Raw genomic sequence first — 110,934 nt, 5'->3', positions numbered from 1 at the left:
TCGGCCGCCTGCGGTAGCGACCCGTAACCCGACGGTTGCCTAGCGTGGGATTCATGAGCTCCACACCTACGGCCTCCGCGCCGAAGCACCGCCCGTCCCCGCAGCGTCACCGTCGGATCGGCCGAGGGTGGCCGGCCGTCGCGGCGGTCGCACTCGCAACAGCGGGTGTGGCCATCGCCGGCCAGCCCCCGGACGACGCGGCCGTCACGTCCCCGCCCGTCTACCAGCCAGGCGACCTGCGTCGGGACACCTCTGCCCTCCAGGCGCTGGGGATCTCCGGCGTCCAGGCGCGCGTGACCACCGCCTCCGGCCGGGATCTGGTTGCCACCTCCGGCGTCGCCGTGGCGGGCACGAACCGCCCGGTGCCCCGCGACGGCTACTTCCGCATCGCCAGCACCGGCAAGGCCCTCATGGCCACGGTGATCCTGCAGTTGGTCGACGAGGGCCGGCTGTCACTGGACCACACGGTGGACCGCTGGCTGCCCGGCGTGATCGACGGCAACGGCAACGACGGACGGAAGATCACCGTACGCCAGCTCCTGCAGAACACCAGCGGCCTCCACGACGACATGCCCGGCTTCGAGACCCCACAGCAGTACTACCAGCACCGCTACGACACCTACACCCCCGAACAGATCGTCGCCCGGGCGATGAAGCACCACCCGGACTTCCGGCCCGGCACCGGCTGGAGCTACTCCAACACCGGCTACGTCGTCCTCGGCATGATCGTCGAGAAGGCCACCGGCCGCCCCTGGCAGGAGGAGGTCGAGAGCCGGATCCTGAAACCGCTCGGCATGAACCACACCTACCTGCCGGGCACCACGTCCACCCTTCGTCGCCCGCATGCCGACGGCTACCAGGTCTTCGCCTCCGGCGAACGGACCAACGTCACCCGACAGATCGTCCCCGACCTCGGCGGCTACGTCTCGACCACGGCGGACGTCAACCGGTTCTTCCAGAGCCTGCTGGGCGGCAGGCTGCTGTCCGAGGCGCGCATGGCCGAGATGCGGGACACCGTCCCGATCGACAAGAAGATCGAGGCGATATGGCCCGGCGGACGCTACGGCCTCGGCTTGGTCAACCGCGCCCTGACCTGCGGCGGCAGCTACTGGAGCCACGAGGGAGGCGAAGCCGGCTACATCACCCTGAACGGCGCCACGGACGACGGCAGTCGCACCGTCACCGTCTCCATGACCACCAGCTTCAACGACTTCGACACAACCCTCCGGCAGCACAAGACCGCCAGCGAACTCGTCGACCGCGCACTGTGCAATACCTCCCACAACAGACAGGAAGACTGACCGCCCGGGGCGTTCGTACCGGCTCAGGGCACCACATGCTGCTAGGGCGTGTTGCGAAAGTAGCGCCGGCCGCCCGTCGGGCAGGCGGGACTTTCGCAACACGCCCTAGCTCTGCAGCAGCACGGGCTGCGACCTGCGTTGGGGCCGGGACGATCGTGTACGGGACCTCCAGCAGCTCCAGGTCCGGCCGATGTCGGCCGCGGTGACCTTCCCCTCCCCGCAGCCGACCTCGCGTCACAGGGCGAGCCCGTCGCCGTTCATGCACCACGCCGGACGGGTCGTCGGTTCAGTGTCCGGGGCGGGGCCGTGCAGGTGGCTTCAGAGGCGTACGAGTGCCTCGCGGGTGAGGTCCGCCAGGGTCGGGTAGCCGTCGACGGCCATGATCAGGTCGGCTTCCGCGAGCAGCGAGCGCAGTACGTGGACGATGCCGTCCGTGCCGCCGAGGGCGAGTCCGTAGGCGTAGGGGCGGCCGATGCCGACGGCCGTGGCGCCGAGGGCGAGGGCCTTGATCACGTCGGCGCCGGTGCGGATTCCGGAGTCGAACAGGACGGGCAGACCGTTGGCGGCGTCGACCACGGCAGGCAGCGCGTCCAGGGCGGGCAGGCCGCCGTTGGCCTGGCGTCCGCCGTGGTTGGAGCAGTAGATGCCGTCGATCCCGCCGTCCTTGGCACGGCGGACGTCCTCGGGGTGGCAGATGCCCTTGAGGATGATCGGCAGGTCGGTGAGCGAGCGCAGCCAGGGCAGGTCGTCCCAGGTCAGCGGGTTGCCGAAGATCCCCACCCATTCCAGGATCGCTGCCCCCAGGTCTTCCTCGGGCGACTTCGCCAGCCGGGCACGGAAGACCGGGTCGGTGAAGTAGTTGGCGAGGCAGTGGCCTCGCAGCTGGGGGAAGTTGCTCGCGGCGAGGTCGCGGGGGCGCCAGCCGGTGATCCAGGTGTCGAGGGTGACGACGATTCCCTTGAACCCGGCGGCCTCGGCGCGGTGGACGAGGCCGGCGGCCAGGTCGCGGTCGGTGGGGGTGTAGAGCTGGAAGAAGCCCGGGGTGTTCCCGAACTCGGCGGCCACCTGCTCCAGGGGGTCGACGGTGAGGGTGGAAGCCACCATCGGCACACCCGTACGGGCTGCGGCGCGGGCGGTGGCCAGGTCGCCGTGGCCGTCCTGGGCACAGAGCCCGATGACGCCGACCGGGGCCATGAAGATCGGTGAGGGCAGTGTGTGGCCGAAGAGGTCCACCGTCATGTCCCGGCGGGTGGCACCCGCCATCATCCGCGGGTACAGCCCCCACCGCTCGAAGGCGCGGACGTTCGCCCGCTGGGTGTGCTCGTCGCCGGCCCCGCCGGCCACGTAGGTCCGGACGGACGGCGGGAGGGTGGCCAGGGCCTTCGCCTCCAGTTCGTCGAACGCCATGGGCAGTGCGGGCAGCACGCCACCCAGGCCGTCGAGGTAGATCTCGTTCTGGTAGTCGCCGAACTGCGGTTTCGTCATCTCGTACCGTCCTTTGCGGGAGCTGGGGCACCGGGGCCATCAGTGGGCCTGGCGCTGCTGAAACTGCTCGATACCCCGGCGGAGATCTGCGTGGCGGGATTGCCCAAGGGCAGGTCGAACAGGTCTCTGGACCAAAGCAGTTCGACACTACGGTGCGCGCGCCACGCCGGACATTGGCGAGGGCCTGCCGAACAAGTGCAACGTAGCGATAGGCGGCGGTGGACCCGATGCCGTATCCGCCGTCGAGCTGGGTATACGGGTGTCCGTTGCGGAGACAGGCGAGTGCGAGCCCGGTCTGCCGCCCGCGCATTCAGGCCTCTCCACCGGGACCGAGCTCCTTGCGGCGACGGCGGAGCAGGTCCGACAGGAAGCACAGGGCAGAACTGGACACGTCGATGCCGGACGGGTACCAAGCGTGCGAAGCCTCTGGTGGAGACGGACTTCTTGGTCGAAAACCCCGCTACCAGCGGCTTCACCTGCCTGACAGCCCAACCGGCAGCCCCGACAGCCCGGTTGGAAAGCCGTCACTGGTTCCCAGCGAACTGGTCAGCAGGCCAACTCCTGAGGTGTTCCGCTTGTTGCGCTTTCCCCAGGGCCGCTGACCATCTGTCCCATTCCATCGAGCACCGCAGCCCGCACATCATCGACAGCGGGCCGCACCTCAGTCCTCTTTGCTGTTGATCGCCCGAAAATGGAGTCCCCGCTAATGACGCATACATGTCAGCCTGCTGCCTGCGGCGCCGTGTCTTCGATCGCGGACGCGGTCGGGGGCGTCGAAATTGGGGGAACTACATGTTCCGAGCAACCAGATCCATGGTCGGACTGGTCGGCCTCGTGCTGATGCTGATGGGGCTGTCGGTGCCACAAGCTGCTGCCGATCCGTTGCGCGGCACAGGCCCCAAGCCCGCTGCCGCCCAGCACGACGAAGCGGTGTACGTCGTGCAGGAACGAGCGGACGGCACCGTCTACACCGCCATCTACGAGCCCGCCGCAGGTGTCACGCCCGATGAGCTGAGGGCGTCGCTGCGGCGCCAGGGCATCCGCGGTGTGCAGGACGCAGAACCGACAGCCGCAGCCGGCATCGGGACGCTCGGCTGTTCCCCGATCGTCGGAACCGCGTCCGCGCTGTGCGGCGCCAAGTGGTCCTACGGGGCCTACAACGACCCGCAGGTGTACTTCCTCGACCACACCAGCGACAGCTGGCCGGTGAGCGACGCCCAGGTCGACTGGTACCAGGCGCCCGGCATCGACGCCTACTACCGCTGGTACACGGCCGGCTGCCCCAGCGGCCGGCACTGCGTGCACACCTACAGCGGCAGCTACGGAACCGAGTGGTACGGCCAGACCTCGTACACCACCTCCGGCGGGTACTTCGTCGACGGTTCGGTCGTCGTGAGGCTCAACGATCAGATCACGCCGAACACCTACGCGGCACGGCGCAGCGTCGCCTGCCACGAGATGGGCCACGCACTGGGGCTGGATCACAACGGGTCGACCAACAGCTGCATGTCGGTTCCCGAGTTCCCGCAGCACCCGTCGTCCCAGGACTACTCGGTACTGAACCTGCTCTACCCGAAGCCCGGCACCTGACAGATCTGACGCGCTGCCCCCAGCCCGGTGCCGGGCTGGGGGTCCCGTCCGGCGGCACGAACGTCTTCGTCGACGCGGTCGGCGCCGCGTCGACGAGAGTGGGCGCCGGCGTGGCCAGGAGTTCCACGACCTCGGTGACGTGCCGGTAGGTGGTGGTCCCGAGCCGAAGCCAGTCGCGAACTGAGCGTACGGGTAACCGTTGCGGAGGTGTGCGAGCCCCTTCGGCGTGGTCTTGGACCCCCGGATTCGGCATGCGTCCCAGCACTCCTCCGTCCGACCGACGAAATGCCCGAACCAGCCATCGCGCCCTGGCAGAGGATTAGTTCGCCGCTGGCGGTCGCGCGTCCCTTCTGCCGATGGCGCCCCCGCCCCGGAGTGCGCCGTCGCGGGCCAAGGGGGAGGATGGGAGGGCGGTCGCTGTTTCGATACGGCAGTGCTCATCCTCCCCATCCCCGGCAACCGCCCCAAGCGACGGCTCGGGACGGGCCCGGCGATGCCCCTGTCTCCCTCGTACAGCGGATGCTCAGCCCCAACCGCCTGGATCAGCTGGTCCCCGGCACCTTCGCCCCGGGCACCTTCGACTCGGCCGCTCTCACCGCCGTGAAGGCCTTCCAGAATGGCGAGGCGGTCCTGCCCGGCCCGGGAACGTTCCCCGTGACAGGCGTCGTCGCCGAGCTCAGCCGGGCCTGCCTGGGAGAACACGTTCCGCAGGCATGAGGTGCCGACGCGTCCGCTCATCCCGTCCGGAAGGAGACCGGTGGTGAACACGCTTCTGTACGCTCGGAAGAACCGCATCGTCGAACTGATGGAGCAGCCCGCGGAGCGGCGTGACGCCGACTGGATGCGGGAAGCGGCGCAGCAGGCGATCCTGCTGGAACTCGCCACACTCCCCCCGTATCTGTGCGCGATGTGGTCGATCAGGCACACGGGCGAGGACAGCTCCGTCTTCGACACGCTGCACGAGATCGTCTTCGACGAGATGTCGCACCTCGGACTGGCGTGCAACCTGCTCACCACGCTGGGCGGGACCCCCGTGCTCGCCGACGAGTCGGTGGTGCCGACGTACCCGGGGCCTCTGCCGGGAGGGGTGCGACCCGAACTCTCCGTCTTCCTCAGCGGCCTGACAAAGGAGGCGGCGGAGATGTTCGCCCGAATCGAGGAGCCGGACCAGCCGCTGGCGCGGGCATTGGCGACGCACACCTCGATCGGCGCCTTCTACACCGCGCTCCTGGAAGCGTTCCGCGCGCACCCCGAGCGGATCACCGGCGCCCGTCAGCTGACCATGGAAATGCCCCATCACGGTGCGGGGAACAGCGTCGTGTCCCTGAAGACGCTCGCCGCCGTCGAGTCGGCCATCGGTGTGATCAAGGAACAGGGCGAGGGAACGTCCGCGTCACCCGAGAACCCGCACCCGGGGGCTCCGGGAGAGCTCGCGCATCACTACGCCTTCCAGGAGATCTACCGCGGACGGAAACTGCGGAAGAACCCCGTGACGGGAGAGTGGGAGTTCGAGGGAGCGGAGCTGCCGATGCCCGAAACCCTGCGCATGGGAACCGTGCCCCGTGGGGGCTGGCCCCGGACGGGACCCTCCGCCGCGGATGCCGAGACGGTACGGCTCCTCGACGAGTCCAACCAGGCGTACAGCACCCTGCTGCGCTTGCTGGAAGACGCGTGGAAGCAGGACCTGCCGGACGAGGCGGAACGGCTGCTCAATGACGCGGTGCAGCAGATGTTCTTCCTGCAGGGCCCCGCGGTACAGCTGATGGAGCGTCCGCTCCCCGGCGACAGCGGCGAGAACTACGGGCCCGAGTTCCGCTACGTGACTGCCTGACGGTAGGCACGGCCTCCGTAACGAGCCCACTGACGGGCACCGGCCGCCGTCGTATCGGCGGGGCTCACCGTGCCGTTCGTCGGAGGAGGCGCTTCAGTCGGATGGATCGTCGCTCGCCAGGCGTGATTCGAGGCTGTCGAGGATGAGGGCGAGGCCGTACTCGAACTCGTCGCCGTAGGCGTAGTCCCGATGCATCACCTGCTCGGCGACCAGCTCGGCCAGGTGCGGATAGAGGTCGGGGGAAAGCTGCTCCCCGATCTCACCGACGATTTCTTCGGCCGCGGAGTCGACGTCGAAAGGCAGGTTGAGCTCGGTCAGCACGAAGCCGTAGACATAGGCGTCGATCGCGGAGAAGGCGTGTGCCGCCAGCGTCATGGGGAATCCGTTGCCGCGCAGGCAGCCGAGCACGGTGTCGTGGTGCCGGAGCAGGGCCGGGCCCGGGGAGCGGCGCGACTCGATGAGGCCGAGGGCCCAGGGGTGTTCCGACAGTGTGGCGCGGGCGGACGCCGCGCGATCGGCCATCGCCTGTCGCCACGGTTGCCGGGGCTCCGGCAGCTCGATCCGGGTGAAGATCCAGTTCGCCAGCGCGTCCAGCAAGGCGTCCTTGCCGGCGAGGTGATGGTAGAGCGACATCGCCTCGACGCCGAGTTCCTTGCCCACGTTGCGCATGCTCACCTGCGCGAGGCCGCCGCGGTCGGCGACCTGTACGGCTGCGTCGATGATGCGGTCGTGGCTGAGCGCCGGGCGCCGGGGCATGACGGAACCTCTCGAATCAGACTTGCGGCCTTACGGTCGTAAGGCTACCGTGAACCACAGACTTACACATGTAAGGAGAGGCGCATGCGGGCAGCAGTCGTCGATCGGTACGGCACACCCGACGTCGTACGCATCAGCGAGGTTCCGCGGCCCGCCCCGCGTGCTGACGAGGTACTGGTGCGCGTCAAGGCGGCGGCGGTCACCTCGGCCGACTCGCGCATCCGCGGGGCCCGGTTCCCCGCGGGGTTCGGCTTGTTCGCACGGTTGGCGTTCGGCGTCGTCCGCCCTCGACGGACGATTCTGGGGAGCTCCTTCTCCGGGGAGGTCGTGGCCGTTGGCGCGAGCATCCTTGACATGGCGCCGGGTGACGAGGTGTGCGGCATGACCGGATTGAAGATGGGCGCACACGCCGAGTACGTCGCGGTGCCGGCGAAGAAGCTCGCGCGGAAGCCATCCGCGGTGACCCATGAGGATGCGGCGGGGTTGCTGTTCGGAGGCTCGACAGCGCTGCACTTCCTGCGGGACAAGGCATCGGTGGGCCCCGGCACGTCGGTCCTCGTCAACGGTGCGTCAGGCGCGATCGGCACGAACGCGGTCCAGTTGGCGAAGCACTTCGGCGCGACTGTCACCGGTGTGACCAGCACGGCGAACGCCGGCCTGGTGACCGGCCTGGGAGCCGAAAGGGTCATCGACTACACCCGCACCGACCTGGCCGGCATCCCCGACCGCTTCGACGTGGTGCTGGACGCCGTCGGCAACCTTTCGATCGCGACCGGCCGGCGCCTGCTGAGCCCCGAAGGGGTGCTGCTGCTGGCCGCCGCGGGCCTGGGCGACACCGTCCGCGCCCGCGGCAACGTCGTCGCCGGCCCCGCGCCCGAGCGGGTCCAGAGCTTCGAGTTCCTCCTGCACCTGGCTGCCGAAGGTGCGGTCACGGTAGTGATCGACCAGATCTATCCCCTGCCAGACATCGCCAAAGCCCATCAGCGGATCGACAGCGGCCGGAAGATCGGCAACATCGTCGTACGCCCGTAGCCACCAGGCGGTCTTCATCGCGGCGGGGGACCTTTCCCTCACACCGGGGCGGTACAGCAAGAAGCGCTCGGGCTCGGCACGCGGTACGGGCGCGGGAGGGTCACTCCGCGAGTCTGATCCGGATGCCCAACGTGCGCTGCCCGGACCCCTTCAGCCGGCTTCCCAGCAAGCCGACCCGCGCAACCAGACCGTACTTGCGCTTCATCAGGTCGAGGTAGTGAACGGTGTCGTGGTCGGCGGGCAGCTCGGCGACACCCGGCACGGGCTTCCCCTTAGGTGTCCCCCGCCAGTCGCAGGGGGCGACCGTCACCCGGCCGCTGTTGCGGATCCGTTTCACCTTGCCGGCGTCGGCTGCGCTCCACACGGCCAGGCAGTCGCCGTCCCTCATCACCCACACCGGAGTGGGCACCGCCCTCCCGTCCCGACGGAACGTCGTGAGGAGTACGTACCTGGACGCCGCCAGTCGCTCAACCGGGTTGCCCGGTAAGGGTGCTGAGGAAGATACGGAGGTTGTCATCGAGATAGCATAACTGGTTAGTTAATTTACGTCGCCGCAAACCGACGTGGCGTTCGTACCAGCGACGAGGAGTGACAGGTGCTGAACTTCGTCTGGGCCGTGCTCGCCGGATTCGCCTTGGGCACACCGGCCGTACCCTTCGGCCTCTCGATCTCCCTCGCCCCGCCCATCGCGCTCGTCGCCGTGCTCCTCGGCGCGGCCGGGTGCCTGCTGTCCGCCGTCTTCGCGGCCGGGTGGCTGCGTACCCGGTGGCTGGTCCGGCGCGCAAAGCGGCAGCCCGTCACCGCCGGGCCGCCGCCCGAGAACGGTCGGAACCGCCTGGACGGCCCCACCGGCCGGCGGGCCCGGCGCGTGGTGCACCGGTACGGGGTGGTCGGCTTCGGCATCGTCGGGCCGGCGCTCTTCGGCACCTGGGGATCGGCCATGCTGGGCACGGCGCTCGGCCTGCCCCGGTGGCGGCTGATCGGCTGGCTCATGGCAGGCGTCACCCTGTGGTGCACCGTCATGCTGCTCGCCTCCGAGGCGCTGATCGATGCCCTCGGGCTAAGGTGACGACACGCGCCGCGTACCGGCCCTGATCACGCGGATCAGAGGGAGGGTGGTGAGGGTACGGGCGTACCACCGGTGCGGCCTCTCGGTCGACCATCGGGGGCACGGTCCGACCACAGACCCCACCGTGTTCCGGCAACGAAAGTGCTCATCTGCCAGCGGCAACCGTCACGGATCTTACGCCCGGGAGAGCCCCCCGAGGCGCTGTTAGCATGGCTCCCATGTCCCGAGCCGAGGCCACGAAGGCGCGCATCCTCCACGCGGCGACCGAGGAGTTCGCGGCGTACGGGATCGCGGGAGCACGCGTCGACCGGATCGCCAAGGCTGCCTCGGCGAACAAGAACCTCATCTACGTCTACTTCTGCAACAAGGACGGGCTCTTCGACGCCGTCTACGACGCACACCTCGGACGGGGCCTCGACCTGGTGCCCTTCACACCTGACGATCTGCCGGACTACGCCGGACGGCTGTTCGACTACTTCCAGAAGTACCCCGAGGTGCTCCGCCTGGCGACCTGGCACCGACTGGAACGCGGCACTGCCGTGGAACAGGACCCCGCCCTCGCCAAGCCGGCCCGTGACGACAAGCTCGCCTCGTTGGAGGCGACCCGGAAGGACCGAGTGGGCACACCGGGCTTCGCCCCGGCCACGCTTCTCACCCTCGTCCTGGCCATCGCCTCGGCGTGGAGCCCGACGAATGCCGCGGCCATGCCGGCGACGGATGTCCTGACATCGGGTCCGGCGGAATGCCGGAGCGCTGTCATGGAGGCCGTGCGACGCCTTCTGTGACAGGCAGCGTGCGTTACTCGCCTCCGCTCCGTCCTGTCGGCAAGCTCGTCGCCCGTACCGCGGCCCTGATCAGGTCGGCGACCCGTGTGGGCTCGGACAGGGCAACGGCGTGGGAGGCGTCCGGTAGTTCGACGACGGCTGCTCCGGCCCGTTCGGCGCCGAAGCGCTGAAGTTCGGGGCTGATCGTGCCGTCTGCTCCGGCCACCAGCGCCCAGGACGGTTTCGTCCGCCATGCCGCCGTGGGTGTGATGTCGGTGAAGGCGGCGGTGGATAGGGGCCGTTGGGCCGCTGCCAGGATACCGGCGACGTCCTCGGGCACGTCCGCCGCGTAGACCGAGGGAAAGGCCGTCTCGTCGATGGTGACCTCGATCGCCGAGCCGCCGTCGAGGAGTGGGTACGTCCACTCCTTCACGTGTCCCGTGAGCGCGGGCTTGGGGAAGCTCCCTTGGAGCTCGTCAAGACTCTCTCCCTCGCAGGGCGCGTAGGCCGCCACGTAGACGAGCGCGACGACGTTCTCCGCCGCGCCTGCCACGGTGATCAGCGCCCCGCCGTAGCCGTGGCCGACGAGGACGACCGGGCCGTCGATCTGCGCGAGGACGGAGGTGAGGTAGGCGGCGTCCGGCGTCAGGCCTCGCAGCGGGTTCGGCGGGGCCGATACCGGGATGCCGGTCTGCCGTAGTTCCGCGATGACGCCTATCCAGCCTGTCGCGTCGGCGAATGCGCCGTGCACGAGGACGACGGTGGGGGTGATCATGCGGGTTCTCTTCTCGGTGTCGGGCCACGTGGAGGGCGTCGTCACGACGGGGCAGGGCGCGGCCCGGAGTTCGGTGAGAGGTCCTTGTGACGGTTACGCACCGTACAGCCGTGGAAGCGGCCCTCTCGTACGTGTGCGCATCCGGGCTGTCATGACGGCGCACAGGCGTCTCAGCGCCTTCACTTCCCCTGGGCGCCGGCCGTCGTCGGTGCGAAGGCCGAGGTCGCCAGCGCCTGCCATTCGCTGGGGCTCATCCCATAGGCTCCGCGGAACGTGCGGCTGAAGTGCGAGGGGCTGCTGAAGCCCCAGCGGTGTGCCACCGCGGCCATGGTGACTCTCCGGTTGGAACGGCTCAGCTCGAGTCGGCAGAACTCCAGCCTGCGCTGCCGCACCCACTGGCTCACCGTGCTGCCGTCGTTCTGGAAGAGCTTCTGCAGGTACCGGACCGAGATGTGGTGGGCACGTGCGATCGACGCCGGTGAGAGGTCCGGGTCCATCAGATGCTCTTCGATGTAGGCGCGGATACGGGACAGCGTCTCGGTGACAGTCCCGGACGTGTCGTCGGCCTCGTCCGTCGTGTCCGCTTCCAGGAGCTCCATGACCAGGACGGAGAGGAGGTGTACGGCCGTCCGGGCACGCCGGTCCCCGATCGTGGACCGGCAAAACTCCTCCTGTGCGGCGAGCGCGGTCAGGAAGTCGGACACCAGAGACCCGAGCCCCTCCCCACCGCGCACGGGTACGCCGAGCACTCGGTTCAGTTCCGACTCCGTGACTCCCAGATAGCAGCGGGGCACCCGGAAGAAGATCATCCGGCAGTCTTCGCCGAAGCGCAGCAGGTGCCGTCGGGCCGGGTCGCACAGGACCAGGTCGTTCGGTTCCAGCAGGATCTCGACGCGCTCGTGGACGACGGTGACGGGCCCCCTGACGTGGACGCCGAGGTAGACGTGGTTTCGGTCGTTCGTGCCCGGCATCTCGGACAGCATCTGGACCAGCCACCCCGAGCGGAGGGAGGGCGAGGTCGGATCGGGCGAATTCCGGGGCACCCTTTCGGGCGCGCGTGACATGAGCGAGAGGGTCATGGGACTCCAAGCCGTACGGTTCGTGCAGGCGGCGAGCGGGTTCAGGCCCGGCTCGCCGGTTCCTCGGCCAGGAACTTCTCCACCACGGCGTTGAAGGCCGGCGGGTTGTCCAGGAAGGGGAAGTGCGAGCTCGCCACGTCGGAGGCGAAGACGTGGAGGCGTGCGCCGGGAATCCGTCCGGCGACGAAGCGCTGTGAATCGGGGTGCACATGGCTGCCTTCGCAGCCGATCACCAGGGTCGGTACGTCGATCCGGGGAAGCACGTCGCGCCAGTCCTGCGCGCAGTGGTCGAACAGCAGCGGTACGCCCGCGTAGGCGGGTGTCGACCGGAGCTCCTCGGCGACGAAGGCCAGCACCTCCGGGTCGGGATCGCCGGAGAACATGCCGCGCACGAAGTCGGCGCGGATGGTGTCGCCCTCCGGCCCCGCGAGGGCGGCGCCCAGGTACAGCAGCCCCGACACGTCGAAGATGGCGCCGGACTCCCGCTGTTCTCGCTCGGTCATCCAGGGCACGGCGGCGACCGCGGCGGGCTGGTCGACGGCGACGAGACGCCGGATCCGTCCGGTCCCGTACTGGTCGATGAAGCTCCACCACACCGAGACGCCCATGGACCAGCCCAACGCGTCGAAACGGTCGAGACCGAGATGGTCGACGAGTTCGAGCACGTCGCGCGAGAGCCGGGCGATCCGGTAGCCGTGGCGCGGTTTGCCGGACTTCCCGTGCCCCCGGAGGTCGACGGTGACGACGCGCCGACCGGGAGCGAGCCCTTCGAGCTGGTGGCGGAACATCGCTTGTGTCTGCCCCCAGCCGTGCAGCATCAGAAGCGGAACGCCCTCGCCGCCGGTGTCCTGGTAGACGAGCCGTACGCCGTCCGTCGTGATCAGTTCCTTCACGCGTTCATTCATGCGTTTCTTCATGCGTTCCTTCATGACGTCTCTCCTGGTCAGAGGCGGTGCGTCGTCCCCCGCCCGTCCCGAAGATCATCGAACGGGGCCCGCCGCCCGCACCACCGCGAGGTGTAGGAATCGGGCCGTGGATCCTCATCTGTTTGTCGAAGCGGGTTCGCGGTCAGCCGGCCTCGTCGTCGTCCGGCGCGAGGAGTTCCCCGACCCTGAATCCGAGGTGCAGGGTGAGCCGGTGCGCGCCGTCGTCGAGGTCGAGTCCGGTGATCTCCTGGATCTGGCGCAGGCGGTAGTAGAGCGAGGTGCGGTGGATTCCCAGCGTGTCCGCGGTCTTGGGGATCGACCCTGCGTGTTCGAGGAAGCAGCGCAGGGTGTCCCGCAGGCGGTCGCCGCCGTGCGCCTCGGTCAGGGTACGGAGCGGCTTCGGGACCAGGGACGCGTTCAGGGCGTGCTCGGGGAGCTGGAGCAGCACGGCGAGTTCCCCGAGCAGCTCCCAGTCACCGGCCCGCTTCAGGCCGGGCAGCTTGCGTGCCGCGCGCGCGGCCACCAGTGCCTGCTCGTACGCGGTCCATGCGTGGTCCAGGCCGGCGTGCCGGCCGCCGACGCCGATCACCGGGTCCGCCGACGGGCCCAGGAAGGTGCGGAGTTCGTCGAGGATGCGAGCGGACTGGGAAGCGACCTCGTCCGGGCTGAACGGGCGGTCCCGAAGCTGGAGCAGCGTCGCCCGCTCCTTGCCGATCGCGACGAGACCGTGCGCGGAGCGCGTCTGCCGGTACCCCTCCAGCGCCGCCCACAGGGCGGCCTCGGAATGCCGTACGAGCGCCGTCGCGCAGCTCAGCTGGACGACGGTGACCAGGACGTGCTCGGCCGCTCCGAGCAGCCCGAGTTCCCTGCCCCGCCGTCGCGCGGTGGTGCGGGCGGCGACATCGGTCCCGACGAGTTCAAGGACCAGGTCCCGCTCCTCGGCCCTCCGGGTGTCGGCGGTGACGTGCTCTCCGTACATCTGGGCGGCCATGGCGTCCGCGGCCCTGGCGATGGAGGCCGTCTCCTGCTCCCCGAGCGCCTTGTCGGGCACGACCACCATGAGCAGCCCGAGGAGGTGCCCGCGCTCGCGCAGCGGTACGACGTACCGGGGTTGCAGTCCGAGATCGTCACGGCCGTCGATGAATCCTGCTCTGGACCACTGGGTCACGCCCTGGGCGAGGACGTAGCGGATGGCCGCGTTGTCGGCGCGGCCCTGCAGCAGGGTGCCGATGCGTACCGGGTCCTCGTCGCCGAAGTGGCGGCTCGTGCAGATCATGCGGACCAGCGGGTCGTCGACGACGACGGACCGGCCGAGCCGCTCCGCCAGCGTGTCGACGAGCGCCTGGAGTTCGGGGCTGCCAGGGCGGGCTCGCTGGGGCCTGACGGTCATTCGCTGTTCCTCTTTCGACCAACGGTTCCCCGCGGACTTCTCCATCCGCGGCTCTTGATCATTTTGAGGAAACGGCGCCGTCGGCACATCGCACGAATCGTCCATTGCCCTGACGCCCACGTGGGATACGAAGGGACTACTCTCCGTTGTCACGCTGCTTCGCGAGCCGGGTCAGCTCGCCGCGCGAGGTGACGTCCAGCTTGGTGAAGGCCCGGCGCAGGTGCGAACTCACCGTGTGCGGCGAGAGGGAGAGGTGTTCGGCCACCTGTTGGTTGGTCAGTCCTCGGGCCACGTGCCGTACCACCCGTGTCTCCGCGGCCGTCAGCTCGGGCCATTCACCGGCGAGTCCGTCCGACACGGGCCGTCGACGGACACCGGCGGTCCTCAGACGCCGGCGGACGCGTGCGACGTCCCGCTCGGCGCCCGCCCGCGCGTAGAGCGCGAGGGCCGTTTCGAAGAACGGCACCGCTTCGGACCTGCGGGTGGCCGCCAGCTTGCGTCCGGCGTCCTCCAGTGCCGAAGCCCGGGCCAACGGCCGAGGGCAGTCCTCGTACAGCCGGACGGCCCGTACGAGAGGGGCGAGGTCGTTGTCGAGGAGCCCCCGGGCATGCGCGGCGGCGGCGGTCAGGAACGTGAGGTGGGGGTTGAGCACGGCCAGTCGCTCGGCCAGGGCCGCTGTCTGGGCGGCCCGCCCGTGTGCTCCTGCACGCAGCGCCAGGCGGACCAGGACCGGGGCGTCGGCGGGGTCGACCAGGCCCGCGTAGGCCGGACGGTCCGCGGCGGGCGACGTCATCACCTCGTCGAGTTCGGCCATGGCACGGTCGGGCCGGCCCTCGAAGTCGGCCATCAGTGCCAGCATCCAGGAGCCGAAGTGCCGGACGACGGGTGCGCCGTCGCTCCGCATGCGCCTCGCCTCGGCCGCGTACGCTCGTGCGGTGCGCCGGTCGCCGGTGTGGAAGGCGACGCGCATCATCACGTACCGCAGCGTGACGTCGGCGAGGTTGCCCGGCCCGGGATCGTCGGTCGTCGCGGACGCGGCTTCGGCGTCGGCCCGGGCTTCCGTCAGCCGTCCGGCCTCCAGCAGGATGCGGGAGCGGGTCATGAGCCACATACGGGTGGCCGCCGTCCGGCCCTGCCCCCTGGTGACCCGGATGCCTTCCTCCGCGGCGGCGAGCGCCTCCGCGGAGCGTCCGGTGGTGTTCGACAGGAGGGCGTGCCACAGGGCTTCCGGAACCCACAGCGAGGTGCTGACGCCCAAGGCGTCGGCCAGCGCGGCTGCCCGCTCGGCCTGACGGAACGCCTCGGCCAGGTCCATGCGGTGGAAGCTCACGGCCGAGCGGACCGTCGTCAGCGTGGCCTCGGCGGAGCGGTCCCCCGCTGCCGCCGCGGTCTCCCACGCCTCCGCGGCGACCTGCTCGGCAGCCGCGTGCTCGCCCGACATCGACAGGCCGACGGCAAGCATGGCGAGCAGCCGCCCCCTCAGGTCCACGGGGATCCCGGGCAGTGCCGCCCCGGCGCGGGCCTGCCGTACCGCTTCGGAGAAGTCGAACGGTACGGAGAGGCGGGCCAGGGCAAGGCGTATGTGTGCCTCGTCCTCGGGTGCGAGACCGCCCGTCGCCAGGGCGGAGGCTCCCAGCTGGCGTGCCTGGGCGGCCCGGCCCGTCTGCCAGAGCAGGGGGATCGTCTCGGCGATGATCCGGGGGCGCTCCGGAGCGTCCGCCGCGGTGAGTTCCAGGGCCTTGAGGCTGCGTTCGGCGGCGGGTCCGGGAGCGGTGGACGCCAGTTCCGCCGCGGCGGTGCGCAGTCGGTGGGCCTCCGCCGCGTCTCCCTGCCCCGCTCCCCCGGCCTCCCCCGCGTCTGTCTGCCCCGCTGCATCAGCCGGTACTCTCCCAGCCGCAGCCGCGTGCGCCCATGCCCTCCCGGCCGACGGCCCGGGGCGTTCTACGGGGAAGGTCGCACTCCCCGCCGGCAGCTCGGCGGCTTGACCACGCAGGGCCCGGCGCAGGGGCAGGGGGAGGCCAGCTTCCACCGTCTCGCGGATCAGGTCGTGGCGGAAGGCCAGGCGATCACCGCTTTCGGTGAGCAGATCGGCGTCGAGGGATTCCCGTACCGCTGTGATGAGCGAGGCCGAGGACCTGCCGAGCAGTTCGGCCAGCAGCGCGACGGTGACCGGGCCGCCCACGACGGACGCCGTCTGCACCAGCTCCCGCGCTTCGTCGGACAGCCTGTCGAGGCGGCGCTCGACAGCGGGGAGTGCCCGTGGGGCGGGGGGTCCGGCCGTCAGTTTGGCCGTGCCGTCCTCGATGGTCACCGCCTCCCGCAGCGAGCCGAGCAGCGCGACCAGCAGCTGCGGGACCCCTTCGGCGCGGCGGACGACACGGAGGACTTCCGGGTCGGGAGCGGCTCCGAGGACCTCCTCGGTGATCCGTGTGGTGGCCTGGTCGTCTAGTGCTCCCAGCGCCAGCTCGTGTGCGCCTGCCTGCCGGATCCTGTCCAGGGTCGTGCGTACACCCGACGGCACGCTGCCGCCTCGCACGGCGACCAGCCACAGGATGGCGTGCGACGAGAGTCCGGCCGCCAGGGTGTTGAAGGTGAGCAGGGTGAGGTCGTCGCACCACTGGAGGTCGTCGAGGACGACGAGCAAGGGGCCGTTCCGAGCCGTCTCCCGCAGCCGGTCCCCCAGTTCCTGGAGCAGCCAGAAGCGCTGGCCGGGTGTCGTGGCGAGGTCCCTGAGGCGGACGGCGCCCGACAGGGGTTCCTCGCCGGAGAGCAGACCGTCGAGGAGCGGGCCGAGCGGTACGAACTGCTCGTCGGGGTCCGCCGCTCCCTCGAACACCCTCGTCCCGCGCCGCCTCGCGGCCTCGGCGGCCTCCGCGAGCATCCTGGACCTGCCGATGCCGGCGGGGCCTTCGACGCGGATGATCCCGCCTTCGCCCCGGGCGAGCGCGTCGAGCCGCGCCTTGAGGAACGCCAGTTCGGCGTCCCTGCCGCGGAGGGGTGTCCGTACACCGTCCGGTTCCTCGGGTACGGACCTTTTCGTCACTCGGTTCACGCTCATACGGCGGAACAGTATGAACCATGTGAGCGAATCCGACGTCGCTGCGCCCCGGGGCCCGGCTCAGTCGAAGCGCAGGTCGGCGAGTTGCCGTTCGAGGACGGCGACGTCGTCCTCGGGCTCCTCACCGGCCGGGCGCGCCGCCACGAGCGCGGCGAGCTCGTCGCCCGCCCGGCGGACACGGCCGTGCAGGCCGTCGGTGTACTCGTCTCCTCCCGAGCCCCAGTCCTCGGAGGCCGCGAACACGGCGGTGGGGACGACGACGGTGCGCAGGTAGGCGAAGAGGGGGCGCACGGCGTGTTCAAGGACCAGGGAGTGGCGGGCGGTACCGCCCGTCGCAGCGATCAGGACGGGCTTCCCGGAGAGGGCGTCCGGGTCGATCACGTCGAAGAAGGACTTGAAGAGACCGCTGTAGGAAGCCGCGAACACGGGAGTCACGGCGATCAGGCCTTCGGCCGCCGTCACCGCGTCGATCGCGGCGCTCAGTCTCGACGACGGAAACCCGGTCACGAGGTGGTTGGCGATGTCGCCGGCCAGTTCGCGCAGCTCCACGACCTCGGTCGACGCCGTGTGCTCCCGGGCTGCGAGTCCTTCGCGGGCCGCCTCGGCCAGCCGGTCCGCGAGCAGACGGGTGGAGGAGGGGGTGCTCAGCCCGGCGGAGACGACGGTCAGCCTCATGCGGCGGACACCTCCCGGGCGGCTCGGAGGGACTCGTGCGTGGGAGCCTCCGGCACGTCGGCCGGACGTCCCTTCGCGAACTCCCTGCGCAGGACGGGCACGACCTCCTCGCCGAGGATGTCGAGCTGTTCGAGGACGGTCTTCAGCGGCAGTCCCGCGTGGTCCATCAGGAACAGCTGGCGCTGGTAGTCGCCGACGGAATCCCGGAACGACAGGGTCCGGTCGATGACCTGCTGGGGCGAGCCCACCGTCAGCGGGGTCTGCTCCGTGAAGTCCTCCAGCGACGGGCCGTGGCCGTACACCGGCGCGTTGTCGAAGTAGGGCCGGAACTCCCGTACGGCGTCCTGCGAGTTCTTCCGCATGAAGACCTGTCCGCCCAGGCCGACGACGGCGTCCTCCGGCCGGCCGTGACCGTGGTGGGCGAACCGGCGGCGGTAGAGCTGGACCATGCGCCGGGTGTGGTCGGTCGGCCAGAAGATGTTGTTGTGGAAGAAGCCGTCGCCGTAGAAGGCGGCCTGCTCCGCGATCTCCGGAGACCTGATGGAGCCGTGCCAGACGAAGGGCGGGACGCCGTCCAGGGGCCGCGGTGTCGAGGTGAAGGCCTGGAGCGGTGTACGGAACGTGCCTTCCCAGTCCACGACGTCCTCGCGCCACAGCCGACGCAGCAGCGCGTAGTTCTCCTTGGCGAGGTTGATGCCCTGGCGGATGTCCTGGCCGAACCAGGGGTAGACCGGGCCGGTGTTGCCGCGGCCCAGCATGAGGTCGACCCGGCCGTCGGCCAGGTGCTGGAGCATCGCGTAGTCCTCGGCGATCTTCACCGGGTCGTTGGTGGTGATGAGGGTCGTGGACGTGGACAGGATCAGCTTCTCGGTCCGGGCGGCGATGTGCCCGAGGAGGGTGGTCGGCGACGACGGTACGAACGGCGGATTGTGGTGCTCGCCGGTCGCGAAGACGTCCAGGCCGACCTCCTCGGCCTTGAGCGCGATCGCGACCATCGCCTTGATGCGCTCGTGTTCGGTCGGAGTGCGGCCGTCGGTGGGGTCGGGGGTCACGTCCCCGACGGTGAAGATGCCGAACTGCATGGGGTGTCTGCTCTCCTGAGCTCGTCCGGTTCCCGCGCCGGGGAACCGGGGGCGGGGTGACGCCGGAGGCTCCGGCGTCACCCCGGCTGGTCAGCGGTGGGACGTCACTTCGCCAGGAAGGCGAGGAGGGCGGTGTTGACCTCCTCCGCGTGGGTCCACAGCAGACCGTGCGGGGCACCCTCGATCTCGACGTAGTCGGCGGAGGGCAGCGCCTTGTGGAAGGGGCGCGCGGTGCCCTCGGCGGGCAGGATGCGGTCGGCCGTACCGTGCAGGATCAGGGCGGGCACGTCGACGGCCGGGATGTCGGCGCGGAAGTCGGTGTACCAGGTCGCCGGTGCGGCGGACGCTGCGAAGGAGCCGCCGCGGGCCGCGGTGTCCCAGCTGTTGCGGACGGCCTCCTCGCTGATCCGGGTGCCGAGGTTCTCGTCGAGGTTGTAGAAGTCGTTGAAGAACGCCGTGTAGTAGGCGTACCGGTCGGCCTTGACGGCGGCGACGACGCCGTCGAAGAACTCCTTCGGGGCGACACCGTCCGGGTTGTCGTCGCTCTTCAGCAGGCAGGGCTCCAGCGAGGCGAGGAACGCGACCTTGGCGACGCGGGCGGAGCCGTACGTGGACAGGTAGCGGGCGACCTCGCCGGTGCCCATGGAGAAGCCGACGAGGACGGCGTCGTTCAGGTCGAGGGCTTCCATCACGGTGTTCAGGTCGGCCGCGAAGGTGTCGTAGTCGTACCCGGTGGTCGGCTGCGAGGACTGCCCGAAGCCGCGGCGGTCGTACGTGATCACGCGGTGGCCGGCGTCGAGCAGCGCGGCCGTCTGGCGCTCCCAGGAGTGGCCGTCGAGCGGGAAGCCGTGGATGAGGACGACGGGCTGTCCGGCTCCCTGGTCCTCGAAGTAGAGCTCGACGGGGTTGGTGTTCTCCTGGCCCACGGTGATGTACGGCATGGGGATGCTTCCTCGATTCGTGTCGGCTGGTCCGCCCGCCGAAGCGGCGGGGTGTGCCCGTCACGCTAGGACCGGCCCCGTGCCTCCGGTTGCCCTCCAGCGCACCACCCCTTGCACGGCGGCGTAGAGGTCGCTCATCCGCCGGTGCCCTCTCCGGCGTCGCCCTCCGCAAGGACGATCCGGGCGAGGTGGACCCTGGAACGCACCGACAGCTTGCGGAAGATCGACGACAGATGGGTGTTGACCGTGTGCGGGGAGACGACGAGGGCCTCTGCGGCCGACCGGTTGGTGTGACCTGCGGCGACCAGCCGGGCCACCTTGCGTTCCGAGGCCGTGAGCGCGTCCCAGCCCTGGTCGGTGCGCGGCCCGAGGCCTCCGGTGCGCCGGCCGGAGCGGCTGGTGGCCCGTTCCAGGTCGGCCCGGACCCGGTCGGCCTCGACGTCGGCCCCCGCCCGGGCATAGATGTCGTGGGCCCTCGTCAGGGCGGGTGTCGCGGCAGGGTCGCCCGCCATGAGGAGCCCGCGCCCCAGGTCCGCGGACGCGGCGGCGAGGGGCAGCGGCCGGGGGCCGGTGAGGAGGATGCGAACCGAGCGCTCCAGGAGTCCGTGGTCTGCGTGCGCCAGGGCGGCCGCGTGGGCGGCCGTCCCCTGGGCGGTCGGCACGCCGGGGTTGCGGGTGGCGTGTCCGGCGGCCTGGGCCGCGAGGTCCTCGGCCAGTTTCCGGTCGCCTGAGCGCAGGGCGATCCGCACGGCCTGGACTAGATGGGGGCGCAGGAGCCGCCACCGGAGGAAGGGGTGGTCGCGCTGCACCGAGCTGACCAGTTCGGCCGCTGCCGCGTGGTCGCCGTCGGCGTCGGCGACCACGGCCTCGAAGTACTGGTGCGTGGCGTGGTTGCCGGTGTTCGGCCGGTCGGCCACGGCCGCCCTCACGACGTCCAGGTGTTCCTGCGCGGCTTCGCGGTCGCCGCGCAGCATCGCGAGGAGGCCTCGGTTGACGCGGATGTTGACCAGGTTGCCGGGGACGTGGAGATCCGATTCGAGCCGCTCGGCGGTGACGAAGTCGGCGTCCGCGTCGTCGAGCCGGCCGAGTCCCATGTTCAGCGTCCCCTGAGCCCAGATCAGCATGGCGGGGCGCAGCGGACCGTGGCCCGCCGTCCGGAGCAGTTGCCGGACGGTGTCGAAGTCGTCCAGATGGATCCTGGCGACGGCCTCCTCGGGGAGGAAGGCCGTGTCGAAGACGCTCAGCGCCGTGTGGTGTTCGACGGCGGCGGCGCAGTCGCCCGCGTTGAGGGCGATCTCGCCGAGGCCCCAGAGCGCGAGGACGCGGGCCTCCCGGTCACCGGCCGCCTCCGCCTCGGCGAGCGCCCGCTCGCCGGTTTCGCGCGCGGCCGCGAGGTCACGTCCGCGGGACCGGGCGAGGGCCTGCCGGGCTGTGAGCCGGGCCCGGATCGTCGGGTCGGTGACCGCTGCCAGTGCCGCCGTGGAGCGGCGGGTCAGCTCGTGGACGTCGTCGAGGTGCCACAGCGTGTCGCCGAGTACGGACTGGAGACGGGCGAAGACGTCCAGGGGCGGCTGCCGGGCGAGCAGCGTGTCGCCGGCGTCCCGTGCCTGGGTGTACCGGCCCGCGCGGGTCAGCGCGACGATGGCTCGTTCTCCGACGTCGAACAGCATGGGTGCGTGCGGCGGTACGAGTTCCAGGGCGCGTACGGCCAGGTCGGCGGCGAGGTCGGGCATCACGGCGATGACGTCCGCGGCGGCCGTGCCGAGCAGTCCGATCGCCTCCAGGTCGCCGGGGTCGGCGCTCTTCATGAGATGCGGGACGGCGTCGACGGAGCTCCGGCCTGCCGCGACGAGGCGGCTCGCGGCCTCTCGGTGCAGCGCCCGGCGTACGGAGGGGGCGAGGTCGGCGTACACCGCCTGGCGGAGCAGATCGTGGCGGAACCGGAGCCGTTCGCCGTCGTCGTGGAGGAGGGCGGCGGCGATCGCCTCGTCCACTTCGGCGCTGAGTCCGGAGGCCTTCCGGCCGCACAGGGCGGCGGCGTCGGCCAGCAGGAACGCGGGGCCGAGGACCGAGCCGACCCGCAGGAAGTGCAGGGTGTCCGGCCGCAGGTCGGCCAGTCGGTCGCGTACGCCGAGGACCAGCCGCTCCGACGGTTCCGGCCTGTCCGGGCCCGACGCCGCGATGCCCGAGAGCATCTCGGACGCGAGGAAGGGGTTGCCGCCGGACCCTTCGAGGAGCTCCGCGACCTGTTCCGGGACGTCTCCACCGAGAACGTCGTGTGCCAGCTCGGTCAGGGCCGTGCCGGGCAGCGGCCGCAGGGAGAGGGTCGTCGGCCGCGGCCCTTGCCCGTACAGGTGCGGGTCGTCCCTGCCCGTGAGCAGCCAGAGGACCGGGGAGCTGAGCAGCCGTGCGGGCAGGACGCGCAGGGCGAACCGGCTCAGCGGGTCGGCCCATGGGACGTCGTCGACCGCGATCAGCAGGGGCGTGCCTGACGAGCGCTCCTCGATGAGCTGGGCCAGCCGTTCGACGAGCCAGATGCGCTGGTCGTGGTGGCCGGCGAGGTCCGCGAAGTCGCTGCTGGAGAGCAGCGGCGGGTCACCGTGCAGGAGCCCCGAGGCCAGTGAGGCGAGCGGCGCCAGCTCGTGCAGTTCCTCGGCGCGTCCGTGGCTGACCATGAATCCCTGGGCCCGCGCGATCGAGACGGTCTCCCGCAGAAGTACGGACTTCCCGATCCCCGGCTCGCCCAGGAGCTGCGCGATCGCTCCTCCCTCACCGTCGCGCACCGCTTCGACCAGGGCGTGCAGGCGCTCCAGCTCGGCTTCACGGCCCCGCAGCCCGGGCCGGCTCAGTCCCACCGGCCCAGCCGCCGCACGTTCTTCTTCGTACCGTCCGGGGCTCATCCCTTGACCGATCCGGCGAGCAGTCCCCGTGCGAAGTGGCGCCGCAGGGAGAAGAAGACGAGCAGCGGGACGAAGGCCGCCACGAAGGCCCCCGCGGTGAGCCGCTGCCACTCGTTGCCGTACGTCCCGGCCATGTTCGCCAGTCCGACGGTCATCGGCGCGGTCTCGGCCGTTCCGCCGGACAGCGTCAGCGCCACGAGGAGGTCGTTCCACACCCAGACGAACTGGATGATCGCGAAGGTGACCAGGGCCGGGCGCGCCAGGGGCAGCACGATCCGCAGCAGCAGCGTCCCGTGCGAGGCGCCGTCGACGCGGGCGGCCTCGATCAGATCCCGGGGCAGTCCCACGAGGAAGTTGTGCAGGAGGAACACCGCGAACGGCAGCGCGAAGACCGTGTGGGCGAACCAGACGTGCCCGAACCGCGCGGGACCGGTGAGGTGCCACGCCGGCAGGAACAGCCAGCCTTGTGAGAACAGCTTCAGGAGCGGGACGAGCGCCATCTGGAGCGGCACGATCTGGAGCGCGAAGATGCCGACGACGAGCGCGTCGCGCCCCCTGAAGTCGATCCACGCCAGGGCGTACGCCGCGAGGAAGGCCAGGACCAGCGGGAACAGCACCGAGGGGAGGGTGATGACGACGGAGTTGACGAGGTACTCCGCGAGCCGCCCCGAACCGTTCGCGCTGCCGGTCAGCACCTCGCGGTAGTTGTCGAGCGTGAGGCGCGGTGTGCCGAACACCTGCCACCAGCCGGTGGTCTTGATCTCCTCTTCGGGGCGGAACGAGGAGAGCAGGAGACCGAGCGTCGGCATCGTCCAGAGGACCGCGATCACCGCGGCGACCGACGTGAAGGCGCGGGAGGCCAGACGCTCCCGGACGCCGTTCACCCCGCCCTCCGCTGCGCCCTGACCTGGTGGGCCACGAAGGGGGTGACGAGGACGAAGAGGAGCACGGCGAGCGCCGCGCCGCGGCCCGTCTCGCCGTAGCGGAAGGCCTGGTCGTACATCTCGTGGGCGATGACGCCCGTGTCGAACTGCCCGCCGGTCATGGTCTTGACGATGTCGAAGGCCTTGAAGGTGCCGATCGCCTGGGCAAGGAGCACGACGAGCAGCGTGGGCCTGATCGAGGGCAGGGTGATCGACCGGAAGATCTGCCGGGGGGACGCGCCGTCGAGTCGGGCCGCCTCGGTCAGCTCACCGGGAACGGCCCTGATCGCGCCGGCGAGCAGGACGGCTGCGAAGCCCGCCTGTGTCCACACCATCACCACGATGAGCAACAGGACGTTCCAGGGAGGGTCCACGAGCCATTGGCGCGGCTCGCCGCCGAACGCGACGACGAGCTGGTTGAGCAGCCCGATCTGCCCGGCGTCCGCGGGACGGTAGGCGTAGACGAACTTCCAGACGACACCCGCGCCGACGAAGGAGATCGCCATCGGCGTCAGGACGACGGACAGCGCGAACATCCTGAACCGGGACCGTGCGACGGCCGCCGCGTACAGCAGACCGACCGAGGTCGCCGCCAGCGGCACGAGCACGACCCACGTCAGGGTGTTCCGCAGCGCGACCAGGGCCCGCGGGTCGGTCAACGTCCACACGTAGTTGTCGAAGCCGACCCACGCGGCTCCTCGGCTGTCGGTGAACGACAGCATCACGGTGCGGAGGCCGGGCAGCACGAGCCCGACCGTGAGCAGCAGGAGCGCGGGGGCGAGCAGGAGGAGGGCCGGGGCCCTCCTCCGTGCCGGCCCCCGGTGCAGGGCCAGCAGGATCAGGCCGACCACCGCCGCGAAGGCCGCGATGCCCTGGAGCAGGAACAGCAGCTTGGGCTGCTGGGCGACGGCGTCGAACGACATCAGCGGCTCGGCCAGGACCGTTCGACGGAGTCGGCGACCTCCCGGGAACCGGCGCCGCCGGCCCAGTCGACGGCCCCCTTCCAGAACGTGCCGGCGCCGACCGACGCCGGCATCAGGTCCGAAGCGTCGAACCTGAACTGTGTCCTGGGGTCCTGGAGCAGCTGGATCGCGAGCCGGTCGACCGGGGTCGCGGCATCGGCCGGATCCACGCCCCTGATCGCCGAGACGAACGGCCCCTTCTCCATGCGCGCGTTCGCGAAGTCCGCGGAGGCCAGATACTCCTGGAACGCGCGCACTTCGGGACGGTCGGCGAACGCCGCGGTGAACACGCCCCCACCGAGTACGGGGCGGCTGGCCGGGTCGGTTCCCGGCAGGAGGAAGGCGAAGACGTCCTTGTCCGGTCCGATCGCGGTGCCGTCCGGCCACAGGTCGGCGTAGAACGAGGCCTGACGGTGCATCGCGCAGTCGCCGGAGAGAACCGGTGTGCCGGCCTCCTGGAAGGAGATCGAGGCGATGGACCGGGCCGGACCGAAACCGCCGTTGGTGTACCGGTCGTTCCTGAGGATGGCCCCCACCGTGTCCATGGCCTTGATCACCCGCGGGTCGTTGAACGGGATCTCGTGAGCGACCCACTGGTCGTAGACGTCCGTGCCCTGCTGGCGGAGCAGGACGTCCTCGATCCAGTCCGTCACGGGCCAGCCGGTCGCCTCGGCGGACTCGATGCCCGCGCACCAGGGCTTCACGCCCGACGCCGCGACCTTCTCCGTCACGGCCATCAGCTCGGACCACGTACGGGGAACGCTCAGTCCCCTGTCGCGGAAGAACTTCGGTGAGTACCAGACCAGCGACTTCACGTTCGCGACCAGCGGCGTGCCGTAGAGGGTGCCGTTCACGGTCGCGTAGCTGTTCCAGTCCGCCGACCAGCCCTGCTTCGCCAGAGCCTCGACCCCGGCGCTCACGGGCTTGAGCTTCCCTTCCTGCGCGAAGTGTTCCAGGAGCCCGGGCTGCGGGAAGAACGCCACGTCAGGGGCGCTGCCGCCGTCGACCCGGAGCTGGATCCGGGCCTCGAACTCCCCGTCCCCCTCGTACTTGACCTCGATCCCCGTGCAGTCGGCGAAGTCCGCCCAGGTGTCTTCGAACAGGTCGGCTTCCCGGTCCCGGTTCTCCGCGTAGACGGTGACCTCGGTACCGGGGTGCTTGCCGTAGCGGGTGTACGGCTCACAGTTCGCTGCGGGCCGCGACTCCGGACCGCTGTCCTGCGGTACGGCGCATGCGGTGACCAGGGTGGCGAGGGCGATGAACGCGAGCGCGGGTCTCGCGCCGAACCTCATGGGTGTTACTCCTCCGATCGCCCGCCGAAGGGTTCTCGGAGGCGATCAGAAGCTATCAGCGCCGAAACAATATCGACTAATCGTTCAATCCTGATCGATCGGCTCAGTGGGCGGCGGACCGGACCGCGTCCTGGATCAGCTCAACCACGGCCTTCGGCCTCCTCCAACGCGGGGGTGGTGGCTCACAGGCCGAAGCGGGCGCGTCTCGCCTCGGGCACCAGGTCGGTGTACTCGGGGTGCTTGCCCATCCAGCCGCGGATGAAGGGGCAGTAGGGCAGGACGCGCAGCTCCCGGGCCCGGGCGTCGTCGAGGACCCCGCGGGCGAGCAGGCCGCCCAGGCCCCGGCCCGAGAAGCGGTCGTCGATCTCCGTGTGGATGAAGGCGATCTCGCCCTCGGAGAGGTGGTACTCGGCGAAGCCGGCGATCTCGGTGCCGTCGTCGCCGGCGAGGATCTCGTACCGGGACCTCTCGGGCTGGTCCCTCACATGCGGTTCCATGGCTGCTCCTGTTCGGTCGTGACGTGACGGAGTGAGTGGGGACGGTCAGAGCGTGCGGCGCACGCCCGCCTGGCGTTCCAGGTTGCGGAGCTGGACGGCCAGGTCGCCTTCCACCGCGAGGTGGGCGGGGCCGCTGCGGCCGATGGGCAGGACCTGCTCGCTGCGCATGTCCTCGAGCATCAGGGCGAACGCCGTGTACATCGCGACGAGCGCCACCACGAGACCGAGCGTGCCGGACGTGCGCGTCAGCCATTCGGCGCCGGTGATGCCCGCGAGGCCGGTGGCCGCCCACCGAGGCAGGGAGAACGCCAGGACGAACCACAGTGCGCGCTTGGGCCGGGTCACCGCGGTCATGAGCGCCCCGAAGAAGAGGAGCATCAGGTTGAACACGCCGAGGACCTGAAGCCCGTCGGCCGCGCCGGTGAGCATGACGAGCGCGTAGGGCAGCCAGCTGCCGGCGAACACCGCCATCAGCGTCGCCGCGATCACGTCGCGCGCCCCGAAGGCCAGGACGCTCACCAGGAGTTGGAGGACGAAGGCCGGCAGCACGGTGAAGGCGACGGCCGCGCGGGCCGCCTCGTCGAAGAACCCGAGCTGGAGGCAGCCGGTCATCACGGACGCGATGGCTATCGTGAAGAAGCCGAGCGGCATGGGCGAGGCGATGGGGCGGAGGTTGATCCGCGTCATCGCCCGGAGGTCCGGCTCGAAACGGCGCTCCGGGGGAACGTCCGGCGGGGGCGCCGGGGTGTCGCCGCCTTCGGCGGCGGGGGAGGCTGCGGACATCGGGGGATCTCGCTTTCAGTGGTCGAAGCAGGGGTCGACGAAGGACGGCGTCGCCCCGGGAACCGAGCCGCGCGCGACGCGCCACCGGCGGTGCTGCTCGGACTCGGCGACGGCCTCGGCCACGGCCGACGCCTGGCGGGCGCCGCTCTGGTAGCCGCCGAAGTGGGCCACGGGGCTCCACTCCGGCGTGACCGGCGGAACGGCCTCGTCGAGACCCTCGTACTCGGCGGAGGCGTAGACGATGCGGCCGCCGACGACGGTGAGGACGGACTCGATGTCGGGGATGACCCCCTCGGGCACGGTGAGGAAGTCGTCGGACAGGATCGCGAGATCGCCGTAGAAACCCTCCCGCAGGGCTCCCTTGACGTCCTGCTCGCCCGTGAGTCGGGCACCGCCCCGGGTGTAGAGGCCGAGCGCGGTCTCCCTGCTGATCACGTTGCCCGCCGGGTACAGCGCGGTGCCGCCGACGGTGCGGCCGGTCACCAGCCAGTGGAGTGCGACCCACGGGTTGTACGAGGAGACGCGGGTGGCGTCGGTGCCGGCGGCCACGGTCAGGCCCCGGTCGAGCATGGCCCGGACCGGCGGGGTGTGGGCGGCGGCCTCGGCACCGTATCGGTCGCGGAAGGCGGTGCCCTGGAAGGACATGCGGTTCTGGACGGACAGGGCTCCGCCGAGGGCCGCGATCCGGTCCAGGCTGTCGCCGGAGACGGTCTCGGCGTGGTCGAAGAGCCAGCGGTTGCCGCCGGGGAAGAGTCCTTCCGCGGCGAGCTTCTCGAAGACGGCCAGGTCGCGGCGGATCGTCTCGTCGTAGGTCGCGTGGAGGCGGAAGCCCCAGCCGTTCTCGAGGAGGAGCCGGACGGCGCTCTCGAATTCGGTCTCGTACCCGGCGGCGAGCTCGGGCCTGGGCTCGGAGAAGTTCTCGAAGTCCGCGGCGGCCCACGTGAGGTTCTCGCCCGCGCCGTTGAGCCGGAGCCACTCGTCCCCGTCGCCGGGCCTGACCATCTCGGTCCAGCGCTTGAGGTCGGCGAGCTCCTGGCCGGCCGTCTGCGGGAACAGGTGGTAGGCGATCCGCAGCGACAGCTCCCCCGAACTGGCGAGGTCGACGACGGTGGCGTAGTTGTCGGGGAAGTTCTGGAACCCGCCGGCGGCGTCGACCGCCGAGGTCAGGCCGAAGCGGTTCAGCTCGCGCAGGAAGTGCCGCGTCGACGTCCGCTTGTCGGCCTCGTCGAGCGTCGGCGCCTTCGCCAGGGTCGAGTACAGGATGAGGGCGCTGGGCGCCGCGAGCAGGACCCCGTTGGGTTCGCCGTCCCGGCCCCGCACTATCTGGCCGCCGCGCGGGTCGGGGGTGTCACGGGCGAATCCGGCGGCCTGTACGGCGGCCCGGTTCATCATGGCCGACTGGTACAGGTGCAGGACGAAGACGGGGGTGTCGGGGGCGGCGGCGTTCAGCTCGGCGACGGTCGGCATCCTGCGTTCGGCGAACTGTTCCGCGGTCCAGCCGCCGACGACCCGGATCCACTGCCCCTTGGGCGTACGTCCGGCCTGCTCGCGCAGCATGGCGAGGGCGTGGCGGAGACTGTGCACCCCGTCCCAGCGCAGTTCCAGGACGTAGTTCAGGCCGCCTCGGATGACGTGCAGGTGCGAGTCGTTCAGGCCCGGGACGACCCGGCGGCCGAGCGCGTCGACGACCTTCGTTCCCGGCCCCACGAGGTGGGCCAGTTCGTGGTCGTCGCCCAGGGCGGCGACCTTGCCGGCGCGGATCGCGACCGCGCGGGCGTCGGGGCGTCCGGGGTCGCCGGTGAAGACCTTGGCGTTGCGCACGAGGAGGTCTGCGTGCGCCTGTTCCTGCCGCGGAGCGGGCACGAGGCCGGCGACGGGCATGCTCGGAGACGGCCCGGTCATGCGAGGGCCTTGCGCAGGGTGTCGACGGCGAGGTCGATGGCGAGGTCCGCGCCCCACGTGTCGCGCAGCGCGTTCAGCATCACGAAGTCGTGGATGACCCCCTGCACGCGCAGGGCGGTGACGGGGACTCCGGCGGCACGGAGCTTCGCCGCGTAGGCCTCGCCCTCGTCGCGCAGGACGTCGGCCTCGGCCGTGACGACCAGGGCGGGCGGCAGGCCGGCGAGCTGCTCGGTGGTGGCGCGCAGCGGCGAGGCGGTGATCTGCGCGCGCTCGGCCTCCTCGGTCGTGTACTGGTCCCAGAACCACTTCATGGCGTCACGGCGCAGGAAGTAGCCCTCGGCGAAGGCGTGGTACGACTCGGTGTCGAAGTTCGCGTCCGTGACCGGGTAGAAGAGGACCTGCTGGACGAGCGTCACGTCGCCGCGCTGCTTGGCCATGAGGGTGAGGGCGGCGGTCATGTTGCCGCCGACCGAGTCACCGGCGACGGCGATCCGCGTGCCGTCGAGGTCCTTCGCGTGTCCCTCGCGGGCGATCCACTGGGCGACGCCGTAGTTCTGCTCGATGGCGACGGGGTAGCGGACCTCGGGCGAGAGGTCGTACTCGGGAAAGACCACGGCCGCCCCCGTACCGACGGCCAGTTCGCGGACGAGCCGGTCGTGGGTGTGGGCGTTGCCGAAGACCCAGCCGGCACCGTGGATGTAGAGGATGGCGGGGAGCGGGCCGGTGGCGCCGCGAGGCCTGACGACACGGGCACGGACGTCGCCGGCCGGGCCGCCGTGGACGGTGATCCACTCCTCGTCGACGTCGGCGAGCGGAACACCTTCACCGTTCTGGACGCCGTCCACGGCGTTGCGGCCGTCCGCGACGGGGATCTGGTAGAGGTACGGCGGCGCGGCGGTGGCGTCGGCGAACGCCTGGGCGGCGGGTTCGAGGGTCGGACGGTTCGGCATGAGGGGTTTCCTTCGTTGGTCGTACGAGTGGGAGGTCGGATGCTCAGCGGGTGGCACGCGCGGCGTCGATGATCACGTCGGTGACCACGGCCGGGCGGGACACCGGCACGGCGTGCGACGCGGCCACCTCCGTGGTGTGCGAGCCGGCACGCCGGGCCATCCACCGTTCGGCGGCCGGCGGGATGTTCTTGTCGGCGGTGGCGATCAACGCCCAGGACGGGATCGTCTTCCACGCCGCCTCGCCGGCCTTCTCCTCCAGCGCGGCGGTGGCCACGGGGCGCTGGGTCGCGGCCATGACCGCCGCGTCGGCGGCGGGGACGTCGGCGGCGAACTGGCGGTGGTACGTGGCCTGGTCGATGACGAGTTCGGTGCCGGTGCCGCCGCCGGGCAGCGGGTACGGCTGCGGGTTCACCGTCTCGCCGAGGGTGGAGCCGGGGAACTTGGCGGCCAGCTGGGCCGCGCTCTCGCCCTTGTCGGGGGTGAACGCGGCGATGTAGACGAGCGCCTTCACGCGGCCGTCGCCCACGGCCGCTCCGCTGATGACGGCGCCGCCGTAGGAGTGGCCGACCAGCACGACGGGTCCGTCCACGCCGGCGAGCACACCGCGGAGGTAGGCGGTGTCGTGGGCGAGACCACGCAACGGGTTGGCGGTGGCGACGACGGGGTAGCCCGCACGGCGCAGCCGCTTGATCGTGCCGCTCCAGCTGGACGCGTCCGCGAACGCCCCGTGGACCAGGACGACGGTGGGCTTGGGAGCCCGCCGGTGGTCGTCGGCGGCAGCGATGCCGTCGGCGGGCGGGCCGCTCATGGGTGCGGCACCGATCAGGGTGGCCAGCGTCGCGGGCAGGGCGAGGACGAGCGCGAGGGAGCGCTTCGTGGTGAGCATGAACGTTTCCTTGTCGGGTGGTGGAGCTGCGAGCAGGGCGCGGCGGAGAAGGCGGAGGCGGCTCAGAGGCCGTACGCCTCCAGGAGCCGCAGCCAGACCTCGCTGACCGTCGGGAAGGCGGGCACGGCGTGCCACAGGCGCTCCAGGGGGATCTCCCCGACGATGGCGACGGTGGCGGTGTGGATGAGCTCGGTCGCCATCGGGCCGGTGAGTGTGCAGCCGACGACGACGCCCCGCGCCTCGTCGACGACGAGCTTGGCGTGTCCGCGGAAGCCGTCCGCGTGCAGCGCTGCTCCCGCGACGTCGTCGATCCGGTACTCCACGGCGCGTACCGCGAGACCCGCTTCGCGTGCCGCGCGTTCGGTGAGGCCGACGCTCGCGATCTCGGGGCGGGTGAAGACGGCCTGCGGGGCGGCGACGTGGTCGGCCCCCGCGCTCCAGGCCCGACCGGCACCCGGGTCCGCGGGGCGGCCGGCGGCCCGCTCGGCGATCGCCGCCGCGCAGGCACGCGCCTGGTACTTCGCCATGTGGGTCAGCGGCGCACGGCGGTTCACGTCTCCGACCGCGTAGAGCCAATCTCCGTCGAGGGCGGTGACACGGCACGTGTCGTCGACCGGCAGCCAGTCTCCGGCAGGCAGACCGACGGTCTCCAGGCCGAGGTCCCTGGTACGCGGGCGGCGCCCGACCGCGACGAGCACCTCGTCGCAGACGAGACCGGTGCCGTCGTCGGTCTCCACGGTCACGGCGCGGGTGGCCCCGTCACGGGCGACCCTGGTCGCCGAGGTTCCGAAGCGGATCGTGACACCCATACCGGTCAGACCGCGGGTGACCTCTTCGCCGGCACACGGCTCCCAGCCGGTCAGCAGGGCCTGGTCGCGGACGAGCAGGGTGACGGACGAGCCGAGCGAGCGCCACGCGGTGGCCATCTCGCAGGCCACCACTCCCCCGCCGACGACGACGAGCCGCTCGGGCATCGCGTCGGCCGTGGTGGCCTGCCGGTTGGTCCACACACCGATGCGGTCGATCCCGTCGACCGGGGGGACCGCGGGGTCCGTGCCCGTACTGAGAACCACCGCGAGCCGGGCCCGCAGCGTGCGGACCGTACCGTCGGCCCGGGTCACCTCGACCCGGAGCTCTCCGGCGAGCCGGCCATGCCCCCGTACGAGGGGGATGCCGGCGCCGTGCAGCCAGTCGGCCTGGCCCGTGTCGTCCCCACGGCCGGTGAACCGGTCGCGGCGGGCCAGGACCTGCGCCGGATCGAGCGCGCCGGTCGCCGCCTGACGTGCCCCGTCGACCGACCGTGCGGCCTCCAGGGCCGCACCGGGCCGCAGCAGGGCCTTGCTCGGCACGCACGCACGGTAGGAGCACTCGCCGCCGACCGCCTCGGCCTCGACGATGACGGCGGTCAGCCCCGCCCGGACGACCCGGTCGGCGGTGACCTCACCGCCCGGCCCGCCGCCGACCACGACGACGTCGTACGCGTCCTCCATCAGGCGTGCACCAGCGGGGTGTCCACGAGGTGCTCGGCCAGGAACCACACCTGCGCCTCGCCGGTGCGGACGACCTCGGAGACGAGCAGGTCGGCGCTGCCCTCGTCGCCCTCCGCCGAGATCCGGGCGGCGGCGTCCCTCGCGTCGATCAGGATCCGCTCGTGGGCGTCGAGGAGCCGCGACAGCATGACGGGGACCGGCTCCACACCGTCGGGCGGCCGGGGAACGGTGGTGAGTTCGGCGACGTGGCGCGGGTCTCCGACGGCGACGCCGCCGAGGCTCTGGATCCGCTCGGCCAGCGCGTCCACGATGGCCAGTTGGGCCTCCGCGTGCTTGTCCAGCATGAGGTGGAGCGAGTAGAAGGTCGCCCCGCGCATGAGCCAGTGGTGCTTCTTGTAGAGGGAGTACAGGATCTGCGTGTCGGCGAGTACGCGGTTCAGCCGCTGGCAGGCGTACATGCGGGTGTCGTGACCGAGGCCGATCGGCAGCTGCTTGAGCGTGCCGTACGGCTGGGTCTCGGCACCCTTCTGGTGCAGCAGCGGCTGGCCGCCGCCGTGCGGTGATGCGGTGACGGTGTTCTCCATCGGGTTCTCCTGGAAGCTGGGAGGGTCCGGCCCTCCGGTCGGGGGCGCGGAGCGGCCGGACCCGGTCTGTGCGTCTCGCGGTCAGTGCTCGCCGCGGACGGCGGTCAGCGCTCGCCGCGGACGGCGTTTTGCGGCGCGGCCGGGGCGGTCGGGGTGCGGCGGTGCAGGACGAGCCGGGTGAGGAGTCCGCTGCCGAGGCCGGCCAGGATCGCGAGGGCGGCCCACCACAGCGGGTACGGCGTGAGGCCGACAGCCGCGTCGAGGGACCGGTCGCCGGGACCCGTGGCGGCGAGCGCGGCGGCGGTGCCGATGAGGACGAGCGGGTACTCGTACCCGTCGTTCTGCACCCAGAGGCCGTTGTGCCGCTTCACGGTGAGGGCGACGGTCATGACCCCGATGACACCGGTGGCGGCGAGCGGGGTCAGGAGGCCGGCGGCGAGCAGCAGGCCCGATCCGATCTGGCCCGCGCCCGCCGCCAGGGCGGTGAGGGCACCGCCGCGGAAGCCGTCGGCGCGGAACTCCTCCGTACCGCCTTCGAGCCCCTTGCCGCCCAGGTGCGAGCTGACCTTCTGCACACCGTGGCCGGCGACGAGCAGGCCCACCAGCAGACGCAGGATCAGAATGCCGGTGTCCACGGGGGTCAGCCCGCCGCGTGCGCGCCGATGACGCTCTGCGCGTACACGACACCCAGGCCGTACGCGCCCGCGTGGGCCTTGACGATCTCCATGACCGCGGGGTACGTCTCCTGGCGCGCCCAGTCGCGCTGGAGCTCCAGCAGCACCTGGACCCAGGTCACCGGCACCGCGCCGGCGGCGATCATCCGCTGGACGGCGTGCTCGTGGGCGGCCGGGCTGACGCCGCCGGAGGCGTCCGAGACGACGTACACCTCGTACCCCTGCTCCAGCGCGGAGAGCGCCGGCAGCACGAGGCAGACCTCGGTCCACAGACCCGACAGGATGATCTTCTTGCGCCCGGTCGCCTTGACCGCCGCGACGAGCGCCTCGTCCTCCCAGGCGTTCATGGTGGTGCGGTCGATGACCTCGTTCTTGGGGAACACCTCGGCGAGCTGCGGCAGCAGGGGCCCGGAGAACGACTCGGCGGCGACCGTGGTCAGGACGGCCGGCACGTCGAACGCCCGCGCCGCCTTGGCGAGACCGACGGTGCTGTTGATGATCGCGGCACGGTCGCCGCTGCCGGTGCCGAAGAACATCTGCGGCTGGTGGTCCACGAAGAGCATGACCGAGTTGTCGGGCGTGAGCAGGTCGGCGCTCGGGGCGGCCTGCACCTGGGTGATGTCGAACATGAGGGGTCCTTTCGAGGGGCTCGATAGCGTGCCCGCCGCCTCGGCGGCTCGGCACTCCTTCAAGCTACGAGCGCCCCGGCCGCCCTCGTTGACCTCCTGCGCCCAGGAGTTGGCACGCCAGCGCACAACTGCCCAGGCGAGCGGCGCAGTGCCACCGGCGCGATGGCGCGCGAGCCGCATTGCGCGGCGATACTGGGCCGGTGAGCGACACCGCAGAGTTGGCGCGGAAGGTCTACCTCGGGCTGCGCGAGGACAACCTCGACCCGCAGGACGTGGTCGCCCTCGCCTGCGAACTACTCGACTGGTCCCACCGCACCGAAGCCGTCCTGGAGGTCGTCGAGCGGAACCCGGCCGACGTGTCACCGGCGGAGATGACCGCCCTGGCCCGGCGCATCCTGGACGACGTGGACTTCGATCCCGGCTTCGACCTCGCGCCCGAACGGCTGGAGACGTTGCGCGCCGCGCTGCGGATCGTGGCCCGCGACCTGGCCACACGTGAGATCCAGGGCGAACCGGAGATCGAGGTCCTGGAGGACTGGTTCCCGGTGGGAGCCGGTGTCCGCCTCGCCAACGGCGAACGCCTCGGCTGGGGCGGCCCCGTCCTGCCGAGTATGTGCGACGAGCCGACCACGGCACTGGCCAACTTGGCGATCCTGATCCAGGAGAGCCTGCTCGAACGGACCTGGCGGGTCTGGCCGGTGTGCCCCCGACACGACCTCGGCACCCACGGCTCGGAGCGAGACGGCGCGGCCGTGTGGTGGTGTGCGGGCGACGGCGGACACACGCTCGCGCCGATCGGCGAACTCTCCGGTGCTGGGCGAGGTAGAGACGCTGACACCGCCAACCACCGTCGGAGCAGATAGCGAAGCAGTACCGGCGTCCCCCGACCCACGTATGTGGTGCCCACGATCGGGTTTCCTGGTGGTTACCCGGCCGGGAACGGTGAAGGGGCGGCACCCCGTGCTGGGGTGCCGCCCTTGGCGTGTGATGGTGTGGGTCAGCGGGCGAGTCGGCGGGTGCCCGTCAGTTCTGGCTGGAGCGCTGGCCGATGGCGGCTATGGCAGCGCTGATCCCGGCCTTGACGATCGTCTCGTTGTACTTGTCGGCGGTCTCGATGCCCATGTTCAGCACCTTGGCGGCCGGGTCGAAGACGGCGTCGAACGCCTTCTCCCCGTCCCGCCCCGCGAGGGTCGCCACTCCCTGCGCCACGAGCGCGGCGGAGCCGGCGACAGCGATCGTCGCCCACCCTCCCGCCACGGCTACAACCCATCCGGAGAACGTCTTGGGATCGAGGTCGGGGGTTTCTGACACGGTGGCCTCCCATTCGGCCTGGTGACAGAGCGAGATTGCTCTACTACACAGTGTCGTCCCGGACGGCCGGATGAGTCCTCCCTCTTGAGTCGGGTCCCGCCGTCCCACTTGGGGATGACGGACGCACGACGGACCCCTAGGAGATGGCACGACGCCGCATCCGGGACCTTGCGACAGCGCCTTCCCACACGGAGCAACCGTCACTTGCCGATCGTTCGTGCCGGCAAAGGCTGAGTGCTGCCACTGCACCTTGAGCAGTTCGTACGATCAGAACGGTTCGAAGCTCGGCTGAACGGGACCAATCTCTCCGGCGGCAGCCAGTTCCTCCAGGTCTTCCGGCTCCAGGAACTCCAGGGCCCCATCGCGACGACGACGGTCAGAAGGTGCGTCTGGCTCTGGCGGCTACGCAACGCCGCCGACCTGGACTCGGGTCCGAAGGATGGTCATGCCGATCACGCCGGTGTGACCGTCGGTTACCCTCCCCGGTGTTTTGACGCGATCCAGTGGTACGGGGGTTCGGTGATGGATGTTCGGCACAGTGCAGGCCAGGGCCAGTGGCCGCGGGGCTATGACCCGGAGGTCACGGAGGTCATTCCGCGCTTCCCGCACTCGACGCCTGTCGCCGCTTCCGCCCCTCTGCCCGACGAGGTGACGACGACAAGGCCCCTGCCCCGGATCGACGACCCGCACCCGTCCGTCTCCGGCCCCGCCCGGCCTCGCCGAGGTCCCGCCCGCGCAGCGGTCGCCGGCGCCGTGCTGCTGGCGTGTGCGGGCGTCGGCCTGTCGGTCGGCGGACTCGTACTTGGCCGGGACGGAGACGTCCCGGAAGCGGCAGCGGCAGCGGCGGCGGCAGCGGACGAGGAGAGCGTGAAGGCCGCGCCGAGCGAAGCGCCGGCAACGGGCGGGGCCGGAACGCGGGGTGGCAGCTACCACATCACCATCCGGACCTCCGACGAGGAAGGTGCCGGCACGGACTGCGACGTGCAGGGCCGTCTGACGGACGCACAGGGCCGCACGTCACCGTGGACGGTCCTCGACACCCCTGACCACGACGACTTCGAGGCGGGCAGCACGGACACGTACACCATCGCCGTGCCGGCGGACTTCGGCCGGCCGGTGAAATTCCAGCTGTGGAAGTCGAAGGGCGACGACTGGGCGCCGTACACCCGTGCCCGTATCACCGGCCCGGACGGCTTCGAGGGCTTTTGGGACGACGAAGCGGAGGCGGAGCGCTACTGGCTCACCGACGACACCGGCACACAGGTCGAGGAGGACGAGCAGGGGAACGCGTCGTACGGGCCGTACAGCCCCGAGTGGACGCTGGCCACCGATACCTGAGCACCCCTGTCGGCTCTGTGACGCTGCCGCCGGCGGACTCCCTGGCAGCGGACAGCCTCACCGCGTAGCCTCCACCCCGCCCGCCGCCGAGGCGGATCGGGTCGAAGACGACGGCCGGCGCTTCGCCCGCCACGCCGTTCGGCTGGCTCACCGCTCAGATGGCGATGGCCGTCAGGACCAGGAGCGTCCCGATGACGACGGCGCCGGCCGACCAACGCAGCGCGCTGCGGGGCGCGTTCTCGTGGTGCCGGCGCGAGCGCTCCAGGGATGCCCGGTCGCCTGTCCACATGCGCTCGGGGAACTGAGGGTGGCGGATGGCGGGGTAGGGGTCGCCGACCCGCAGCTCAGAGGTCAACGGCACGGATTCTCTCCGTCGGACGGTGTCGCCCCCGGGGATGTCGAGTGAGAAGACGGCGGCGGCAGTGCGGTCTCCCGGCGCGTGTGTCAGGGCCACCAGGCGGGCCTGCACCTCGATCCCGTCCTCCTCGAGGCTCAGCAACTGCTTCGCTTTACGTCGTTCGCTGGGGAGCACGGATATGTACGAGTAGACCAAGTACTAGGCCCCCGCACCGAGCAGGAACAGCACGACTCTGGCGATCACCATGGGCGGCACGATAGGCGAGGGGGCGCGCCCGCGTCCTCCCGCTCACGCAGTCCCCCCAAGGCCTGGCCCTGTGAAGACTAGGTTGCGCCGGGCAGTCCCAGGGCGACCAGGAGGGCTGAGAAGAGTTCTTCCGCGAACAGCGCCGACCCGGCAAGCGTCTGCCGGATGGCTTCCTCGTCGGGCGTCAGTCCCGCGGCGGCCGACCAGGCGACCGCCCCGGCCACGGCGGGTTCGACGGGGAACTGTTCCAAAGGTATCTCGTAGCTCGTCGCCAACCGGCGGTTGAGCAGGCCCTCCCAGCTCATGCCGTCCGGAGTGAGGGCCTCGATGAAACCCACGTCGCTGTCGAGGAAGAACGCTACGACGGCTGGTGTCCCCGTTTGCTGGACGAGCTTCGCAAGGCTGGGCCGTCCGACGTCGGCGAAGTCGGTGACCTGCCAGCCGTCCTTCCGCGGTGGGCACCGCCATGAGAAACAGCGGGAGCATTGCTTCACCTGGCCCGCCCGCACCAGGATCCGGGCCGTCTCCCACACCGCCGGCCGCCAGCCGAGCGCCACGAACGGGGCCATCACGCCCTCCGCCCGCTCGAACTCCCCGGCCGCACACAGCTCCCGTACGGACTCCTGGGCGCAGACCCAGTCGCCCCGCTCGACGGCCGCTCGGATCACCACCTCCAGCTGCCCGTGCTCCAGGAGCACCTTCACGGTCCGCAGGTGAAGTCCACCCCTGCTCCTGGCGTGCCACGCCAAGGTTTCGAGATCCACGTCCATTGGGCCAGCAGCCTAGGAGGTCACATCGCGCGGCTCGTGCCCACTGCACCCCGTTCCGCACCCGGTGGAGAATCCTGCCGACGACATCCCGGCACCGTTCCCGCCACCGGTCCCCTGCCTTGGCGCCGGGCGCTCCCAGCCGGGGCCCACCGTTCAAGGCCCTACGATCACCTGTCATGGCGATGTTCGTACACCTGACCTCGGCGGCGAACGCGCCGCGCATCCGGCGGTCCGGGATCCGGGCTGTCGGCCACGGGCAGGGCGGTGCCCGTGGGGTCTACTGCTTCCCGGTCCTGCCGTCGTACACGCACACCCATCAATGGCTGCGCGAGCTGGCCCGGTTCGGCAGTCGGGGCGGGCTCGTGGCCGTCCATATGCGGCTCGACGACACCCAGGAGGTGCTGGTCGGGCGGTACTCCGACCGGGCGCGCGGTGCCCAGTCCATCGTCTCCGCGTCGGAGGCGGTGCGGCGGATCGCGGCACTGGAGGACCCGCGAGGGTGGGAAGTTTTCGTCCCCCGGGCGATCCGCCCGCGTGAAGTGCACCGGGTCCGCACCGCACCCCAGGTTGCGGGCTGGCGGTACCTGCCGGACGCACACGGTGTACGTCCCTGCACCTGTGACGGGTGCCGCGTGCGGGGTGGGTACGGGTCGCGGCGCCTGCGTGAGCGCCTGCCGCATCCCCTGGACGGTCCGCCGCCGCCCGTCAAGGTGCTGCTCGCCCGCGTCGAGGCCGGTGATCCCGGGGACCCTGTGGCGTTGCGCGAGGCGCTGCACTGGTTCGGCATGCGCCGGCGCGGTCCGCTCTCCCGCTTGAGCCGCCTCGCCCACCACCCCGACCCCGGGGTGCGGGAAGCGTTGGTGTGGGCGGTCGGCCGTTGGTCCACCCCTGGTGTCGCCGAGCTGCTGGACGGCCTCGCCGGAGACCCCGACCCGGACGTGCGGGAGGCAGTGGAGGTGGTCCGCGACCCGGAATGACCATGCCCCACGCCCCTCCGGCCGGGGCAACGCGGGGCTGCGCCGGCCTCGTGTTCCCCGCGTTGATGGCGCTCTGCGAAATCGGCCACCCAAGGCCGCGCGATGCGTGCCGTGCGCGCGTCCTGGAGGACTCCGCCGACCAACCCGGGTCGGGCGGCCGGGCAGCGGTCAGCATCACTGCCAAGTCCCGCAGCCGAACGATCTCCCTGCCGGTTTGTCCCCCCGTCGCACGCCAAAGGCCAAAGCGTCCACTCAGCGAATGGCTTGCCCGTGCCAGACTGGCGGCTCCGGGCGGGCGATGTCTGTGTCAAAGGGGAGACCGCATTGGGGCTGGTGATAGAGAGCCGACCGTCGGAGTTGCCGCACATCGAGCGGGTGTGGCGCAGCCGCAGCGAGGACGTCAGCGGAATGATGTCGGTCGCGACATCGCACTGGGAGCTGGTGTTCTGGGAGCACCGGGGTGAGGTGCAGGCGGCTGTGCTGGGTCCGGAGCCGACGGCGAGCCAGGCGCCGGTCCCCGGGGACGCCGTGTTCTTCGGGATCAGTTTCGCGCTGGGCACGTCGATGCCGCACATTCCGGTCAGCACGCTGGTGGGCGGCAGCGCGGCCATCCCCGATGTGACACGGCGCTCGCTGTGGCTGAAGGGATCGGCCTGGCACGTCCCCGACTACGACAATGCCGAGGCGTTCGTCCGGCGGATGGTGCGCGAGGGCATCGTGGACCTGGACCCGGTCGTGCCCGCCGTACTCGGCGGCGCCCCTCCGGACGTCTCCGACCGCACCCTTCAACGGCGCTTCATCGCGGCGACCGGGCAGAACCAGGGGGCCGTCCGGCAGATCCACCGGGCCCGCCAGGCAGCGGTGTTGATCCAGGAGGGGGTGCCCGCCCAGGAGGTCGTCCACCTGCTGGGGTACTTCGACCAGCCTCACCTGGCGCGCTCCTTGAAGCGGTACGTCGGGAGGACCGCCACGCAGCTCTCCGTACCGGACACGGCGGAGCCGCTGTCGCTTCTGTACAAGACCTGACCTCTGGCGCGCTCGTAGTGTTCCTGACGTAGCCCAGCGGGGGCACTTCGCCCCCCGGGAATCGTGATGGAGGAATCATGCGCAAGGTCGTCTCGGGCCTGTTCGTCTCGCTCGACGGTGTCGCCCAGTCCCCCGACCAGTGGCAGTTCGCGTTCGACGAGGAGATGGGCGCGGCGCTGGCCGGCACCCTGGAGACGTGCGACACGATTCTGCTGGGACGGGTGACGTTCACCGAGTGGGCCGGGTACTGGCCGACGGTGACCAGCGGTGAGGACGCCGGTTTCGCCCAGTGGATCAACGGGTCGCCGAAGTACGTCGTCTCCTCCACGCTGGACAGCGTCGACGACTGGTCCAACAGCACGCTGGTCAAGGGCGACCTGGCCACCGCGGTCAAGGAGCTCAAGGCGGGCGAGGGCAAGGACATCACCGTCGCGGGCAGCCCGACCCTGGTGCGCTCGCTGCTGGAGCAGGACCTGCTGGACGAGCTGGTGCTGCTGATCCACCCGGTCGTCGCCGGCGAAGGCCGCAAGAAGCTGTTCTCCGACAACTCCCCGCTGAAGAAGCTGGAACTGGTCAGCGCCCAGCCCACCAGCAGCGGCGTCATCATCGCGACCTACCGCCCGACGCACTGAGACCGCCAGCGGCAGCGGGCGACCGCGCTTGTCCGACGAGCGTCGGCGCACCACGATCGCCTGTTGCGGGCGGGCGTGGCTGGGGCGCCCGGCTCCGGCCTCGTCCCGCGCGCAGGTGCCGGGGCCAGGGCCGGGGGCCATGTCGGCCCGGGCTCCGGGCAGTGACACGACGAGGCTCCAGGCATTCGTGGCAGGGTGGTTGCAGGAATCCACCGTGCTGCGAGGCCGCTCAGTCGGGCAGCGCGACGGTCAGGTCGACCTCGACCAGCTGCCCCGCGAAGCCCAGCTGCGCAACCCCCAGGAGCGTGCTGGCGGACGTGAAGGCCGGTCCGAGGGCGGAAGTGGTAAGCCGGTGCCAGGCGAGACCAAGGTCCTCCCTGACATCGCTCCGTACGTACATCACCGAACGCACGACGTGCTGCGGCTGAGCATTCACCGCCGCAAGGGCCGCGAGTGCGTTCACGACCACCTGATCGACCTGCACTGCGAGCGAGCCCCGGCCGACGAGAGAACCGCCCTGGTCGAGGGGGCACTGCCCTGCAAGGTAGGCCGTTCGGCCAGTCTCCACCACGGTGACGTGGTGATAGCCCGGGGTCTCGTGCAACGTATCGGGGTTGATGCGGCTGATCCTCGCTGTCATGCCGTGAGTCTGACCGTTCTGCCCCCGGCACGCACCGGGGTTTCTCCTACAGCAACCGGTCCGCAGCCACACCTACGTGAAGCACGTCTGTACCCGCGAGGCCAGAGCGCGTACAGGCGTGCTGGCCTTCACCACTCGGAGCATCGGCTGATCCGGCCGGCGGCCGTCGGTGGTGTGCGCGCGGCACGGGCCCCCGGCTCCCCCGATCGGAAGGCCCACGCGAAGCCGGTCCCAGCGGGCCGGTGCGACGAGATGGGTGCTGCCGCGCGTCGCCGTCCCGCTGCTCCCCGCTACGGCTTCCCAGGACGTGGCCGCCCCCTCGCCCCATGGGCCCAGGCCAGCGGGACGGCGAGGGAAGCCGTCGCGGCGCCCAGGAGCATGAGGGTCGAGGGCGAGGAGTGGTCGAGGACGGCTCCTCCCACCAGGGCTCCCGTGGAGAGGGTGGCCTGGAAGGACGCGGTGAAGAGAACGGAGGACGCTTCGGGGGTGTGGGGTGAGGCCTTGGCGAACCAGGTCTGTGAGCAAACCGGTACGGCTCCGTACGCGACGCCCCAGACGATCAGCAGCGCCACCGCTCCCCCGTGCCACCGGCCGAGGACAGGAAGGAGCAGGGCCGTACCGGCGATCATCGCGGCGGCCACGGCGAAGGCGGCCCGCGGTCGGCGCCCCACGGCCGCTCCGCCGAGGAAGTTGCCCGCGATGCCGGCGGCTCCGTACACGAGCAGGCAGACGGTGACGAGACCCGCGCTCGCCCCGGTCACCTGCTCCAGGAAGGGCGTGACGTAGGTGTACGTACCGAAGTGGGCGAGTACGACGAGAAAGGTCATCGCCAGGGCGATGCGCGTGTCGGTGCTTCGCAGCATGCCGCCGAGGACGCCGAGGCGCGTCGGGCGGGAGGCAGGCAGCGGCGGTAGGGCCAGGCGCAGCAGCGTGAGGACGGCGAGCGTGAGGCCGCCCATGAGGAAGAACGCGGTCCGCCAACCCGCTACGTCCCCGACGAACGTGCCCAGCGGCACCCCCAGTACGGAGCCCAGCGGTACCGCGGAGAAGATCACCGCGTTCGCCCGGCCCACGGAACGGGCCGGCACCAGCTGCCCGGCCAGCCCGGCCCCGATGGACCAGAACCCGCCGATCGTGATCCCCACCAGGACCCGGGAGACCAGGACCAGCCAGTAGCTCGTTGCCAGGGCGGCCATGAAGTTGGCCAGTGCCAGGAGGAGGACGAACAGCCCCAGCACGGTCCGCCGGTCGGCCGTCCTCGTCGCCACCGTGACCAGGGGTGCCGAGACCGCGGCCAGGAATCCGGGCATGGTCATCATGAGGCCGGCCATCCCGTCGGAGACGGCGAAGCTCGATCCGATCGAGGTCAGCAGGCCGATCGGCAGAATCTCGGTGGTGACGATCGAGAAGATCCCCAACATGACGGAGACCACCGCTGACCAAGCCCGGAAGGGTGAGCGGTCCGGGGGCGGCGTGAGGGGTGAGGTGGAGGGGGTGGTCGCTGTGGACACGGGTCACGTCCTGAAGAGGTCGTCACATACGGAAGACGGAATGCGCGGTCCGCGCTGGAGCCACCAGTCCAACAGGTACGCGGATCCGTTTCCGGCAGGTTCCCGACACGAACGTGGGGACCGTGAGGCGATGGATGGTGATCGGTAGCGGCGAGTCACTGACCGTTCACGGAAGACGCCCTCGGCGATGATTCTGACTCCCGGGCCGGTCCTGCGGATGTACTCCGGCCGCTCCGTGGGTGCCCTTGGACGTCATCTCAATCGGTGAGGTGTCGTCGGATGAAAGGTGTCACTCCCAGGACGAGTGCGGCGAAGACGGTCAGTCGTTGAAGGCCTGGCTGGGCGGCGAGGTTGCTGTGCTGAATGCCGTGGACCGCGTACCAGTTGGCGGCGAGGTCGGTCGCCATGATGGTGCAGGCGAGGTCGATTCCACGGCGTTTGCCCATGATCAGGAACGCGGCGGCGAGCACGTCGAACAGCGCCAGCGACGACCAGTAGAGGTTGAGCCAGCTCGGTGCCCAGTCGTAGGGGTGCAGACCGTGGCTGACGAGGTCGCTGACGTGCGCAGAAGCGCCGACGAAGAGCAGGACGGCTGCGATGCCGCAGACCGATATGACCACCCAGCGCGGGGTGTGGTGCATCCATCCGGTCACGCTGTGGATCGTCCCACCCGCGGGCACTGCCCGTCAGCACCCATCGCGTCACCGGGTCGACGGCCTCTGGGAGGATGGGCCGGCTGCATCCCTTCCCCCGCGAGGTGGTCCTTTGAAGAAGGTGGCACTGCGCCCCTATGCGCTGTTGCCTCGGCAGTACGACGACCGGAGGGTCCTCGCTTCCACGGTTGATGCGTGGGGAAGGGCGCTGTGGTTGATCTGTCCCGATGCGGTCTTCCCGCCGAATCCTTACGGGAGAGCCCGTCCGCAGCCCCGGAGCCTGCCTTTCGACGCACTCGTCGTCGTCCATGAAGCGGGTGAAGTGCAGGAGCGAATCCTGCGAGGCGTGGCCTTGAGGCCGTATCGCATCGACGCTCTGCCCAACGGCCGCCTGATCTTGCAGGGCAGCGGCTCCGCCGGGGAGCGCAACGCTCAGATCTTCGGTCGTGACGGCCGTTCCCGCCGCACCTTCGCCATGGGTGCCGCGGTGGAGTTCATGATGGCGGACCGCCGGAACAACCTGTGGAGCGCCTACTACGACGAAGGGGTCTACGTCGATCCCATCAGCGCGGCCGGCCTGGCCCGATGGGACAGTGGGGGTAACCACCAGTGGGGGTACTGGCCTCCCGAGGATGCCGCGCACATCGACACGGTCTACGCCCTCAACGTCGTGGACTCAGCTGCCTGGGCGGTCTACTGGCCCTCTTTCCCGCTCCTCGAAGCACAGACCAACGGGCGTCTCCACGTGCGGAAGAACCCCGTGGCATCCCCTCTTGGTCTGGCGGTTCAGGACGACCAGATCCTCCTCCTGGGCGGTGGTCCCCGTGACTCCGGACGAAGAGACAGACTGCACTACTGCGATGTGACCCCCGATGAAGCCATCGTGGTCGAGGAAGCCGTGCTCACGATGCCCAACGGATCACCACTCCAAGGGTACGCACGCCCCGTCGGCCGAGGCCGGTGTCTCTATCTGCGTGCCCGGTCTGCCAAGCAGTGGTACGTGCTGCCCCTGTAGGCCATGCACGGCGTGACAATCAACCGGCGCAGTACTCGGCTTCCGGACGCCCTTCGCACACCGGGCAGGCATCACACCGTGCCGGTCAGCTGCCGAAAGCCGTGAGGGCCAGTCGTTGGGCGACCGCAGGGACGCCGTCGACGGGTCCGGCGGTGCCCACCGCGTAGACCGCGCGCAAGCTCAGGTCCCGGGTAGCGAAGACACCACTGCGGTATCCCGGATCCGATCCGGTCTTGCCCCACAGGAGCGTCCCGTCAGGCAGCGGTGTGGACATCAACCCCACGCTGAAACAGGCTGTTCCCTTGCCAGGACCCGTGTTGCAGTGGGAGCCGTCCGCGTACGGCAGAGGCTTGCCATCGACGCCCTTCGGAACCGTGAACAGTTCGGCCGCCTGCGCCTTGCGCAGCAGTCGGCCGTCGAACAAGCCGGATATGAACCGGTCCAGATCCGCCGCTGTCGCCGTCATGCTGGCGGGCAGCCCGCCTTGCACGTTGACGTCGACCAGGTCTCCGCCGTTGCTTGCCAGGTAGCCGGGCAGGTACGGGCGGGGCACGGGGGTGGGTCGGTTCGGGAACGTGGGTCGCGTGTCCCGCATGTTCAGCGGTTCGAGGATGCGGGTGGTCGCCTCGTACTGGTACGAGTGCCCGGTGATCTCCTCGATGAGCTTGCCTGCGATGCGGTAGCCGAAGGAGTTGTACTCCTGGCGAGTGCCGGGACTGAAGTGCGGCCCCGGCCCCGGACGGCCTTCGGGGCGGAGTGTCTTCCGGATCACCTCGTCGAAGGTGACGTAGTCGAGCCTCAGCTCTATCTCCTCGTCCGGCGTGGAGGCCGGCGCGCCCTCCAGGTCGTGCGGCAGTCCGCTGGTGTGGTCGAGCAGCTGTCGTACGCTGATCGGCTCCTTGAACCGGTCCTCCGGCAGCAGGCCGGGCAGATAGTGCTGGACGCTCTCGTCCAGGTCGACACGGCCCTCGGCGGACAACTGGAGGAGGATCACCGCCTCCATGGTCTTGGTGACGCTGCCGATCCTGAAGTGCGCGCGCGGTGAGATGTGCCGGCCGGTGACGACGTCCCCGGCCGCGCCCCGCCACGTTTCCCCGTTCCTGTGTACCTCCGCGACTACGCCGGCCGCGCTGTCACCCGGACGCGGTTCGATCGCCGCGCGCAGTGCTGCCCGGTCCAGCCCGGGGGTCGGACGGTCGGGGGTGGCCTGGGCGGGTGCGACGACGCTTAACGCCAGAGCTGCCGACAGAACAAGGATCGCAGTGCGACGCATGGGAAAACTCCACTTCTCGAAGCGGTGATCGTGTGTGGTTCCACCATGTCCGCCCGGGTGTGTCCGCGCCGACAGGGATGACCCCGGCTCCCACCCTGAATCGACCCTGACTACTCATCAGGGGTGCCCCGTCCGCGCTGTTGAACCTGCGCGTCCGCGCGACACGACGGGATGATCCCCAGCGCGAGAAGGAGGGCGACGGCATCACGGCCAGGGGGTGGCGCAGCCGGCCGATAGGGTCCGGTCCTGTGACTCTTTCAAATCCCGCAGCCAAGATGCGGTTCCTCGTCCTGCACGACTACGGGATGGGCGGTTCATGGTGGTGGGTCCACGCGCGGTCGGCCCGGGAGATCCTGGAAACGTTCGCGTGGACCGAGGTTGTCACCAGGCAGGATTCGGTGGCCTGGGCTGAGGGCCACGAGCTCGAAGAAGTCGACATCGATGCCCCCCTCATGCCTCCAGGTCTGGACGAGCTGCGGGCCGAACGCGACGTACAGCGCGGAGTTCCTGGCTTCGGCGCACTCGCGGACAGGAGCATCGTCTACATACGGCGTCACTGGGACGCCGAGGACGACGGCGGCCCGGTCTACCTCATGGAGGTTGAATCGGACGGGCGCCGGACCCGCGAAGTGGAACTGGCTGAGGACGGGAGCGGCAGCGTAAGGAGCGGACCCGAGGACTGGCCCTTGAACCCCCCGGTCGTCGACTTCTTCGACCCGGAGTTGGCAGGCCAGGAGATCACCCGGGAAGAGTTCGAGGAGCAGTGGACCCGCGCCGTACCCGCGTCCGGCCTGTAGCCACCCGCGGCATGTGAAGCTGCTTCGATGACGCCCTTGATCAGGTAAGCCTGGCGCTCGTGCATGGAGCACGCTGCTCAACTCATCGCATCAACCGCGCCGCCCGAGCCACGTACGCCCGGCTGACCTGCGACCGTTCTGGGCGAAAGAGGTTCGTCGGAGCGCTCGTAGCGGCGGCCGACCACACCTGCGAGCACGCAGACGGCGAAAAGGACGCCTGCGGTCGCGAAGCCCGCGGGAGTGGCGGCGGTGACCAGCACGAGCAGGACCGGAATCAGTGTCATGATCCCGGCCCGGGACTTGGCGAAGGTGTCTACGCGTAGGACGAGGCGCAGGAATCGTGAGGGCACGGCGTCGGTCATGGCTTGTCTCTCTCACATGCTTCAGGTTCCCCCTCGGTGGCAGACGCAGGCACAGCCTCGCTCAGCTCCACGGACCAGGCATCGTCGGGCAAAGGCGTAGCGGAACAGGACGGCGTAGTGACGGCCTGTGTGTTCTCGTAGCTCCCATGGCATGTCAGCAGGCTGCCACAGCTGCCGTGGCGGAGGCTCGTGGGTATCCCGGCTCCCACGAGGATGGGTGCGGCCGGCGCCAGCTGGCACGCTGTCGTTGCGCGGGGTCGGCGAGCACGCGCCGCCCGGTGAACCTTGTGCGGCCGCCGCGAGACTCTGCCGCAGGTGGGTGAGGCGTGCGATCTCCGCGTCCAGGGCCTGAAGGCGATCGGCCACGACGTCGCTGAACCCGCCGGGGCCGCGGGCGCAGGAGGCTGAGGGCTGTTCCTGGACGAGGAGCTCCAGTCGATGGGCGCGGCGGCGGATGTCTTCCAGGGTGAGGCCCAGCGCCAGGAGGCTTCGGATGACGCGGACGCGGGGCCTCACCGATCCGCATGCCCACTGCCCTCCCGTTTCCGTCCCACTCCGCTCCGTCTCGTCTCGTCTCGTCTCGTCTCGTCCTGTCTCGTCTTACAGCTCGACGATGGACGCCCCGAAGGAGCGGCCGGCTATCAGTTCGGGCAACGCGGCCGGGGCGCGTTCCATTCCGGAGACCGGGGTGTACGGGAAGTGGATGTCTCCGGCCCTCAGCCAGTGCCCGAAACGCCTCTCCCACTCGGCCTCGACGTCCAAGTGGTCCATGCCGTTGTAGCCGGCGATCGTGATGCCCCTGGTCAGCAGACGGTAGGTGTCGAGCACGGCAGGTGCACTCCCGCCGGCTCGGTCCGGGGACAGCTGACCGTCCAGCGCGCCTACCAGGGCGATCCGGGCACCACGGTTCGCCGCGTGGACTGCGGCCGTCAGCAATTCGCCTCCCACCGTGTCCGGGAAGTGAGTGTTACGGACGAGTACCTGCCCGGCCACAGGACGAGGTAGCGGCGCTTGAACCAAGGCGAAGTCGTCCGGAGCCGGCAATCCATCGGGGCGGCGGACCAGACGTACCAGGTGGTGAGACGCATTCATGACCGGACGCTAACCCCTTCCCCACAGGACAGGGGCAAGACCCGAGAGGGTACGAAGTGCGGGTGTGCGCGGGCTGCAGGGTGCGTGGATCAGTTACTCGGGACGACCTGGCCGCCTCGGATCAGGTCACCGTTCGGACAGGCTGCTCGTTCACGCGGCCCTCCCACGCCCCGACTCAGCGGGCGAGGTCCCACCGCGCGCCCGCCGGCAGAGCAGCCAAGGCTGTGGGCCCGCTGATGGAGCCATCCCCGGCCAGCGGACCTCAACGTGTCGAACGTCGAATCGCCGCCTCTGGTTCGGTCTTGGTGCTCAGAACCCTTCGCCCCACCCGAAAGTGACGTTGTACGCCCGCTGAAGTGCGTGTCGGCCGTTGTCCCCGTCGGAGTACGCCCATGCGAGGGCTGCGGAGAACCAGAGCAGGAAGACTCCTCCGACGATGCCCAGAGCGACAAGCTTCCCGTTCCAGCCGAGGAGAACCAGGGCGATGGTCACGACGGCCGCGCCGAGGTGTGCTCCCCGCGAGTCGAGCGACGCAGCCTTGCGTAGTCTCCTGGCCTTGGCCCGCTCTGCGGCGAAGCGCGCCTCGCGAACAGACTGCGGTTCGTTCTCGTCGAAGTTCATGTCTTCCCCCTGGGGCTGACGCTACCTGGATCCGGGCGTCGTCGGCAGAGCCGCATCATGGGGGTCGGGATCGAGTACGCAGGCGGCACTCCGGAAGAGGGTCCCGCGTTCACCCTGCGCCGGGGTCGCGGTACGGGGTGAGGCGACGCTTCTGACGGTCAGACACCCTGAGCGGGGCTCGGGACCGCTGCCCACACGCGAGGGCACGGCCCTTTGCGCCCCACGGCGCAGCCCTCAGGAGAGCGGGGCCGTCGTCGGCCAGGCCTCGCGGGTCACAAGGTCGAGGACGAGTGCCGCGATGTTCCACGCGTCGTCCTCGCCGCGGTGGTGACGGCCTTCGAGGGGCAGGCCGGCGATGCGCAGGGCGTAGGCCATGCCGGGCCTCTTGCGGAGCCCGTGGGCATCGGTGAACACGGCCTTGGCATTGGTGTGGTCGCGGTCCGTCGGGTACCCGAAGGGGTACTGGACCCCGTCGGCCTGGCACTGCCGGGCGAACTGCCGGCGGTCGTACTCGCCCCAGCTGGCCCAGGGACGTACCCCGGCCTCGTACTCGGCGGAGAGGATCCGGCACGCCTCGGCGAAGGTGACGCCCCGGTCCACCTCTGCCTGGGTCAGGCCGGTCAGTTCGGTGCAGAAGTCGCTCACCGTCGACCGGGCCGGGCGGACCAGGATGCGGTGGCGGGACACACGTCGGCGGGCCGGCACGTCCACGACGGTGAGGCCGATCTCGATGATCTCGTTGACGGACCCGGGTGGCGGCTGTCCGTTCCAGCAGGTGGCTTCCACGTCGATGACGTTGAGCAGGGCGGATTCGTGGTGCATGGGAGTGAGGGTAGGGATGCGCGGCGAGTGCGGCACCTGAGTTTCCGGCCGCCTCATGACTGCCATCAACGGCCGATGCGCGCGCGGGCTTTCCGTCCCTTCGTCGGCGCCCTCCTCGAAAGCATCCACCCGGCTTCGATGCCCCGCACCTGATGATGTGGGATGGCGGCATGGTGAGGCGCAAGAAGGAGAAGGAGCGACCGTCCTTCGGTGTTCCGGCGGGAATTCTTCTGATGGTCACGTCCACGGGCTGGGTTGCCAGTTTCCGCACCGTGGAGGGTGGAATGGTGTGCGGGCGCCTGGACCTGCCGGTCCATGCCGACCCGCGGGACGCCCGGGACCAGGCAGCCGCGAACGTGACGGCAGTCACGCGCACCGTCCATGGGCTCGACGTCGAGGTGACGTGGGAGGAGCCGCTGGAGCCCTGGGTCTGGAACGCCCGGGTCACTCGCGTGGCAGAGAAGGGGTCTCCTCCGGAGGAGAATTGACGGTGGGGGGGTGATCGACGCCTGTACGTGCGATGAAAGTCGCGCTTCGCGACAGGACGTTCCGGGCGGAGAGGATCGGCCTGTCTCTCCTCGTAGGTCGGACGATGAGGGCGTCCGGGTTCGCAGCTCCCCCGGGAAGGTCGGATGCCGGATGTCGGATGCCGGATCACGGGGACGGATTCCGGCCGGATTCCCGATGTTCCTGACGACCCCGCGGTAAGTGGGTAGCGTCTGCTCAAGATCCGGCTGTGGAGTGAGGTCGGCCGGGCCGCCGCGAACACAGAGAGCGAGTACGTATGTTGACTGTGGAGACGTCTCTCAAGGAGGCGATGACCTCGATCGAGGGGAGTCTGGGGGTGGCGCTCGTCGACTACACGAGCGGCATGGCGCTGGGAACGCTGGGCGGGGGCAAGGACCTCGACCTGTCGGTGGCCGCGGCGGGGAACACCGACGTGATCCGCGCCAAGGTCCGCACGATGGAGATGCTGGACCTCAGGGACGACATCGAGGACGTGCTGATCACCCTCGGGAGCCAGTACCACCTCATCCGGCTGCTGGGCGGCCGTGGGAGCAACGGCCTGTTCCTGTATCTCGTACTGGACAAGGCCAGGGCTAACCTGGCCATGGCCAGGCACCAGCTGAAGCGTATCGAAGCGGAACTGGAGCTCTAGCCCTTCCTTCTTGTTCCCGGCTTCGTGCGCCCATGAGTTGAAAGATTCTTCAACTCGACACATCGGAAAGTGATCAGCCGGGGGGCGTGCCGGAGCCGGGAGGCGGAAGAATGGCAGGAGCTGGGCATGGAGAGACCGGCAGGTCTGGCCGGTAGCCCTTGGATTCGTCGTACCCGGGCGGGAGTGTTGTCACATGCAGGTGCCTCTGTACCAGGCCAAGGCGGAGTTCTTCCGCATGCTCGGACACCCCGCCCGGATCCGCGTGCTCGAACTGCTGCAGAACGGCCCGGTACCCGTACGCGAACTTCTGAACGAGATCGACATCGAGCCGTCCAACCTGTCCCAGCAGCTCGCCGTCCTCCGCCGGTCCGGAATCGTCGTGTCCGTCCGTGACGGCTCGACCGTCAGTTACGCACTCGCCGGCGGCGACGTGGCGGACCTGCTGCGCGCCGCGCGACGCATCCTTACCGAAATGCTCGCCGGACAGAGCGAGTTGCTTGCCGAACTCCGTGACACCGACACCACGGTGCAGGCGGGTCCGCCCCGGCGATGACCGAGCCCGTCGGCGTCAGGCCGCGCCCGTCGACGCACACGGCGGGCCCGACGGCTACCTGAAGGAGGTGCCGCACCTCTTGATCCGGCGCACGTGTCCTTCAACGACGCCGTCATTCCAGGGCGAGCTCCTCCCAGAGCCGCCAGGCTTTGATGCAGCCCTCGTCCCACCGTCGTCCAGGCAGGACGGTCCAGGAGTGCGCCCGCCGCAACGGCGACCCCTAATACCCTTGGCGCAAGAGGCAGTTGATGCTGGAGGACTCCACCCCCTTCGGATCTCTCCGGTGGGCCCCTCCTTGCTCATCTGGCCGGTCGGAACACCCGCAGGTCGCGGACCTCGTACGACATCTCGTCGGCGTCCACGTCCGGCGCCGGGTGGTAACGACCGGCACATACCGAGAGGTTGACGATCAGATAGGCGTGCCAGCTGTGCCCCACGCCGCGCCCGTCGGCGAACACTCTCACGCCGTCGACCCACCACACGACCGAGCGCGCGCCGAACTCTGTCCGCAGCTGCACCCAGCCGCCGGGGCGCACCGAGGGAGAGCGGTAGTAGCGGTAGGTGCCACGTACGCGGTTCGACAGTTCGAGCAGGTCGGGGTTGTCGGGGTGGTACTCGAAGACATCGATCTCCTGCCCTCCGTCGCGCCAGGTCCAGATCGCGGGCCAGGCCCCGGTCTCCTCGGGAAGGCGCACCCGCGCCTCCAGCGAGTCGCCGGTGCGCACCTGGAAGCCCTGGGGGCTCCCCTCGGTCGTCAGCAACCCGGCGTCCCACAGACCGTCGCGCCGACGGGTCGCCCGGAAGACTCCCGACCTGCTGTAGGCGGGGTCCTCCACCAGGTGGTCCAGTTTGTTGTCCCCCGGATTGACCGGGCCGCCGTCGGGATATGCCCACGAGCGGCCGGCGATCCACTGCTCCGGTGAGCTGAAGTCCGCGGTGAAGACCGGCGCGGCGGCAGGAGACGAGGACGGCATGGAAGGCTCCCCAGGTAGGACGGCGTACCACCGACGTTCTGCCCTCAGCAGCCGCGACCATGCGGACTACCTCACTCCATGTCGAGAACTCGTCACGAAGAGGAGCCGACGACCCGTCCAACCGTACGACCGCACTCCCTGAAGGGCTGCACAGGCGACGTCGGCCTGCCCCCACAGTGGTCGCGAATCCGTCGGCGCATTGCCCGTGCCGCCGGAGGCCACTGACCACTAGATTTGTCCCATCAAGGTTGAACGGCGTGCCCAAGAGGGGTGAAGAAGGTGGACGACTCTCAGGTCGCCTTCCGCTTGGTGCGGGGTGTAACCGGGTTTCGCGACCGAAGTGATCCGCCCCCGCCGACTACTGATGCCAGGGCCTGCCGTGCCGCCTGGCATGCCGCAGCGCGAGCCGCGGGCGGGCAGGTCGTGGACTTCCTGGAGCGGGAGTACCCGCAGAACTTCCACAGCGCCACGATCAGGAATCGGGACGGCGCGCACGTCGCACTGTTCCACGCTCACTACCCGCTGATTGCCTTCGTCGGCGACAGGCGCTTCTGGTACACCGACGAGTTCCAGGAGCCTCCCACTTGGGCCGCCCTCCTCAAGGGGGCCGGATTTGTCGTCTTGAGCGCAACACAGCTCCTGTCCTCGCTGACGGAGTCGGACACCTCTGCTCTGTCCACGGCGGAGTGGCGTCAGATCGAGCACTGGCGGCCGAAGACCCTTGGCTCAGCAGTCTTCAACTCGTGGGACTGAAAAGGAGAGCCGCAGGGAGGGAACACCAGGACGAGGCGCCTTGGCAGGGGTCGACTGTCGGCGTCACGCGTCACGCGTCACGCGTCACGCGTCACGCGTCACGCGTCACGACAAGCTTGTGGTCTCCTTTGAGGCGGCTGTCCCCTTCGCGGTCATCAACGCGTGGCTCTGAGCGGCGCATTTCGAACCGGCCTCCGGTGCGGTGAGGCGAAATCGGCTCGCCCCTCCGGCGGACCAACTGGCATGGTGCGGCGCATGACGCCCCCGTATCAGATTCGTGCCGACTACGATGCCCGCACCATCGTGGTCTACCAGGCGTACTCACCTGCCATCGCTGACGCCGCACTGCGGGCGGGCCGCTTCGTTGCGCCGTTCTCGTTCCACCGGATGACGTGGATCAAGCCGTCGTTCATGTGGCTGATGCACCGCAGCAACTGGGCCCGCAAACCCGGCCAGGAACGTGTTCTTGCGGTGCGGATGACCCGGGAAGGCTGGGAAGAGGCCCTCTCACAGGCCGTGCTGACAACTTCCGACCCGGCGGCTGTGGCCAAGGCAGCCGTACATGTCCAGTGGGACCCGGAGCGCTCGCCGCGCGGAGCAGCACTGAACCACTACAGCATCCAGGTCGGCATCGGCCGCCACCTGATCCGGACGTTCACCGACGACTGGATCGTCAGCCTCACGGACGTCACACCCCAGGTCCGTAAAGCGTCGACACTCATACAAACCGGGCACGCCGCCAAGGCGCAGCGGCTGATTCCCACGGAGCGCATCTACCCGCTGGCCCGGACACTGGAAGACGTCGTTTCCCCAGATAGATGACACAATCGCGTGAGAGACCACCATCGGCCCACCTCATCAACGATGGTGCTCCATGCGCGCGAAAGCATGCTCGACGCGGGGAAACCGGGGCGAGGGCCAGGGCCAGGGCTGTGCCTAATCGTGTTGACCGCCCCCGGCTGGGAATGCTGGGGTCGGTACGTGGACAGCATCCCCGCCAACCGGCGGTTCTGGAATCGGATCAGCAGCGCCTACCAGCAGGAGCACGACCCGCAAATCGGTGCCTCACCCCGGCTGTGGGGCATGTACTCCATCCCCGACGCGCACCTGCAGGCCCTGGGCGACGTCAGCGGGAAGCGCGTCCTCGAGCTCGGCTGTGGCGCCGGCCAGTGGTCCAGGGCGCTCGCTGCCGAGGGTGTCTCGGTGGTCGGGGTCGACCTGTCCGAAGCCCAACTCGCTTCGGCGACACGCGCGATGGGCGAGGCCCGCTACCCGCTGGTGCAAGGGGCCGCTGAACAACTTCCCTTCGCATCCGACAGCTTCGACGTGGTGTTCTGCGACTTCGGCGGGCTCAGCTGGGCGCCCCCGCACCTCGCCGTCCCGCAGGCCGCACGCGTCTTGCGCCGCGGCGGGCGCCTGGTGTTCAACGTCGCCAGCCCGTGGTTCGAAGCCTGCTACGACGAAGCCGCCGGCCGCGTGACCACGACACTGCAGCAGGACTACTTCGGGCTGAACACCATCGCCGAGGACGAGGGCGCTATGAGCTTTCAGCTCAGCTACGGCGACTGGGTCAGGGTCCTGCGCGGCGCGGGTCTCGTCATCGACGACCTCATCGAGCCGCGGCCCGAACTCGGAACCCGCAACGGGTACAACGAAGCCGACCCACCCGACTGGGCACACCGCTGGCCGGCGGAACTGCTCTGGGTCACCCACAAACCGTGAGTTCTGCCGGAAAGGCCTGTACCCGCACAGCAGCGCGAGTACGGGCCTCGGTTCTGGCTCGCGATGGCCGATCCTCCGACCGCAGCCGGTGTCCGGGCCGTGGTCGTCCACGGGCCGCCGACCGGGTCGGCCGCGTTCGATCAGACGCGTTCGAGCAGACGCATTCGATCACACGCGTTCGATCACACGCGAGAGCGGCTTGCCGAGGCCTCGCCGTACACCTCACGTTCCTCACGAGGGTGCGGGTCCCGTCCCCGTTGAGCGTCACCGAGCGGGGCTTGGGGCCCGTGCCGAGGTCGAGCGCCTGGCTGTAGTAGACGCCGGCCGGCAGGGTGTCGGTGACGCGGATGTGGGTGGCGGCACCGGCCCGAGACCGGTCACGGTGGTGGTGTAGCGCACGGTGTCCCCGCCGGCCGCGGCGGGGCGGTCGGCCGATCCGGCGATCGTCAGGTCGGCGTTCTGCGACATGGCGAGCACCGTCGCCTCGGTCAGCTCCGGTGGCAGGTTCGGCCGTGCGCCGTCGGCGAAGAAGGCGGTGCTGAGGCGGGGGTTGTACTGGATGTGCGCCCAGTCGTCGAACCCGTCATGGGTCTGGCCCGCGCTGGTGCCTCTGCATCCGCACTGGTCCGCGGGATCGATGGACGAGATGTGGTTGATGTCCGCGGGGACATCGGCTTCCGTGTTGCCGTTGGTCCCGTTCCCGTCGACGGGGCCGTTCGTGGCCGGCGCGACCCGGATCTTGCCGCCGACCCCGTACAGGTGTTGCGGGCGGGTTCGGCCGGTGTCCCGTGCACGCCGTTGTTCTCGTTGAGGCCCGTCTCGTCGAGCGCCGTGGCCGGTGTCGTGCCGAGGGCCGTGCGCCTGGCCGTGCTGTTGTAGTCCAGGGGCCTCGCGGCCTCGATGTTTGCGAACTGCAGCGTGTAGTTCATGACGCTGCAGTAGTTGGGCTTGCAGTTGGTGACGTCGCCGTGGCCGAGGCTCAGCGTGTGTCCGAGCTCGTGCAGGGAGGTGAAGGCCTCGGCGTTTCTCCGTCCGCCCAGATTGTTGAACGCCAGGTTGCTCCAGGGCCCGGCCGTCACCATGAAGTCGTTGGCGTTGCGCCGGCGACGGAGACCCCTGCCAGTACCGGAGCGCAGGGCCGCACTCTCCTCCGCCCCCGGGCGGCACGGGCCGCCCGAGGGTGGAAGGGAGAGAGAAATCGGTGGGCGTCGGACGGTTCCGGGCCTACTGTCACCCGTGATGGAGATGGACTTCCGGAAGCTGCCGGACAATCAGCACGAGATCCTGGTCCGGGCCCGCAAGGGTCCGGACGTCAGGCTGCCCGCCCAGACTGTCGGCCCGACCCTGCCGCACGACTTGGTCCACGCCGTCGTGGAGACCGCCCTCGGCATCGAGGACGGCTTCTGGGGGGCGATGGCGCGGGGCGCCACCTTCGAGGGGTTCGAGCTCGTCTTCCCGGGCCGGCACCGCCGCTCGGGGTTGAAGGTGCTGCGCCGGGGCGGCGACGCCGTGATGGCCGCCGAGCTCACCGTGAACTGGGCCTACCGGGTGTGGCGCGGCCTCCCCACGGAGGGCCGCGGCGTCGGCTTGGCACCCCTGGACGAGGCGGCCCTGGCCCGGACGACCCCGCACCTGGACTCCGCCGCCGCCCGCTGGGCCGCGCTCCCGGAAGGCGGGGAACTCCGCTGGCGCTGGGGGTGGACGGCGCAGGAGCCCCGGGGCCGGGGACGGCCCTGATCCTTCGAGCTGCCAGACCACAACACCCGCTCCAGAGCACCGACACCGCTCCTGGACAAGCACTTCAGGCCGGATCCGGCGGACCAGGGCAGCAGGCGCCTGTCCCCCTACAGGTCGGGCAGCCGTTCGCCGGCTACGGGCGACCGCCCCTCTTCCAGCCAGTGGAGGTACGTTCGCAGATCCGCCGCCAGGCCTCCTGCGAGGTAGGACTCGTAGTCCCTGACCGCCGCCGCCACACCCTGCCGTGCCCAGTCGACGTCGTCCCAGTCGTGGGCCGACAGGTACTGCGTGATCCGACCACGATCGCGCCACCACTCCCGCACCGCGCCCGGCGTCCATCGCACATCACCGTCGCAGCCGTACCCGAGAAAGGGATCGCAGTCGGCGGCTTCGACCAGCCGCGCCCTCTCCCCCGGCGTTGCATAGAAGGCTCCTCCGACCGGGTTCAGTTGACCGGCATGCCGATGCCCGGAAGCCACAGCCGGCCGCGGTCGTTGACCGTCAGTTCCCAGGCCACGAGCTCGTCCGGGCAGACCGACCCGCGGCCGCGGACGTCGGCGACCAGCAGCCGGGCCGCGGACCGCGCCGCCGCAGGGTCCTCGTCCGTGAACTCCGCGCGCCACCAGCCGCCGTCGCACACCTGCCAGCCCCGCTCCCGCATGGTCTCCTCCAGGCCCGGCGCGTCGGCCGTGGTCCGGTGGTCCACCATGAGTGACAGCCGGCCGGGGTCCTGGCTGTAACCCACCCGCAGGTGCCGCGGCCAGTCCCGCGAGCAACCGATGACGAACGACGCCCAGTCCCCCGGCACCTGCACCGGCAGCTGCTCCATCCAGGAGTCCAGGAGCAGTTCGAGTGACGACTCCAGATGCTCCCAGGACGCGGCGGTGTGATGACCGTCCCAGCGGAATGCCGGCCACGATCGCTCCGGGCCCCGGTGCAGCTGCCAGAGGTAGGGAAGCGCGTCGAAGCCGTGCGGCTGCTCCGCCCGCCAGCCGACCGAACCCGACTCCACGACCGAGTACTCGCGCCCGTGCAGGTCCGACGTCGTGTGCACCGACAGGGTGGCGCCCTGTGGGCCCCCCGCCAGCAGCACCACGTGCGAGCCGGTGTGCCAGCGCACGCTGGGGCCGGCGGCCGAGCCCCCGTACAGCGTCGGCTCCCCGATCTCCGCCACGACGGCCGCGTACACCGGACGCACCGCCTCCCGCCGGACCACGCGGCCGGAGCCGGGCGGGTACGGGGCGACGAGCACGGCCGGTGTGTCCACGTACGCGTCAGGACGATCGCGCAGGGCGCGCGCGTGAGCGGCGGCGCCCGCGGGACCGGGAAGCAAAGGAGGCATGCCGATGACCATGGCGTCATCGTGCCAGGACACCGTGCCCGACCGGAAAGTCGGCCCCACACAACTGCGAAGGAGAACGGGGTTGGAGGTGGTCCCACCGAGCTCGCGGATGACCGCATCGTCGAGGTCGCCGTCGGCGCCGCCGGCGGACAGATCCTTGCCGCGGGCCTGATCGACGAGGTCCGCATGGACGTCGCACCCGTCGTGGTCGGATCCGGCAAGCGCTGCTTCGGATCGGTCGACGCGCAGCACCTGCTGGAGGATCCTGACGTGGTGATCCCGGGCAACCGCGTGCTTCACCTGTGCTACCCGGTACGCCGCGCGAGCGCTGCGTCGTAGGGTCACGAGCATGATCGAACCCCGGTCGAGCGAGGCATCGAAGAGCTTTCTGCAGGAGTACGTCAGGGCCTCCGCCTCAGCGTGCGAGGACCCTGCTCTGCGAACGTTCCTCCTCGGCCTCACGTGTGGCGCGACACATCAAGGTCAGGTGCAGAGCGTCCACAACTTCGGTGTGTTCCTGAACCTCGACCGCGAACCGGACGAACTGTGTACCGGGTTCATCAGAGGCCCTGAACTGAGCTGGCGGTGGATCGACCATCCCGCGGATGCCGTCACGGAGGGCCAACGCGTCACGGGCGAGATCATCGACGTCGACCTCACGCGCCAGCGCCTCACCCTGTCCGCCGGAAACGTGCCGCAGGACCGGAAGCGATCATCCTGAGGGAGGAAGCAGGCTCTGGGCAGTAGCACATCGGTCGGCCTGAAACCCGTTCCCGCTCGCTGTGCTGAGACGTGCTGCGTAGCAGCGCCAAGATTCACACCGCGAGCACGGGGCGGGTGGAACAGTCCTCGTAGAGGTCCTCGCCGTCCGGGCCGTACACGAACTCCGCCATGAAGGGATTGCGGTTGGCCGTGGCGAGAGGGAGCCATCCCAGCAGGTTCCCGTAGCCGCCGCACACCGACTCGCCGCCGTCCCCGCCGTGGACCGCGGTGGCGTCGCTGGTCAGCTCCGTGCGATAGGTGTCGTAGGCGATGTGCAGGCCGAAGGCGTTCGGCTGGTTCTGCGGCCCGTGCGAGTCTCCGTAGGGGATGTGGTCGAGGGGGCAGTCGTCGCCCCATCGGAACAAGGTCGTGGCGCCGGCGCCGCAGGCGTGCTCCCACTCGTCCGAGCTCGGCATCCGCAGGCCGCGAGCCGCGAGCGCTGCCGGCATGTCGGCGGGCGGCTCGGTCAGGTTCTCGTCGTCCACTGCCATGAGCACGGTGGCCAGGGTGACGCTCCGGCGCGGGCTGAGCACCTGGGACAGGTGGGTCCGGAGATCGTCCCCGTAGCCGAAGCCCTGCTCCAGGCTCTGTGCGTAGGCGGCGACCTGCTCGGGTGTCGGGCGCCAGGCGTCGAGGTCGAACCCGAGCATCACCGCCCCGCCGGGTATCAGAGCGAATTCCTGACCACTCCGCTCGATTCGGACACGGTGCAGCGGGGCGTTGAGATGGTCGACGGTCTCGACGAGGGACACTCGGCCGTCGACCAGCTCCGCAGCCTGTCGGGCGAAGCGGCGTGCGGTCGGCAGGTCGAACGACCGCCACTGGTCGAGACGCAGATCGGCGAGAGACATGTGCCGCAGTGTTACACGGCCCTCTGACACGGTGCGGGCCGAGGCGCGGCGGGACAGGAGGGGTACGGGGGGGTGAACACACCACACGGTTGCTCGGCGCGGCCGGCTCGGTCCTCGAGGCCGGCTCTCCGGCGCTCTCTCCGGACCTTGCTCACCCCTGCTCCTCGGTGGTGAGGAAACCGGTCAGGACGGGGGCGAGGAGCTCTGGGTCGATGTGGTGCTCCTGGCCGGGGAAGACGTGCAGGGTGAAGTTGTCGGCCAGTGCGGCGAGTTCCCGCGCGCCGGTGAGCATGTGCGGGGCACCCGCGTCCCCGCTGCCGACGAGGACGGGGACGGTCACCGACCGCCAGCGGTCGGCGGGCAGCGGCCGGCCGGACATGGTGTCGCCCATGATCCGGCCGTCATAGGGCAGCGTGCGGGCGGTGGCTTCCATGCCGGTCCAGAAGGGGGCCTGCCGCATCCCGGCGACGGCCTCGGCGGGCATGCCCACGGCTGCGGTCATGAAGTAGGCCGCGGCGTCGCCGTACGCCCCCTGCTTCACGAGGTGCGTGAGGTGGGCGACGTAGTCCACGGGCAGCGGTGGGCGGCTGGAGTCCGTGATGAAGGGCGGCTCGTACAGGGCCAGCCTGGAGACGGCGCTGCCCCGGGCCACTGCTTCCAGGGCCAGCACGGCGCCGGAGGACATGCCGAAGGCCATCGCCTCGCCGCCCGCGTGCTCGATCAGGGCATCCAGGTCCTCGACCTCGCGCTGTACGTCGTACGCCGGGCTGTCCCCGCTGTCGCCGCGGCCCCGGCGGTCGTACGTGATGACGGTGAAGTGCTCGGCCAACAGGACGGCAAGCGCGGCGGAATCGCCTCGCGTCATGAAAGCGCCGCCGACGAGCACCACCGCGGGGCCAGAACCCTGCTGCTCGTAGGCGATGGCCGTGCCGTCGGCGGAGAACACCTTGTCCACGAAGAACCACTCCCTATGTCTGCGCGGTACGCAGGGCGGCCGGAAGCCCTGCAACGTTCGGAACTGGACGGTACAGTACCCAAACGAGTACTGGCCAGTCCAGTACTCTTTCGTGGGACGCGGCAGCCGAATGGAGAAGGTGACGACCATGGACAGCCGATCAGCGCGCAAGCACGAGGCGATCCTGGAGGCCGCGACCAGCGTTTTCCTGGAGAAGGGATACGCGGGAACGAGCATGGACGACATCGCGAAGCTGGCCGCGGTGTCCAAGCAGACCGTCTACAAGCACTTCTCCGACAAGGAGAAGCTCTTCGCCGACATCGTCCTGGCCACCACCGACCGGCTCGACACCACGATCGACCTCCTGGCCGACCTCCCCGTCGACGAGGCCGACCTGGAACAGAACCTCACCCGGCTCGCCCGTCAGTTCCTGACCGCGCTCACCGCCCCCCGAGTGATCCAGCTACGGCGCCTGATCATCGCCAACGCCGACGTCTTCCCCGACCTGGGAACCGAGTGGTACGAGCGAGGCTTCCAACGAGGTCTCGCCACGCTGGCGGCGACCTTCCAGCGTCTGGCAGACCAAGGGCTCCTGCGCATCGACGACACGCTCCTCGCCGCGAACCACTTCTCCGGCCTGCTGCTGTGGATCCCGGTGAACAAGGCCATGTTCACCGGCAACGCCCAGCAGACCGAGGCCGACCTCGACCGCTACGCCGCCGCCGGCGCGCGCGTCTTCCTCGCCGCCTACCGCTGACCACCGTCGGCGCACCGAATGCGTCCGTGCTCACCGGCGGGCTTCCGTCTTCCGTCTTCCGTACCAGCGCGGCATGGTCAGTTCGCGCCACGCTCGGCCAGATCCCCAGGTCAGAGTCATGGGGTTCTGTCGTTGCCTCGCCCTGCCACCGGCCGCGCGCCTAATATGCCCTCGGCGGGGCGGTGTTGCCGTCCTCGTACGAACAAGGCGAAGGGGTACTCACGTGGGGGACATCTCGGCCGAGCGGCGGCGCATCTTGCAGTCGCCTCCGCCTGAGCTCGTCGCGCAGGCGGCTGCGAACCCGGGCGGCTCGGTCGCTGCGATCGATCCTGAGCTCATCGGCGACCCCAACGGCTACGTCCCCGGGGAGGCCGTCCAAGGCGTCTGGCGGGTCGGCCAGGACGGAAAGCTGACGGGCGAGTTCGTGGAGAATCCGAACTACGGCCCGCCCAAGGACGACTTCGCCAAACTCACGGAGCCCGACCACTGGCTGGGCTGGCTCGGCGAGCAGCCCGTCACCGCCGTGCGCGACTCCATCGCGGAGATCCTGGACGAGCAGGTATCCGGCGCGACCGTCGAGTGGATCAAGGTGGTCGACGCACCGCGCTACCTCACCGGAGGCCGCCCCGAACCGGACGACGAGAGTCGCATGATCGTCACACGGGCCGGCATCGCCCTGCCCTTCGCTCTCTCCGTGACCAGCCCCGGACGCAGGCGGGAAATCCTCGAGGGCGTGTTCTCCTGGGTCGCCGTCAGCCTGGACCAGCCGGGGAACCGCAAGGACCAGGTCTGGTTCGACCTGCGGGCCGACCTGGACTGGGCCGAGACGGAACTCCGCAACCGGATCTACCTCGTCGGCCAGGCCCAGGGCCCAGGCACCACCGCCTGAAACGCCCCGGCCGAATCTCGGGGTGCCGGCACCCTGCCTCACGTCCCCACAGGCTGTTTGGGCCGGTCGGCGGCCACGCCTCAGTTCGAGGGTGTGTCCGCCGGGGTGGCGGGGTTCCGGTCGGTCTGGCGCAGCGGCGGTCGTTGCCGCGGTGCCCGCTCGCCTGCCTCCGGCGGGTCGAAGGCTTCGGGCGCGGGAGCGGTCACGACCTTCGGGAGGGCACCGGGGTGCTCTCGCGCGAGCCAGCCGACGAGTTCCTCCCGTACGGCGCAGCGTGTCGTCCACAGGTCGTCGGCGTCCTTGGCGGTCACGATCGCCCGTATGGTGATGCCGGTCGGGGAGGTGTCGGTGACGGCGAGGTCCCAGGCCCGCCCGTCCCAGGTGCCGCACGTGCTGAGGAACTCTCGGAGGTGCTCCCGGACGAGCGTGACCGGTGTGCTGTGGTCGCAGTGGACGAAGACCGAACCCGTCATCTCCGGGCCGCCGCGCGACCAGTTCTCGAAGGGCCGCGAGGTGAAGTACGAGACGGGGAGCGTGACGCGGCGCTCGTCCCAGGTGCGGACCGTGAGGAACGTCAGGGTCACTTCCTCCACGACACCCCACTCCCCGTCGACGACGACCGTGTCGCCGATGCGGACCATGTCACCGAAGGCGATCTGGAAGCCGGCGAAGAGGTTGCTCAGCGTCGACTGCGCCGCCACGCCGGCCACGATGCCGATGATGCCGGCCGAGGCGAGCAGGGACGTGCCGAGGGTACGGAACGAGGGGAAGGTGACCAGGGCCGCGGCGGCGGCGAGCACCCCGACGGCGACGGACACCACCCGCATGATCAGTGTGACCTGCGTGCGTACGCGGCGGAGCCGTGCGGCGTCACGTGATCGTCCCGCGTACCGCGCGTACGTCGACTCGACGACGGCCGCGACCGTCCACACCGTCAGCCAGGCTCCGCCGCCGATCAGGCACAACAGCAGGGCGTGGCGCACCGTCTGCGCATGCTCGGCCAACGGCCCTCCCGGCTCCGCCGCGACCGGGTAGGTCCAGCTGAGCATGGCGGCCAGCAGGACGACGTACAACGGCGTACGGCAGCGACGCAGCAGCCCCCACAGCGGGGTCTCCGGATGCCGCGCGTCGGCGAACCGCGCCAGCAGGTCCGCCGCCCTGCAGACGACGAAGGCCGCCAGCGCCGAGCCGCCGACGGAGACGGCCAGCCGGATGACGCTCTCCACGTGTTCCCTCCATAGATGAGTCGGACAGGCCCGTGGCTCTACGCCTCACCCCTGGCAGGCACGTCAAACGCCCGTCCGCAAAGGTCCATGAATGAGTGGGCGGGGGCGGGGCAGGCGGAGCCCGGGCGGGAACCACGTCCCGCCGCGTACGGCACACACCGCGTACGGCACACGGAATCGGAGGACGCCGGAACACCACCGGCCGTCCCCGGACTACCGCAGGAGTTGGTGAAGCGTGAGCGAGCACGTGTGGAGCTACAAGGACACCTCTGGCCACCTCGCCGGTGCGGACCTGACCGGCTACAAGGTCGAGGCGACCGACGGCAGCATCGGGAAGGTGGACAAGCACTCCGACGAGGTGGACGACGCATACCTGGTGGTGGACACCGGAGTCTGGATCTTCGGCAAGGAGGTACTCCTTCCGGCGAGCACCGTCGTGCGGATCGACCTGGACGAGCGGAAGATCTTCGTCGACCGCACGAAGGAGCAGATCAAGGACGCCCCCGAGTTCCACCGCGACAAGCACCTCGGTGACCCGGACTACCGGGACGCGCTGTCCATGTACTACGGACCGGGCGGTCCCTTCGGCGGCCGCATCATCTGACATCACGGGAGCGGGAAGGCCCGGGGCCTGGGCCCGGGCCCGGGCCTGTAGAGGAGCCGGCAGGCTGACACCGCCCGGTGGGCTCCTGGGGTCCACGGGGCCTCGTAGGCACCCGGCCCGGGACCCGAGACCGGGCCTCGGGCCGGGTGCCTGTCGGGCCCCTGGGCCTCAGGCCGGTTGCCAGTCAGGCCGGCGGCCGCTGAGGCCGATCACGCGGTCGAGCAGGGGAGCGCCGTCCGGCACCGCGACGACGGGGCCGAAGAACCCGTCGCCGGAGGTGCCGTCGGTCGGAGTCAGCAGAGCTTCGGAGACTCTCAGTTCCTCCTCGCTCACCTCGTAGGCCTGACCTGTCGCCCGCGCCAGGTCCCAGCCGTGGATCAGCAGCTCGTCGAGCGCGATCCGCCCCATGACGGCGGCCGGCAGGTCGATCCCGCCCGCCTGAGTGTCCCCCTCCCACGCGCCCGGCTCGCGCCAGGCGGCGGCCAGTTCGTCCAGCACCTTCGGGAGCTCTGTCCGCCAGTCGTCCGTCAGCACCGGACGGGACGAGCCGGGCGGCGTACCGGTCGTCGGCCCGAACCGCTTGTGGGCCGCGTCGCGAAAGGCGACGCCGAGCCCGGCGAGATGGCCGAGCAGTTCCCGTACGGCGTACTCGGGACACGGCGTCGGGTCGTCGAGCCGCGCGTCGTCGACGCCCTCCGCGAGCCGAGCGACGCGCGTCGCGGCCGCTGCGAGATCGATCGGTTCGGTGTCTGAAGTGTTCTCCATGTCAGGGCAGACCTCGCGGACACCCGAAACTCATCGGTCGACACCGTACGACTCGAATCTTGCGGAGGACGGGGGCGCGTCGGTGCAGGTGGCGGTGGAGGGCGGGCCCGCCAGGAAGCCTCAGGCCCCGGCCCTCTGCCGAGTCAATCCCCCACTTACGCTGAACGGGACAGTCCACCGTGCGCACGACCGGGGGAAACCGTGAATCGACCATTGCTGTTCCTCGACGTGGACGGGCCGCTCAACCCCTACGCGGCCCAGCCGGAGAGGCGTCCCGCCGGCTACACCACACTCCGCGTCCCCCGGAAAGACACCCATGACGACGACAGCGGCTTCTCGTCCCGACGTCGTCCCCTGCGGGTCTGGCTCAACCCGGAGCACGGACGGATCCTGCTCAAGCTCGGCTTCGAGCTGTGCTGGGCCACCACATGGATGGACGACGCCAACCGGTGGATCGCACCGGTCCTCGGCCTCCCGGAACTTCCCTTCGTGGACTTCGGCGGCGCCCTGCTCCAGGAACGCCCTGATGGAATCCACTGGAAGACCGAGCCGCTGGTGAACTACGCAGGCGGCCGTCCTTTCGCATGGGTGGACGACGAGCAGAGCGAGCTGGACCAGACGTACGTAGCCGCCCACCACCGAGGCCCCGGACTCCTCCACCACGTGAACCCGAGGATCGGCCTCCGGGAGAACGACTTCCGTGTACTCGCCGACTACGCCCGATCCCTGAGCACCTCGCGAACCACCGGCTGAGCGACTCACCAGCTCGTCAGGCCGCCCCGTGCTCGGAGTCGAGACCTATGTGGGAGCTCAGGACATGGGCCGGCCCAGTTGAGGTGGGCCAGCCTCCAGGAGCCGTGCCTCGGCCGCGCGGGCGCTCTTGAGAACGGTCGCAGCCCGGACGGCCCGCGACGCGGCGGCGGCACGGGAGGTGGCCTGGACGGCGGAGGTACGAGCTGAAACGGAGGAGGCAGTGGTGCTGGAGGAGGTGCCGGCGGTGGAGGCGTGAGCGCTCTGGGTACCCACGGCAGCCGGGACAACGACGGTGCCAAGTACCGCGGCCGTCCGCCGGGTTCTCGGTGCTCGGTACCGACACGAAGGGGTGCTCCTATCGCAAGGAAGGGGCTTGGTGTACCTGACGACTCGGGCGCGGTGGAAGTGCCCGCTCCGTGTGTGGGGGTCTGGGACCCGCACGGTCGGGGGACACGACGTGCGGAGGTCAGCTATGCCACGGGTGCATCGGAGGTGGGCCGGCCCGGAAGGTCCGGCAAGGCGGCCAGGTATTCGGGGCATTCTTCGACCACGAGGTGTCCGGCGTCGGAGACCACACCGAGGTCCGTGCCGAGTGCGACGCGCACTGTCGGGCCGAGCCGTTGCGGTGGGAGGAAGACATCGTGCTCCCCCGTGGCGACCAGGCGGGGAATCGGCCGCGCGGGCAGGGTGGCAGCGCCGGGTGCCCCGCTGGAGCGCGCGTGCCGGGCGACCAGTGTCATCCAGTCCACCAGTTCCTCGCGGGGTGGATGACCGGGCGCGAGCATCGCACGCAGGAGCCGGGTGCTGTGCGTCGGTCCGGGGCGCAGGAACCAGGCGGCCGATGCGGCCAGTACGGCGGGAGTCAGCCTCAGCCTGGTCAGGCCGCCAGGGGAGACAAGGACGAGTCGTTCGATCCGGCGAGAGGCGCTGGACAGGGCGATGGCGGCACCGAAGGAGTGGCCCATGACCGTTACCGGCTGGGACGAGAGCTTCTCGATCACCTCGCTCAACCACGTTCCGTACCAGGGCAACCGGCCGCCGGAGAGGCCACGTTCGCCGGAACTGAGACCGGGCTGGCCCGGGACGTCCACCAGTAGGACCCGGTGGCCGGCGGCGACCAGGGCCGTGGCCAGCGGCAGCGACGCGGCGGCGTTGAAGTTGGTGCCCGGTACGAACACGACCGTCGTCTCGCCGGAGCCGGCGAGAACCACGTGGGTCTCTGCTCCCTGGGCAGTCACCGTCTCGCGTTCGTGCGGCACCGGCCATGCGGCGAGCTGGTCGAGACACCAGCGCCGGATGAGCTCCCTGCCCGTCGTGCTGCGGTAGATCGAGTCCACTGGTCGAGTATCGCGCCTCGGCCCGGCCGTGACATGAGAAGGGCCTTACGGATTAGGCAAGTTGTGAGCAAGGCTGGGCCGGGCGGCCTCTTCCCGTCCTGCCCTGTACGACCTCTCTCCCGTGCCCTTCAGCGAGTCACTCGAAGTCCCAGCCCCACGCCACCAGGCTTCAGCACCGCTGTCCAGGCCCGATGACCTCGAGTCCCACCTGCCTGGCGAGCCAGTGCGCGTACGGCTCCCTCACCTGACGGCCGTCGATGTCGACGCTGCGAACGTGAACGAGGACCGTGTGGTCATCGGAGAGTTCGTTGTACTCGCGGGTCCTGGTGTTGAGGAGGAGCGTCACCTCCGCGTGCTTGGACTCGCCGTGGAATCCCACTTCGGGCGCGTCCGGCCAGCACAGGTCCTGCCAGTTGATCTCGCCGATGCTCGGTCCGATCGCCGCCGTGAAGACGTCCTCGACGCTGCCCACCTCCTGGTCGAGCAGCTCGTACTCCACCGGTAGCCGCCCCTCGTACGACGCCGGGTCGGCCGGCAGACCTGACCACCGGACGCCTACGAGCCATGCCGGGAGGTCCTCGAACGGCACGTCGCATTCCCCGTCCCGTTCCTGTCCTCGGAACCACCCCTCGGGTAGCCTCTCTACCCCTCGCCGCACCTCGGCGACGGAATGGATCTCCGCGTAGAGGGAGACCTTGGTGTACTCGCAGCTGCCGAACATCATGAGGCGGCGCGCGACACTCAGGGCGAGTACGGGGTCGGGGGTACGGAAGACCGGGTAGGCGATGTCGTTGGACATGCGGAGACTGTGCCACGGTCCGTCACCGCAGCTCATCGCATTTTCGGCCCGGCCTGCGCACACGTCCGCCCCTGAGGTGAAGGCTCGGAGGGGACTCCAGCCACTGCTCCATGTGCGGCAGCTTCAGCGACCCTGTATGCAGGGGGCAGGGGTGAGGCGAAACAACGTAAGACGTGCCGCCGGAACACAGACCTTCACAGATCTGCTCCGTCATCCGAGTCGCCTCCTCGACCAGCTCACAGGAGTCGATCGGCATCGCGCCGAGGCGGACGTCGCCGCGTTGAACGCAGGAGCGGCTCGCCAGGTCTCCGCGTTCATGCGTGACGGCCACCGCTTCCGACAAGGGTCGTTGATTCTGGACCCTGCCACAGCATCGCCAGTGGTGTGGCGACCGTTGCGAGTGCTGGGCGGGTCCGATGAGGACGTTGCCTTGGTCGCTCCGTTCCACGTTCATGGGGCCGGCCCGGTGACCGGCCCGGGAAGCGGGACGGTCGACGAGGACCTGTTCCGCCTGCTGTCCCTGCAAGCCGCTGACCGATACTGGGCACTCGCCGTCCCCGCCGCGGACGGCGCTCTGGTCCGTGCTGCACTGCGCGAGGATGGCAGTCGAAGGTAGCCAGAGAGTCGACGCGTCACGGCCACTCGTTGAGGACCGCGACCCGCACGCTTGCCTCGTAGCGGGCAGAGAGTTCGTCATACCTGATGGCAACCGAACGGTGGCGCTTGAGCCGGTTGATCCCGCGCTCACCCGCATGCTGCTGCTGTAGACGGACTTGTCGACGCTGGTCCGGGTCGCCCCCGTACGCCGTCCACGAGCTGTCGCCGACTCCCCACCGGCGGACGGCCCGGCTTGGTGCTCCGCGGCAGCAAACGACTCGAGCACGGCCAAGATCCACTTTTGCGAGAGACCAGCCCTAACCGAGCTCACCCTGCCGGATGGTCTTCACAGCGAGCACGGGGTTCAGGGGTTCGATGAGTTGTTCAACAGCGACAGTCAACAGGTGGGCCGGGACACCGGCTTGCAGCAACGCATCCACGTACTCAAGGGCCTGAGATGGAGACAGCATCGGTAGTCTCAGGCGCAGGATACGTGCCGCTTGCATGCGTCCGCGCACTACGGCAGCTTTGCGTATCTCGTCATGCAGATCATCCACAGGTGTACGGACGACGAGCCCGCGGATACGAACACGGTAGTCGGCCTCCCAGGCTCCCTCAATCTCGGAGACCGCTCCAATTCGGTGCAGTCCGCCGTCGATGCGGTCGACCAGGTAGGGCCCGTGTCCCGCCAACATCGCGGCTGGGTCGCGGGTGCGTGCGTACTCTTCGGACTGCCAGTAGACCTTCCAGACCAGCTCGTGCTCGTCTACGTACAGCACTGTTGCGCGCATCGGGTCGACGCCCAGAGCCGCCCTCTTCTGGTTCTCGCGGTCCAGCTCTTCCTCGACGATGCGAACCGCGACCTCTCGCTCGATCACGGGTGCAGCATCCACGAATGGATCCGATGCCGGCCAGCAAGTTTCTGCGCGCAGTGGCAACTCCGACGGACGCGACTTCGGTGAGGACTCGTTCGGGCGATCACGCCGATTTCTGATGCTCCTACCGATGTTGTCCCGGGAGGACTGCCTGTCTCGTGCGAGTTCCTTGAGCTAGCCATCTCCCGCGCGCTGCCCGTGTGACGGCCGTGACGCCCGAGCCGTTCATGTGCGCATGGGGCCGGGCGATCCAACGGATGCCGAGGGGAACGCCTCCGACCCTTCCTGCCAGTCAGCAGCGGGGTTGTGGCAGGTACGCGGGATCACCGGCAGGTGATCGACGGGACTCTGCACCGGGTTCGAACCGGGGAGGAATGGAGTGACCTGCCCGCACGGTTCGGCCCGGGGAAGAGCGGCCTCACGCGGCGGACGGGTGGCCGGCTTCGGCGAGGACCGCTACAAGCAGCGCGCGCAACACCGTCACACGAGCGAATTACCGCCTGAAGCAGCACCGGTGCGCCGCCACCCGCTTCGACTGACGCGGCCACGTCCACCTCGGCACTGCGACGGCGGCAGCCACCGCCGTCTGGCTACGAACTTGATCGCTCAGATTCGTCCTGGTCGGGGACCCCCGGCATGCCCCACCAGGCGTTTCTCCAGGATGCGGGCCCACGGGCACGTCCTCCGCCATGTCGTGACTCCAGGGGGGCAGCCTGGGCGCCCGAAGAGGACTCGCTTTCCGTGCAGGCGATCCTCGCTGGTGAACATTCCGTCATGATGGTTGCCGCCCGGCGTCCACCACGATCGGGCGCCACTCACCAGTCCCGGGTGGCGATCAGCTCCTCTACGTCCGCGTCCTTGAACCCGTATGCCGACGCCACAAACCAGAAGTTCTCGGCGATCACCTCGCGCGCGACCGTCTCGATGTCACTTCCGGCTGCGTCGAACTCCGCCTCCAGATGGTTGAATTCCTCCGTCGCGGCCTGGGTGAGCGCATACAAGGCCCCCAGATCCGACGGCTGCTCAGCCTCGATCCGCTCGCACAGCCGCAACAGGATCGCCTTGCCCTTGTCGACGACGTGATCGGGGTAGTACGAGTCCGCGTACATCTGCCGCAGAAACGCGTGCCCTGCTACCTGCTCGTTGGTGATCGGCATGGCGCCACCTCATCCCCGTAGAAGAACTGACGCGCCGATCATGCACGACAGCACTGACAGCGACGCCGCCCATGAACGCCAGACGGCTCGTGACCAGCACTTTCACAGCGTCGTGCATCGGCAGTGGATGTCGAGACGGGATGATCTTGCTCGTGGCACGTGGAGATCTGAGGGATGCCCAGTGGGCCGGCCTACAGCGCCGTTGTTGCCCCGGGGCAACAAAGCGGGGCGCCCTCCGCAAGAAGCTCGGGTCGTGTCGCGGCCGGCCGAGTTCGGCGCCGAGGACTACAAGGCACAAAGCGCGGCGTGCGGTTGATTGCCGCGTGAACCGTCTCGAACGGCACAGGCTGTGGCCCCGAGATGCGACGAGCTCGCGGTTCGCTACGAGGCGACCGTCCTCATCGCGGCCGTCAACGAGTGGCGGTGACCAGGTGGCTCAAGGCGGGAAGCACGCTCCGCAGGTCGTCGTCGTCCACTGCGACGGTCGCCGCCTCGCGCGCTCCTGGCGAGGCATTGAACGCCACGCTCAACCCGACGGATGCGAACAGCGGCAGATCGGAGCGGCTGTCCCCGACGGCCCCGCACGAGCGGGGAGCCAGCTTCAGTCCTCGCGCCAGCGCGAGCGCGAAATCCCGCTTGTCGTACTCGTCGAAGTGACGGGCCACCCGGCCTGTGAACCGGCCGCCGGCGGTCTCCAGCCGAGGTCCGCTGAACCCATGGAAGCCGAAGCGGTCTGTCAGGTAGCTGCCGACCGGCGACCAGGCGAGGGTCGCCAGCACGGGCACCAGCCCGTTCTGCCGACACCAGGTCACGGCCTCCGCGATGCCCGAGACCAAGGGAAGTCCGTCGAGCCAGTCGGAGACCTGGTCTTCGTGAACCCCCGCCCAGCCTGCGGCATCCAGTTCGGAGACCTGCCGATTGTCCAAGGCACCGGAGGCGTAGGCATCTTCGGCCTTGGCCAACTCGTCCCGATGACCAAGGAAGCCGGCCAGGAAGACCGACGAACTCGTGCCAGGGACGAGGGTGCCGTCGACGTCGAAGAACACGGCGCCCGCATGATCGGATGAGAACACCACCCAAGGATCCCACTACCTCGCGAGACGCCAGATTCGGAGGCGCCGCAGGGCGTTTCCGATACGTGCCTTGGATCGCTCAGTCATGGATACGGTGGCTGAGCGGGCCGGTTGGCGGTGGAGCGGCGTTACTCGGAAGCCATGGCCGGGAGAGCCCGCCAACTGACGGGTACGTCGCGCATGACCAGAGCGCAGTCCAGGGTCGCGCTCCCAGCGGGGAAGCAGTCCCTGTCGGCGAAGAAGGACGACGCGGCGGAGCGAACCCGGCCGGCTTCCACGTGCCAGGCGTCGGTCCGCAGTTCCATGCCGTCCAGGTGGCGGCCGGAGCTGGTGGCCGAGAAGCCCTTTGCCCCGCCCTGGAAGAAACGGGATGCCTCGGCAAGATCGGCGAAGAGCTCACTGCCTCGCAGCTCGTCGGACAGCTCGACGGTGACATCCACTCGGGTGTCTCCGTCCCGTGTCGCCAGTGCCACGCGCACCTGATCGGGCGTCTCCTGCACCTCGAAGTCGGCCCGGCCGTGTTCGCCGGGGAAGAGGCGGCCTCCGGCCCAGGCGTTGAGCCGTGAGGCGGTGTCGCGTCGCGGAATGTAGACGCCGGTCTCGACGCCGTCCGGTCCGTCCCACTCGACGGCTATGCGATGTGCCGCGTTCTCGCTCCGCACTCCGAACGCCTTGGGTGCCCAGGCCGGCCGGACACTTCCCAAGCGCAGCAGGCAGATGCCCGCAACCGCGTAGCCGTTCACCAGCTGCGGGCGCAGTGGCCCGGGGAGCAGGCGTGCCGCGGTATCGGGGGCGACTCGGTAGTTCACCAGGAGTCGTCGTTCGATGACGCTGGACAGTCGCGGCTGAATCATGATCCCTCGCCCTGCGCGCCGGAGCGCCATTTGGTGTGTCGGAGCACGATCTGCTCGGGGCAGACGGCGCTGAGGAAGCGACCGATGCTGGTGGCCAGGCGGTCCTCGGCCAGCGCGTAGTAGATCCGGTTGCCCTCCCGTCGCTCCGTCACCAGTCCGGCCCCCTTGAGCACGCCGAGATGCCGCGAGATGGAGGGCGCACTGATCGCGAACCTGGCCGCGATCTCGCCTGCCGCGAGCTCCCCGCCTCTGAGGTCCTCGAGGATCTGGCGCCTCGTCGGATCGGCGAGGGCGCGGAAGGCTCCCGCCTCATCCTGAGCTTCTGTCATACCCAATATTTAGCACCTTAGCTAAATATCTAACAAGGAGGTTCCGCATCTTCCGCCGGCAGTTGGGACCGGCCGCTTCGGCTCGGCGCGCCCGACGGACGCGGCTCAGTACTCGATGTCGAGGTAGTCGATGTCGGTGAGTCTGACTTCGGAGAGTCCTTCGGCGCGGGCGCCGTTGTCCTGGAAGTAGGCCTCTTTGAATCCCTCGGCCACGATCGCGCGCTTGTGCTGGTCGCTCAGGCCCTGCTCCTGGGCGTCGAAGAGTCGCTGGGCGTAGGCGGCGGGGAGGTTGATGGTGAGTCGGCGGAGTCGGCCGTCGTCGGTGGTGCCGATGGGTGCGGTGTAGCCGAAACGGGCGCGTGTGGAGACCTTGATGCCGGTGGTGGCGGCCTGCTTGCGCCGGCGCCGGCGGACGCCCGGCTGCCAGCGGGCCTTCACGGCCGCCTCGATCTGTGCGGCGATGTTCCGCGGCGGGTTCTTTCGGGCGCCGCGGCGGTAGCGGTTGACGGAGTCGGCGGTGACGCCGATCTCCGCGGCGACGGCCTTGGCGGTGCCGAGCTGGCGGATCAAGTAGTTGATCCGGGCCTGGACGGTCTTGGGGGGCTCTTTCGTGAAGTGTTCCTGGTCGGCGCGCTTGAGGGCGTCGTCGATCTCTCCGGTCATCTGGTTGAGCTCCCGTCGGAGGCGGAGGAGGCGGAGGGGTGGGTGGTCGGGGCCTCCGCCGGTGTTCGGGGTGGGGCGGCGAAGGGTCGGGGTGGGAGTGGGGCGGCGACGGGTGGGGGTGGGGCGGCGAAGGGTGGGGGTGGGGCTATTCGCCTTCGTCCATGACGGCGTCGTGGCCGTCGCCCTTGATGTGGCGGGCGGGGTTGTAGCCCTGTTCCATCAGGTCGACCGCCCATGTCATCGGCTGCGCGCCCTCCAGTTTCGCGCGGCCCGGTGTCGAGCCGAGGCGGAAGGCGCCGGGGATCGGCTTGCCCGACTCGGCGTACGGAAGGAAGTCGAGCGGGCTGGTGCTCGCGGTCGGGTAGACGACGCAGTCGGAGAGGACCGCGAGCGGGTACATGCCGGTGAACTTGGCCATGTTGGCGAGCTTGCGGTGCATGTTGACGCGTGTCTTGGAGATGATCGCGTTGCGGATCCAGGGAGCCCAGGTGGGGCGTTTCATGGCCGGCCATTCCTCGCCGTCCTTGTACCCCGCGCCCTGAGGTCCCTCGAAGAGCTTGCCGATACCGCCCTTCACCGTTGCCTTGATCGCGGCGAGGACGGCGGCCATCGCCGGGTCGACCTGTTTGTGGACCTCCATCGCCGCCAGGAACTCGGCGTCGGTGAGGTCGGGGGTGACTCCGAGGTCGGCCAGGGTCTGGGCGTAGGCGGTCTTGAGCCGGTCGTGCCACGGGTCGAGGTAGGCCCCGGTCTCGCGGCGCAGGTAGGCCTCCAGGATGTCGACGTTGTGGCCGAGTTCCTGGGCGTAGGCGATGGTGTGCGTCTGGTACCAGGCCGGGCCTGTGGGGCGCTGACCGGTGGGTGTGAACGGGCTCGGCAGCCGGGGGTCGAGGTCGATGTGGGAGAGGTCGACCAGCCAGGAGCCGGTGACCTTGGGGTAGAACTTCGGGCGCACGAAGTGGTCGGGCTCGGAGAGGCCGACCATGAGGCGGGCGGTGGAGGCGAGGAAGGCGGTGTTGAGGTCGAGGCCGACCGCGTACGGGAGTGCCGCCTCCTCACCGGTGAGCAGGTCGATGTCGCGGATCCACTGGTAGGCCTCTTCGTTGACGAAGCCGCCGCTCCAGGCGGTTTGGACGACGACGGGGTGTTCGGGGCGGGCTTCCGGGGGCGCGGGGGGCAGCGGGTCGGTCCCGAGGCTGCCGGCATGGTGGCCGCGGGTCCAGCCGCCGGTCTCCTCCTCGCGTACCGGTTTCGTCGGCGGGCGCAGTGCGGTCATCAGTTCCAGGCCGGAGACGGCCGTCGAGCCGCGGGGGGTGATGACACGCTGCGCGTAGACGCCGAGGACGCGGGCGATGCCGGCCGGGTCCATCTCGGCTTCGTTCACGCCGGGCCAGGAGCGGGAGTCCAGCGCGTCCCAGGGCAGGATCGCGAGCTGGACACACTGACGGTCGCGCCCCTGGGCCTTGCGGTAGATACGGGGCCAGGGACCGAAACCGCGCTGGGTGAGCTGCCACTTCGCCTTCGCCACCTGCTTGACCACCGGATGGTCCTGGGGCAGACGCAGGCCACGGCGGTCCTCCAGGCGCTCGGGCAGGCCGAACTTCGCTGCCGCGGCCGCCGTCAGGACGATCAGCGGGTCGGAGTCCGTGCCGTAGCGGTGGAGCTTCGCGGCGCCGAGACCGGACCGCGTGAGGGTCCAGTCGACCAGGTCCACGATCGTGGTCGCCGGGCAGTCCAGCACGATCCCGCCGACGCCGTACGCGGTCCCGTCACCGTCCAGGACGGCGAGCGGCCCGTTCGGAAAGCGCGGGTCGAACACCGCCGACGCTGCCCCTTCCCCCGGCTTCTCCCCCATCGGCCGACGCGACGAAGCGAGGCGCCCGGCCGCAGACCTTGATTCGACCGAACGGTCGGAGGCGGTGTGGCGCGCGGTGGGATCTTCGGGCGTGCTCGGCGCGGCCGGGGCGGGTGGGGTGAGGGGCCCTGCCTTGGGATCCGGGGCAGCGGGCCCGGTGAACGCGGCCGACACCTGCGGCTGCGGTGCGGGGACCGACTCCGGCGCGGGGGCCGGGGGCGCGGCCGGGACCGCAGCGTGCGGGGGGTGCGCGGGGTGCTTCGCCGCCCAGCCGTCCAGAATCCGCTGGTACGCCTCCAGGCGCGGCGAACGCGGCTCGCTCCTGCCGTTCTCGTAGTTCTTGATCGTCTGCGTGGTGGTCTTCAGCGCGGCGGCGAGACGGGCCTGCGTGATGCCGGCGGCCTCCCGCAGACGGGCACGCTCGGCCGGGGACGGGAGCTGTGGCACTTCCGCCAGCAACTCGTCAGCAGCGGCGAGCAGTTCTTCCTCACTAAGGCCCATACCACAGACCTTAGCACTATTTAACCCTTTCTTTAACCTGAACCTTTAACCCTTACGGGGGTCTGCGGCGGTCGTGCCGGCTCGTCGAGGAGGGTCGTGATGTCGCCGCTGTGCGTCTCGATCCGGCTGACGGCGAGCATCAGTCGGCCGCGCAGGGACGTCATCTGTCCGATCTGCTCGTCGACCTCGGCAATGCGCTGACGGAGGACGCGCTCGGCGGTGCCCACCGGGCAGTCGGTGGTGCCGTCGCAGGCGTCGAGGAGTTCCCTGATCTCCTCCAGGCGCAGGCCGAGCCGCTGCCCCACCCGGATGAACGTGAGGCGCTCCAAGACCTCCGGAGAGTAGCGGCGGTGGTCCCCGCTGGTTCTGACCGGTGCGGGCAGGAGACCTATGCGCTCGTAGTGGCGCAGGGTGTCGACCGTGAGGCCGGCGGAGCGGGCCAGCGCGCCGCTGCTCAGCAGGATCGTTTCGGTCCGTTGCGTGGTGGGCATGGGCAGAGGCTAGAACCTGGTGTCAGGTCCGGGTTCAAGCCCGTCACGCATGACCTGCGTCACCTCGCAGCTCGCTCGAACCCCTGCAGCACCCCCGCACCTCACGCCCCGCCAGAATCCCGCAATTCCGGTTCTGCTGGAGCTGCTTCGCTTTGCTGGTGCGCTTTCGTTTCGGGAGCAGCAGCGATCCTCCTCAGGCAGATCGACGAAAGAATTGGTCGAGGTGGAGACGGGGCCGGGTGGCGTCTTCACACCTGGTTTTCGACTCCTGGTGTGGCCGCAGTACCAAAATGCCAGGACGTGAATTCGTACTCCAAGTCCTCTACACAGCCAGGGTTTCAAGCCCTAACCTCAGCACTGCCCGCAAGTTACTTGCCAGTCAACCAATGTGCGATGGGTGCCCTCGGGCCCGGAGGCCGACATGAGTTCCGCGCAGTACCTTCTCGAAAGCCGCCCGCACTCCGTGGCGCACTTGTTCCTGTCCCGGGTCGAGTCCACCCCTGACCGGGAGGCGTACCGGTATCCCGCAGCGCTCTCCGGCGGCGGGGAGGAATGGCGTTCCCTGACGTGGGCGCAGACGGCGCAGCGGGTTCACGCGATCGCGGCCGGCCTGCTCGCCCTGGGGCTGCGATCCGAGGAACGGGTGGCGATCTCGTCGTCGACGCGGATCGAGTGGATCCTCGCCGACATGGGCGTGATGTGTGCGGGCGCGGCGGCCACGGCCGTCTACCCCAGCACCAACGGCGAAGAGACGGCGTACATCCTGGCCGACTCCGGCAGCCGTGCGATCTTCGTGGAGAACGCCGAGCAGTTGGCCAAGGTCGCCGCGCACAGCGGTGAGCTGCCTGACCTCCGGTACGTGGTCCTCTTCGACCCCGCACCCGATGCGGCCGGGGCCGAGGGGCTGGACGTGCTCACCCTCGACGAGCTGGAGCGGCGCGGCACCGAGTACCTCGCGAAGCACCCCGATGCCGTCGAGACGACCGTCCAGGGCATCGCCCCGGAACAGCTCGCCACGCTGATCTACACCTCCGGCACGACGGGCCGTCCCAAGGGCGTGCGGCTGGTGCACGACTGCTGGTCCTACCAGGGGTTCGCCCAGGAGTCGACAGGGCTCGTGCTCCCCGACGACGTGCAGTTCCTGTGGCTTCCGCTGTCCCATGTGTTCGGCAAGGCGCTGATAGCCGGGCAGGTGCTGTCGGGCCACGTCATGGCGGTGGACGGCCGGGTCGACCGCATCATCACCAACCTGCCGGTCGTCCGGCCCACCATCATGGCGTCCGCGCCGAGGGTCTTCGAGAAGGTCTACAACGGCATCGCCGCCCGGGCGCGGGCCGAGGGCGGTGCCAAGTACAAGATCTTCATGTGGGCGGCGAAGGTCGCCCGGGACCATGCCAGGACCGGCCAGGAGCGGATGGTCTCCACCGGTCGGCGCACGGTCCCCCTGTCCCTCACGGTCCAGCACGCCATCGCCGACAGACTGGTCTACGGCAAGATCCGTGCGGCGTTCGGCGGCGCCCTGCGCGGCAGCGCATCGGGCAGTGCCGCCCTGGCCCCCGACATCGGCTACTTCTTCGCCGGCGCCGGCGTCAACGTCCTGGAGGGCTACGGCCTGACGGAGACGAGCGCGGCCTGCACCGTCAACCCGGCCGACGACAGCCGGGTGGGTACGGTCGGCAAGCCCCTGCCCGGAACCGAGGTCCGCATCGCCGAGGACGGCGAGATCCTCCTGCGCGGGCCGGGGATCATGCGCGGCTACCACAACCTCCCCGACAAGACGGCGGAAGTCCTGGAGAGCGACGGCTGGTTCCGTACGGGGGACATCGGGGAGATCGACAAGGACGGTTACGTCCGGATCACCGACCGCAAGAAGGACCTGTTCAAGACCTCCGGCGGCAAGTACGTGGCCCCCAGCGAGATCGAAGGCCGCTTCAAGGCCGTCTGCCCCTTCGCCAGCAACATCCTGGTCATCGGCAACGACCGCAACTACTGCACCGCCCTGATCACCCTCGACGAGAGCGTGATCATGCCCTGGGCCGAGGCGAACGGCCTCGCCGGCCGCTCCTACGCCGAGGTCGTCACCTCTCCCGAGGTCCACACCCTGATCGACGGCTTCGTCCAGCGTCTCAACAGCGGACTGCAGCGCTGGCAGACCCTCAAGAAGTTCGCCGTCCTGCCCCGTGACCTCGACATCGAGCACGGCGAACTCACCCCGAGCCTGAAGGTCAAGCGCCCCTTCGTCGAGCGCGAGTACGCCGACCTCGTCGAGGCCATGTACGAAGGTTCCCGCGAAGCCTGACACCCATCCGTGTCGTCCTGTACGCAGGACGTGGCGGGAGCGGGAGCGGAAGCGGAAGCGGGAGCGGAAGCGGGAGCGACGAGTCCAGCAGCAGTCGTCCGCCCACGGGCGACTCTGCTGGACTTGGGCTTGCGCCCGGCGTGGGACGCCCGGCTGCGTACCACCTTCTGCTCCAGTGAGGAGGTGAAAGGGACTCAAGGCATCAACGAAGTGCGCGGATCCCGGTGCGGATGCGTCTGCGGGGGCCGGGGACGTACGGGCGGGAAGAGGCCTCGGTGAGCGGTGGCGGGAAGGTCGCAGGGTGGCTGTTCCCTGGCGGGCACCGCTACGCGCGGTTCGTTCCCCTGCTGCTCGTGCTGACGTTCGTCAGCGGGCTGGTGGACGCGGCGAGCTTCCTCGGCCTGGGCCGGGTGTTCGTGGCCAACATGACCGGGAACGTGGTCTTCCTCGGGTTCGCGCTGTCGGGCGTGGCCGAGCTGTCGGCCGCGGCCTCGGCGGTGGCGCTGGCCGGATTCCTGGCCGGGGCTTTCGCGGGCGGTGCGTGGCGCCGGGAGACCGAGCCGGGAGGTCTGTTCGCCACGCTGATCGCGTTCCAGGCTCTCCTGCTCGCGCTCGCGCTCGCCGCCCAGGCGGGCGGCTTGGGACGGTACGCGGTCCTGGTGCCGCTGGCCTGCGGGATGGGCTTGCAGAACGCCGTCGTTCACCGCCTCGGGGTGCCCGACCTGACCACCACCGTGATGACGCGGACGCTGGCCGCGCTGGCCGTGGAACGGCCGGGGCGCGCCGGCCTGCGGCGCGGAATGTCGGTGACCGTGCTGGCCGCAGGGGCGCTCGCGGGTGGTCTTCTGCACGACCAGGCCGGTGTGGAGGGAGTCCTCGTCACGGTCCTGGTCCTGCTGCTCGGCGTCGTCGTGGCGGCCCGCCCCTTCAGCGAGGGGCCCGCGAGCGGTCGCGCTCCGCTGCCCGAGCGCGAGTAGACCCGCCTCGTGGGGCGCGGGCCTGGGTGAGGCCGGCTCGGGCTCGCCGGCGGTCCCTTGCGGGTCTGCGGCGTCGCGCCCGGCGTCTTCTTCGGTTCACCTCGGAGATCACCAGCGGTAAGAGGCCGGCGGTACTGTGCGCGCCGTGGACATACCCGACTGGTTCGTCTGGATAGGTGTGGGCCTGGTTCCCCTGCAGGCCCTCGGCCTCGTTCCTGCCATCCGTCGGATGAACGGAGACGATCCCGCGGCGCGCTCCGAGGCGCGTCTGGACCTACTGGAGACCGTAGGCTCCCTGCTGCTCTTCGGCGGTCTCGTGCTGTTCCTCTGGGTAGCGGAATCCTGGGTCTGGATCAGCCTTGCCGGCTTCGCGCTCATGGGCGCCGTCTACGCCGTCAAGGGTGTACGGCTGCTCCGCGCCCGCTTGCCGGTACGCCGGTGAAGGGGACGCGAGGACTCCCGGGCAGTCCCCCGCCACCTATGGATCCGGGTCGAGCCCGGCCGTCCACGTAACGGCTTCGAGCCCTGCCGCTCAGCACCCGTCCCACCGCGTCCAGGCCTGCGAGCCCCACACCGAGGCCTGATCCGCCCTCACACCCCAAGTGCGGTGCCCGGCCCACGGATACGGGAAGCAGGAAGCAGGCGGGATGGCAGGGAATGTTCTCGATCTCGGCGGTGTCAGCGGAGCCGAGAGCGAGGCGGGGATTGACTCTCGGGTAACACGAGACGGCACAGTCAGTGCCGTGGACAGAAGAAACCTGCTGCCGATCGGGCAGTTCTCGCAGGCCAGCGGCCTCTCGATCACCGCTCTTCGGCACTACGACGCCAGTGGCGTGCTCGTGCCGACGTTCGTCGATCCGGTGAGCGGCTACCGCTACTTCCGGCGTGACCAGGTGCGTACGGCCCAGTCGATCAGGGCGTTGCGGCAACTGGACATCCCGGTCGAGGAGGTGCGCCGGCTGTTGGGCGGCGGCGAGGAGGAACTGGTCGCCGCCCTGCAGGCGCACTTACGGGCGGCCGAGCGGCGCCTGGAGGTGCAGCGTTCCCTGGTCCACGGCCTGTTGAGCCGACTGACCGAAGGAGAAGAGATGACCCACCGCGTCACCGTCCGCCAGGGCGCCGCCGAACGGATCCTCGTCCGTGGGGCGACCCTGGACAACTCCGGGCTCGACGCCTTCCTGCGCGGCGCCTACCAGGAGATGTACGAGGTCGCCGGCCGCGGGCCGCTCACCTTCGCCGGGCCCGCCTTCGTCCGCTTCCACGGCGTGTGCGACGACGAGAACGAGACCCTCGTCGAGGCATGCCTTCCCTTCTGGGCGGACGGGGCGCAGCCCACGGACCTGCCCGAGGGCATGACCGTGCGCGATCTGCCGGGGAGCACCCTCGCCTGCACGGAGGTCGAGGGAGCGGCCGCCGCGTTCCCGCAGATCCTCGGCGCGTACGACGCCGTCGCCAACTGGATCACCGAGCACGACTTCGCCTTCGCGGGCCCGGTCCGGATGATCTACCGCCGGTGGACCGGCACACCGGACGACCCGGCCAACCGCCTGGAGATCGCCTGGCCGATCGACGAGCCCACGGACGAGCCCACCGACGACTAGACAGTTCCTTGCCTCCGGTCCGGACACGTGACAAGGGCCCGGCTCGGCCGGGCCCTTGTCCTTCGTAGCGGGAGCCGGAATCGAACCGGCGACCTCTGGGTTATGAGCCCAGCGAGCTACCGAGCTGCTCCACCCCGCGTCGGTGAAACCAGCGTATCCAACGTTCTCTGCGGAGCGGTAAGCATTATTCGCGGGTCAGCGCCGAACGAGGGTCGCGGCGTGGGGCCTTCCGGACCTGCGCCGCCTCGAAGCCGGCCGACTCGCCCGTTCGTCGGCCGGCTCGATCCGGGGAGACAGCTACCTAAGATCTTCGGGACGAGGGACGGCGTACGAGACACGGGAGAGGCGGACATGGGGGACGAGCGCGTGTACCTGGTGACCGGGGGCGGTACAGGGATCGGGGCCGCGACCGCGCGGGCTTTGACCCGCGCGGGACACCAGGTGGCGGTGTCAGGGCGCCGCCCCGAACCGCTGCGGCTCGTCGCCGAGGAGACCGGCGCCCTGCCCGTACCGTCGGACATCGGTGATCCCGACGCGGTCACCTCCCTCGTCGAGACGGTGGTCGGCGCGTACGGGCGGCTCGACGGCCTGGTCCTCAACGCCGGCATCGGGAGGGGCGGCGGGGTGGGCGAGGTGACCCTGGAGGACTGGGACGAGGTCATGCGGACGAACCTCACCGGTCCGTTCCTGCTGCTGCGCGCCGCACTCCCCCACCTGCTCGACGCCCGCGGCGCGGTGGTCGCCGTGGCCTCGGTCTCCGCTCTGCTCAGCGGCCCCGGAAGCGCCGCCTACGCCACCTCCAAAGCAGCCCTCCTCCAGCTGTGCCGCTCGCTCACCGTCGACTACGCGAGCGCGGGACTCCGTGCCAACACCGTGTGCCCCAGCTGGATTCGCACGGAGATGGCCGACCGTCGAATGAACCGGTTCGCCGACGAGGCGCACCTGAACGCGAACGCTCCGGACGGTCTGGAAGCGGCGTACGAGGAGGTCACGCGGGTCCTGCCCGCCGGGCGGCCCGGAGACCCTGCGGAAGTCGCGGAAGCGATCGCCTGGCTGCTGTCACCGGCCGCCTCCTTCGTCAACGGCGCGGTGCTCACCGTCGACGGGGGTGCCACCACACTCGACCCCGGCACTCTCGGCTTCCGGTTCCACCTCGAACCACGCACCTCACAGGCCTGACCGATCGTCACGAGCAGGGGACCCAGCGGGGACACAGCGATGGCCGGGTTTCGGCTCCGGCGGTCGCTGCGGGCCACGTAGGGGATCTTGAGACCATGTGCAGCCCGTGGCAGGCTCATGCCGCATGATCGATGAATTCGCGAAGGACAACCTGCACGGCCGACTGCGGCGGGACCGCGAGGCGCTGCTCTGGAAACTCGACGGCTTGTCCGAGTACGACGCCCGCCGCCCTTTGACGGCGACCGGGACCAACCTCCTCGGCCTGGTGAAACACGTGGCCACCGTCGAGGCCAGGTACTTCGGCGAGGTCTTCGGCCGCCCCTCCCCGGAACCGCTGCCCCGGTGGCAGGACTCCGACGGCAGCGATCTGTGGGCGGCCGAGGACGAGACCCGGGAGCACATCACCGGGTTCTACCGGCGCACGTGGGAACACTCCGACGCGACGATCAACGCACTTGCCCTCGACGCCCCCGGCCATGTGCCCTGGTGGCCGAAGCCTCATGCCGACACGAACCTCTTCGGCGTCATGGTCCACGTCCTCGGCGAGTCCGTCCGGCATGCCGGGCACGCCGACATCCTGCGCGAAGGCCTCGACGGCCGGACCGGGTTGCGCCCCGAGCACGAGCAGCAGATCGACGAGGCAGCCCGGGCTGCATACTGCGCGAAGATCGAGCAGGCCGCCAGGGTGGCCGCATCCATCAAGGCGTAGCGGCTGTCGTTGTCTCAGGATGCCGCGTACTGGCGGCACTCGCCGGTGAAGACGACCGCGATCTCGGCTTCGAGCAGAGGACCCACCAGGCGGGTGACGCTCTCCCCCGCGACGCCCTCGGGCTCGCGGTAGACCTGGAGTGCCAGCCCTTCCATCACGGCGGCGAGGCGTACGGCGGCGCACTGCGGGTCCAGGTGTTCGTCGACCTCCCCGCATTCCTTGCCGTTGTGGACGGCGCGGGCGATGTCCTTGCGCAGCTGCCGGGCGCTCTCGGTGTCGACCCCGGCGAGCGCGGGCGCGTCGAGGGCACGGCCGGCGAAGGCACGGGCCACGCGGTACTCGGCGCGGCGGGCCTCGTCCAAGGGGATGTACTCGGTCATCACGTCGGCCATGACCCGTGCGAGGGGCCGCTTGTGTTCGACACCGTCCCTGATGCGCTCGTCGACGCGGGCGCGGATGCGGGCCGAGACCTCGCGGAAGGCGTGGAGCAGCATCTCGTCCTTGGTGCGGAAGTAGTGCTGCACCAGGCCGACGGACACGCCCGCGGCGGCGGCCGTGCGCGCGACGGTGACGGCGTCGAGCCCGTGCTCGGAGATCAACCGGCTGACGGCGTCGGCGATCTGGTGGCGGCGTTGTTCGTGGTCGGCGGTTCTCGGCACTTGATAACCGTACCAGCGTACGGTTATAACCGTATCACCATACGGTTATCTTTCATGTCGACGGAAGAGCGAGGCTCCCGATGCCCCACACCCTTCGACGCACCGCCACGATGCTGGCCACCCTCCTGCTCTCCCTGATCCCCTTAGGCCCTGCATCGGCCGCGGCGGACTCACGTGTACCGGCTGACCGTTTCGCGGCGATGGACGCCTACGTGCGGGAACGCATGCAGGCCACCCGCACGCCCGGGCTCGCCTACGCCGTGGTCCGCCCGGACGGCCCGGTGCACACGCGGTCATGGGGTACGGACGGGAACGGCCGGCCGGTCACGGCCTCGACTCCCTTCCTGTGGGGCTCGGTCGCGAAACCGATCGCCGCCGGCGCCCTGATGACGCTCGTGCAGGACGGACGCCTCCGACTCGACGACCGGGTCGTCGACCACCTGCCGGCCTTCCGCTTCGGCGGCCCCCGCCATGCAGACGGGGTCACGGTCCGCCACCTGCTCCAACAGACCGCGGGCATACCGCACTCGGCGACCTCCTCGGTGACCGACTGCGTCGATGCCGACTGCCCGGACGCGACCCGGCGGATCGCCGAGCTGGACGGCGTACGTCCGCTGGGGCCGCCCGGCTCCACGTACGCCTACAGCAGCGCCAACTACCTCGTCCTGGCCGCCCTGATCGAGTCCGTCACCGGCCGGACCTACGCCGACCATCTCCGGGACAGCGTCCTGCGCCCCGCCGGCATGGACGGGGCGATCGCCGACCGGGCGTCCGCCCGGGAGCGGAACCTTCCGCCTGGGCATCAACTCCTCTGGGGCGTACCGTCCGCGATCGTCGACGGTGTGGACGACGACGGCGCCGCCTACGGCTACGCCGGTGGCGACCTCAACGACCTCGCCGCCTTCGCCTCCCTCCAGCTGCGGTCGGGGAAGGCGGCCGAGGGCGGGACGGTACTCCGTCCCGAGTCGATCCGCCTCATGCGGCAGTCGGGCCGGCTCCACCCGTCCGGCGCCGATACCGGATACGGGCTCGGCTGGCGCGTCGGCGGCCTGGCGGCCCCGCTCGAATCCGCTGTCTGGCACACGGGCGCCACTCCCGGCTACTCCGCCATGCTCTTCCTCCTCCCGGAGCAGAACCTCGCCCTCGTCCTCCACCAGAACCTGCACGGACTCCTCCACGACGCTGCCGTCATGGAGGTCGGGTTCGGCGCGGCCCGCATCCTCGCCGGGGGTACCGCCGGCGAAGCCCCCTCCGCCACGGCCTACTACGCGACCGTCTGGGGCCTCACCGCCCTGGCCCTCGCCCTGCTCACGGAGAGCCTCCACTCGTTCCACCTGCTTCGCCGTGGAGGTTCACGGCGTATCGCCCCCGCCGTCCTGTGGTGTCTCGTCGGTGCCGCTCCGACGGCGGCCCTGGCGGCCGCCCTCGCCTTCGTCGGCCCCAGGACTCTCTGGACCTGGACGCCTGACGCGTCCACGGCCGTCTGCGCGGCGGCCGTCGCCGGGACCGCCGTCATCGCTCTGCGGATCGGGGTTGTGCGTGCACGCAGGGGCGATGTACGGGGTCGCACCGCCGCGCCGATACGTGGCTCGGCCGACTGACGCAGTGGCTCAGTCGATGATCTCGCGGTCGGCACGGCGATGCCGGGCGTCGCCGTGCTGGGCGAGCCACGGGACCGCCTCGGCAAGCCTGTTGAGGTTGGTGGGGACGAGGGCCGGGTCGGCGGTGTGGTCGTCGAGGGCTGTGACGAGGATGCCGATGATCGTGTCGTCGCCGTGGTCGCGGGCGGCGACGTGGCTGCCGCAGCGGCCGCAGAAGCCACGGGCGGTCCGGCCCGGATAGGTGTCGTACCAGGTCGGCTCGCCGCCCTCGCCGATCCACGTCAACCCGGCCATCGGGAAGCCGACCCACCACTGAAACGGTGCGCCGGCGCGTCGGGGATCACCAGGAAGACCTCCAGTACGTGCAGCAGGTCGGGGCGGAATGGCCCACCCTTGGGGATGAATCGCGCCAGGCCCTCGATGCGGCCCTGCGGACCGCCTCCGCTGAGCCGTTTCAGGGTCAGACCCAGGTGTAGTTGGCATCGGTGACGGCGTCCAAGGCCACGTTGGCGACGGCGGCACGAGGGCCTGCAAGGGAGGCCAGGGCGGGGCCGATGGGCGGGAAGATCGGCAGTTCCGCCGTCTTTCGGTAGTCGATCCATTCGATCACGCCGACCTCATGGCTTCCGTCGGGCAGCTCGTCCAGCTCTTGTTCGGCGAGCGTCGCGCGGACGGCGGGGCTGATGTGGAAGCGGTAGATCAGGTGGAGCTTGCGCGGCGGCGGGGTGGGGCCGGGCCGGGTGACTCGCTGGTCGACGACCCACAGCAGGTCGCCACCCTCGGCCAGCGCGGTGGCCAGGCCGAGCTCCTCGGCGAGTTCCCGGGCGAGGGCTGCGACGAGGTCCTCCCCGTCCTCGACGTTGCCGCCGGGCGGGGTGTAGTGGGTGGAGCCGGCACGGTCGCGGCGGATCAGGGCGACGTCGTCGCCGCAGAACACCATCGCCCCGGCCCGGATCTTGATCCGGGAGAACGGGGCGGGTGCGGCAGGGGTGTTCGTCATGGAGGCCAGTATCTCGGTACCTCGGGGACAGGGGCCGGGGCACCGAGGAGCCGGGGGCTGGGAGCTGGGGGCTGGGGGCTGTGCCTGTGATGGGTGTCGCCTGGTCCTGCGTGTACGCGGGCCGAGGTCGGGCCCTACCGCGAACCGTCGCCGATCGGATGGTCCGGCGGCCGGCAGGATCGCACCTCGGGGTGGTCCGCGTGGAGACGGTCGAACGGTGTCTGCGGGGCGTCGCGCAGGTGCTGGTCGAAGAACGCGCGCAGATAGGTGCGGGTGATCGTCATGGTGCGCAGCCCCGAGGTGGCCGCGCCGAGCGGCAGGCCGAACTGATCGGCCAGCAGGCCGAGATCGGTGAAGGACGGATGCTTGGCGCCCGCCACCACCAGCCAGCGCTTCCAACCGGTCAGCAGGGGCCAGTCCCGGGTCCAGGTGTCCGCAGCGGGCCCGTCGCCGGGAGAGTACCGGCCGTCCCGGCCGAGGAACAGGAGCGGGCGGTCCAGGCCGGTGGGCGGGATCAGCGGGCCGGTGCTGCCGTCCACGTTGCCGCCCACGCGGATGCGCTCGTCCGCGAGCATCGCCGCGATGGTGGCCGCGCCGCCCGCGGAGTGTCCGGCCATGCCGATCCGGTCCGGGGCCAGGGCGGCCGCACCTTGCCACGGCGGGTTCTCGCCGAGCAGCCGGTCCAGCACGAAGGAGGCGTCGCGGGCGCGGCCGGTCTTCACCTTGTGCCAGAACTCGGCGGTGCGCGCGAACCCGTGGCCGAGCGCGAAGGCCGCCACGCGGCCGCCCGGAAAGGTGGTGGCCGCGGTCTCGTAGGTGTGGTCGATCGCGACCGCGACGTGGCCATGGCTGGCCAGGTCCTCGCCGATCGAGGTGAGCGTGGCGCGGTGCCGGGTGAAGCCTGGAGAGAGAAGGATCAGCGGCAGTTCCCGCAGCCCGGGGTCCAGTGGGGCGTCCGGGGAGGCGTGGGTGCGCACCGAACTCAGCGCGTCGGGCGCCACGGCTGTCTGCTGACGGGCGAGGATTGCCGCCGACTCGGTCTGCGTCAGGTAGCGGGCGCGCGGACCGGGCGAACGTACGGCCGGATACCAGATCGAGATCATCAGCTCGCGCGTCGGCGCGTCCGCGACCCACGGGTCCGGGCGGGAGACGTCGTCGAGGTGCACCGAGGTGGTGCCGACCGGATGAGGCCCGGTCGGCGTCGGCAGAGTGGGAACGACCATGCGGTGCATGGTCGTCGGCCGCGCCTGGCCGCGCCATCGGGGAGATCCCCGATTTTGTGTCCGGGTACGGGAGGGCGGGCTTCGGCGGCGCGGAGTGCTTGGCGGGTCGGCTCGCGCCGGAAGTCGCGGGTGTGGTGTCACGCGGGACCCGGGGGCAGGTGGACGGTCATGATCAGGTGGCAGGTCCCGGTGCCCGCGCCTCGGTAGGTGTGGGCGGCGTCGCCGTCGAATCCGGCGGTCTGCCCGGCGGTGACGGGGTACTCGGTGCCGTCGACGACGAGGACCATCTCGCCCGTGGTGACGCTCACGGTCTCGGTCACGCCGGCCTGGTGGGGGTGGCTGGGGTACTCCTCGCCGGGTTCCAGTGTCCAGCGCCAGACCTCGGTGGCCGCCGGGCCGCCGGTGGTCAGCATCAGCCGGGCCTCGCCACCGCGCTCGCCCTTCCACAGGGGCATGACGGCGGCGGCGCTCACCACCCGCACGCGCTGCTCGGAGCTGCCCTCCATCAGGGCGGAGACGGAGATACCGAGGGTGTCGGCGAGACGGACCAGGGTGGCGAAGTTCGGGTTGCCCTGGGCCTTCTCCAGGCCGACCAGGGCGCCCTTGCTGACCTTGGCGCGGCGGCCGAGTTCGTCCAGGGACAGTCCGGCGCGGTTCCGGGCCGCGCGAACGTTGTGCGCGAGCGTCCGCAGTGCGGCCTCGGTCTCGGTCATCGGTTCGTCCCTCCAGCAGCAGGTCGATGCAATGCACCACACGGTCGTTCGGTTGACGAGCCCCGGTCGATGCGATGTACGGTGCAGTCGTTCCACTGATCGTAAGGGATGTACCACCTGTGATCGCTCTCCTACTTGCCCTGGGCAGCTCCCTGGCCTACGGATGCGCCGACTTCCTCGGCGGGCTCGGCGCCCGCAAGGCCCATGTCCTGCGCACCGTGATGATCGCCGCCCCGGCCTCGCTGACCGTCGAACTGCTCCTGTGGCCCTTTCTCGGCGCCTCCTTCGCCCCCGCCACCCTCGCCTGGGGTGCGGCTTCCGGCGTGGCGTCGGCGGCCGCGTTCGCCCTGCTCTACCGCACGCTGGCGATCGGCCCGATGAACGTGCTGTCCCCGGTCACCGCGCTGGTCTCGGCGATGCTCCCGGTCGGTGTCGGACTGCTGCAAGGCGAGCACCTGGGACTGGCCGGCCTGCTCGGCCTGCCGCTGGCGCTGGCGGCGGTGGTGCTGGTCAGCGCCGGGCACGGCACGAGGTCGGCCCGGCCGTCGCGCACCGCACTGCTGTTGGCCTTCGGCGCCGGGACCGCCATCGCCCTGCAGCTGGTCTTCCTGCACCAGGCGCCCTCCGACAGCGGTGTCGGCCCCCTGATCGTCGGCCGTGCCGTCTCCTCCGCGGTCACCCTGGCCGCCGCCGGGGTGATGTTCCGGCGGCTGGGCCCGGAGAAGCCCGCGTACGCGATCTCGGCGGCGGCCGGAGCGCTGGACTCCGCGGCGAACCTGCTGTTCCTGCTCGCCGCCCGCAGCGGAGACCTCGCCGTCGTCGCCGTGATCACGGCCCTGTACCCGGCCGGCACCGTCCTGCTCGCCCGCAGCGTCCTGGCCGAGCGCATCCACCGCGGCCAGCTGATCGGCCTGGGCACCGCCGCCGTGGCCGTCAGCCTGCTCGCCCTCACCTGACGGCCGCGCCTGCGCCCTGGAAGGCCCGCACCCCGCAACCCCGAGCCCACGACCTTCCGCACACCGCCCCCCTCCCGAAAGACCCCCCGATGACCCTCTTCCGCATCGCCCCCGACGTCGCCGAGGCCTTCCCCGACACCCTCGTCGCCGTCGTCACCGCCACCGGCCTGCGCGGCCGCGAACCGTGGCCGGCCACCACCGCCGCCCTGGAGGAGCTGGAATCCCGGCTCGCCGACGGCACCTGGGCCCCGGCCGACGAGAACGACCCGCGCATCGAGGCATGGCACACCGCCTACCGCTCCTTCGGCACGAACCCCCGCCGCATCCGGCCCAGCGTCGACGCCCTGGGCCGCCGCCTCGTGAAGAAGGGCACCCTGCCCCGTATCAACCCCGCCGTCGACTCGTACAACGCCGCCTCCGTCCGGCACGGCCTGCCCGCCGGCGCCTTCGACCTCGACCATGTCACCGGCGACATCGAGATCCGCCACGCCGACGGCGGCGAGACCTTCACCCCGCTCGGCGAGCCCGGCACCGTCGAGCACCCCCGGCCCGGCGAGGTCGTCTACACCGACACCACCGACGTGCTCACCCGGCACTGGAACCACCGCGACGCCCACCGCACCCGCGTCACCGAGGACTCCAGCCACGTCGCCTTCGTCCTGGAGACCGTCGCCGCCACCCGCGACGGGCACCTGCTCAAGACCGCCGCGGCCGACCTGCAGGCCCTCCTGGAGCCGCACTGCGACACGAGCACCGTGCACTACCTCGGCCCGGCCCGCCCCGCCACCACCGCCTGACCACCCACCGGCTCCTGCTGTTCGATCGGGACCGCCCGTTGCCGGCAGGCTGGACGGGTCCCGGGTGTGGCGCGACGCCGGAGCGCGCCGCGTAGCCCGGCGCCTGCGGGGCACTCGCCGGGCATGGGAGCACCGATCGTCGTCCACCCACCGTCTCCGACCGGAGGCCGGCGTGTCACCGCGCGCGGTGAGATTCTCGGTCTCGCCTACGAGGACAAGGACCTCATCGAGTTCCTGCGCCGTACCGGGCTTCCGGACGCCGGGAGGGTTCTCGACGATCCGCAGTGGGTGGAGTGGCGCGGCGGCACGGCGCACGCGTACGAGGCGGCCTGAGTACCCGGAGCGACCTTCTAAGGCGTGTTGCGAAAGTAGCGCCGGCCGCCCGAAGGGCGGGCCCGACGGCGTCTGGTGCGTGCGATCGCAAAGCAAAAGGTCGCCCCGACGGGGTGATCCCGACAACGCGGCGAGCGTGCGTGCCAGGCGCTGTCGGGCAGGCGGGACTTTCGCAACACGCCCTAAGGGGTGGGGTGCCACTCGGCCATCAGGATGGTGGCGTCGTCGGACAGCTTGTGTTCCTGGTGGCGTTTGAGTTGTTGCAGGAGCCGGCGCAGGGCTTCGGGGGCGGGTTCGCCTGCGGCCATGGCACGGATGACGGTGTCGGCGAGGCGCTGCTCCCCGAAATGGTCGCCGTCGGGTGAGCGGGCCTCGGTGACGCCGTCGCTGTAGAGCAGGACGCGGTCGCCGGGCTGGAGCCGGGCGCGGTGCGTGGTGGGCGGTGTGTGGCTGTGGAAGTTCCAGCCCAGTGGCAGGTCGGGTTCGCGTTCGAGGATGTCGAGGACCTGTCCGTCGCGTACGAGCAAGGGCTGGGGGTGGGCGCAGTTGACCCAGGTGAGGATGCCGTCGGTGACGTCGAGGTCGGCGATGATCGCGGTCATGAGCCGGTCGGTGAACCACTCGTCCAGGATCCGGTCGATCTCGGTGACGATGTCCGTGAGGCTGCCGCCGGAGCGGCGCGTGGCGCGGCATGCCGCAAGGCCTGCCGCGCTCGCTCCCCCGGAGGCCAGGTCGTGACCCATGGCGTCCAGGAGCACCAGGTGCAGGCCGCGGTGGGTGAAGCTGTGGTCGAACGCGTCGCCGCCGGCGCTGTAGGCCGGCTCCAACGCGGCGGTCGACGTGGCCTGGGCGGTGCCGATGGTCCGTGGCGGCAGGAAGGCCCACAGCAGTTCGGCCTGGACGGTCATCGTCCGCCGTCGCTCGGCTTCCACGAGCAGATCGCTGTGCGAGGACTTGGACACGAGCAGCAGCGCGGTCACTCCGGCGAGGGCCTCGCAGTCGGCGACGGACAGGTCGGGGCCGTGGGCTTTGAGCACCCCGAGGCGCTCGACTCCGTCGACCATGGGGATCCACGCGGTCATGCCGTCCTGTGTCAGGTGCGTGCGCTGCATCCGGTAGGCCAGCCCGGCCAGCGAGGAGTCGATGTCCAGGCTGGGCTCCCCGGCCGGGACGGGCTGCGGCAGGGCGATGAGCCGCGTCTGCTGCAGGTCGGTAACGTAGACGGCGGTGGCCACCAGGCCCACGCCCTGGCCGACGTCGAAGACCAGCTTGGCCAGGTCACGGCCTGAGACCAGCTGCGAGCGCGCAACCAGGTCGGCCAGGAAGCCGTTGCTCGCCACCATGGGAAGAGCCTCCCTTCAGGGTGGGCCGGGCACTGCCCGCGCGTCGTGCGCGCCGGAGTGCGCGCCGGTCGGCGCTCTCTACCCGTGCGAGTGCCCAGCACAGCGCCTTCGAACATGATCTCGCCTGTCTGTCGGGCGATTGATTCGTCACCCGAACGGGGCTGCGCAACAACTCTCCGTCCGCGAAGTCTTGAAGCGAGGAGGGCCGGCGGGGCCCTGGAGGAAGGGACGGCGTCATGCCTTGGACCGAAGACGAGCTGCGTCACATCGAGGAGGAGAACCGCCGGCGCGCCGCGCGGGAGCACGAGGAGTTCCTGGCCCGGCAGGAGGCCGACCGTCAGGCCCGGTACGCCGAGGAGGAAGCGCGACGGCGCGCGGAGGAGCGTCCGCACTCCGGGCCCACCTGGTAGCGGCCGCCGCTGCGGGAGGAGGAACGGTGACGACGCGATACGCGCTCCGCGCGGAACCGGTGAGGGCGCCCGCCCGGCTGCGGGTGAGCCTCGCCGTGTGAGTCGGCCGGGCGCGCGCTTGGGCGGAGCACCGCAACGGGGGGTGCTCCGCCCTGCCGACCCCGCAGGCGGCCCAGCCGACAGCCGGCCGTCTACGGTCGCCGGGTTGCCGCTCGCGGGGCCGGTCGGCCGCGAGCCGCCGGTGTCCGGACGACGATGCGGTGGCGACGGCTCTGCTGCCAGGCCAGAGCTCCGGAGACCACCGCGAGCGAGGAAAGCAGCGGGATCACCACGCCGATGATCTTCCGGGTGCGGATCGTGCGGCGATGAGTGGCGAGTCCTGCGGCGATGAAGTCCGCTTCCAGAGCGGTGAGCCGACTGCGGCCCGCTTCCGTCGCGAAGTCGCCGAGCTGAGCAAGGCGTACCGGAGATATCCGCACCCCGGGGTCTCGGCCCACGGCCTCCCACGCGTCGGCGGCCTCGGTCAGCCAACGGTGCACGCGGAGCGTCTCCCGGTCCTGCTCGATCCACCCCTGGAGCCGCGGCCAGGCGGTGATGAGGGTCTCGTGGGCGAGTTCGACGCGGTCCCGGTCCACGATGACGAGCCGGGCACGGGCGAGCGTCTCGAGAACCGCGTTCACCTCGGCTCCGCCGTTTCCGATCGACGCGAGCTCCGCGCGAGCGGCGGGGCGCCGGGTGTCGACGGCACCCTGTCCCGGCGTGACCAGCCGGAGCATGATCTGCCGCGCGGTCTCGGCCTGCACGAGGTCGAGACGGGAGTAGGCGGCTTCGGCGCTCTGCGCGACGGCTCCGCGCATGCCGCCCACTCCCTCGTACGCCTCAAGGGTCAGCATGCGCCCGCGACGCCGACGCCAGGTCTCCAGCAGGGCGTGCGACAGCATGGGCAGACCGCCGTTCTGCCCGGAGACCTCCTCGACGAGCATCTCGGTCAGTGCCCGCTCCACGACCAGCCGCCGGGCGGCCGCAGGGCCGCAGATCGCCTCGCGCAGCTCCGCCTGGGTCATCCTGCCGATGGGCAGACTCGCGTCACGGATCGCGTTCGCGAGTCCGGTGTGCTCCAGACAGTGCGGGTAGAAGTCCGCGCGGATGCCGAGCACGACACGGAGCCGCCGGGCGGGGTCGCCGGCCGCGAGCAGCGCGTCGACGAACCGGGCGCGTTCCACGGCGTCGTGGCAGAGGGTGAACACCTCTTCGAACTGGTCCACGACGAGCCAGGTGTCCCCGTGGGCGCCGGCCGCGACGAGCGCGGGGCCGTGCGTGGTGAACGGGCGCTCCCCCGGGGTGAGGATGCGCACCGCGGCCGGGCGCTCTCGCGTCTGCGCCGGATCGCGTAATCGGGGAACGAGTCCGGCGCGCAGCAGAGAGGACTTCCCACTGCCCGAGGCGCCGAAGACGCAGACCAGCCGGTGTCCGCCCGCCAGGCCCAAGAGGTCGGCCACCGCGCGGTCACGGCCGAAGTAGAGGTCGCTGTCCGTGGGCTCGAAGCGTGCCAGACCCCGGTAGGGCGACGGCTCGGCGTCCGTCCTCGGCCAACGCCCGAGAACGGCCTCCTCCGACACCTGCCTCCAGGAGGCCTCCCACTCCTCCGGGTCGCCTCCGCAGGCAGTGACATAGGCAAGCACCACGGGCAGGGTCGGCAGGTGCTCCCCGCCGGCCGCGCGAGAGAAGGTCGTCACCGAGTACGCCCCCGAGCGGCGGACCATCTCGCTGTACACGGGGCCTCCCGCGTCCTGCCGCAGCCTCCGCAGCGCGTGCGCGAACTCCGCGACAGGCCCGTCCGAGGGATCAAGCCGCTTCTCCTGACGTCCCATCCCCGCCCCTCCCCTCGGCGTCGTCACGGCACCGAGCAGTGCCGCTCCCGTGAGCCAACCTCTCGACCGGCCATGTCGGCAAGACGGATTCACGGCTGATTCGCCTCGATCAGCATCACCCGATAGAGGCGGTGGGCCGGCCCGGCCTCGTCCTCAGCCCACGTCGAGTGCGTTCCGCAGACCGAGGCGGTAGCGCAGGCGGTCGTGGCGCTTGAGGCCCTCCAGCTCCGGGGCGCGGAAGAGCGGGCGTACCTCGCAGCGCGGGGCGGGTGAGCCCGTTCGGTCGAGCAGGGCGTTGACGGCCTGGCGGGCGGAGGCGTTGGCGCCTTCCATCGTCGCCAGGTCGATGTCGACGGCCACGTAGTCGCCGGCCAGGAAGAAGTTGGGGACCTTGGTGGCGGCCTTCGGGCGGTTGTGGAAGGTGCCGACCGGGTGGACGAGGAGCTGGTCCTCGTTGGTCGGGTTGGGTGTGCCGAGGCCGTCGACTCCCGGGTCCAGGAACCAGGAGTGCAGCGCGCTGTCCTTCAGGACCGTGCGGCCGGTCTCGTTGAACGCGGCTTTCAGCTGGGCCCAGACCTCCCTGGCGACCTCTGTCCGGGTGCACTGTTTCGCTGTCTTGCCGTAGAGGATGCCGGGGCGGTCCCATTCCGAGATGTCCACCGAGAGGCAGTCGACGGCGACTCCGTCGCCGTAGTCGGTGGGGAAGTCGCGGGACGGCCAGTGGCTCGCCTGCTGGATGGCCGTCAAGGACCAAGGGGAGTCTATGCAGTTGGCGTGCCCGGCGAGGAGCGGGGCGCGTTCCGTGAGGTAGAACTGGATGCCCGTCATCCAGTCCGTCTCCAGCTTGTCGCACCGTGCCAGCTGCGGATCCGCCGCCCGCAGGGCCGCGCCCCAGGTCCTCCGGGCGTGTTCCACCGGCATCGCGGAGACGTAGTGATCGGCGGTCACCGAGTGGCGGATGCCCTGCGGATCTTCGACGACCGCCGCGCCGATTCGCCCCGAGCCCGAGTCGTACGACAGGTCTCTCACGGTCCAGCCGATGCGGAACTCCACCCCGAGGCTCGTCAGATGCGCCGCCCAGGGGTCGATCCAGGCCTCGTTGGTGGGCAGGTTCAGGATCCGGTCCAGGGGCCCGTCGGCGCCGCGCCCCAGGGCGTTGAAGGTGAAGGCCTCCAGCAGCGTGGCGACCGTACGGGTGCTGGCCTCCTCGGCCTTCGTCGCGACGATGTTGCGGGTCAGTCCGACCGCCAGGATCCGCTGGTAGTCGTAGCTCATCCGCTCGGCCCGCAGGAACTCCCACCAGGGTGTCCGTTCCCATGCCTGGTCGCGCCGCTCGTCGCAGCTGGTGAGGAAGACGAGGAAGCGGTTGACGAAGTACGCGGCCTCGTGGAGAGGGATGGAGCGGGCGGTGTCGAGGAGAGCGGTCAGGGCGCGGCGGATCTCGTCGAGGGTGAGCTCGGCGGGCTTGTGGCCCGGCCAGGGGAGCGGGATGCGCAGGTCCTCGCGGCCGGTGCGGGCGAAGGACATCTCGGCCGGAGCGACGAGGTTGTCCCAGACCCCGTTGGGGTTCCCCGGGAAGGGGATGCGCCGCATCGTGTCGGGGAGGTTGTGGTAAATGCCGGGGATGAACCGGAAGCCGTGCTCGGCGGGGAGCGGTCGTCGGCTGCCGCGCGCGCTGTCCGGTACGTCCATGGAGCGGGCCTTGCCGCCCAGCGCCCGGCGTTCGTAGACGGTGACCCGGAAGCCGCGCTCGGCCAGTTCGTGGGCGGCGGTCAGCCCCGCGACCCCACCTCCGAGTACTGCCACGGACTGCTGCGGCGCGGACGGTTCCGCGGCTACGGCGGCTGCGGCGCCGGGAGTGGCCGCCCCCACGGCGACCGCTCCGGTCGTGGCGGCCACGCCGGCCACGAAGGTGCGTCGTGAAGTGCCCGTACGGTTCATACCCCAACCCCTTTACCGGCGGTAACTCCCTGTCCGACGCAGGAGCATAGGGGCGTCTCCCTGGTCCCGGAAGTTCAGTGCGGGTTCCGATCACAGATGGCGCGATGATGGCGCGATCCCGCCCATCGCACGGCAGCCGACCGGCCGGCGCTCTCGGCCCGGAGGGTCACCTTCGGCTGTCCCGAACAGGGTCGGGCCTCGATCACCCGTCACGATGCGCCAGCCGGTCCGCCCCCGTCGGACGGGCGGTGGTCCAGGCAGCAGCGGACGAAGTCCTGGACGACCTGGTCGGTGTCGGCGGCCGGCGGCCAGGCGACGCCGACGCTGGTCCGGGCGACGCCGGTGACGGGCCGGTAGACGATGCCGGGGCGTGGGTAGAAGCGGGCGGCGGACGCGGGGGCGAGGGCGATGCCGTAGCCGTTGGCGATGGCGGTGAGCCAGTCGTCCGGGCTCTCGGTGACGGTTCCGATGCGGACGGGGCGGCCCTCGCGGGCGTCGACGGCCAGCCAGTAGTCGCGCCAGGGGCCGGTCTCGGGCGGGGCGGCGACGAAGGGTTCGTCCCACAGTTCGGGGAAGGGGATCTCGGTACGGCCGGCCAGGCGATGGTCGTCGGGCAGGACTGCCCACCGGTCCTCGGTCAGCAGCGTCTCGGTCCGCAGGCCGTCCTGGCCGGGGAAGGGGAGCCGGAGCAGCGCGGCGTCGACGTCCCCGGTGGAGAGTCCGGCGGTGGGGTCCGACCACGGCGCCTGGCGCATGTCCACGCGCCAGCCGGGTCGGCGGGCGGCGAACGCGGCGGTGATCCGCGGGGTGAGTTCGTTCGCGGCGCTCGCGAGGAAGCCGACGCGCAGGACGCGGGCGGCGCGCGAGGCCGCGCTCCGGGTCTCGCGGCGCACCCGGTCCCAGTCGGCGAGCAGGCCGGGGACGCTTGCGGCGAGGGCGTGGCCGGGCTCGGTGAGGGTCATGCCGGCCCGGGAGCGGGTGAAGAGCCGGACGTCGAGGAGCGTTTCCAGCTGCCGGATCTGTTTGGTGAGCGCGGGCTGGGAGATGAACAGCCTTTGCGCGGCGCGGGTGAGGTTGCCTTCCTGGGCGACGGCGGCGAAGTAACGGAGCAACCGGGTGTCCACATCCATGCCGTCAGGTTATGGATGCAGGTATTGGACCCGCAACGGAGGGCGCGGGGAGGGTGGTGAGCGGGGCCGAACGCCCTGTCGTCGTTCTGTCGTCGCCCTCGTGCAGGGCTCTGCGCCATGGAGGTTTCCGTGTTCGCCGTCTACGCCGTCCTGACCGTGCTCACCGCCGCCGCCCTCGCGTGCGGCGCGGCCCTGGACTTCGTCCGGCACCCGTCGATCGCCGCGATCGCGGACCGGGTGAACGTGCCGCGGACGTGGATGGTGCCGTTGGGTGCGTGTCTCGCGGCGGGTTCGGCCGGGCTGCTGGCGGGGTTCGTCGTTCCGTGGATCGGGGCGGCGGCCGGCGCTGGGCTGGTGCTGTACTTCCTCGGGGCGCTCGGCGCGCACCTGCGGGTCGGCGACCTTCGGATCGGCGGGGCGCTGCTCCTGCTCGCGCTGTCTGTCGCCGTGCTCGTCCTGGGCATCGTGGTGCACGGGGTGGAGTAGACCCGACCCCTGTACGGGTCCGCCTCCTTCGCCCCGCCGAGGTTCCCGGGCGGGACCACGGTGGTGTACATGTTCCACCCACGGCCGATGTCCTTGGAGCGCAGGTTCCCACCGTCGCAGGCCGCGGAAAGCCTCCCATGGCCCTCCCGCACTCCACCGGGCCCGGGGGCATGTCGTTCAGTGCGGCGGGAACACCGGTGCCGTCGGGGCCGGGCCCAGCGTCGTCGTGCCAGGGGGCGACCGGTGGCCCAGCCCCGTGCGATACGCGTCCAGCGCGGCCTCGGTGCGGCCGCCGCGGCGCAGCAGGTCGCCCAGCAGGCGGCAGAGATCGGCGAGGTCGCCGCTCGCGCCGCTGCGCTCCAGCAGCCCCAGCGCCGTGACGTAGTGCTCCTCGGCGGTCTCGCTGTCCCCCCGCTCCTCGGCGATCAGCCCGAGCAGCCTGTGCGCACCACCCGCGTGCACCGCGCCGTGTTTGTCTCCCAGTTCGAGGAATGCGGCGAGCAGCTCCGAGGCCTCGCCGTGGCGTCCGAGCCTCCGGAGGACATCGGCCAGCTCCACCTCCACCTGCGCGGTGAACAGCGCCGCGCGCTTGGCGTTGAGCATGTCCCGGGCGGCGCGCAACTCCCTTTCCGCCGAATCCAGTTCTCCGTTCTGTGCCTGGACGTAGCCGCGCATCCAGTGGCAGTGCGCGAGGTCGGTGCGCAGGCTCAGCTGCTGGTAGATCGCCTGCGCCTTGGCCAGTGAGGCGTCGGCGTCGGCCGTGCGGCCCTCGGCGAGGAAGGTGCGGGCCACCTGCCGGTGCATGCCCGCCACCAGCGCCGGATCGTCGACCTGCGGGGCCAGCGCCAGGGCGAGCTCGGCGGCGTGCGCGGCGCGGGCGTGTGCACCCATGTCGATGTACGGGCCGATCACGGCGGCGTACAGGACGACCAGCGCCTCGGGGTCGGCCAGGCCGCTCGCTCCGAGCTCGTCGATGGTGGATTCGAGGAGGTAGCAGGCGTAGCGCAGCTCCCCGGCCAGGAGGTGCGCGACGGCGCGGCCCCGGATCGCGCGGACGCGGCGGGGCAGGGGCTCCTCGGCGAGGAGCCGTTCGGCGGCTTGGAAGTGGTGCCCCGCGTCGGCCAGTTCACCGGTCTCCAGGGCGCAGTCGCCGAGCCCGAGCAGGGCCTCGGCCTGCTCGGGGACGAGCCCGAGCTGCTCCGCGTCGGCGAGGAGCCGGCGGTAGAGCGCGGCGGCCTCGTCCGCGGTGCCGGTGGCCAGCTGCTGGTGGGCGTCGGTGAGGGCGAGCCGCAGCTCGGTGGCGAGATGCGCGGGCCGGCCGGTGGCCAGTTCCTCGTACGACGTGCCGAGCCGCTCCGCGAGGAAGCGCAGCGCGGTCTCCGAGGGCCTGACCTTGCCCGACTCCAGCGTCGAGACGTACGCGGGGGTGTACGAGGGCTCGGCCAACTGTCGCTGCGTCAAACCGCGTTGAGCGCGCAGCCGCTGCACTCGGTGGCCGATCGTGGCCGGATCGTCCATGCGGACCCCCCTGGTTCGTGAACTGCCCAGTATCCAGGCGCGGTAGGCATTGCGCACCCCTCGCCCTGCCTCTAGGTTAAGCGACTTGTTCAGCACATTTACCGAGCTGCTTAACTCGCCTGACAAGGGGCTGATTTCATGCGTACAGCACGACGCGGAGCGGTGACGGCCGTGGCGGCCGTCGCCCTCGCGGCCGTACTCGCCGCCGCGCCCGGCAGCGCCGCCGCGGACCCGACGGCACCCCCCACGACCGGAGTCGAGGTCGAGATACCCGGGCCGGAACACGGGGTGATCGCAGGGTCCGGCCACACGCGCGTGTCGCCGGAGGGCCTGAGCCGGCCGGCCGCCCGCCTGACGGCCACCGAGGCGGTCGCCGACGGCGAGGTGGCCAAGATGGTCGACAACGGCCCCACCGCCGACCGGCTCGACATCGTCGTCGTCGGAGACGGCTACACCGTCGACGAACTGCCCCGCTTCCACGCCGACGCCCAGCAGAAGTGGGCCGAACTGACGGCCGTCGAGCCGTACACCACCTACCGCAACCTCTTCAACGTCTGGACCGTCGACGCCGTCTCGAACCAGTCCGGCGTCTCCGGCGACCCCGCCCCCGACACCCTCCGGGACACCGCGCTCGGCTCGTATTTCTGGTGCGACGACATCGAGCGGCTGCTCTGCGTCGACCAGGGCAAGGTCGACGGCTACGTGGCGAAGGCCCCCGAGGCCGACCTGGTCCTCGTCCTCGCCAACAGCACCAAGTACGGCGGCGCGGGCTACAACGAACGCAGCGAGACCCTCGGTTACGAGGGCATCTCGACGGCCTCGGCCGGCAACGAGAAGTCCGGCCAGGTCGCGATCCACGAGACCGGCCACTCCCTGGGCAAGCTCGCCGACGAGTACTTCTACCCCGACTACCCCGGCTACGAGCGGTACGAGGGCCCCGAGCCCGCCGACTCCAACATCACCACCCTCACCGCCGACGAGCTGGCCCAGCGGGGTGCCAAGTGGCACCACTGGCTCGGTGAGCCCTCTCCCGACGGCGGCACCGTCGGCGCGTACGAGGGCGGCGGCTACTACGTCACCGGGCTGCGGCGCCCCACCGAGAACTCCCTGATGCGGTCCCTCGGCAAGCCCTTCAACCTGCCCGGAGTGGAGGCGATGATCGCCGGCTTCTACCGCGAGGCGCGCATCGCCTCCCCCGTCACGTCCACCGATCGCACCCTCCGCAGGGGCGACACCGCCAAGGCCCTCGTGCCCCGGCTCACGGGGGCGGACGGGCGTCAGCTCACGGTCCGCTGGTACCTGGACGGGCGGGAGTTGAAGTCCCTGGCGGGCCGCACCGACGTACGGGTGTCCGACCTGACCCTGCGGCTGCTCGACCTCCGGACGCACAAGCTGTCCCTCACCGTCGAGGACCGTTCGCCCTCGGTGCGGGACCGCGCCGTCGCCCGGACGATGAGGTCCACGGTCAGCTGGACGGTCCGGCTCTGACAGCTCCGCGCAGGGGCCCCGCACCGGCGTTCATCGGGGTCGTACCGTCCGTGTCAGCGGCACTGGCCGTAGCGGGGACCGCGTACGACGAGCCCCCGCAGGTCCGGGGCCGGGGTGTTGTCCTCGCACCTCAGGGGTCCGTCGACGGTGGTGCCGCTCAGGTCGGTGCCGCCGGCGTCGGCCACCAGGGTGACGGGGCCCGTGACCGAGCTGCCGTCGCACAGGGCAACGGTCCGGCGGTCTCCCGGATGGCCGAACCGGCCGTCGAGCGGCCGGCACAAGCCGTAGCCGAGCCCCGGAGCGGCCCGGCCTGATCCGACGGTCACTGCTCAACGGGACGGTCGCTGCTCGGCGGCGGGGCCGCCATCCGAGGCCGGCGGCGCTGCGAGGGTGCGGGATGCCCACAGCGTCTTGCCCCGTCCTGAGGGCCTCACCCCCCAGCGCTGGGTGAGGTGGGCGGTGATGAACAGGCCCCGGCCGTTCTCGTCCGTGTCCAGGGCACGGCGCAGGTGCGGACTCGCGCTGCTGTCGTCGGTGACCTCGCACATGAGCGCGCCGTCGTGGATGAGCCGCAGCTGGATCGGCCCCTTCGCGTAGCGCACGGAGTTGGTGACGAGTTCGCTGACGACGAGGGCGGTGTCGTCGATGACGTCCTGGGCCAGTCCCCATTCCGCGAGTTGGTCCATGGCCTTCCTGCGGGCCTGCCCCGCGCTCTCCGGGCTGTTGGGAAAGGTCCACGCCCTCGTCCGGGACTCGTCCAGGACGCGGGTGCGGGCCAGCAGCAGGTAGGCGTCGCGCGCCGGCTGCTCGGGCGCGAGGGCGTCGGCACACGTGTCGCACGCGGCCTGGAGGGAGGGCTGCGGTTCGGCGAAGAGGTCGGTCAACCGGCTCAGCATCGGCTCCCGCCCGCCGGCCGCGGTCAGCAGAGCGGTGTTGCAGATCAGCAGGGTACTCCCTTCGGGCAGGACGCGTTCCGTGAGCGCGTACTCCGCGAGGCCCTGCCCGAGCGGTGGCCCTGCCGCGACGTCGAACAGTTCGACGGTTCCGCCCGGATGGACCAGAACCGGTGACGGATGACCCGCGCTCGCCGCGCTGCACAGGCGGGACACCGGATCGTAGACGAGGCAGAGGCAGGTGGCGGGCGTGTCCTCACCGGCGTCGGGTTCAGCGGTGTCCGGCGGGCTGCTCGGCCGGCCGGCGAGGTCGTGAAGACGCTGGAGGATGTCGTCCGGCGACAGGTCGAGGTCGGCCAGCGCCTCGATCGCCGCGCGGAGCTCGCTCATCGCCGCCGGGCGTGAGGTCCCGGACGTGGTGTCCCCGGCCACGAGGGCGACCCTGGACCCGGAGAGGGCGACGGCGTCGGACCAGCCGCCGCCCGTGCCGGCCGGCAGGTGGGTGCGGGCCAGTTCGACGGCCGTGACCACGGATGCCTGCGCATGGGCGAAACCGCCGGACAGGACGCGGGCGGCGGAGCGCTCGCGCCCGTAGAGGCGGGCGTTGTCCAGGCATTGGCCCGCGTGCGTGGTGAGCTGCTGCGCGAGCCTCAGGTGCCGGTGGTCGAACGGGGCCTGTTCGCGCCAGCGGTAGAAGCAGGCCAGGCCGAGCACCACGCCCCGCGCCCGGATCGGCACCAGCAGCATGGAGTGCACCGCCGCGCCCAGTATCCGGGCATCTCGCCGGCGCCGGGGGTCGAGCCAGTGGGCGTCCGGGCGCAGTCGGCGGATCAGCTTGGGGGCCAGGGTGTCCAGGACGGTCCGGTGGGGCGTGCCGGGCGGGTACACGTCCACCTCCCCGACGGCGGGGACGCCCTGCTGCTCCGGCCCGGCGACCGAGCGGAAGCCCACGCGCCGCACGGTCTGATCGCGGTCGAGGGCGTCCGCGGTGGGAGCCCGGCCGCCCAGGACGACGTCGTACACGTCGACGGTGACGGTGTCGGCCAGGGCCGGGGAGACGACCTCGCAGAACTCGGCCGCCGTGCGGAAGATGTCGAGCGTGGTGCCGATCCGCGCGGCCGCCTCGTTCTGCAGGCGCACCTCCGCCTCGGCCCGCACCCGGGCGGTGATGTCGGTCAGTGAGGCGGCCAGACCCAGCACGGTGCCGTCGGCCCGCTGCAGGCGGAACGCGGACACCGAGGAGACGGTCTCGACCGGGGGGACACGGCGGTCGCGGAAGCGGATGCTCAGATCCAGCTCGGGCACGCCGGTGTCCAGCACCCGGCGGGCGGCCCGTTCCACGGCGGCGGGGTCGGTGATGTCGAAGGACCGCAGCATCTCCGGCAGCGTCCGGCCGAGCAGGAGGTCGGCCGGGAACCCCCGCATCAGGCGAGCGGCCGTGTTGACCCGCACCAGACGCAGCTCCCGGTCGTACACGTGGAGGCCCAAGGGCGACTGGGAGAAGAGGGCGTCAAGTACGGCGTCCCCCAGTTCCTCGGGGACGGACCGGCTGTCCGGATGATCCTCACCGACCACTGTGTGAACGCCCATTCGACGAGACGGGTGGATTGCGCTGCGTACCATGCAACGCCTGCCCCGCCCACCCGGCCACCGCAGTGGAGTGACCGGGTGATTCCGCCGGCGGCCGCGGCGACCGGGCCGCACGGGCCGGGCCTGCTGGAGGGAATCCGCCGTACCGCCGCCGATGGCGGGCGCGGCCCGTGGCTCCGCCTGGTGCGGGGCCACGGGCCGCTTCCGTGTTCCGGGACGTTCAGCGCGCCGCGCGGAAGGCCTCGGTCAGTTTGCCGACCGCGCCGGCGGGGTCGCCGACGAGCAGCAGGTGGTCGGCGTCGGCGAAGGGCTTCGACGAGCGCTCGGTGATGTTCTGGCCGATGTGGTCCTGGACGATCAGCCGGGCCCGGCCCACGAGCAGGCTCGCCGCGGCGGACTTCCCGTGGCCGGCCTTCTGGAGGGCGCGGGCGGCCAGGCCGATCGCGCGCAGTGCCGGCTCGCCGCCCTGCGGGGTGGCGCGGAGCGTGGTCAGGCCCCAGCCGTACGGGAACTGGGGGTCGTACCGCGTGTCGCCCACGTTCAGCGGCAGCTGGTTCTCCGACTTCGGCCAGCTCACCGGCAGTTGCCCGGTGAAGGGCTTGCGGCCGTAGAGGACGTCGGCCACGCCGTCGCCCTCGGTGCCGGGCAGCCAGGACGCGACCAGGGCGTCGATCGCCGGCAGTCGGTCGCCGATGAGCTGCGGGCGGCCGGAGACGACGAGGACCGCGCAGGGCATGGCGGCGCAGACCCGGTCGACGGCGGCCTTGTCCGCCGCGCTCAGTTCCAGGTCGTGGCCGTTGCCGACGTCGCCCATGCCCTCGGCGTACGGTGTCTCGCCGACGACGACCACGCCGACGTCGTGGCCGTCGGTGGGCGTGGTGGCGTCCTTGGAGTAGGTGAGGGTGGCCCCGGGATCGGCGGACTTCCGCATGGCCTCCAGGATGGTGGTGCCGGTCGTCGTCCGGCCGGAGGCGCCCTGCCAGGAGACGGTCCAGCCGCCGGCCTGGTTGCCGAGGTCGTCGGCGTTCGAGCCGGCCACGTACACGTTCTGGGCCGGCTTGAGCGGCAGGACGCCGCCCGTGTTCTTCAGGAGCACCTGCGAGGCGGCGGCCGCCTCGCGCGCCACGGCGCGGTGCTCGGCCGAGCCGACGGCGGCGAGGTGAGTGGTGTCCGCGTACGGCTTCTCGAAGAGGCCCAGGCGGAACTTCTGGGTGAGGATCCGGGCGACGGCGTCGTCGATCCGGGCGGTGGGGATGCGGCCCGCCTCCGTCTCGGCGACCAGGGTCCTGGTGAACTCCTGGTAGTTGGTCGGCACCATGATCATGTCCAGGCCGGCGTTGACCGAGGTCCGTACATCGCTCGGGTAGTCGCCGGGGATCTGGTCGATGGCCTGCCAGTCGCTGATGACGAAGCCTTCGAAGCCCATCCGGTCCTTGAGCACCCCGTTGATCATCTCGGCGTTGGCGTGCATCTTCACGGGGCCCTGGTCGTCGCCGAGGACGTCGAGCGAGGAGTACGAGGGCATGACGGTGCCCACGCCGTGCTTCACGGCCTCGGTGAAGGGCGCGAGGTGCACGGCCTCCAGTTCCTCGCGGGTGACGCGGGTGACGCCCTGGTCGATGGTGTACGAGCCGGTGGTCGACGAGCCGAAGGCCGTTCCGCCGTCGCCGACGTAGTGCTTGGCGGTGGTCAGCACCTTGTCGTTGCGGTCGAGGTCGCGGCCGTCCCGCGCGCCCTGCATCCCGTCGATGACGGTCTCCATGGCGGTGACGAGCGCCGGGTCCTCACCGAAGGCCTCGTAGGAGCGGCCCCAGCGCTCGTCCCGGGTCACGCACACGCAGGGGGCGAAGTCCCAGGGCACGCCGGTGGCCCGGACCTCCTTCGCGGTCACGGCGCCGGTGCGGGCGGCGAGGGCGGCGTCGCGTCCGGCGCCGATGCCGATGTTGTGCGGCATGATCGTCGAGCCGATGACGTTGTTGTGCCCGTGCACGGCGTCCACGCCGTAGATCAGCGGGATCTGCCAGCGGGTGGCCTGGGCGCGCAGCTGGTAGGCGTCGACCATCCGGGCCCAGGCCTCGGGCGTGTTGGGGGTCGGGACCGAGCCGCCGCCGGAGAGCAGCGAGCCGAGGGCGTAGCCGGCGATGTCGCCGGGCGAGCGCAGGGCGTTGCGCTCGGCCTGGGTCATCTGGCCGGCCTTCTCCGCGAGCGTCATCCGGGAGAGCAGGTCCGCGACCCGCTTCCGCACGGGGAGCCGCCGGTCCAGGTAGGGCAGTCCGTGCGCGTTGACCGCGACGACCGGGGTCTCCGCGGGTGCCTTGGCGCCGTCGACCGTCAGCTTCACCGGGATCGTCTCGGCCGCTTCGCCGGTCCTGTCCTTCAGGGTGGTCACGGTGATCGAGCGGGTCGTCCCGGAGGGCGTCCCGGCGGGGAAGACGAGGGTGCCGCTGACCGGGGTGTAGTCGGTGCCGGGGCGCGCGGGCCCGGTGTCGTCGGTGGTGTACGCGACGGTGACCGGCTCGCCGGTCGGCTGGGAGCCGGTGGTGGCGACCGAGACGTCGATCCGGGCGGTGCCGCCCTCGTCGACCGGGTGCACCGCCGCGCCGGTGACGACGCGGGTGTTCAGGGCGGGTTCGGCCTTGCCGTAGAGCTCGATCGCGTCGACGGCGAAGCGGCCGCCCGGCGCTCCGGTGGGGAGCGTGAGCGCGTACCCCCACATCTTGTCGAGGCCGAGGACCTGGTCGATGCCGCCGACGGGCTGGTAGTCGGCGCGGTAGTGGAACTCCGAGAAGGGGATCTCGACGAGGTGCCAGCCCTCCCAGTCGTCGGTGAAGGAGGTGGTCCACAGCTCGGACGCCTCGCCGTTGGCGCCGCCGTCCTTGAGCTCGAAGTTGATGCGCTTGCCGGAGCCGGGGGGCAGCGGGGCGGTGTTCTGGCCGTACCACCAGAAGCGGATGCCCTTGTACGGGGTCCAGTCGTGCGCCGGCCTGTCGAAGGCGAAGTCGTGGGTGAAGCCGCCCCAGCCGCTGATGTCGTAGCGGCCTTCGAGGACCTTGGCGCCCTCGGGGGCGTCGGGGCGCTCGGCGAGGGTGAGCTCCGGGTGGTCGTCGGCGTCGCTGCCCCAGGTGAACAGGCCCTCGGCGGGCGGTCCCGCGAAGGGGACCTCGCCCTCGAAGCGGTCGACGGCGCGGGGCGCCGGGTCGGCCACTGCGGGGGACGCCGTGGCGCTGGGTACGGCTCCGGCGAGCAGCCCGGCGAGGACGGCGGTCACGGCGGTGACGGCGAGCGGCAGGGTGCCGCCGGGCCTCCTGCGACGGAGGGGGTGCGGGTGTGGCATGCAGGGGTCTCCTGGAGAGAGGGGAGCGGATACGGGTGGTGGCTGCGGGTCCGTCAGGAGGGCTGGTGGGTCCACTTCTGGTTGGCGGCGCCCGTGCAGGACCAGATCTGGGTGCGGGTGCCGTCCGTCGAGGTGTTGCCGGTGACGTCGAGGCACTTGTCGGCTGTCGTGTTGACGACGTCGTGCGTCGTGGCGTTGTACGACCAGCGTTGTGCGCCCGTGCCGTTGCAGGTGTGGAGCTGGACCCTGGTGCCGTCGGCGGTCCCGCCCCCGGTCACGTCCAGGCACTTCCCGAGGGCGCGGACGGTGCCGTCGGCGGCGAGGGTCCACCGCTGGGCGGTGGTGCCGTTGCAGGTGTAGAGCTGCACGGGGGTTCCGTCGGCGGTGGCCGCGCCGGCGACGTCCAGGCACTTCCCGGCGAGGCCGGTGAGCGGTCCGGTCGGTGCGCTCGTGGTCGTACCGGACCAGGTGAAGGTGGCGGTGGTGCGGGCCGGGAGGGTGTACGTGAAGGACTGGCCGCCCCAGTCGACGCGGACGGACTGCGCGGAGGTGCCGCCGTTGTGGGCGATGAGCGCCTTGGAGCCGTCGGGGTTGCGCCAGGCGACGTTCTGCACGGTGGAGTCGGCGGTGGAGGCGATGCGGTACGCGCCGGGGCGGACGAACTTGGTGAGGTGGCCGGTCGTGTAGTACTCCACCGTGTAGTCGACCTGTCCGGCGCGCGGACCGCCCTGCTGGACGGTGATCAGCCCCGTGCAGGTGCCGCAGCCCCCGTTGTGCGGGCCCATGTCCTGGTTGAGCGCCAGGCTCCACTTGGTCAGGCTGCTGCTCCAGTTGCGGGCGTAGTCGACGATGTCCTTCAGGTCCTCGTTGTGCTGGTTGCCGACCCAGGTGCCGCCGGAGTGCTCGGTGCTGAACTGCTTGACCGCCGGGTACTGGTCGTGGACCTGGCTGCCGACGGCGGGGTCGCCGAAGTAGCCGTGCCAGGCGATGCCGCCGAAGAGCGGGTCGTTGCGCACGGCCGCGTCGTTCAGGACGCCGGAGCCGAAGTTCGCGTAGTCGCCGTAGTTCCAGTCGTGCACCAGGACCTTGGTGGTGATCCCGGCGGCCCGGAAGGCCGGGTAGACGTGGTTCTTGGTGAACTCGGCGAGGCCGGACGGGTTCCAGCTCATGCCCGGGTAGTTCATGGCCGTGGGGTTGCCGGCCTGGCAGCAGTTGGGCTCGTTCTGCACGGAGAGGTAGTCGACCTTGACGCCGGCCGCCTGGTAGCTCTGGATGTACTTGACCAGGTACTGGGCGTAGAGCGGGTAGTACTCCCACTTCAGCCAGCCCATCTGGTCCATCCGGCCGTTGTCCTTCATCCAGCCGGGGGCGCTCCACGGCACGCCCTTGAGCCGGAGCGCCGGGTTGAGCTGCTTGGCCTGGACGGTGAGGAGCCGCACGTCGGTGTCGTAGCCGTTGGTCCCGAAGTCGTTCAGGTCGCAGCAGGTGTCGTCGAGGGAGACGTTGCCGGGCCGGGAGAGGTCGGAGGCGCCGATCGGGTTGCGGACGAAGGTGAGGCCGATGCCGTCGGTCGGCGAGAACAGCTTGCGCATGACGTCGTCGCGGGTGGCGGCGCTGATCGCGCCGCCGCGCAGGAGGTGGGCGGTGGTGTCGGTGATCGACGCGCCGCCGCCCTCGAACTGCTGGTAGGTGGTGTTCTCGTCGACGGCGATGACGCGGTTCGCACCGCCGCCGGCGGGGCCGAAGGCGATCGGCGCCTGCGGGGCGAGGCCTCGTGTGACGGTACGGCCGCCGGCGTCCGAGGTGGTGGTCAGCCAGACGTCGACCCGCTCGCCGGCGGCCTGGGCGACGCCGGGACCGGTCATGACGAGGCCGCTCGCGAGGAGGGCACCGGTCACGAGGGCGGCGAGACGGCGGGGGCGCCGTCCGCGGCGTGGGCCGAACCAGGAGCTGCTCCTGTAATGCACCTGACAGACCTTTCGTCGATGAGGACCTGACCTTCGCTCTTTCTTTAAGGTGTGAAGCTATGGAGGCACCTTGTCCGCGTCAACCCCTCCCGCATACAACTCCCGAACGGAGAAGACCGGTTGCGGGCCGATTCGCCTCAAGGTCTTGTCGGCTTGGTCCGGACAATGGCACTCTTCGTTGCCGTCCACGACCCCGACCGTCGGCGGTGACATCGATGTCCGCATTACCCTCTCGACGATCACGGCTTCTCCTGGCCCTCGGCCTGGGATGCGCCACGGTGGCGGCTCTGGTGAGCCCCACCGCCCAGTCGTCCGCGATCGCGGCGACGACCTCGGCCTCGGCACCGGCGGCCGAAGTCGGCGCCCAGGCCACCACGTTCAGCGACGAGTTCAACGCCCCGGCAGGCACACCGGTCGACGGCTCCAAATGGAACCTGGAGACCGGCGACAACGTGAACAACCACGAGCGGCAGTACTACACGAACTCGACCCGCAACGCCGCGCACGACGGCCAGGGCAACCTGGTCATCACCGCGCGACGCGAGAACCCGGGCAACTACAACTGTTGGTACGGCCGCTGCGAGTACACCTCGGCCCGGCTCAACACGTCCGGCAAGTTCACCCAGACGTACGGCACCTTCGAGGCCCGGCTGAAGATGTCACGCGGCCAGGGCATGTGGCCGGCGTTCTGGATGCTGGGCAACGACATCGGCAGCGTCGGCTGGCCGCAGAGCGGCGAGATCGACGTGATGGAGAACGTCGGTTTCGAGCCGAACACCGTGCACGGCACCCTCCACGGTCCGGGCTACTCGGGCTCGGGCGGCATCGGCGCCGGCCACTCGATCGGCTCGCCGTTCGCGGACGGCTTCCACACCTTCCGTGTCGAATGGGCGCCGAACAAGATGGTCTGGAAGGTCGACGGCGTCACCTACCAGACGCGCACCCCGGCCGACCTCGGCGGTAAGCAGTGGGTGTTCGACCACCCGTTCTTCCTCATCCTCAACCTCGCCGTCGGCGGCTACTGGCCGGGCGACCCCGACGGCAGCACCCCGATGCCGAACACCCTGACCGTCGACTACGTCCGGGTCACGAACGACCAGCCGGCCCCGCCGACCGGCAGCGGCGGCCCGATCACCGGCCTCGGCGGCAAGTGCGTCGACGTGGCCGGGGCGAACCCCGCGAACGGCACCCCGGTCCAGCTCTACGACTGCAACGGCTCCGCGGCCCAGCAGTGGACCGTGAACGCCGACGGATCGATCCGTGCACTGGGCAAGTGCCTGGACGTCACCGCCGGAGCCACGACGGACGGCGCCAAGCTCCAGCTGTACGACTGCAACGGCACCGGCGCCCAGAAATGGCGTGTGGAGGCGGCCCGCGACATCGTGAACGTGGCGGCGGACAAGTGCCTCGACGTCCCGAACAGCAACTCGGCGAACGCCACCCGGCTGCAGATCTGGACCTGCAACGGCACCCCGGCACAGAAGTGGACCGTGGGCTGAGTTCCCGGTCCCGACCGCGTCGGAAGCCGATTCGGGACCGCCCGCACCCGAGCCACGCTCCCGGCGGCCAGGCCTTCCTGGCCGCACGGGGGCCGGCCCGCTCACACCTCGCAGTCGGCCCTGACCGTCCGTGTCGTCACGTGCCCTGCGACGTGTGGACCGCTGACCGCCGCCGCGTCGCTGAGCGGCCCCCTCGCGGATACTCTGGGATTCATGATCGAGTCCGGACGGCCGCGGCTCCGTCGGAGCCATGGCTATGGCTGGCTGGTGCGGCTGTCGCCGGTGATTCTGACCGTCGTGATCGCCGGCCTTGCCTACGCCACCCCGCCGGAGATGGCCTTCAGCCGCCTCCTGCCCGCGGCGCCGGCCCTGGCCGCCTCCATGTGGCCGGTCCTCCCGACCGTCCTGCTCGGGACCGCCTGCCTCCTTCTGATGATCGGCCTCAGCCTCGTCTTCCCCGACCTGGGGACGTGGTGGACGTGCGGGGGCATCGTCGCGGTCACCGTGGCCGCCGCGTACGGAAGCCATGTCCGGCTCCAGCGGGAGCGCACCCTCTTCCAGGTACGGCTCGTCGCCGACGCGGCCCAGCAGGTGGTGCTGCGGCCCCTGCCGCACCGCTTCCGGAACGTCGAGATCGAGTCGCTGTACCTCGCCGCCGCAGCGGAGGCCCGTATCGGCGGGGACTTCTACGAGGTGGTCGATACGCCGTACGGAGTACGGCTGCTCATCGGCGACGTACGGGGCAAAGGCCTGCCGGCGGTGGGGGCGGCCGCGGCGATCGTCAACGCCTTCCGGGAGGCGGCACACGGCGAGGCCTCCATGGCCGACATCGCCCGCAGGCTCGACGCCAGCTGCGCCCGGCACAACGCCGCCCATCCGCCGGAGGCACCGATGGAGCGCTTCGCCACCGCGCTGATCGTCGAGATCCCGCATCAGGGCGGCCCCATCAGCATCGTCAACTGCGGACACCCCCCGCCGTTGGTCCACGGTCCGAAGGACGTGCGCGTCCTGGAGCCGTCCGCCCCGTCGCCCCTGCTCAGCCTCGCGGAGTTGATCGGTGACCAGTACCGTGCGGACGCCTTCGACTTCGCTCCCGGCGAGCTCCTCCTCCTCTACACGGACGGGATCGCCGAGACCCGCGCCCGTGACGGCGAGTTCTTCCCGCTGACGGAATGGATGCGCCGACAGCTCCCCACACCTCCCCGAGAGCTGCTCACGGCCCTGCACCAGGACCTCCTCCGCCACAGCAGAGGCAGCCTCGACGACGACATCGCCGCCCTGGCCGTACGGCTGCACACGCCATGAGCAACGCGACCCGCGCGGAAAGGGCGGCACGTGGCCGTCACGTCACGGGCAGGGCCTGCTCCGCCCAGATCGTCTTGCCCGCCGGCATGTAGCGCGTACCCCAGTGCTC

At 70.5% G+C, this 110,934-nt stretch carries 109 protein-coding genes, 1 tRNA gene and 3 pseudogenes (1 of these 113 only partly in view); 43 read left to right on the top strand and 70 right to left on the bottom strand.

Annotation, left to right across the window (positions count from 1 at the left end; genetic code table 11):
• The first annotated feature begins 53 nt into the window (after window positions 1–53).
• A complete protein-coding gene (locus ACF08F_RS19700; protein WP_392299798.1) occupies window positions 54–1,301 on the top strand; it encodes a serine hydrolase domain-containing protein in 1,248 nt (415 codons plus the stop codon).
• 318 nt (window positions 1,302–1,619) lie between these two features.
• Here the strand turns inward: ACF08F_RS19700 and ACF08F_RS19695 are convergent, their stop codons facing one another.
• Window positions 1,620–2,786, bottom strand: a complete 1,167-nt coding sequence (locus ACF08F_RS19695) for an alpha-hydroxy-acid oxidizing protein (RefSeq protein WP_392299797.1) — start codon at window positions 2,784–2,786, stop codon at window positions 1,620–1,622.
• A gap of 175 nt (window positions 2,787–2,961) precedes the next feature.
• Window positions 2,962–3,183: pseudogene (locus tag ACF08F_RS19690) on the bottom strand (IS5/IS1182 family transposase); the annotation flags it as partial.
• 416 nt (window positions 3,184–3,599) lie between these two features.
• On the opposite strand from ACF08F_RS19690, the gene ACF08F_RS19685 reads away from it, so the two are divergent.
• The 3 genes from ACF08F_RS19685 to ACF08F_RS19675 all read left to right on the top strand — a co-directional run bounded on the left by ACF08F_RS19685 (window position 3,600) and on the right by ACF08F_RS19675 (window position 6,207).
• On the top strand, window positions 3,600–4,376 hold the full coding sequence (locus ACF08F_RS19685) for a matrixin family metalloprotease (RefSeq protein ID WP_392299796.1): 777 nt from the start codon (window positions 3,600–3,602) through the stop codon (window positions 4,374–4,376).
• A gap of 519 nt (window positions 4,377–4,895) precedes the next feature.
• Window positions 4,896–5,093, top strand: a complete 198-nt coding sequence (locus tag ACF08F_RS19680; RefSeq protein WP_392299795.1) for a hypothetical protein — start codon at window positions 4,896–4,898, stop codon at window positions 5,091–5,093.
• 43 nt (window positions 5,094–5,136) lie between these two features.
• Window positions 5,137–6,207 (top strand): ferritin-like protein, encoded by a 1,071-nt coding sequence (locus ACF08F_RS19675; protein ID WP_392299794.1) that lies wholly within the window; start codon window positions 5,137–5,139, stop codon window positions 6,205–6,207.
• Window positions 6,208–6,300: 93 nt separating this feature from the next.
• Here ACF08F_RS19675 and ACF08F_RS19670 read toward each other — a convergent pair whose 3' ends face one another.
• Window positions 6,301–6,963, bottom strand: coding sequence for a TetR/AcrR family transcriptional regulator (locus tag ACF08F_RS19670; protein WP_392299793.1), 663 nt, complete (start codon window positions 6,961–6,963; stop codon window positions 6,301–6,303).
• 84 nt (window positions 6,964–7,047) lie between these two features.
• On the opposite strand from ACF08F_RS19670, the gene ACF08F_RS19665 reads away from it, so the two are divergent.
• Window positions 7,048–7,995 (top strand): NAD(P)-dependent alcohol dehydrogenase, encoded by a 948-nt coding sequence (locus ACF08F_RS19665; protein WP_392299792.1) that lies wholly within the window; start codon window positions 7,048–7,050, stop codon window positions 7,993–7,995.
• A 100-nt stretch (window positions 7,996–8,095) separates the two neighbouring features.
• On the opposite strand, the gene ACF08F_RS19660 is transcribed toward ACF08F_RS19665, so the two are convergent.
• Complete coding sequence (locus ACF08F_RS19660; protein WP_392299791.1) at window positions 8,096–8,512, bottom strand: PPOX class F420-dependent oxidoreductase; 417 nt, start codon at window positions 8,510–8,512, stop codon at window positions 8,096–8,098.
• A 78-nt stretch (window positions 8,513–8,590) separates the two neighbouring features.
• Here ACF08F_RS19660 and ACF08F_RS19655 point away from each other — a divergent pair, with 78 nt between their 5' ends.
• The gene (locus tag ACF08F_RS19655) at window positions 8,591–9,064 is read left to right on the top strand and encodes a hypothetical protein (protein ID WP_392299790.1); all 474 of its coding nucleotides are present in this window, start codon (window positions 8,591–8,593) and stop codon (window positions 9,062–9,064) included.
• A gap of 218 nt (window positions 9,065–9,282) precedes the next feature.
• On the top strand, window positions 9,283–9,849 hold the full coding sequence (locus ACF08F_RS19650) for a TetR family transcriptional regulator (protein ID WP_392299789.1): 567 nt from the start codon (window positions 9,283–9,285) through the stop codon (window positions 9,847–9,849).
• A 13-nt stretch (window positions 9,850–9,862) separates the two neighbouring features.
• Here ACF08F_RS19650 and ACF08F_RS19645 read toward each other — a convergent pair whose 3' ends face one another.
• From ACF08F_RS19645 to ACF08F_RS19545, 21 genes are all read right to left on the bottom strand, one after another.
• A complete protein-coding gene (locus tag ACF08F_RS19645; RefSeq protein ID WP_392299788.1) occupies window positions 9,863–10,603 on the bottom strand; it encodes an alpha/beta fold hydrolase in 741 nt (246 codons plus the stop codon).
• A 179-nt stretch (window positions 10,604–10,782) separates the two neighbouring features.
• Window positions 10,783–11,574: a helix-turn-helix domain-containing protein gene (locus ACF08F_RS19640; protein ID WP_392299787.1), complete on the bottom strand. Its 792-nt coding sequence runs from the start codon at window positions 11,572–11,574 to the stop codon at window positions 10,783–10,785.
• A 149-nt stretch (window positions 11,575–11,723) separates the two neighbouring features.
• Window positions 11,724–12,587: an alpha/beta fold hydrolase gene (locus tag ACF08F_RS19635; protein WP_392299786.1), complete on the bottom strand. Its 864-nt coding sequence runs from the start codon at window positions 12,585–12,587 to the stop codon at window positions 11,724–11,726.
• Window positions 12,588–12,750: 163 nt separating this feature from the next.
• Window positions 12,751–13,998: a PucR family transcriptional regulator gene (locus tag ACF08F_RS19630; RefSeq protein WP_392299785.1), complete on the bottom strand. Its 1,248-nt coding sequence runs from the start codon at window positions 13,996–13,998 to the stop codon at window positions 12,751–12,753.
• A 136-nt stretch (window positions 13,999–14,134) separates the two neighbouring features.
• Window positions 14,135–17,056 (bottom strand): AAA family ATPase, encoded by a 2,922-nt coding sequence (locus tag ACF08F_RS19625; RefSeq protein WP_392299784.1) that lies wholly within the window; start codon window positions 17,054–17,056, stop codon window positions 14,135–14,137.
• A 60-nt stretch (window positions 17,057–17,116) separates the two neighbouring features.
• The gene (locus tag ACF08F_RS19620; protein ID WP_392299783.1) at window positions 17,117–17,731 is read right to left on the bottom strand and encodes an FMN reductase; all 615 of its coding nucleotides are present in this window, start codon (window positions 17,729–17,731) and stop codon (window positions 17,117–17,119) included.
• Window positions 17,728–18,813, bottom strand: a complete 1,086-nt coding sequence (locus tag ACF08F_RS19615) for an LLM class flavin-dependent oxidoreductase (protein ID WP_392299782.1) — start codon at window positions 18,811–18,813, stop codon at window positions 17,728–17,730. The genes ACF08F_RS19620 and ACF08F_RS19615 overlap by 4 nt, the downstream gene beginning before the upstream one ends.
• 104 nt (window positions 18,814–18,917) lie before the next feature.
• Window positions 18,918–19,754, bottom strand: coding sequence for an alpha/beta fold hydrolase (locus ACF08F_RS19610; RefSeq protein WP_392299781.1), 837 nt, complete (start codon window positions 19,752–19,754; stop codon window positions 18,918–18,920).
• 134 nt (window positions 19,755–19,888) lie between these two features.
• A complete protein-coding gene (locus ACF08F_RS19605; RefSeq protein WP_392299780.1) occupies window positions 19,889–22,654 on the bottom strand; it encodes an AAA family ATPase in 2,766 nt (921 codons plus the stop codon).
• On the bottom strand, window positions 22,651–23,538 hold the full coding sequence (locus tag ACF08F_RS19600; protein WP_392299779.1) for a carbohydrate ABC transporter permease: 888 nt from the start codon (window positions 23,536–23,538) through the stop codon (window positions 22,651–22,653). Before ACF08F_RS19600 ends, ACF08F_RS19605 begins: the two co-directional genes overlap by 4 nt.
• A complete protein-coding gene (locus ACF08F_RS19595) occupies window positions 23,535–24,500 on the bottom strand; it encodes a carbohydrate ABC transporter permease (RefSeq protein WP_392299778.1) in 966 nt (321 codons plus the stop codon). The genes ACF08F_RS19600 and ACF08F_RS19595 overlap by 4 nt, the downstream gene beginning before the upstream one ends.
• Window positions 24,500–25,831 carry an ABC transporter substrate-binding protein gene (locus ACF08F_RS19590; RefSeq protein WP_392299777.1) on the bottom strand — a complete coding sequence of 444 codons (1,332 nt, stop codon included), beginning with the start codon at window positions 25,829–25,831 and terminating at the stop codon, window positions 24,500–24,502. The genes ACF08F_RS19595 and ACF08F_RS19590 overlap by 1 nt, the downstream gene beginning before the upstream one ends.
• 182 nt (window positions 25,832–26,013) lie before the next feature.
• The gene (locus ACF08F_RS19585; protein WP_392299776.1) at window positions 26,014–26,328 is read right to left on the bottom strand and encodes a GNAT family N-acetyltransferase; all 315 of its coding nucleotides are present in this window, start codon (window positions 26,326–26,328) and stop codon (window positions 26,014–26,016) included.
• A gap of 45 nt (window positions 26,329–26,373) precedes the next feature.
• A complete protein-coding gene (locus tag ACF08F_RS19580) occupies window positions 26,374–27,111 on the bottom strand; it encodes a GPR1/FUN34/YaaH family transporter (RefSeq protein ID WP_392299775.1) in 738 nt (245 codons plus the stop codon).
• Between the two features lie 15 nt (window positions 27,112–27,126).
• Window positions 27,127–29,013: an amidohydrolase gene (locus ACF08F_RS19575; protein WP_392299774.1), complete on the bottom strand. Its 1,887-nt coding sequence runs from the start codon at window positions 29,011–29,013 to the stop codon at window positions 27,127–27,129.
• Entirely contained in the window at window positions 29,010–29,963 is a 954-nt protein-coding gene (locus tag ACF08F_RS19570) for an alpha/beta hydrolase (protein ID WP_392299773.1), read from the bottom strand. Before ACF08F_RS19570 ends, ACF08F_RS19575 begins: the two co-directional genes overlap by 4 nt.
• Before the next feature lie 43 nt (window positions 29,964–30,006).
• Window positions 30,007–30,849 (bottom strand): alpha/beta fold hydrolase, encoded by an 843-nt coding sequence (locus tag ACF08F_RS19565; RefSeq protein WP_392299772.1) that lies wholly within the window; start codon window positions 30,847–30,849, stop codon window positions 30,007–30,009.
• Between the two features lie 62 nt (window positions 30,850–30,911).
• Complete coding sequence (locus tag ACF08F_RS19560; protein ID WP_392299771.1) at window positions 30,912–32,339, bottom strand: dihydrolipoyl dehydrogenase family protein; 1,428 nt, start codon at window positions 32,337–32,339, stop codon at window positions 30,912–30,914.
• Window positions 32,339–32,923, bottom strand: a complete 585-nt coding sequence (locus ACF08F_RS19555) for a Dps family protein (RefSeq protein WP_392299770.1) — start codon at window positions 32,921–32,923, stop codon at window positions 32,339–32,341. Before ACF08F_RS19555 ends, ACF08F_RS19560 begins: the two co-directional genes overlap by 1 nt.
• A gap of 104 nt (window positions 32,924–33,027) precedes the next feature.
• Entirely contained in the window at window positions 33,028–33,558 is a 531-nt protein-coding gene (locus tag ACF08F_RS19550; protein ID WP_392299769.1) for a DoxX family membrane protein, read from the bottom strand.
• Window positions 33,559–33,563: 5 nt separating this feature from the next.
• Window positions 33,564–34,226, bottom strand: coding sequence for a hydrolase (locus tag ACF08F_RS19545; RefSeq protein WP_392299768.1), 663 nt, complete (start codon window positions 34,224–34,226; stop codon window positions 33,564–33,566).
• A 200-nt stretch (window positions 34,227–34,426) separates the two neighbouring features.
• Here ACF08F_RS19545 and ACF08F_RS19540 point away from each other — a divergent pair, with 200 nt between their 5' ends.
• Window positions 34,427–35,089: a hypothetical protein gene (locus ACF08F_RS19540; RefSeq protein WP_392299767.1), complete on the top strand. Its 663-nt coding sequence runs from the start codon at window positions 34,427–34,429 to the stop codon at window positions 35,087–35,089.
• A gap of 160 nt (window positions 35,090–35,249) precedes the next feature.
• Here ACF08F_RS19540 and ACF08F_RS19535 read toward each other — a convergent pair whose 3' ends face one another.
• Window positions 35,250–35,537: a hypothetical protein gene (locus ACF08F_RS19535; RefSeq protein ID WP_392299766.1), complete on the bottom strand. Its 288-nt coding sequence runs from the start codon at window positions 35,535–35,537 to the stop codon at window positions 35,250–35,252.
• 648 nt (window positions 35,538–36,185) lie between these two features.
• On the opposite strand from ACF08F_RS19535, the gene ACF08F_RS19530 reads away from it, so the two are divergent.
• Window positions 36,186–36,875, top strand: coding sequence for a PLAT/LH2 domain-containing protein (locus ACF08F_RS19530; RefSeq protein ID WP_392299765.1), 690 nt, complete (start codon window positions 36,186–36,188; stop codon window positions 36,873–36,875).
• A 154-nt stretch (window positions 36,876–37,029) separates the two neighbouring features.
• Here the strand turns inward: ACF08F_RS19530 and ACF08F_RS19525 are convergent, their stop codons facing one another.
• Together ACF08F_RS19525 and ACF08F_RS19520 are read right to left on the bottom strand one after the other, a co-directional pair.
• A complete protein-coding gene (locus tag ACF08F_RS19525; protein WP_392299764.1) occupies window positions 37,030–37,374 on the bottom strand; it encodes a hypothetical protein in 345 nt (114 codons plus the stop codon).
• Window positions 37,375–37,556: 182 nt separating this feature from the next.
• Window positions 37,557–38,183, bottom strand: coding sequence for a hypothetical protein (locus ACF08F_RS19520; RefSeq protein WP_392299763.1), 627 nt, complete (start codon window positions 38,181–38,183; stop codon window positions 37,557–37,559).
• 242 nt (window positions 38,184–38,425) lie between these two features.
• Here ACF08F_RS19520 and ACF08F_RS19515 point away from each other — a divergent pair, with 242 nt between their 5' ends.
• The 3 genes from ACF08F_RS19515 to ACF08F_RS19505 all read left to right on the top strand — a co-directional run bounded on the left by ACF08F_RS19515 (window position 38,426) and on the right by ACF08F_RS19505 (window position 40,884).
• Window positions 38,426–39,226, top strand: a complete 801-nt coding sequence (locus tag ACF08F_RS19515) for a HEAT repeat domain-containing protein (RefSeq protein ID WP_392299762.1) — start codon at window positions 38,426–38,428, stop codon at window positions 39,224–39,226.
• Between the two features lie 333 nt (window positions 39,227–39,559).
• Window positions 39,560–40,252: a helix-turn-helix domain-containing protein gene (locus tag ACF08F_RS19510; protein WP_392299860.1), complete on the top strand. Its 693-nt coding sequence runs from the start codon at window positions 39,560–39,562 to the stop codon at window positions 40,250–40,252.
• 77 nt (window positions 40,253–40,329) lie between these two features.
• Window positions 40,330–40,884: a dihydrofolate reductase family protein gene (locus tag ACF08F_RS19505; RefSeq protein WP_392299761.1), complete on the top strand. Its 555-nt coding sequence runs from the start codon at window positions 40,330–40,332 to the stop codon at window positions 40,882–40,884.
• Between the two features lie 229 nt (window positions 40,885–41,113).
• Here the strand turns inward: ACF08F_RS19505 and ACF08F_RS19500 are convergent, their stop codons facing one another.
• The 3 genes from ACF08F_RS19500 to ACF08F_RS19490 all read right to left on the bottom strand — a co-directional run bounded on the left by ACF08F_RS19500 (window position 41,114) and on the right by ACF08F_RS19490 (window position 43,688).
• Entirely contained in the window at window positions 41,114–41,524 is a 411-nt protein-coding gene (locus ACF08F_RS19500; protein ID WP_392299760.1) for a Rid family hydrolase, read from the bottom strand.
• Between the two features lie 290 nt (window positions 41,525–41,814).
• A complete protein-coding gene (locus tag ACF08F_RS19495) occupies window positions 41,815–43,035 on the bottom strand; it encodes an MFS transporter (protein WP_392299759.1) in 1,221 nt (406 codons plus the stop codon).
• A 257-nt stretch (window positions 43,036–43,292) separates the two neighbouring features.
• Window positions 43,293–43,688, bottom strand: coding sequence for a hypothetical protein (locus ACF08F_RS19490; RefSeq protein WP_392299758.1), 396 nt, complete (start codon window positions 43,686–43,688; stop codon window positions 43,293–43,295).
• 121 nt (window positions 43,689–43,809) lie between these two features.
• On the opposite strand from ACF08F_RS19490, the gene ACF08F_RS19485 reads away from it, so the two are divergent.
• Window positions 43,810–44,703: a hypothetical protein gene (locus tag ACF08F_RS19485; RefSeq protein ID WP_392299859.1), complete on the top strand. Its 894-nt coding sequence runs from the start codon at window positions 43,810–43,812 to the stop codon at window positions 44,701–44,703.
• Window positions 44,704–44,788: 85 nt separating this feature from the next.
• On the opposite strand, the gene ACF08F_RS19480 is transcribed toward ACF08F_RS19485, so the two are convergent.
• A complete protein-coding gene (locus ACF08F_RS19480) occupies window positions 44,789–45,976 on the bottom strand; it encodes a serine hydrolase domain-containing protein (protein ID WP_392299757.1) in 1,188 nt (395 codons plus the stop codon).
• A 248-nt stretch (window positions 45,977–46,224) separates the two neighbouring features.
• Between ACF08F_RS19480 and ACF08F_RS19475 the strand changes: the two genes are divergently transcribed.
• Entirely contained in the window at window positions 46,225–46,773 is a 549-nt protein-coding gene (locus tag ACF08F_RS19475) for a hypothetical protein (protein ID WP_392299756.1), read from the top strand.
• A gap of 77 nt (window positions 46,774–46,850) precedes the next feature.
• On the opposite strand, the gene ACF08F_RS19470 is transcribed toward ACF08F_RS19475, so the two are convergent.
• From ACF08F_RS19470 to ACF08F_RS19450, 5 genes are all read right to left on the bottom strand, one after another.
• Window positions 46,851–47,135 (bottom strand): hypothetical protein, encoded by a 285-nt coding sequence (locus ACF08F_RS19470; protein WP_392299755.1) that lies wholly within the window; start codon window positions 47,133–47,135, stop codon window positions 46,851–46,853.
• A gap of 21 nt (window positions 47,136–47,156) precedes the next feature.
• Complete coding sequence (locus tag ACF08F_RS19465) at window positions 47,157–47,651, bottom strand: MerR family DNA-binding protein (RefSeq protein WP_392299754.1); 495 nt, start codon at window positions 47,649–47,651, stop codon at window positions 47,157–47,159.
• Window positions 47,652–47,735: 84 nt separating this feature from the next.
• Complete coding sequence (locus ACF08F_RS19460; protein WP_392299753.1) at window positions 47,736–47,963, bottom strand: hypothetical protein; 228 nt, start codon at window positions 47,961–47,963, stop codon at window positions 47,736–47,738.
• Between the two features lie 573 nt (window positions 47,964–48,536).
• Complete coding sequence (locus ACF08F_RS19455) at window positions 48,537–48,848, bottom strand: hypothetical protein (protein WP_392299752.1); 312 nt, start codon at window positions 48,846–48,848, stop codon at window positions 48,537–48,539.
• A gap of 234 nt (window positions 48,849–49,082) precedes the next feature.
• On the bottom strand, window positions 49,083–49,670 hold the full coding sequence (locus ACF08F_RS19450; RefSeq protein WP_392299751.1) for an exonuclease domain-containing protein: 588 nt from the start codon (window positions 49,668–49,670) through the stop codon (window positions 49,083–49,085).
• A 170-nt stretch (window positions 49,671–49,840) separates the two neighbouring features.
• Between ACF08F_RS19450 and ACF08F_RS19445 the strand changes: the two genes are divergently transcribed.
• From ACF08F_RS19445 to ACF08F_RS19435, 3 genes are all read left to right on the top strand, one after another.
• The gene (locus ACF08F_RS19445) at window positions 49,841–50,158 is read left to right on the top strand and encodes a hypothetical protein (protein ID WP_392299750.1); all 318 of its coding nucleotides are present in this window, start codon (window positions 49,841–49,843) and stop codon (window positions 50,156–50,158) included.
• A 296-nt stretch (window positions 50,159–50,454) separates the two neighbouring features.
• A complete protein-coding gene (locus ACF08F_RS19440; RefSeq protein WP_055645601.1) occupies window positions 50,455–50,829 on the top strand; it encodes a hypothetical protein in 375 nt (124 codons plus the stop codon).
• 193 nt (window positions 50,830–51,022) lie between these two features.
• Window positions 51,023–51,382 (top strand): ArsR/SmtB family transcription factor, encoded by a 360-nt coding sequence (locus tag ACF08F_RS19435; RefSeq protein ID WP_392299749.1) that lies wholly within the window; start codon window positions 51,023–51,025, stop codon window positions 51,380–51,382.
• Window positions 51,383–51,681: 299 nt separating this feature from the next.
• Here the strand turns inward: ACF08F_RS19435 and ACF08F_RS19430 are convergent, their stop codons facing one another.
• Window positions 51,682–52,356, bottom strand: a complete 675-nt coding sequence (locus tag ACF08F_RS19430) for a beta-glucanase (protein ID WP_392299748.1) — start codon at window positions 52,354–52,356, stop codon at window positions 51,682–51,684.
• 423 nt (window positions 52,357–52,779) lie between these two features.
• Between ACF08F_RS19430 and ACF08F_RS19425 the strand changes: the two genes are divergently transcribed.
• From ACF08F_RS19425 to ACF08F_RS19410, 4 genes are all read left to right on the top strand, one after another.
• Window positions 52,780–53,109 (top strand): hypothetical protein, encoded by a 330-nt coding sequence (locus tag ACF08F_RS19425; protein WP_392299747.1) that lies wholly within the window; start codon window positions 52,780–52,782, stop codon window positions 53,107–53,109.
• A 255-nt stretch (window positions 53,110–53,364) separates the two neighbouring features.
• On the top strand, window positions 53,365–53,931 hold the full coding sequence (locus tag ACF08F_RS19420; RefSeq protein WP_392299746.1) for a DUF4291 domain-containing protein: 567 nt from the start codon (window positions 53,365–53,367) through the stop codon (window positions 53,929–53,931).
• A 159-nt stretch (window positions 53,932–54,090) separates the two neighbouring features.
• Window positions 54,091–54,831, top strand: a complete 741-nt coding sequence (locus ACF08F_RS19415; RefSeq protein ID WP_392299745.1) for a class I SAM-dependent methyltransferase — start codon at window positions 54,091–54,093, stop codon at window positions 54,829–54,831.
• Window positions 54,832–56,070: 1,239 nt separating this feature from the next.
• Window positions 56,071–56,568 carry a hypothetical protein gene (locus tag ACF08F_RS19410; RefSeq protein ID WP_392299744.1) on the top strand — a complete coding sequence of 166 codons (498 nt, stop codon included), beginning with the start codon at window positions 56,071–56,073 and terminating at the stop codon, window positions 56,566–56,568.
• A 107-nt stretch (window positions 56,569–56,675) separates the two neighbouring features.
• Here ACF08F_RS19410 and ACF08F_RS19405 read toward each other — a convergent pair whose 3' ends face one another.
• Complete coding sequence (locus ACF08F_RS19405; RefSeq protein WP_392299743.1) at window positions 56,676–56,912, bottom strand: hypothetical protein; 237 nt, start codon at window positions 56,910–56,912, stop codon at window positions 56,676–56,678.
• A 101-nt stretch (window positions 56,913–57,013) separates the two neighbouring features.
• Window positions 57,014–57,943, bottom strand: a complete 930-nt coding sequence (locus ACF08F_RS19400; RefSeq protein WP_392299863.1) for a hypothetical protein — start codon at window positions 57,941–57,943, stop codon at window positions 57,014–57,016.
• Window positions 57,944–58,006: 63 nt separating this feature from the next.
• Between ACF08F_RS19400 and ACF08F_RS19395 the strand changes: the two are divergent.
• Both ACF08F_RS19395 and ACF08F_RS19390 read left to right on the top strand, forming a co-directional pair.
• Window positions 58,007–58,249: pseudogene (locus ACF08F_RS19395) on the top strand (dihydrofolate reductase family protein); the annotation flags it as partial.
• Window positions 58,250–58,259: 10 nt separating this feature from the next.
• Window positions 58,260–58,631, top strand: coding sequence for a S1 RNA-binding domain-containing protein (locus ACF08F_RS19390; RefSeq protein WP_392299742.1), 372 nt, complete (start codon window positions 58,260–58,262; stop codon window positions 58,629–58,631).
• Window positions 58,632–58,725: 94 nt separating this feature from the next.
• On the opposite strand, the gene ACF08F_RS19385 is transcribed toward ACF08F_RS19390, so the two are convergent.
• Entirely contained in the window at window positions 58,726–59,523 is a 798-nt protein-coding gene (locus ACF08F_RS19385; RefSeq protein WP_392299741.1) for a hypothetical protein, read from the bottom strand.
• A 151-nt stretch (window positions 59,524–59,674) separates the two neighbouring features.
• Window positions 59,675–60,478 (bottom strand): alpha/beta fold hydrolase, encoded by an 804-nt coding sequence (locus ACF08F_RS19380; RefSeq protein ID WP_392299740.1) that lies wholly within the window; start codon window positions 60,476–60,478, stop codon window positions 59,675–59,677.
• 148 nt (window positions 60,479–60,626) lie between these two features.
• Here ACF08F_RS19380 and ACF08F_RS19375 point away from each other — a divergent pair, with 148 nt between their 5' ends.
• Complete coding sequence (locus tag ACF08F_RS19375; protein ID WP_392299739.1) at window positions 60,627–61,235, top strand: TetR/AcrR family transcriptional regulator; 609 nt, start codon at window positions 60,627–60,629, stop codon at window positions 61,233–61,235.
• A gap of 223 nt (window positions 61,236–61,458) precedes the next feature.
• On the top strand, window positions 61,459–62,124 hold the full coding sequence (locus ACF08F_RS19370) for a hypothetical protein (protein WP_392299738.1): 666 nt from the start codon (window positions 61,459–61,461) through the stop codon (window positions 62,122–62,124).
• 80 nt (window positions 62,125–62,204) lie between these two features.
• On the opposite strand, the gene ACF08F_RS19365 is transcribed toward ACF08F_RS19370, so the two are convergent.
• Window positions 62,205–63,350 carry a mechanosensitive ion channel family protein gene (locus ACF08F_RS19365; RefSeq protein WP_392299737.1) on the bottom strand — a complete coding sequence of 382 codons (1,146 nt, stop codon included), beginning with the start codon at window positions 63,348–63,350 and terminating at the stop codon, window positions 62,205–62,207.
• 235 nt (window positions 63,351–63,585) lie between these two features.
• Between ACF08F_RS19365 and ACF08F_RS19360 the strand changes: the two genes are divergently transcribed.
• Window positions 63,586–63,954, top strand: a complete 369-nt coding sequence (locus ACF08F_RS19360; protein ID WP_392299736.1) for a PRC-barrel domain-containing protein — start codon at window positions 63,586–63,588, stop codon at window positions 63,952–63,954.
• Window positions 63,955–64,122: 168 nt separating this feature from the next.
• Here the strand turns inward: ACF08F_RS19360 and ACF08F_RS19355 are convergent, their stop codons facing one another.
• Window positions 64,123–64,719: a TIGR03086 family metal-binding protein gene (locus ACF08F_RS19355; protein WP_392299735.1), complete on the bottom strand. Its 597-nt coding sequence runs from the start codon at window positions 64,717–64,719 to the stop codon at window positions 64,123–64,125.
• Window positions 64,720–64,920: 201 nt separating this feature from the next.
• On the opposite strand from ACF08F_RS19355, the gene ACF08F_RS19350 reads away from it, so the two are divergent.
• A complete protein-coding gene (locus ACF08F_RS19350; protein WP_392299734.1) occupies window positions 64,921–65,472 on the top strand; it encodes a hypothetical protein in 552 nt (183 codons plus the stop codon).
• A 470-nt stretch (window positions 65,473–65,942) separates the two neighbouring features.
• Here the strand turns inward: ACF08F_RS19350 and ACF08F_RS19345 are convergent, their stop codons facing one another.
• The 3 genes from ACF08F_RS19345 to ACF08F_RS19335 all read right to left on the bottom strand — a co-directional run bounded on the left by ACF08F_RS19345 (window position 65,943) and on the right by ACF08F_RS19335 (window position 69,083).
• Window positions 65,943–66,809 carry an alpha/beta fold hydrolase gene (locus ACF08F_RS19345; protein WP_392299733.1) on the bottom strand — a complete coding sequence of 289 codons (867 nt, stop codon included), beginning with the start codon at window positions 66,807–66,809 and terminating at the stop codon, window positions 65,943–65,945.
• A 169-nt stretch (window positions 66,810–66,978) separates the two neighbouring features.
• Window positions 66,979–67,608, bottom strand: coding sequence for a hypothetical protein (locus tag ACF08F_RS19340; protein WP_392299732.1), 630 nt, complete (start codon window positions 67,606–67,608; stop codon window positions 66,979–66,981).
• A 914-nt stretch (window positions 67,609–68,522) separates the two neighbouring features.
• On the bottom strand, window positions 68,523–69,083 hold the full coding sequence (locus ACF08F_RS19335) for a YrhB domain-containing protein (RefSeq protein WP_392299731.1): 561 nt from the start codon (window positions 69,081–69,083) through the stop codon (window positions 68,523–68,525).
• A 276-nt stretch (window positions 69,084–69,359) separates the two neighbouring features.
• On the opposite strand from ACF08F_RS19335, the pseudogene ACF08F_RS19330 reads away from it, so the two are divergent.
• Window positions 69,360–69,584, top strand: a pseudogene (locus ACF08F_RS19330) (transposase); the annotation flags it as partial.
• Window positions 69,585–69,895: 311 nt separating this feature from the next.
• On the opposite strand, the gene ACF08F_RS19325 reads toward ACF08F_RS19330, so the two are convergent.
• From ACF08F_RS19325 to ACF08F_RS19295, 7 genes are all read right to left on the bottom strand, one after another.
• Entirely contained in the window at window positions 69,896–70,237 is a 342-nt protein-coding gene (locus ACF08F_RS19325; protein WP_392299730.1) for a DUF5713 family protein, read from the bottom strand.
• Window positions 70,238–70,647: 410 nt separating this feature from the next.
• The gene (locus ACF08F_RS19320; RefSeq protein ID WP_392299858.1) at window positions 70,648–71,310 is read right to left on the bottom strand and encodes an HAD family hydrolase; all 663 of its coding nucleotides are present in this window, start codon (window positions 71,308–71,310) and stop codon (window positions 70,648–70,650) included.
• A 128-nt stretch (window positions 71,311–71,438) separates the two neighbouring features.
• Entirely contained in the window at window positions 71,439–72,164 is a 726-nt protein-coding gene (locus ACF08F_RS19315; protein ID WP_392299729.1) for a DUF2071 domain-containing protein, read from the bottom strand.
• Complete coding sequence (locus ACF08F_RS19310) at window positions 72,161–72,493, bottom strand: metalloregulator ArsR/SmtB family transcription factor (RefSeq protein ID WP_392299728.1); 333 nt, start codon at window positions 72,491–72,493, stop codon at window positions 72,161–72,163. Before ACF08F_RS19310 ends, ACF08F_RS19315 begins: the two co-directional genes overlap by 4 nt.
• A gap of 105 nt (window positions 72,494–72,598) precedes the next feature.
• Complete coding sequence (tpg, locus tag ACF08F_RS19305; protein WP_392299727.1) at window positions 72,599–73,156, bottom strand: telomere-protecting terminal protein Tpg; 558 nt, start codon at window positions 73,154–73,156, stop codon at window positions 72,599–72,601.
• Between the two features lie 145 nt (window positions 73,157–73,301).
• On the bottom strand, window positions 73,302–75,512 hold the full coding sequence (gene tap, locus ACF08F_RS19300) for a telomere-associated protein Tap (protein WP_392299726.1): 2,211 nt from the start codon (window positions 75,510–75,512) through the stop codon (window positions 73,302–73,304).
• A 32-nt stretch (window positions 75,513–75,544) separates the two neighbouring features.
• Window positions 75,545–76,003 (bottom strand): MerR family DNA-binding protein, encoded by a 459-nt coding sequence (locus ACF08F_RS19295; protein WP_392299725.1) that lies wholly within the window; start codon window positions 76,001–76,003, stop codon window positions 75,545–75,547.
• Window positions 76,004–76,424: 421 nt separating this feature from the next.
• Here ACF08F_RS19295 and ACF08F_RS19290 point away from each other — a divergent pair, with 421 nt between their 5' ends.
• The 4 genes from ACF08F_RS19290 to ACF08F_RS19275 all read left to right on the top strand — a co-directional run bounded on the left by ACF08F_RS19290 (window position 76,425) and on the right by ACF08F_RS19275 (window position 80,880).
• Entirely contained in the window at window positions 76,425–78,302 is a 1,878-nt protein-coding gene (locus ACF08F_RS19290; RefSeq protein ID WP_392299724.1) for an AMP-dependent synthetase/ligase, read from the top strand.
• Between the two features lie 275 nt (window positions 78,303–78,577).
• Window positions 78,578–79,279, top strand: coding sequence for a YoaK family protein (locus ACF08F_RS19285; protein WP_392299723.1), 702 nt, complete (start codon window positions 78,578–78,580; stop codon window positions 79,277–79,279).
• A 229-nt stretch (window positions 79,280–79,508) separates the two neighbouring features.
• Complete coding sequence (locus tag ACF08F_RS19280; protein WP_392299722.1) at window positions 79,509–79,721, top strand: hypothetical protein; 213 nt, start codon at window positions 79,509–79,511, stop codon at window positions 79,719–79,721.
• 301 nt (window positions 79,722–80,022) lie between these two features.
• The gene (locus ACF08F_RS19275) at window positions 80,023–80,880 is read left to right on the top strand and encodes a MerR family transcriptional regulator (RefSeq protein ID WP_392299721.1); all 858 of its coding nucleotides are present in this window, start codon (window positions 80,023–80,025) and stop codon (window positions 80,878–80,880) included.
• A 65-nt stretch (window positions 80,881–80,945) separates the two neighbouring features.
• On the opposite strand, the gene ACF08F_RS19270 is transcribed toward ACF08F_RS19275, so the two are convergent.
• Window positions 80,946–81,019: transfer RNA gene (locus ACF08F_RS19270), tRNA-Met, on the bottom strand.
• Between the two features lie 212 nt (window positions 81,020–81,231).
• On the opposite strand from ACF08F_RS19270, the gene ACF08F_RS19265 reads away from it, so the two are divergent.
• Both ACF08F_RS19265 and ACF08F_RS19260 read left to right on the top strand, forming a co-directional pair.
• Window positions 81,232–82,059 (top strand): SDR family NAD(P)-dependent oxidoreductase, encoded by an 828-nt coding sequence (locus tag ACF08F_RS19265; RefSeq protein ID WP_392299720.1) that lies wholly within the window; start codon window positions 81,232–81,234, stop codon window positions 82,057–82,059.
• Between the two features lie 124 nt (window positions 82,060–82,183).
• On the top strand, window positions 82,184–82,768 hold the full coding sequence (locus ACF08F_RS19260) for a DinB family protein (protein ID WP_392299719.1): 585 nt from the start codon (window positions 82,184–82,186) through the stop codon (window positions 82,766–82,768).
• Between the two features lie 14 nt (window positions 82,769–82,782).
• Here ACF08F_RS19260 and ACF08F_RS19255 read toward each other — a convergent pair whose 3' ends face one another.
• The gene (locus tag ACF08F_RS19255) at window positions 82,783–83,427 is read right to left on the bottom strand and encodes a TetR/AcrR family transcriptional regulator (RefSeq protein ID WP_392299718.1); all 645 of its coding nucleotides are present in this window, start codon (window positions 83,425–83,427) and stop codon (window positions 82,783–82,785) included.
• 200 nt (window positions 83,428–83,627) lie between these two features.
• On the opposite strand from ACF08F_RS19255, the gene ACF08F_RS19250 reads away from it, so the two are divergent.
• Window positions 83,628–85,028, top strand: a complete 1,401-nt coding sequence (locus tag ACF08F_RS19250) for a serine hydrolase domain-containing protein (protein ID WP_392299717.1) — start codon at window positions 83,628–83,630, stop codon at window positions 85,026–85,028.
• Between the two features lie 9 nt (window positions 85,029–85,037).
• Here the strand turns inward: ACF08F_RS19250 and ACF08F_RS19245 are convergent, their stop codons facing one another.
• The 4 genes from ACF08F_RS19245 to ACF08F_RS19230 all read right to left on the bottom strand — a co-directional run bounded on the left by ACF08F_RS19245 (window position 85,038) and on the right by ACF08F_RS19230 (window position 87,964).
• The gene (locus ACF08F_RS19245; RefSeq protein ID WP_392299716.1) at window positions 85,038–85,322 is read right to left on the bottom strand and encodes an aldehyde-activating protein; all 285 of its coding nucleotides are present in this window, start codon (window positions 85,320–85,322) and stop codon (window positions 85,038–85,040) included.
• Window positions 85,323–85,488: 166 nt separating this feature from the next.
• Window positions 85,489–86,028 (bottom strand): NUDIX domain-containing protein, encoded by a 540-nt coding sequence (locus tag ACF08F_RS19240; protein ID WP_392299715.1) that lies wholly within the window; start codon window positions 86,026–86,028, stop codon window positions 85,489–85,491.
• 134 nt (window positions 86,029–86,162) lie between these two features.
• Window positions 86,163–87,251, bottom strand: a complete 1,089-nt coding sequence (locus ACF08F_RS19235) for an alpha/beta hydrolase family protein (RefSeq protein ID WP_392299714.1) — start codon at window positions 87,249–87,251, stop codon at window positions 86,163–86,165.
• Window positions 87,252–87,388: 137 nt separating this feature from the next.
• Complete coding sequence (locus ACF08F_RS19230) at window positions 87,389–87,964, bottom strand: helix-turn-helix domain-containing protein (RefSeq protein WP_392299713.1); 576 nt, start codon at window positions 87,962–87,964, stop codon at window positions 87,389–87,391.
• A gap of 119 nt (window positions 87,965–88,083) precedes the next feature.
• Here ACF08F_RS19230 and ACF08F_RS19225 point away from each other — a divergent pair, with 119 nt between their 5' ends.
• The 3 genes from ACF08F_RS19225 to ACF08F_RS19215 all read left to right on the top strand — a co-directional run bounded on the left by ACF08F_RS19225 (window position 88,084) and on the right by ACF08F_RS19215 (window position 90,050).
• On the top strand, window positions 88,084–88,920 hold the full coding sequence (locus ACF08F_RS19225) for an EamA family transporter (protein ID WP_392299712.1): 837 nt from the start codon (window positions 88,084–88,086) through the stop codon (window positions 88,918–88,920).
• A gap of 89 nt (window positions 88,921–89,009) precedes the next feature.
• Window positions 89,010–89,717, top strand: coding sequence for a B3/4 domain-containing protein (locus ACF08F_RS19220; protein WP_392299711.1), 708 nt, complete (start codon window positions 89,010–89,012; stop codon window positions 89,715–89,717).
• Window positions 89,718–89,840: 123 nt separating this feature from the next.
• A complete protein-coding gene (locus tag ACF08F_RS19215) occupies window positions 89,841–90,050 on the top strand; it encodes a hypothetical protein (protein ID WP_392299710.1) in 210 nt (69 codons plus the stop codon).
• A gap of 182 nt (window positions 90,051–90,232) precedes the next feature.
• On the opposite strand, the gene ACF08F_RS19210 is transcribed toward ACF08F_RS19215, so the two are convergent.
• On the bottom strand, window positions 90,233–91,393 hold the full coding sequence (locus tag ACF08F_RS19210; protein WP_392299709.1) for a PP2C family protein-serine/threonine phosphatase: 1,161 nt from the start codon (window positions 91,391–91,393) through the stop codon (window positions 90,233–90,235).
• A 236-nt stretch (window positions 91,394–91,629) separates the two neighbouring features.
• Here ACF08F_RS19210 and ACF08F_RS19205 point away from each other — a divergent pair, with 236 nt between their 5' ends.
• Window positions 91,630–91,803 carry a hypothetical protein gene (locus ACF08F_RS19205; RefSeq protein WP_392299708.1) on the top strand — a complete coding sequence of 58 codons (174 nt, stop codon included), beginning with the start codon at window positions 91,630–91,632 and terminating at the stop codon, window positions 91,801–91,803.
• Window positions 91,804–91,994: 191 nt separating this feature from the next.
• On the opposite strand, the gene ACF08F_RS19200 is transcribed toward ACF08F_RS19205, so the two are convergent.
• From ACF08F_RS19200 to ACF08F_RS19190, 3 genes are all read right to left on the bottom strand, one after another.
• On the bottom strand, window positions 91,995–93,674 hold the full coding sequence (locus tag ACF08F_RS19200; RefSeq protein ID WP_392299707.1) for a helix-turn-helix domain-containing protein: 1,680 nt from the start codon (window positions 93,672–93,674) through the stop codon (window positions 91,995–91,997).
• Between the two features lie 153 nt (window positions 93,675–93,827).
• Entirely contained in the window at window positions 93,828–95,615 is a 1,788-nt protein-coding gene (locus ACF08F_RS19195; RefSeq protein ID WP_392299706.1) for an FAD-dependent oxidoreductase, read from the bottom strand.
• 209 nt (window positions 95,616–95,824) lie between these two features.
• A complete protein-coding gene (locus ACF08F_RS19190; RefSeq protein WP_392299705.1) occupies window positions 95,825–96,745 on the bottom strand; it encodes a LysR family transcriptional regulator in 921 nt (306 codons plus the stop codon).
• A 129-nt stretch (window positions 96,746–96,874) separates the two neighbouring features.
• On the opposite strand from ACF08F_RS19190, the gene ACF08F_RS19185 reads away from it, so the two are divergent.
• Window positions 96,875–97,231, top strand: coding sequence for a DoxX family protein (locus ACF08F_RS19185; protein WP_392299704.1), 357 nt, complete (start codon window positions 96,875–96,877; stop codon window positions 97,229–97,231).
• A 177-nt stretch (window positions 97,232–97,408) separates the two neighbouring features.
• On the opposite strand, the gene ACF08F_RS19180 is transcribed toward ACF08F_RS19185, so the two are convergent.
• Window positions 97,409–98,749 (bottom strand): tetratricopeptide repeat protein, encoded by a 1,341-nt coding sequence (locus tag ACF08F_RS19180; RefSeq protein ID WP_392299703.1) that lies wholly within the window; start codon window positions 98,747–98,749, stop codon window positions 97,409–97,411.
• Between the two features lie 138 nt (window positions 98,750–98,887).
• Here ACF08F_RS19180 and ACF08F_RS19175 point away from each other — a divergent pair, with 138 nt between their 5' ends.
• Window positions 98,888–100,237: a M64 family metallopeptidase gene (locus tag ACF08F_RS19175; RefSeq protein WP_392299702.1), complete on the top strand. Its 1,350-nt coding sequence runs from the start codon at window positions 98,888–98,890 to the stop codon at window positions 100,235–100,237.
• A gap of 53 nt (window positions 100,238–100,290) precedes the next feature.
• Here the strand turns inward: ACF08F_RS19175 and ACF08F_RS19170 are convergent, their stop codons facing one another.
• From ACF08F_RS19170 to ACF08F_RS19155, 4 genes are all read right to left on the bottom strand, one after another.
• A complete protein-coding gene (locus ACF08F_RS19170) occupies window positions 100,291–100,563 on the bottom strand; it encodes a hypothetical protein (RefSeq protein ID WP_392299701.1) in 273 nt (90 codons plus the stop codon).
• Between the two features lie 3 nt (window positions 100,564–100,566).
• Window positions 100,567–102,720: a SpoIIE family protein phosphatase gene (locus tag ACF08F_RS19165; RefSeq protein WP_392299700.1), complete on the bottom strand. Its 2,154-nt coding sequence runs from the start codon at window positions 102,718–102,720 to the stop codon at window positions 100,567–100,569.
• 220 nt (window positions 102,721–102,940) lie between these two features.
• A complete protein-coding gene (locus ACF08F_RS19160; protein WP_392299699.1) occupies window positions 102,941–106,054 on the bottom strand; it encodes a glycoside hydrolase family 3 N-terminal domain-containing protein in 3,114 nt (1,037 codons plus the stop codon).
• 53 nt (window positions 106,055–106,107) lie between these two features.
• Window positions 106,108–108,021: a ricin-type beta-trefoil lectin domain protein gene (locus ACF08F_RS19155; protein WP_392299698.1), complete on the bottom strand. Its 1,914-nt coding sequence runs from the start codon at window positions 108,019–108,021 to the stop codon at window positions 106,108–106,110.
• Window positions 108,022–108,236: 215 nt separating this feature from the next.
• Here ACF08F_RS19155 and ACF08F_RS19150 point away from each other — a divergent pair, with 215 nt between their 5' ends.
• Window positions 108,237–109,520 (top strand): ricin-type beta-trefoil lectin domain protein, encoded by a 1,284-nt coding sequence (locus ACF08F_RS19150; RefSeq protein WP_392299697.1) that lies wholly within the window; start codon window positions 108,237–108,239, stop codon window positions 109,518–109,520.
• A 213-nt stretch (window positions 109,521–109,733) separates the two neighbouring features.
• The gene (locus tag ACF08F_RS19145) at window positions 109,734–110,825 is read left to right on the top strand and encodes a PP2C family protein-serine/threonine phosphatase (RefSeq protein WP_392299696.1); all 1,092 of its coding nucleotides are present in this window, start codon (window positions 109,734–109,736) and stop codon (window positions 110,823–110,825) included.
• 37 nt (window positions 110,826–110,862) lie between these two features.
• On the opposite strand, the gene ACF08F_RS19140 is transcribed toward ACF08F_RS19145, so the two are convergent.
• On the bottom strand, window positions 110,863–110,934 hold the final stretch of the coding sequence (locus ACF08F_RS19140) for a SpoIIE family protein phosphatase (protein ID WP_392299695.1). The gene runs 2,328 nt beyond the window's last position; only the last 72 of its 2,400 coding nucleotides appear in the window; its start codon lies off the right edge, out of view; the stop codon is at window positions 110,863–110,865.

The organism is Streptomyces sp. NPDC015130, assembly GCF_043080005.1.
Taxonomy (GTDB): domain Bacteria; phylum Actinomycetota; class Actinomycetes; order Streptomycetales; family Streptomycetaceae; genus Streptomyces.
Note: the sequence above shows the minus strand (reverse complement) of the source record. Positions and strands in the feature narration are given on the sequence as shown.

Excerpts from the sequence above, each read along its gene's own strand:
- ACF08F_RS19280 (WP_392299722.1), top strand. The coding sequence starts at position 79,509 with ATGAACGGAGACGATCCCGCGGCGCGCTCCGAGGCGCGTCTGGACCTA.
- tpg (WP_392299727.1), bottom strand. The coding sequence starts at position 73,156 with ATGACCGGAGAGATCGACGACGCCCTCAAGCGCGCCGACCAGGAACAC.
- ACF08F_RS19620 (WP_392299783.1), bottom strand. The coding sequence starts at position 17,731 with ATGAGGCTGACCGTCGTCTCCGCCGGGCTGAGCACCCCCTCCTCCACC.
- ACF08F_RS19645 (WP_392299788.1), bottom strand. The coding sequence starts at position 10,603 with ATGATCACCCCCACCGTCGTCCTCGTGCACGGCGCATTCGCCGACGCG.
- ACF08F_RS19160 (WP_392299699.1), bottom strand. The coding sequence starts at position 106,054 with ATGCCACACCCGCACCCCCTCCGTCGCAGGAGGCCCGGCGGCACCCTG.
- ACF08F_RS19150 (WP_392299697.1), top strand. The coding sequence starts at position 108,237 with ATGTCCGCATTACCCTCTCGACGATCACGGCTTCTCCTGGCCCTCGGC.
- ACF08F_RS19265 (WP_392299720.1), top strand. The coding sequence starts at position 81,232 with ATGGGGGACGAGCGCGTGTACCTGGTGACCGGGGGCGGTACAGGGATC.
- ACF08F_RS19635 (WP_392299786.1), bottom strand. The coding sequence starts at position 12,587 with ATGAATGAACGCGTGAAGGAACTGATCACGACGGACGGCGTACGGCTC.
- ACF08F_RS19565 (WP_392299772.1), bottom strand. The coding sequence starts at position 30,849 with ATGCTCACCACGAAGCGCTCCCTCGCGCTCGTCCTCGCCCTGCCCGCG.
- ACF08F_RS19500 (WP_392299760.1), bottom strand. The coding sequence starts at position 41,524 with ATGACAGCGAGGATCAGCCGCATCAACCCCGATACGTTGCACGAGACC.
- ACF08F_RS19245 (WP_392299716.1), bottom strand. The coding sequence starts at position 85,322 with ATGGCCGGGTTGACGTGGATCGGCGAGGGCGGCGAGCCGACCTGGTAC.
- ACF08F_RS19605 (WP_392299780.1), bottom strand. The coding sequence starts at position 22,654 with ATGAGCCCCGGACGGTACGAAGAAGAACGTGCGGCGGCTGGGCCGGTG.
- ACF08F_RS19590 (WP_392299777.1), bottom strand. The coding sequence starts at position 25,831 with ATGAGGTTCGGCGCGAGACCCGCGCTCGCGTTCATCGCCCTCGCCACC.
- ACF08F_RS19630 (WP_392299785.1), bottom strand. The coding sequence starts at position 13,998 with ATGACCGTCAGGCCCCAGCGAGCCCGCCCTGGCAGCCCCGAACTCCAG.
- ACF08F_RS19435 (WP_392299749.1), top strand. The coding sequence starts at position 51,023 with ATGCAGGTGCCTCTGTACCAGGCCAAGGCGGAGTTCTTCCGCATGCTC.
- ACF08F_RS19700 (WP_392299798.1), top strand. The coding sequence starts at position 54 with ATGAGCTCCACACCTACGGCCTCCGCGCCGAAGCACCGCCCGTCCCCG.
- ACF08F_RS19660 (WP_392299791.1), bottom strand. The coding sequence starts at position 8,512 with ATGACAACCTCCGTATCTTCCTCAGCACCCTTACCGGGCAACCCGGTT.
- ACF08F_RS19625 (WP_392299784.1), bottom strand. The coding sequence starts at position 17,056 with ATGAGCGTGAACCGAGTGACGAAAAGGTCCGTACCCGAGGAACCGGAC.
- ACF08F_RS19195 (WP_392299706.1), bottom strand. The coding sequence starts at position 95,615 with ATGAACCGTACGGGCACTTCACGACGCACCTTCGTGGCCGGCGTGGCC.
- ACF08F_RS19210 (WP_392299709.1), bottom strand. The coding sequence starts at position 91,393 with ATGGTGGCGAGCAACGGCTTCCTGGCCGACCTGGTTGCGCGCTCGCAG.
- ACF08F_RS19640 (WP_392299787.1), bottom strand. The coding sequence starts at position 11,574 with ATGCCGGGCACGAACGACCGAAACCACGTCTACCTCGGCGTCCACGTC.
- ACF08F_RS19235 (WP_392299714.1), bottom strand. The coding sequence starts at position 87,251 with ATGGTCGTTCCCACTCTGCCGACGCCGACCGGGCCTCATCCGGTCGGC.
- ACF08F_RS19430 (WP_392299748.1), bottom strand. The coding sequence starts at position 52,356 with ATGCCGTCCTCGTCTCCTGCCGCCGCGCCGGTCTTCACCGCGGACTTC.
- ACF08F_RS19505 (WP_392299761.1), top strand. The coding sequence starts at position 40,330 with ATGCGCAAGGTCGTCTCGGGCCTGTTCGTCTCGCTCGACGGTGTCGCC.
- ACF08F_RS19470 (WP_392299755.1), bottom strand. The coding sequence starts at position 47,135 with ATGACCGACGCCGTGCCCTCACGATTCCTGCGCCTCGTCCTACGCGTA.
- ACF08F_RS19420 (WP_392299746.1), top strand. The coding sequence starts at position 53,365 with ATGACGCCCCCGTATCAGATTCGTGCCGACTACGATGCCCGCACCATC.
- ACF08F_RS19260 (WP_392299719.1), top strand. The coding sequence starts at position 82,184 with ATGATCGATGAATTCGCGAAGGACAACCTGCACGGCCGACTGCGGCGG.
- ACF08F_RS19390 (WP_392299742.1), top strand. The coding sequence starts at position 58,260 with ATGATCGAACCCCGGTCGAGCGAGGCATCGAAGAGCTTTCTGCAGGAG.
- tap (WP_392299726.1), bottom strand. The coding sequence starts at position 75,512 with ATGGGCCTTAGTGAGGAAGAACTGCTCGCCGCTGCTGACGAGTTGCTG.
- ACF08F_RS19650 (WP_392299789.1), top strand. The coding sequence starts at position 9,283 with ATGTCCCGAGCCGAGGCCACGAAGGCGCGCATCCTCCACGCGGCGACC.
- ACF08F_RS19610 (WP_392299781.1), bottom strand. The coding sequence starts at position 19,754 with ATGCCGTACATCACCGTGGGCCAGGAGAACACCAACCCCGTCGAGCTC.
- ACF08F_RS19560 (WP_392299771.1), bottom strand. The coding sequence starts at position 32,339 with ATGGAGGACGCGTACGACGTCGTCGTGGTCGGCGGCGGGCCGGGCGGT.
- ACF08F_RS19440 (WP_055645601.1), top strand. The coding sequence starts at position 50,455 with ATGTTGACTGTGGAGACGTCTCTCAAGGAGGCGATGACCTCGATCGAG.
- ACF08F_RS19570 (WP_392299773.1), bottom strand. The coding sequence starts at position 29,963 with ATGCCGAACCGTCCGACCCTCGAACCCGCCGCCCAGGCGTTCGCCGAC.
- ACF08F_RS19445 (WP_392299750.1), top strand. The coding sequence starts at position 49,841 with ATGGTGAGGCGCAAGAAGGAGAAGGAGCGACCGTCCTTCGGTGTTCCG.
- ACF08F_RS19175 (WP_392299702.1), top strand. The coding sequence starts at position 98,888 with ATGCGTACAGCACGACGCGGAGCGGTGACGGCCGTGGCGGCCGTCGCC.
- ACF08F_RS19355 (WP_392299735.1), bottom strand. The coding sequence starts at position 64,719 with ATGGAGAACACTTCAGACACCGAACCGATCGATCTCGCAGCGGCCGCG.
- ACF08F_RS19250 (WP_392299717.1), top strand. The coding sequence starts at position 83,628 with ATGGACGCCTACGTGCGGGAACGCATGCAGGCCACCCGCACGCCCGGG.
- ACF08F_RS19670 (WP_392299793.1), bottom strand. The coding sequence starts at position 6,963 with ATGCCCCGGCGCCCGGCGCTCAGCCACGACCGCATCATCGACGCAGCC.
- ACF08F_RS19450 (WP_392299751.1), bottom strand. The coding sequence starts at position 49,670 with ATGCACCACGAATCCGCCCTGCTCAACGTCATCGACGTGGAAGCCACC.
- ACF08F_RS19145 (WP_392299696.1), top strand. The coding sequence starts at position 109,734 with ATGATCGAGTCCGGACGGCCGCGGCTCCGTCGGAGCCATGGCTATGGC.
- ACF08F_RS19340 (WP_392299732.1), bottom strand. The coding sequence starts at position 67,608 with ATGTCCAACGACATCGCCTACCCGGTCTTCCGTACCCCCGACCCCGTA.
- ACF08F_RS19680 (WP_392299795.1), top strand. The coding sequence starts at position 4,896 with ATGCTCAGCCCCAACCGCCTGGATCAGCTGGTCCCCGGCACCTTCGCC.
- ACF08F_RS19295 (WP_392299725.1), bottom strand. The coding sequence starts at position 76,003 with ATGCCCACCACGCAACGGACCGAAACGATCCTGCTGAGCAGCGGCGCG.
- ACF08F_RS19375 (WP_392299739.1), top strand. The coding sequence starts at position 60,627 with ATGGACAGCCGATCAGCGCGCAAGCACGAGGCGATCCTGGAGGCCGCG.
- ACF08F_RS19215 (WP_392299710.1), top strand. The coding sequence starts at position 89,841 with ATGGGAGCACCGATCGTCGTCCACCCACCGTCTCCGACCGGAGGCCGG.
- ACF08F_RS19695 (WP_392299797.1), bottom strand. The coding sequence starts at position 2,786 with ATGACGAAACCGCAGTTCGGCGACTACCAGAACGAGATCTACCTCGAC.
- ACF08F_RS19580 (WP_392299775.1), bottom strand. The coding sequence starts at position 27,111 with ATGTCCGCAGCCTCCCCCGCCGCCGAAGGCGGCGACACCCCGGCGCCC.
- ACF08F_RS19455 (WP_392299752.1), bottom strand. The coding sequence starts at position 48,848 with ATGAACTTCGACGAGAACGAACCGCAGTCTGTTCGCGAGGCGCGCTTC.
- ACF08F_RS19220 (WP_392299711.1), top strand. The coding sequence starts at position 89,010 with ATGACCCTCTTCCGCATCGCCCCCGACGTCGCCGAGGCCTTCCCCGAC.
- ACF08F_RS19315 (WP_392299729.1), bottom strand. The coding sequence starts at position 72,164 with ATGATTCAGCCGCGACTGTCCAGCGTCATCGAACGACGACTCCTGGTG.
- ACF08F_RS19585 (WP_392299776.1), bottom strand. The coding sequence starts at position 26,328 with ATGGAACCGCATGTGAGGGACCAGCCCGAGAGGTCCCGGTACGAGATC.
- ACF08F_RS19200 (WP_392299707.1), bottom strand. The coding sequence starts at position 93,674 with ATGGGACGTCAGGAGAAGCGGCTTGATCCCTCGGACGGGCCTGTCGCG.
- ACF08F_RS19385 (WP_392299741.1), bottom strand. The coding sequence starts at position 59,523 with ATGTCTCTCGCCGATCTGCGTCTCGACCAGTGGCGGTCGTTCGACCTG.
- ACF08F_RS19165 (WP_392299700.1), bottom strand. The coding sequence starts at position 102,720 with ATGGGCGTTCACACAGTGGTCGGTGAGGATCATCCGGACAGCCGGTCC.
- ACF08F_RS19575 (WP_392299774.1), bottom strand. The coding sequence starts at position 29,013 with ATGACCGGGCCGTCTCCGAGCATGCCCGTCGCCGGCCTCGTGCCCGCT.
- ACF08F_RS19290 (WP_392299724.1), top strand. The coding sequence starts at position 76,425 with ATGAGTTCCGCGCAGTACCTTCTCGAAAGCCGCCCGCACTCCGTGGCG.
- ACF08F_RS19180 (WP_392299703.1), bottom strand. The coding sequence starts at position 98,749 with ATGGACGATCCGGCCACGATCGGCCACCGAGTGCAGCGGCTGCGCGCT.
- ACF08F_RS19685 (WP_392299796.1), top strand. The coding sequence starts at position 3,600 with ATGGTCGGACTGGTCGGCCTCGTGCTGATGCTGATGGGGCTGTCGGTG.
- ACF08F_RS19205 (WP_392299708.1), top strand. The coding sequence starts at position 91,630 with ATGCCTTGGACCGAAGACGAGCTGCGTCACATCGAGGAGGAGAACCGC.
- ACF08F_RS19545 (WP_392299768.1), bottom strand. The coding sequence starts at position 34,226 with ATGTTCGACATCACCCAGGTGCAGGCCGCCCCGAGCGCCGACCTGCTC.
- ACF08F_RS19615 (WP_392299782.1), bottom strand. The coding sequence starts at position 18,813 with ATGCAGTTCGGCATCTTCACCGTCGGGGACGTGACCCCCGACCCCACC.
- ACF08F_RS19595 (WP_392299778.1), bottom strand. The coding sequence starts at position 24,500 with ATGTCGTTCGACGCCGTCGCCCAGCAGCCCAAGCTGCTGTTCCTGCTC.
- ACF08F_RS19410 (WP_392299744.1), top strand. The coding sequence starts at position 56,071 with ATGGAGATGGACTTCCGGAAGCTGCCGGACAATCAGCACGAGATCCTG.
- ACF08F_RS19310 (WP_392299728.1), bottom strand. The coding sequence starts at position 72,493 with ATGACAGAAGCTCAGGATGAGGCGGGAGCCTTCCGCGCCCTCGCCGAT.
- ACF08F_RS19240 (WP_392299715.1), bottom strand. The coding sequence starts at position 86,028 with ATGACGAACACCCCTGCCGCACCCGCCCCGTTCTCCCGGATCAAGATC.
- ACF08F_RS19190 (WP_392299705.1), bottom strand. The coding sequence starts at position 96,745 with ATGGATGTGGACACCCGGTTGCTCCGTTACTTCGCCGCCGTCGCCCAG.
- ACF08F_RS19230 (WP_392299713.1), bottom strand. The coding sequence starts at position 87,964 with ATGACCGAGACCGAGGCCGCACTGCGGACGCTCGCGCACAACGTTCGC.
- ACF08F_RS19480 (WP_392299757.1), bottom strand. The coding sequence starts at position 45,976 with ATGCGTCGCACTGCGATCCTTGTTCTGTCGGCAGCTCTGGCGTTAAGC.
- ACF08F_RS19665 (WP_392299792.1), top strand. The coding sequence starts at position 7,048 with ATGCGGGCAGCAGTCGTCGATCGGTACGGCACACCCGACGTCGTACGC.
- ACF08F_RS19555 (WP_392299770.1), bottom strand. The coding sequence starts at position 32,923 with ATGGAGAACACCGTCACCGCATCACCGCACGGCGGCGGCCAGCCGCTG.
- ACF08F_RS19325 (WP_392299730.1), bottom strand. The coding sequence starts at position 70,237 with ATGCCGATCACCAACGAGCAGGTAGCAGGGCACGCGTTTCTGCGGCAG.
- ACF08F_RS19515 (WP_392299762.1), top strand. The coding sequence starts at position 38,426 with ATGGCGATGTTCGTACACCTGACCTCGGCGGCGAACGCGCCGCGCATC.